Source organism: Lysinibacillus sp. ACHW1.5, from assembly GCF_022014815.1.
In the GTDB taxonomy this organism is placed as follows: domain Bacteria; phylum Bacillota; class Bacilli; order Bacillales_A; family Planococcaceae; genus Lysinibacillus; species Lysinibacillus capsici.
Map to the genome: position 1 here is coordinate 1,613,791 of NZ_CP091777.1, position 115,343 is coordinate 1,729,133.

Below are 115,343 nucleotides of genomic sequence, written 5' to 3' on the forward strand. Positions count from 1 at the left end.
TTCTTTTAAGAAGGAGCCAACCTTCTTCTCTGAAGCCTCAAAGCGCTTCTTAAATTCTTCAAAGACCTTCGCATGATCCTCTGGGAAGAAAATCAGTGTAGACACAGCTAAATAATGAGCCGATTTCTTTGTGCCATCTGGTAAAATGAAGGCAAATACATGCATACCTTCAGGAATCGGTTTGTTATTTTCACGTCGAATATAAAGCTCATCATTTGTAAGTATATGATTAGCCTTGAAATATTTTTCCTCAACAACAGACACCGTACCAATAAATAAAGTAGGCTGAGACCAATCTTCAAGTACTTTGACTGTAGAAGGTCTTACCGCTTTTTTCTTCGTTTTCTTCAAATAATTTTTCCAAATAGATGGCTCTTGATGGAAGAAAAAGTCGTCTAAAGCGATGGCTTCAATAAGCTCTCGCTGTAAAACGCTCTCTAATTTAGGCTGCCATGTGCCCACATGCTCAATATAGGCACGAACATCTTTACGTTCTGGATATTCTAAGTAAAATGTTTGTAGCACACGCTCTAATTCTTCGATTTGTACTGCTTCCACTGTTACTTGTTGTTTGCCTTCACAACATTTTTTATATTTTTTGCCGCTACCGCATGGGCATGGATCATTACGTTTTACCATAATTAGAACACTTCCTTTAATCATTGTTAATCGTATATTGCTAAATAATTTGCGTACTCTTAATAATAACGGTACTTTTGTATGAAGAAAAATAATTGTCTATTTTGAAATATCTAAAAAATATAGAGGGACGCCCTGATTCTAGTATATGTACGTATTTTTCTACTTAGAACTAAAAAAAGAAAACGATCTATACCTTGAATAGGCAGGACCGTCTTCTAGTTAAATTATTGCTGAACCGCTTCGATTTCCACTGTTAGACGTTCAAGCTCATCAATTAAATGGCCAATGTAGGCAATTGTATCACGAAGTGGTTGGTCAGTCGTAATATCAACACCAGCCATTTGCGCTAACTCCACTGGTGATTTTGTACCGCCAGCCCGAAGAACTGCTAGCCAATCTTCAACAGCTGGAGCGCCCTCTTTTAAAATACGTTGAGACACTTGTGTGGAGATGGTTAACCCTGCACTATATGTGTATGGATAAAGGCCCATATAATAGTGCGGCTGGCGCATCCATGTGAGTTCAGCACCTTCAGAAATAGCGACTGTATCGCCCCAGAAATCTTCCAACACGGAACGTTTTAATTGATTGAGGATGGTTGCATTAACTGCTTCTCCAGCATCAATTAATTCATATACTTTGCGTTGATAGGCAGCTTCTAGTAAATGTGTAACAAAGTTATGATAATATGTTTTCGCTACAATATTGGAAATTACCCAACGTTTAAAGCGTAGATCTTCATTATGTGTTAGTAAATAATTTGCTAACAGCATTTCATTCATTGTCGATGGCGCTTCAATAAAGTATAGAGATGGACGACTATTAAGATACGATTGATGTTCATACGTATTTGCAAAATGCCCAGCATGACCAAGCTCATGAATAAGTGTAAAGACTTCATTCATTTGTTCATTCCAGGACATTAAAATATAAGGATGGCTACCATACGGGCTTGAACAAAATGCCCCTGTAGATTTTCCTTTGTTTGGCGCATAGTCTATCCAACGTTCATTAAAGGCTCTCTCCATTAATTGATTATAGTCATTCCCCATAACGGCTAAAGCCTTTTCAACATATTCTTTTGCCTCAGCCATCGATAATCTTGGATCATAATCAGGGTCAAGTGCAATTTTTAAATCTGCAAATGTCATTTGGTCGATTCCGTTGGCTTTTTGAATTAACGTTGCATAGCGACGCATATGTGGGGCAAGCTCTTTAGTGATTAAATCAATTTGACGATTATAGAGTGAACGATCGACATCCTGATCAAATAGTAAATAGTCAATGACAGAATGAAAGCCTCTTAGGTCAGCCATTGTTTTTTCTTGTTGAATATGTGTGTTATATACTTGTGCCGTTGTATGCTGGTAATCGCGTAGCTTGCTTGAAAAGGCTTGAAAGGCAGCACGGCGTACATCTGTATTTGCTTCAAACTCCCAGTCATTTTCGTACAGCACAAAGCTAAGAGGATGCTTTTCGCCATTGGCTTCAAATTCGCCAAAATCCATGTCCACTAATTTTGTCGTATTGTACGTTTTATATGGCGCATCAAATGTGGCACTGAAGGCTGCCAGCGCTTTTTCCACTTCAGGATGGAGCTGGTGTGGTTTTCGTTTTAATAATTCCTCTAGATATCGTTTGTAAAGAGGGCTTAATGTCGCTGCTTCTTGTAAAACAGCTTCATCCAATGCCAGTAACTCGCTGCGCACGAAGGATAGTGCACTGCTGACTTTTCCGATAGCTGTACCAAACTTTGCCGCACGCATTTGTGCTACATCATTTGTGCGATCTGTCTCAAGATTTAAGCTTGCATATGTGCCAATCGGAACAAACTTTTTTTGTAGCTCTTCAAAGGCTGTTAACACGTCGATTACTTTTTGTGCATTTGTAATCGTACCTTTGTATTGTTGCTCGAAGCTAAGTGCATCTTCCACTAATTGTGCTAAGGTAGGTTCAAAATCAGCCTCATTGCTCAATAAATCTGTTAAATCCCAAGTTTCCTCTACTGCAACATCTTTTCGTAATGGTAAAACTTTCATTTATGGACACCCCTTTACATATAAGTGATTTCATTATAACGAAACTATTTCGGAAAGTGAAATAATTTCATAGAATAGTTGAAATATTCTTACTCTAAATCGTTTCTCATGAAGGATGTTTGAAATATTGTCGGTCGGGAACAATGAGTGTATAGCCAACATCTTTTATGACTCATACTAATGGCTAGAACAAGACATATTGGAGGAGAAATTGATTATGACACAAAACTTAAACAAACAATTAAATAAGCTAGTGGCGACGTGGTCTGTGCTTTATACAAAGCTACACAATTATCATTGGTATGTCACAGGTCCAGCCTTCTTTACATTGCATGCAAAATTTGAAGAACTATATAATGAAACAACATTGAATTTAGATGAAATAGCAGAGCGTATTTTATCAAAGGATGGCAAGCCAGTGGCAACATTAAAAGAGCATCTAGAGCTATCCTATGTAGATGAAGCAACAGGTGAAGAAACGACAGAGGACATGGTTGCAACGACAATCTCAGATTTCCAAAAGCTGATGAAAGCTTTAAATTCTACAATGGAGCTAGCCGCAGAAGAAGGAGACGACCGTACAGAGGATTTACTCAATGCCATGTATCAGTCTCTTGAAAAGCATACATGGATGTTAAAGGCCTTTCTTGACAAGTAAAAATTGACAATTTGCATGCTGAAGAAGAAATTCTCTCCAGCATGCTTTTTTTCTGCCCTGAACTTATTATGTCAAATCAGCAACGTAGTTTAAGGCAATTTAACAATTATTACAGTTTAGTAAATTGGGTTTGTTTGTGTGTAGTGCGGGTAATTACCTAGTAAGCCATACAACATAGGAGGAATTGAACATGATGAATGAACAAAATCCAAAAATTGAGGTGGCCCATACAAGGGATGAAATGCTTCACATTTTAGAGAATATGCGAATGGAAGGTTATCACCAAGACGATATTCATATTATTGCGAGAGATCCCCAACAGTTTGAGGATGTAAAATGGGATGCCGATGTGCAAACGCATGAGGCTGGAAATTGGGTAGATCAATTTAAATCTTGGTTTACAGGCGACTCAGCCGTTACAGAGGGTTTAAAACGATTTAATCTGTCAGAGGGACAAATCGCTTACTATGCGCATCTTGTAGAACAAGGAAGTATTGTCTTATATGCAGAACATGAGGATGATGTTGATACACTCCAAACATATCCAGAGACAGCTGAAGAGCAAGAGGAGCGTTTAAGAAATCAACAGCGTATGGCAGAGGCAGAGCAATATAGAAGATTTTTATAATGAATCAAACTAACGAGATATGACTATTCCTCGCTAGTTTGAATATAGACAAAGTCGATTGTTTCGACTTTGTCTATTATTTTATCTAGCATTTCTTGAAAAGAAGGGCTATTTTTTAAATGCCATCTTTATATTTAGAAATGTTATTTTTCGCATTTAGTATTGAGAGAATAGGATCACTTGTTTTCTTTTTAAAAGGTTGCGAAAGCAGGTCTTGTAAATTAGTAGATTCTCTAATATCAAGGCTTTGTTTGGTTTCCATGAGGAGAACCCTTTGTCCTGTTGGTTTGACAAGGTATTGACGTACATAGCCATTTTCGTATCTGACCTCAGTTTTCGATTTGTTCTTTTTTTCGTCTTCCTCTTCACGGCCACCGACATGTCTCATTAAATCCAGTAGGTTTTGTGTTTGAATTGGTTGATTATCCTTGTTTGGTAAATAATATGACGTATGTAAGGTTTGAAATTGCATGTATGAATCTCCTTTATTTTCGTACCTGTAAAAATTAGTCTATTTTACATGCAATCGTGCTATAAAATCAATACATAGTAAAAGGAAGCTTGAGAAATAACGCTCAGCTTCCTTTTTTATTCATATGCACTATATTATTGTATGACTTTTTCCTGTGCATCCTTTTTCATAAAACGTAATACATGGAAATGCTCTAATTGTGCTACTAAATTCCCTATAAGAATGAAGCTGCCACCAATCATTAATTTCATTGTTATGCCTTCTCCGATAAACATCATGGCAAACATAGCGGCAAAAATTGGTTCTAAGGAGAATATAAGACCTGTATGTGTAGCAGAAGTATACTGTTGTGCAACAGTTTGACCCACAAAGCAAAACGCACTACAGATGATGCCAAGCCCTAAAATTGCAATCCAGGATATTGCTGAATTTGGCATTGTCGGTGTTTCGAATAGAAAGGTTAACACAAGTGCATAAATACCAGCAAAGCCAAGCTGATAAATTCCGTATGAAATGGACTCTACATTTCGTGTGAATGAGCTATTTAAAAGTAAATAAATTGAATAACATAACGCAGCAATTGCTACTAATAAATCACCTTTATGGAATGTGAATGAGCCGTGTGCTGTTAAAACGGTAATACCAATCATGGTACAAATGATCGCAAAGCTAACTGCTCGAGAAGGTAATTTTTTTTCAATAAAGCTGCTAAAAATCGGCACTAACACGACCGTTAGGCTCAAGATGAAGCCAGCATTTGAAACAGAAGTAGATTGTAAACCAAATAAACTTAACGCGAACACAATGAATAATAAAAATCCTTGAATAGCCGCATATTTTAATGTTTTACCATTTACTTTGATCATCCGTTTGTAAAAAATAAGTCCTGCTACGAAAAATGCGATGATACAACGTAATGCCACCACATTATAAACTGCCAACGTTTCTAGCCCCATGACCATAAAGGTATAAGAGAGCCCCCAAAACATTGTGACAATAACCATCAATACATTTGCTTTTCCTTGGATACTCATTATGTTCACCTACCATCTGTGTACTAAAACAGTTTTATACTAAAAATTACTATATATCTTGTGTTGTGATTAGTAAAACGAATGTTTATAATGAATAGGATTAAAAAAATTCATGTATATAGAGGGATTGCGGATGAGCTTAGTGAAATATGAGATTTTAACAAAGGTGGCAGAGGTGGCAAGCTTTACAAAAGCAGCTGATGCGCTAGGGTTAACACAATCTGCTGTGAGTCATGCCGTGTCGAGTTTAGAAAAAGAGTTTGGCTTTGCGCTCATTCATCGAAGTCGTGTGGGTGTGACATTAACGAGTGAGGGACAAACAATGCTAAGGGCAATGCGTCAGGTTTTAGATGCTCAAGAATTATTGCAACAGGAAGCAGCTCACATTCATGGCGTGACACGAGGTAAGGTTCGAATTGGTGTGATATCGAGTATTTCTTCCAATTGGATGCCAGAGATTGTTCGAATTATGGATAATCAATTTCCAGGGATACAGGTGGAGTTACGAGAGGGAGATTACTATGAAATTGAACAATGGCTTTTAAGTGGTGAAGTAGAAGCAGGATTTTTGAATGGTCAAAAGTCAGAGCAATATCAGTTCACTGAGCTCCAACAAGACCCATTATTATGTATTGTTTCGGATAAAAGTCCATTGTTTGATAAGACAGAAATTGATATCGTAGATTTAGAGGATATGCCATTTATTATGACTTCCTATAAAGGGACAAATGATGTCAAGGTGCTATTAGAGCAATATCATGTTAAGCCGAATATCCGCTTTGAGCTTTCCGAGGAGGTAGGGATTCTTTCCATGATTTCCCATCATTTAGGGATCAGTATTTTACCTCAGTTGGTTATTCAAAATTTACCGCCAACATTGAGAGCGATTCCATTAAAGCAAGGTGGCTACCGAACAATTGGTATTGCCATGAAACACCATGCTTCGCCCGTCACAAAGAAATTTGCAGAGATATTAAGTGCTTGGCTAAAAGAACAAAACAGCTCCCTAAAATAGTGGCTATTGAAGCCTATCCTTACATTACGTTAAAATAGTATTTGTATATATTTCAGAAAATAGGTGAGTGTATGGGGACATTACAGGGCAAAACCGTACTCATTACAAGTGGGGGAACACTTGAAAAATGGGATCGTGTACGAGGTCATACGAATTTATCAAAAGGCACAATGGGGTGTTATTTAGCAGAGGCGGCGCTGGCTGCTGGCGCTAACGTAGTATACATGCATGGTTACTTTGCACAGCTCCCAGAAAACCAAAATGATATGACATTGATTCAATTTGAAGGCATAGAGGATTTAGGACAAAAGGTGCGTCATGCAGTTCAACAACAACATGTCGATATCGTCATTATGGCGGCTGCGGGCTCTGATTGGGTCATTGACAAAGTATATGATCAATCAGGTAATTTAATGGAGGAAACGGGGAAAATGCCTTCTGACGAACCACCTATTATTCATTTTAAAAAAGCACCAAAAGTATTAGGTCAAATTAAGGGATGGCAACCGAATGTAACGTTAGTAGGCTTTAAGCTCGAAGCAACGAATGATGAGGAATTCTTGTTAGCTCGTGCCAGACTGCGTATGGAAACAGCCAATGCACAATTTATGGTAGCAAATAGCTCTCAGTCTTTATATGGGGGGGATGAACCTCATTGGATTGTACCTGCTGATGGACAGCCTCTTAAAGTAATGGGCAAGCAAAAAACAGCAGAAGCTTTAATGATGTATTTACAAAATCAATAAATATGAACTGTGTAGAGAAATATTTCTACGCAGTTTTTTCTTGTCTAAAAGGTTAGCATCCTATAATATTTACTTAACGGTCGGTAAAAAAGGAGGGTAATAATGGGAAATAAAGAACAAACTTTTCAAAAGATTATAGAAATTGCTTATGGGATGTTTGCGGAAAATGGATTTGAAAAAACAAGCTTAGCAATGATTGCTACAGAGGTCGGTATTTCAAAACCAGCCATTTACTATTATTTTCAATCAAAAGATCAATTAATCGCTTTCATATTTGATGAATTGTATAAAGAAATTCAACATGATGTCGCTGTGGAGTATAAAGAGCTTTCTTCTGCTAATTTTAAGGAGGAATTACTTAAGCTAGGCTATAAATCTATTGAGGCACAGGACAAGGACCCTTATTTTAATAAAATATTTAATCAATATGTACTATTAGCGGCCCGCGATGAAAACTATAAAAGACAATTAGTAGAGCTAGAAACAAGCTTTTTAACGAGCTTTGTTGCTATCCTACGATATGGCGTACAGCTAGGCGTGCTAGAGGATACTCCCCATATAGAAGCGAAGGCACAGATGCTAGCCCTCGTCTATGATAATATCGGTAATTTCATGTTAACAGGCAACCAATTGAACTATAGGGCTATTTGGAAGGAGGCAGTGAATAGCGTTATCCAAGGGGGCAAAGATGACAAAAAGAAATGATGATCGGCGCATTGAAGGTCTTGATTTTGCAAGAGCTCTCGCCATGCTTGGCATGTTCATTGTCAATTTTGGCGTCATAACAGGTTCTACAACGAATGGTTCAACATGGTTAATGGCCTTCCAACATCTTTTCGAGGGACGTGCTTCGGCCGTATTTGTCATGCTAGCAGGAATAGGGACAGCCTTAATGACTCGTCAGGCTAGAGAGAGTAAGGACCCAATCCTTCTTCGTCAAAATCGACTTACTTTGTGGAAGAGGGCGCTTTTGTTATTTACGATAGGGATTATATTATATGCAATCGGCTGGACAGGAGATATCTTACATTATTATGGCGTGTATATGTTTGTTGCTGCTTGTTTGATTGCCCAATCCAAGAAAATGATGATCTTCATAATTGGTGCCATCCTTATCCTTTCACAATGGCTTCAAATTCAATTTAGTTACCTTGCTGGTTGGCATCCAACATATGTGCTACTAGAGTATCTTGATTTTTGGACACCAGCTGGATTTATAAGAAATTTGATGTTTAATGGCTATCATCCACTATTCCCCTGGATTTGCTTCTTTCTGATAGGGATGGTAATGGGCACATTAGATTTAACAAATCATACATTAAGAAAAAACTTACTGGTGATAGGCTTATTGCTAGTCATCGTGACTGAGACTTGTTCAACGTTATTCATTAAGATGACAACCATTCATTTATTAGATGTAGAGAGTGCATTGTATTTATTTGATACAGGACCGATTCCACCGAATATGATGTATGTCCTCTCTAATTCGGCTTCGGCTATTGTTATCATTGTTGGCTCCATCTATCTTGTAGAGACATGTAAAAATAAAGTTATTCAATCTTTCATATTAACTGGACAAATGTCTTTAACGCATTATGTTGGCCATGTTGTTATAGGCATTGGAATACTAATTATTTGCCAAAAGCTGGAGAACCAAACACTTGCTTTTTCCATGCTGTATGCCTGCTGTTATTTTTTAGGATGTGTCGTGGTTTCTGTATGGTGGAGGACTAAACATCATCGAGGCCCACTTGAATTCATGATGAGGAAATGGAGCTTGTAATAAATTAATGGATTGCCATCTATTTCTCACTGACTAGGCATAAAATACTTTAGGTATAGGGAGTCTTTTAATCTAAACGACATATTGCATAGTATTCAACTAGGTTTTCTAATATTTTGTATTGACATTCCTATAGCAGAATTATAGAATTATTTTCAAGAAACGCAGTACTCTTATCAAGAGAGGTGGAGGGACTTGGCCCAATGAAGCCTCGGCAACCGAACAACAGGTGCCAAATCCAACAGATGGTGTCTGAGAGATAGGAGGGGCTATCAATCAGTTTGATGCGTTGGCCTCTTTATGAACAATAAGGATAAAAAAGAAGGGGTGTATCGTATGGCTCAGTCAGTAAAAGTAGATGATAAGAAACTAGAGGCAATTGCGAAGGCGATTCAAAATCTTGAATTTGGTGAAGTGCATATTACGATTCAAGATGGTGTGATTGTGCAAATTAATAGGCTTGAAAAGCAGAGATTTCCGCAGAAAAAATAACAATGATTTCAGTAGAACTTATGTCAAACGGCCACCTATAAGCATGAAGGATTTCCTGTGCTTACAAGTGGCCCTTTTTTTGTGTAAAGGCTAGCTATAAAAGCTTTTTGGTATGGGACCGATATGACGGCGATGATAAAGCAAAGGCTCTTTTTGAGCATTTGTAATGTCTACGACCTGCCCAATAAAAATGGTATGGTCGCCAGCATCGATTTGCTGAAATGTTTTACATTGTAAATTAGCTGCTGTATCATGTAAAATCGGTAGTCCTAAAGAGGAAGTTGACCATTTTGCTTGTGCAAAGCGATCAGGGATTTTACTGGCAAATAGTGTACATAAATGCTCTTGATCACTCGCTAAAATATTGACCGCAAAATTTGGCGAAGTCGTGAAATAAGGATGGAGCTGAGATTTTTTATCGAGTGACCACAAAATAAGGAGCGGGTCGATTGAAACAGATGCAAAGGAATTGACGGTTAAGCCAATCGGTTTTGTGTCATGACATGTCGTGACAACTGTTACGCCTGTAGGATAATTACCTAATGCCAATTTAAAAGCAGCTACTAAATCTGTCATTCAAATCACCTCTTTATGAAATTAGTGAACGGAGTTTGTAGGTAAACGAAACTTTTTTTCATATCCTACTAGTAACTCCTTTTCTTGAGTAAATTTTAAACTAATCAAACATACAGGTAAAGGTAATGGGGAAAGAAAGGGGAATGGCCATGACTTTATATTTTGATCATTTGGTTCATCAAGTGGAATCACCAGAAAATATAAAGGTTTTCTTCAATAAACGAAATGTCCATACAGTGAATGGTGGGCAGCACACGATGTGGGGGACTTATAATACGTTAAGCTACTTTGGCTTAAGCTATATTGAACAAATTGCTATCTATGATCGTGATTTATTTGAGCAAGCGGCACAATACCCATATTCCCTACATTATACGTTTAAACGTGATCAAGAGCGCCAGGGATTTTCTCGAATTGCTCTGCGCACAAAAAATATTGAGGAAGAGGGTCGACGCTTGCGAGCATTGGGCTATGAAGTATATGGACCAGATGCATGTAGCAGAACAAGACCAGATGGCACTGTGGTAGAATGGAAGCTATTGCATTTTGGTAAGCCAGATCTGCCAATTGATTTTCCATTTTTGATTGAATGGGCGGAGGCAGATGAAGAGCGTTTGGTTCAATTAAAGGCAAGTGGTGCCATTGATGTCAAACAGGCTATAACCATGGAATCCGTCCAATTCTACGTCAAGGACATGCAGGCAACAGTACAACTGTGGCAAGAGGTGTTACAGCTACCAGTGCCTACGCAATATGAGCAGTATATGTCACTACAGCTACCGAATATGCGTTTAGATTTCTATGAGGAAGAGAGCGCGATGACAATGACACTTGGTCATGTCAAAGAGGGACCATTTGGTGTGACATTAAAGGATTCTAAACGAACAAAGGAAACTTTAGTTTGCCCTGGTGCTTTTTATTGGATAAATCGATAAGGAGAAAAGGCTGGAACATCACTAACAGGGACCTTCATTAAGCCGAATAATCTTTACATTAACAAACATGATAACTAGAAAAACCGAACTATTCCGAAACACTTCGTAAGCGTTTTAGTGGATAGCTCGGTATTTTTATGGGCTGAAACACTTTTGCTCTCGCCTTTTTACATAAGTATTGAAAAACAAAACCATCAATAGAATTTATTATGCTGGCTACTTGCTTTCCTGTGGATTTAGCGTTATAGAGGAGACCCTGGAGCGAAATCACCCCCTCACCTTGCTAAAAAGTTTTAGCAGTGACATGATCTTTAATTCAACAATATGGAAAAATCCACTTCATCAGAGAAGTGGATTTTCGTTGCCAATTATTATTCAATTGTCATTTTTTTCGGTGTTTCTGTACCTGTATACCAATCAAATTCAATTTCAAATGAATGCTTGTCGCCCTTTTTTGTATAGGAGTATTCGATTTTGAGCTGTTCACTTGGGCTGACAACTGTTGGCTCTGTGTCTTGAACAAAAGTGAATTCACCATTTTCTTTAAGCTTTTTTGCAATCGTTTCCAGTGTTGCTGCAAATTCTGCTACACTTTGTCGTTCTTTATGCTTCAAAATAACTTCAGTCATGGGTTTATTTTGTTTTTGCATCGAGATCCCTCCTTACGTATTGTTACTTCTATTATAACATGGAGGGGGCATTCAGCTTATAAAACAATACAAAAAGCGGATGAAGGAAACGATGCATTTCCTAATCCGCTGCTAATCTGGAACTACATGGATAGCCCCATTATGCTTATAGTTTTACAACATTTGATGCTTGGGGTCCACGATTGCCTTCCACAACATCAAATGAAACCTTTTGACCTTCTTCAAGTGTACGGAAGCCTTCCTCCTGGATGCCCGTAAAATGAACAAATACATCTTCGCCATCATCACATTCAATAAAGCCATAACCTTTTTCATTATTGAACCACTTTACGATCCCCTGTTGCATAAGCATTCGCCTCCAATGCGCTTGAATGTAAAATAAAGTTAATAAATGGTGCACTCATTGAGAAAATGTGAAAAAATTGCATTTTCTCTTAGAACATACAGGAATTGAACAAAGATGTCAATTGATTGACGAAATGCTTGCATATCTGGCTTTCTTTTTTTTCACAATTAAGACTATAATGGAAATGAACAACATAGAAAGTAGGATGCCAAATGACAACGAAAAATCAACCATTATCAGATTTAGAAATCGCTAGTCAAGCAGTGATCAAACCTATTACGGAAATTGCCAATGCTGCGGGTATTCCAGAGGATGCTCTTGAACAGTATGGCCGCTACAAAGCAAAGATCGACCCATTAAAAATTACTGCTCAGGGCGAGGATGCAAAGGTAGTATTAGTATCAGCTATTAGTCCAACCCCAGCTGGTGAAGGAAAGTCGACTGTGACTGTTGGACTAGCAGATGCCCTTCATCAATTAGATAAGAAGGTGATGGTCGCATTACGTGAACCATCATTAGGTCCAGTTATGGGCGTAAAAGGTGGCGCAACTGGCGGAGGTTACGCACAAGTTATACCAATGGAGGATATTAATTTACATTTTACTGGCGACCTTCATGCGATTACAACAGCTAACAATGCTTTATCCGCATTTATTGATAATCATATCCACCAAGGTAATACACTTAACATTGATCCACGACGCATTATTTGGAAGCGTGTCATGGACTTAAATGATCGTGCCCTTCGTAAGGTAGTGGTGGGATTAGGTGGTCCTGTTCAAGGCATGCCGCGTGAGGATGGCTTTGATATTACGGTTGCCTCTGAAATTATGGCAGTATTCTGTTTAGCAACAAGCATTGAGGATTTACGTGAGCGAATCGCTAGTATCGTGATTGGCTATACTTTCGAGCGTGAGCCTGTCTTTGTGCGTGATTTACAGGTAGAGGGTGCCTTAACACTATTATTAAAAGATGCCTTTAAGCCAAACCTAGTTCAAACATTAGAGGGAACACCTGCTATTATCCATGGTGGTCCATTTGCGAATATTGCTCACGGCTGTAATTCCATTATGGCGACACAAACCGCTCGTAAGCTAGCTGATATTGTGGTGACAGAAGCGGGCTTCGGCTCTGATTTAGGTGCTGAAAAATTCATGAACATTAAAGCTCGTAAGGGAGGCTTTAAACCAAGCGCAGTTGTCATTGTAGCGACAATTCGTGCCTTAAAAATGCATGGAGGTGTACCGAAAACAGCGCTTGTAGGCGAAAATGTGGAAGCACTTCTACAAGGGATTGAGAATTTAGCTAAACATGTAGATACAGTTCGTACATTTGGCGTTGAACCAATTATTGCGTTAAATCGTTTTATTACGGACACAGAGGCTGAGCTAGAAGCCGTTCTAAACTGGTGTCAAGAAAATCATGTTCGCATTGCCCGTACAAATGTCTGGGAAGAGGGCGGTAAAGGTGGTCTAGCCTTAGCTGAGCAAGTACTAGCTGTGCTAGAGGAAGAAAACAACTTCTCTCCTTTATATGATATAACGGAGTCGATTGAAGAAAAGGTACGTACGATTGTGCAAAAGGTATATGGCGGGAAAGATGTACAATTTACAGACCAAGCCAAAAAACAAATTGCCCAAATCGAAAAATTTGGTTGGGACTCCCTTCCAATTTGTATGGCGAAAACCCAGTATTCTTTATCAGACCAACCAAGTTTACTTGGTCGTCCAGAAGGCTTTACCATCACAATTCGTGAAGTTATTCCAAAGCTTGGTGCAGGCTTCTTAGTTTGTCTAACTGGCGATATTATGACAATGCCAGGACTTCCAAAAGCACCAGCTGCTCTACGCATGAATGTCGACAACGAAGGACATGCGGTAGGATTGTTCTAAATGATATTAAAAGCTGCCTACTTAAATCGGCAGCTTTTTTTTATTGATAATTTTGGTAAATTTGGTTCGTTGGAAGTGGCCTAACTCATCGACTATCTACAATGCAAACATGGTATAAAAGTGAAATTTCGGATGCTTCCTGCCTCTACCCCTTGAGTAAAAATTCGCAAAAATTAATTTTTTTAAATGATTTAAGATTCTAGTGAAAACTAGGATCTTTTTTATGTTGCACAAAAATCACGAGAACTTTCCTTATATAAATGTATTTGGTATTTTTTATCAATAGTTCTCTGATATTGGAAAGATAGAGCGGGTTTTTACAACGAAGGACAATTGTCAAATGAATTTTTATTTAAAAAATACATTGAATTTTCTTTTTCTTTTAAATATAATTTATTTAATTCTAATTCGGAACACTGTACCGATTATAGGAACACGGAGGGATGAAGTCTTGAAAATCGCAACAGATATTGGCGGTACTTTTACTGACCTAGTTTTCACAGATGAAAATGGAAATCTTCATTTTGATAAGGGACATACGACACCTGGTCACTTTGAGGATGGCATATTAAATGTATTAGGACGACATGTAACGGAAGATTCTTTCATTGAATCATTTATTCATGGATCGACGGTTATCATCAATACATTAACGGAAAGAAAAGGGGGCGTAGTTGGGTTAATTACAACAAAAGGTTTCCGTGATGTTATCGAAATTGCTCGTGGAAATCGACCAGACTTATATAACTTTAAATATAAAAAGCCAGAACCATTTGTAGAGCGTTATTTACGTCAAGAAATTGATGAGCGAATTGATTTTAAAGGAAATATTATGAAAGCGCTTAATACCGAGGAAGTTGACGAGATCGTATATAAATTTAAGGAATTAGGTGTTGAGGCGATTGCCATTTCCTTGATACACGGCTATAAAAATCCAATTCATGAACAACAGTTAAAAGAAGCCATTTTAAAAATTTGGCCCGACGTATATATCACACTTTCAAGTGAAACGATTAAAGAATACCGTGAGTATGAAAGAACAAACACAACAGTCCTTAATTCTTATGTAAAGCCAATTGCACATGCCTACTTAAAAAGCCTAAAAGAGAAATTAAGCACAATTGGCATTACAGACCATTTAAAAATTATGCAATCGAATGGCGGGACTACAAGCTTTGATAAAGCAATGGAGCTACCAATCAACCTCGTTGAATCTGGACCTGTAGCAGGGATGTTTGGGGCAGCTAAATTAGGTCAACTTTTAAATGAATCGAATATCATAGCTTTTGATGTTGGTGGGACGACAGCAAAATGTTCGCTTATTACAGATGGCAAAGTCAATGTTACAACAGATTACTATATTGAAAGAAATGAAAAATTTGCGGGCTATCCAATTAAAACACCTGTAGTGGATATTGTGGAAATAGGAAATGGCGGTGGCTCTATCGCACGTGTAGATCAGTTTGGCTCATTAAAGGTTGGACCAGATTCTGCTGGGGCAAAGCCAGGGCCTGTAGCATACGGCTTAGGGAATACACAGCCAACAATTACAGATGCCAATGTTTATTTAGGAAGATTATCCTTAGCAAACTTTGATAACCCAGTATCCATTGACAAAGTGGAGGAGGCTCTTGTTGAAGCAATTGCGAAACCATTTAATGTGTCAGCAGAAGAAGCAGCACAAGGTATTTTAGATATTGCAAACTCCAATATGTTAAATGCACTGAAGCTGATCTCTATTCGTAAAGGCTACGATCCTGAAGACTTTACAATGGTGGCATTTGGTGGTGGTGGTCCACTACATGCGATTAATTTAGCAGAAGAGCTTGGTATGAAAAAAGTCATTATTCCTTATGGCTCGTCCGTCTTCTCAGCATTAGGAATGATGATGACCGAATATCGACAAGATTACATTCAAACAAGTTTAATGAACTTTGACAAAGACCATCTTGCGGCTATTCAAGAAAATATTGATCAAGTCATTGCCAATGCCTATGCAGATGCACCATTATCAAAGGATCATTATTATTTTGAAATTAATTATGATTTACGCTACAAAGGTCAAGAGCATGCTGTTAAATTAAACGCATCAGCTATTACGCTTGATGAAGAGGGGCTACTTGCATTAGCTGAAGCCTTCCACATCAAACATAAACAAGAGTTTTCTTTTGAATTACCAGCCACACCAATTGAGTTAGTCAACTTACATCTTACAATCTACGGGAAAGATGAGGCGGTTCAATTTAAAGAGCTAGACTTCTCTCATATCGACAATTCTACATGTATCAAGGCACAACGCAATTTATATGTGAAGGGAACAGGTTGGATAGAGGTCAATGTCTATGACCAACAAAAATTAGTACCTGGCTATGTCATTACAGGACCTGCAATTGTAGAAAATCCAACATCTACGGTCGTAATCAATAATAATCAATCAATTGAAATTGATAAATACGGCAATTTGATAGTAGAGATGGAGGGGAAATAAAACATGAAAAAAGATGTTTTTGCAATAGAAATTATTCAAGATTCATTGCTAGCGATAGGCGATGAGATGTTTATAGCTCTAGCACGCTCTTCTATGAGTCCAGTTATCTATGAAGTATTAGACTATGCTTGTGGTTTAACAGATGCCAAGGGTAACTTAATTAGTCAAGGAAACGGTGTAACGAGCTTTATTGGGATGTTAAGTCCAATGGTACAGCGTGTAATTGAAAAGTTTGATAATGGGAAAAAACTACACGAAGGTGATGTCATTATTATCAATGACCCTTATGTTGGAGGTGGCTCGCATTTATCGGATGTGGGCTTAGTTCTCCCTATTTTCTACAACGGTGAAATTATTGCGTACTCTGCGAATAAAGCACACTGGACAGAGGTAGGTGGCATGGACCCTGGTTCGTTTACAAGTAATTCTAATGAAATCTATCAGGAAGGTTTACAGCTACCAGGTGTCAAACTTTATCATCAAGGTGAGTTGAACGATGCAGTCTATGAAATCATTTCTACGAATGTTCGTTTACCAGAGCTTTCAATTGGTGATATGTTTGCACAAGTAGCCGCCTTAAAAACAGGTGAAAAACGAATCGCAGAGCTTTGTCAGAAGTTTGGAGCGGAATCGGTGAAATTGTCCATACAAAAATTATTGGACAAGGGTGAGAAAATAGTAGAGTATGAGCTTCAACACCTACCTAAAGGTGAATTTTATGCGGAGGACTATATTGAAGGGGACCCATTAAAGGGTGGACCTTATCCAATAAAAGTGAAAGTCACAATTAGTGATGAGGCGTTTATTTGTGACTTCAGAGGCTCACATCCTGCAGTCAATGTGCCAATGAACTGTTCTCAGTTTGGTTTAATGGCAAGTGTGCGCGTTATGTTCCTAGCATTACTTGGTGATATTGACGTAATTAACGAAGGTGTCTTTAAACGCTTAACGATTATCACAGATGATAATTCGATTGTTTCAGCTAAACGTCCACATCCTGTGTCGATGAATTTTGAGGCACGTATTGGGGCAGCTGATCTAATTTGGAAAGCTCTTGCGCCGCATTTACCAGAACGCTTATCTGCAGGGCATTTACAATCTGTTTGTACGTTTATTCTCACAGGAAAAAATCCTGAAAATGATGAGTCATTCCTAATTGTTGAGCCATCTGTTGGTGGCTGGGGAGCAGCGAATGACGAGGATGGGCAAAGCGGGCAATATTGTATGGGAGATGGTGAAACATATAATCTTCCAGTTGAAATTGCAGAAACAAAATACGGTATTCAAATTGATGAATATAGCTTAAATTGTGACGGTGCTGGTGCTGGTCAATTTAGAGGTGGCTTAGGTGTTCGCCGCGTTTATACAGTCAATCATGATGGTCAAAGGGTTTCTGTGAACTTAGGTAGACATCAATTCGCGCCATTCGGCTTAAATGGTGGTGGAGAAGGCTCTCACAACTATTTAATCATTCATAAAAAGGATGGAACAAAAATTGGACCAGTGGGCGTACTTGCCAATTATGAATTGCAAAAAGGCGATCGTATTGAGCTTGTGACAGCTACTGGTGGTGGTTATGGTCCTCCACATGAACGAAGCTCAGAGGCCATTGAACGTGATCTATTAAATGAATATATTTCTGTAGATGTAGCGAAAGAGCAATACGGTTATCAAAACGCTTAAAGGGAGAAATAGATGACTGTCAAGACATTAAAAAACTCATTGGATATACTAGAATGCTTTGCAACGACAGAAAATGCATTAGGTGTTCGTGAAATTTCACGCATGATGAAACTGCCGACAAGTGTCGTGCAAAGAACCATTAATACATTTACAGAAGCGGGTTATTTAATACAGGATGAACACACGAAAAAATATAAATTAGGTTATAAAATGTACCTTTTTTATGATGTGTTATCGAATTCAAAAGACCCTCACTCGACCATTTATGAATTGATGCAAAATCTTGCCAGTGAAATCAATGAATCAGTATTTCTTACTTATATGGACAATGAATACGGTGTCACAACGAAAATAGCCGAAAGCAATAAAAATGTAAAGTATGCGGTGTCTTTAGGAACAAAGACACCCCTTTACATCGGTGCTTCCTGTAAGGTCATGTTTGCTTATTTAGACGAGGACAGGCAACTGGAATTAATGGCCTTCTTTCATGAGGAACAATCGAAGGAAGAGCAGGTTTCTTTCCTAGCGTCATTAAAGGAAGAGCTGCAACAAATTCGCCAAAACAACTGGTGTGTTACCATCGGGGAGTATAATGAACATGCATTTGGCATTAGTGTACCGTTATTTAACTATAAAAAGGAAATCACTGCATCTCTTACAATTTCTGGGTTAGTATATGATTTAGATGATCAAAGGGAGAAAAATATGCTTGAACAGTTAGTGAAAGTAGCTCAGCAAATACAATCACACATTTCAAAATTATAACAACAATAGGGGAGCTGACACTATGAATAATAAAGTATTACATCCAAGGGCTTTAGAGCCTGTAACTCTACTAATGATCGTCTTAACATCTGTTGTGGGGGCAATTATTGGGATACAGCTGATTACGACTTTAGGGATTTCTGCCAATACATCAATCGTTGGGGCAATATTTGCGATGATTCTTGGAAGAATACCGATTGGCAAGCTAATTGCCTTTAAATCTGTACACAGACAAAATATTATTCAAACTGCCATTTCGGCAGCAACGTTCAGTGCAGCAAGTAGTTTAATGTTGCCAATTGGTATTCCATATGTATTAGGCTATGAAAATTTAGTATTACCATTGTTTATCGGTGTTATTTTAGCGATGTTTGTTGATGCTTTATTATTATATAAATTTTTCGATACAAAGATTTTCCCAGCAGCAGGTACTTGGCCACCAGGGATTGCAACAGCTGAAGCCATTAAGGCGGGCGATAAAGGCGGTAAGAATGCAAAGGTATTAATTGGTGGCGTGTTAATTGGTATCGTGGGATCTGTTTTGAAAATTCCAATGTCAGCTTTTGGGGTAGCGTTCATCGGTAATATTTGGGCACTGACGATGTTTGGGATTGGGCTTTTATTAAGAGGCTATTCTGTTCAATTATTTAATGTTGACTTAAATGCTTACTATATTCCACATGGCGTTATGATTGGTGCTGGGATTGTAGCACTTTTCCAAGTAGCTTTTGCTTTATTGAATAAAAAGTCGGCTAAAAAGTCAGAAGAGTTAAGCTATTCAAAAGATGCAAAAGAAATTCGACAAGCATTTGGTGTTGGGTTTATAGCATATTTAGCCATTGCTCTATTAATCGCTATTTTAGGCGGTATTATTTCACACATGTCTTTCGGTATGTTAATAGGATTCATCATCTTTGCAACGATTGCTGCATTTGTCCATGAGCTAATTGTAGGTATCGCAGCGATGCATGCGGGTTGGTTCCCTGCATTTGCAGTGGCATTTATTACACTGATTGTTGGTATTTTAATTGGTTTCCCCGCTCCAGCACTTGCATTACTAGCAGGGTATAGTGCTGCTACAGGGGTAGCATTTGCGGATATGGGCTATGACTTAAAAACAGGTTTCATTTTACGTGGTAATGGTAGTGATGTTGCATTAGAAAAAGAAGGTCGCAAGCAACAATTGATTGCTGGTATGCTAGCTTTTGCAATTTCCGCAGTTGTAGTATTGCTATCCTATAAATCTTATTTTGCACAGGATTTAGTAGCACCTGTTAACCATGTGTATGCAGCAACAATTCAATCAGGCGTTACAGGCGATGTAGCGAAACAATTAATGATTTGGGCGATTCCAGGTGCATTAATTCAGCTAATTGGTGGTTCAAAACGTCAAATGGGTATCTTATTTGCAACAGGTCTATTACTTGTCAATCCAATTGCTGGTTGGGCTGTCCTAGTGGGTATCTTACTACGTGTTATTTTCACATATGTGACGAAAGGTAAGAGAGAATCTGAAATGACAGTATTTGCAGCAGGTGTTATTGCTGGAGATGCTTTATATAGCTTCTTCACTTCTATTATCAAAATAGGGAAATAGAAAGGAGTCATGCTGAATGGCGAAAGGATTATCGTATGAGGATGGGATTGCAGCCGTTTATGGAGGAGCAATCCTTGGCGGAGGCGGCGGTGGTCTCCTAGAGGAAGGACTCAAGCTAGTGGAGGAAATCTTTGCAGCAGGCGAACCTCAAATCGTGGATATTACTGAATTAGACCAAGAAGATTTAGTTGCCTGTGTGGCAATGGTAGGTGCGCCATCAGCGGCCGATCAATATATTTCAAATGAACAGCTTTGTTGGAGCTATCGCAGTATGAACAACCATGTCAATCAACGTCTAAAGGGCATCATTACAAATGAAAATGGTGCCATCACGACGATCAATGGCTGGTTGCAGTCAGTCTTATTACATGTACCTGTTGTGGATGCTCCCTGTAATGGACGAGCACATCCAACGGGCATCATGGGTTCTTTAAATCTCCATGAACAACAGGAATATCAATCCGTACAATTTTATGCAGGAGGAAAAGGTGACTTCGCCGTCCAAGGCTTTGTGGAAGGGAATTTACACAGCACCGCAAAGACAGCACGCCAAGCTTCTATTTTAGCAGGCGGGCTAGTCGGGGTCACTCGAAATCCTGTGAAGATTGACTATTTACAAAAACATGGCGCACCAAATGCGATTACCATGGCCATAGAGCTTGGCTATTGCTTCTTAAATGGGCAAACCTTTGAAGAAAAGCTAGCCCATGTGTTGCAGTATTTGAATGGCGTGCACATCGTATCAGGCGCTGTCACAAATTATTCGTTAACAAAGGAAAATGGCTTCGATGTAGGGGAATTATCAGTGGGTGATTACCATCTGACGTTCTGGAATGAGTACATGACATTAGCGAAGGAAGGGCAGGTACAATCCAAATTCCCAGACCTCATCATGACGTTCGATATAGAAAAAATGACGCCAGTGCCAAGTGCAAGTATTAAAGAGGGGATGCATGTCGCAGTGATTCATGTAGACCAGTCTAACTTAAAATTAAGTACAACTATGCAAAACGAAGCACTATTGCGGGAAATTGATGAAGTGATCAAAGGCGTTCTATAAAGTAAGAAAATAAAACAGTAAAAGCTGCCATCATCTACTTGAATGTAAGATGGGCAGCTTTTATTTGTCCTTCAGCGGGATGGTAATACATTTTATCACAATCGTTCCTACTTCCTTTTTCACTTCATACATTGATGGCTTAAATGAATTTCTTACTGGATTTGCACAACTCATCGAACGTGGTATTCACAAGCTGTAAGCAATTATCGTGTACGATTTTCATTAAAGGGAGGAGCTACGTTCATACATAATCAAGGTATTGACTAGAAGAAGGTAACAACCAGTAATGAAAAAACAATGCACTTCTGCTACAACTGGCGAAATCCTTTTGGTCATGCAACAAACTAACTTGTTGTTCACATTTTCGGCATGTACATTTGGCTATGCGGGTTAAACAAAGAATTTCTAAGGGAAAGTGTTCACTTTTATTTGTTTAGATGATAGGTTTTCAATACGCACGTCATCTTTCAAACAGGTTATTCAATTGTAAGCCCGCTGAAGTTAATTTTAAATCTGTTAAACACACAGCTGTTGTACATTGCTGAAAAATATGAGGTACAGAACAAATAGCTGTTCTGTACGTTTATCATACAATATTCTGAAAAATTAGTCAATTGAAATGGATTTGATTTTTAATTTTTCTAGATTACCTCTTATGTAATAAAATACAGTATAATTTTGTAGGAAAGGAATGAGTAGACTATGAATCATTTAATGAATAAAGTACGTGAAATATATGAGCAATTTGATGCTAGTCATGATTTTCAACATATTGAACGTGTCTATCAAAATGCATTAGCTATCCTACATAGCGAGCCAACAGCAGATGAAGAAGTTGTGAAAATAGCGGTACTTTTACATGATGTCAGTGACAAAAAGTATACCGATAGCAAGGAAAAGGAAGAACAGCTTATTGCGGAATTATCTGTTAGTGAGGGTAAAAAGCAGCATATTCGAGATTGCATTGCTCAGGTGTCATTTAATGGTGGGAATGAGCTAGAAGCAACATCATTGGAAGCAAAAATCGTCCGAGATGCAGATCGTTTAGATGCGATTGGTGCTATTGGCATTGCCAGAACATTTGCTTATGGTGGCGCAAAAGGTCGCAAGCTTTATGATAAGGAAGAAGAAGCACGCACAAATATGTCAGAGTCAGAATATCGTCAAAACAATACCGCGTCTGTTACTCATTTTTATGAGAAATTATTACTGCTAAAAGATTTAATGGTGACGGAAAAGGGCAAGCAAATGGCACTTGAACGTCATCAATTTATGGAAAGTTTTTTAAAGCAACTCCAGCACGAAATCGGTCAATAGCACATAGCACAAAAACCGCCTTTTCAATTTGAAGGGCGGTTTTTGTGCTTCATTCGGCTATGGTCTTCGTAGTACAAAAATAATGAAGCGTGCATTTCCTATGGCAAGTAGCATTTTAGTTTTGTAGTGAATTATTGGAGGCGCAACAAATGAGGAATCCTTCATCATGCTACTCCATTACCATTTAATAGCTTAGATGGATTCATTAAAATAGGAGGATATCGCTGTTGTTAATGCTTCCCAAATGATTGTCAGGTCTGCTTGGGAAGTACGCCAATTACTGAAAGCCGCACGAATAGCTGGCATACCTTTGTAGACAGTTGGCGTCATGTATACTTTGCCTTGTTGATTTAAAGTTGTTAAAAATTGTTGGTTCATTTCAGCTGTCAGTGCCTCATGATTGACGGCGAAGCACACGATATTCAGTCGAACAGGTGCTAGCAATGTAAAGTAGGGACTGTCATCTATTTTTTGACCAAGCTGTTGTGCGAGTAATATATTTTCTTCTATTAATTGTTGGTAGCCCAATTTACCATAGGCCTGTAAAGAAAACCAAGCAGGTAGCGCACGAAAACGACGTGAATTTTCAGGTGTAAGATCACAGAAATCTGGATTTTCAAGGGAACTACCAAGATAGGCAGCATTATTTTGAAAAACGGTTGCTTGCAACGATTGATGACGGGTAAATTGCATAGCGGCATCATAAGGGACGTTCAGCCATTTATGTGCGTCAATTGTAATAGAATCTGCATAATTCATGCCCTCGACAAAGTGACGATACTTTGGTGAACAGGCTGCAAAGCCACCAAAAGCCGCATCGATATGAAGCCAGAAAGGGTACCGCCTTTTTAGCTCGCCGATTGCTTGTAAATCATCAAAGTCAACCGTATTGACGGTTCCAGCATTTGCTACAACAATACAAGGTTCATGTGGATTTGCTTCAAGAAACTGCTGTAATTTTGTGATGTCAATGGCTTCTCGCTGTTCTAGGCATAGGATAGTATGAATGGAATTTCTCCCCATGCCAAGCATAGAAGTTGCTTTGACAATACTTGAGTGGGGCGTTCCGCTCACAATCTTTATTGGAGGGATACCATAAAGACCATCCAGCGCAGTGTTTTTTCCATAGTGTTGTGCAATCCATTCCCTTGCTTGAGCAAGTCCTACAAAATTAGCCATCGTAGCTCCACTGACAAATGTTCCTCGATAATCATCGCTTAATAGCAATAACTCCTTAAGCATGTCAATTGTTGCAAGCTCCATTGAACCTGCAATAGAGCCCTTAGAATGGGATAAATTTTGGTCGTAAACACTTACTAACCAATCTCCGACAATCGAAGCAGGGGTAGATCCACCTGTGACAAAACCTAAGTACCTTGAGCCTACACTACTATTTAAGCCTTCAGCAAATTGCTTTGTAAAATATTGAAGTGTTGCCTGAGCACCCTCACCCACTTCTGGAAGTGTCGGAGTAGGAAGGCTAGAGGAATGGTTCGTTACAGCTCTATGCTCCAGATTAGTAAAAAAATTGGCTGCATGGTCAACTACCTCCATTAAAAGCGTTTTTATTTTTTCCTGATCTTGCTTCATGTTCATCATGTATCATCATTTCCCTTCTTTTTAACTTAGCTATTTCTGCCTCTACACTATATAGTGATATATATAACAGTCAAATGAAGACTATAACAGTTGGAGGTCCAATGGAAATAAAGCTGAATCGTCAGTCCGATCAATCTTTAATTGATCAAATTTCAACTATCCTTGCAGAAAAAATAAGATCAGAATTTTTACAGGAAGGGAGTCAATTACCTTCTATTCGGAGCTTTTCAAAAGAAAATCAAGTGAGCCCTGTCACGGTCAGTAAGGCATATGCCTTATTAGAAAGAAATGGTTATATTGAAGTGATACATGGCAAGGGGGCGTTTGTTCGAAACAAAGAACAAAGAAGCACAAATGAGAGCCGTAGTGATTATAATTGGCAACTAACCATTCCTGATTACATTCAACGTTCACAATCTATGTTAAATAAAAGAATGGAGTATGCGATCAAATTCTCAAGTGCTACCATCCACCCTGGGTTATTACCCTCTGTTTATTTGGTAAATGAAATTGTAGAAATATTACAGACAGATCCTCAGATTGTCGCTCGTTATGGAACGGTACAGGGGGATGAAGATGCACGAAAGGCAATTCGAGACTATGTACAAGCATATAGTAATATTGCCACAACACCAGAGGAAATTATTGTGACAAACGGTGTGCAACAAGGTATAGATATAGTGGCTAAAACATTTATTGGACCTGGAGATATTGTCATTACCGAAGCCCCTACATATACAGCAGCAATCGATGTCTTTAGAAATCGGGGGGCCCACATTATTCCCATACCAGTAGACGAGGAAGGAATGCAGACAGCTCTTCTAGCGACACTCTGCCTAAGCAAACAGCCAAAGCTTATCTATACAAATCCAACCTTTCACAATCCGACAGGCACAGTTTTAAGTGAAGTGAGAAGGAGCGAGTTACTGGATCTTGCCCAACAATATGGCTTTCTTATCGTAGAGGACGATTCATGGAATGAAATCTATTTTGACGATAACCCACCACCACCACCTCTGAAAGCTTTAGATACAAGGGGTCATGTTATTTATTTAAAAGGCTTTAGTAAGACGTTGGCCCCGAGCTGTAGAATCGGCGCTATCCTTTCAAAAGGTACCGTTCATCAACGACTTTTATCTGCCAAATCCAGTGCCGATTCGGGTAACCCCTTATTAACACAAAAGGCACTGATTCCATTTTTACGTTCAGACCGAATGCATGCCCATTTAGAAAAACTGCGCATTGCACTAGAGATAAGAAGGGATCAGACCATTGCATTGTTGAATAAGCATGCACCAAAGGGCGTTACGTGGATCGAGCCAAAAGGTGGACTTAATATTTGGGTGTCTTTACCTAGTAATGGCAATACGGATGAGCTGTTATGGAAGGCTCAACAAGCCCAAATTACCTTTTTACCAAGCTCAGCTTGTTATCCAGGAGAGCCACAATATCACCATCTAAGAATTAGTTACTCTTATCCTGAACCCCACGACTTAACACAAGGAATCATCAAGCTTTGTCAGCTTATGGAATCCTATTTACAGGACATGCCACCAGTTCGTTGATAGTTTGTTGTTCTTTGTTTACCTGCGGTTTGGTGTTATGATGAATAGTGGATATCAATAATCGTCTACATAAAAATCGTGTGGGCATGAACAATACCTAACATGAAAGAGATGGAATAGTGGAATGAGTCATTTAATTGTACAAAATTTAACCAAAACAGTGGGCGATAAAACGCTTTTTCAAAATATTGAATTTACCATTTATGAGGGAGAGCGGGCAGGCTTAATCGGTATAAATGGAACGGGAAAATCAACCCTGTTATCCATTTTAGCTGGGGACATGGAAGCGGATTCGATGATAGTAGATCGTCCGAATAAATACCGTGTCGCTTATTTACCACAGGAGCCTACATTTCAGGCAGGTGAAACAGTTTTACAAGCTGTCTTTTCAGGCGATTCGCCCATTTTACAGCTGAATCGTCAATATGAGGAAACGGTTGCTGCTCTAGCAAGTAACCCAACATCCGAAAGTTTACAAAAGACGTTATTTAGTCTGCAACAGCGCATGGATGAAGAGCAGGCATGGGATGTCAATGCCCTTGCAAAGACGGCCTTAACAAAGCTTGGGATTGAAACTTTTGAAAAAGAGGTACTAACGCTATCAGGCGGTCAGCAAAAACGTGTTGCATTAGCGAAGGTGTTAATTGAACCAGCGGATCTTTACTTATTAGATGAGCCCACCAACCATTTAGATGTACAGTCTACAGAATGGCTTCAAGAGATGGTCTTACGATTAAAGGGTGCAGTGATTTTCATCACCCACGATCGTTATTTCTTAGATGAATTATCAACACATATTTACGAGTTAGCAAATCAAACCTTGTATCGTCATACAGGGAATTACGGTGATTATTTAGAGGCTAGAGCTATTCGTGAGGAGATGCAAGCTGCTTCTGCACAGAAGGATCGCAATCGTTATCGTTCAGAATTAAAATGGATACGTCGTGGTGCGAAGGCGCGTTCAACTAAGCAAAAGGCTCGTATTCAACGCTTTGAAAAGCTAGAAGAAAACCTAGAACGCAAAACAGAAGATGTTTCCTTGGATATGGGGCTTGCGACAACACGTCTTGGACGTAAAGTGCTGGAGGCTGAGAAAATTTCGAAAGCCTTTGGCCAGCAAAAAATCCTTGAAAACTTCTCATTTCTACTACAGCAAGGTGATCGAATTGGCATTATCGGCGCGAACGGTGTAGGAAAATCAACTTTGTTGAACATGCTAGCAGGAGAGCTGACACCCGATCAAGGTGAAATTCTTGTTGGGTCAACGGTCAAGCTGGCACATTTCAAGCAAACATTGCCGAAAATGAATGAAAATGAGCGCATGATTGAATATATACGTGAGGCTTCAAATGATATTACCGATGCAGAGGGTGTCCGTTACTCAGCTGCTCAAATGCTGGAGCGCTTTTTATTCCCGTTGCATGCTCATGGTACTCCAATTGGAAAATTATCGGGCGGTGAGCGCAAGCGTCTTCATTTATTACGTTTATTGATGGAGCAACCAAACGTCTTATTATTGGACGAGCCAACGAATGATTTAGATATTGAAACATTAGGTGTGCTAGAGGATTTCATCGAGCATTTCCCAGGCGTGGTTATCACGATTTCCCATGATCGTTTCTTCCTCGACCGTATTGCGAAAAAGCTATGGATACTAGATGGTCAGGGAAAAGTAGAGGAAACACTGGATTTATACAGTGAGTATCTGGAGAAACGTGAGCAGACAGCTGCTGTCAAAGTAGAAACGCCAAAAGTAGAAAAGCCAAAAACAGAAAAGCCAAAATCAGACAAAAAAAAGCTATCGTTTAAAGAGCAAAAAGAATGGGAAACGATTGCAGACGAGATAGAGAAAACAGAAACTGCTATTATGGAGACCGAAGAAGGAATCGCCAATGCAGGCTCAGATTTTACCAAGCTACAGGAATTAACAGCTAAGTTGGATGAGCTAAATGCACAGTATGAGCATCTAATTGAAAGATGGTCGTATTTAGATGAAATAGTTAACGGATAAGGAGCGATAGACATGAAGATTATTACCATTGAACCGACGCCAAGTCCCAATTCTATGAAGATTGTTGTTGATACAGAGCTACCATTCGGGAAGAGCTATAATTTTACAAAGGATAATAAAGACGAAGCAACAGGTGAGGCAGCTGCTATTTTAGCGATTGAAGGAGTAAAGGGCGTTTACCATGTAGCCGATTTCTTTGCTGTTGAGCGCAATGCCAAATATGCATGGGAAGGCATTCTAGCAAGTATTCGTCAAGTGTTAGGGGAAGATGTCCAAACACAAGAAGAAACGGTTATGGCCAATGAATTTTATGGAGAGGTTTATGTCCATGTACAGTTTTACAAGCAGGTACCTTTACAAGTAAAAGTTTTTGATAACCAACGCGAATATCGTATGAGCTGTGGAGACCGTTTTGTGGATGCTTTTAATCAAATTATTGAGTCAGCAGTAGATGAAAACTATATTTTCCAACGTAAGTGGATTGATTATGGGGTTCGCTACGGTGAGCTGGAGGAAATTGCTGAAACAGTCAAACAGGAGATTGATGTTACTTATTCTGCAGACCGTTTAGCGGAAATTGTTACAGCGATCAATAATGATGGTGAAAAAGCCGCTGTGAAAACGGACAAACTCAAAGTGACAGTAGAGCAATTCAAGCAACCTGAATGGGAGAAACGCTTCCAATTGCTCGATCAAATGGCTGATCCTGAGCTAGACGATCTACCGCTATTAGATTTAGCCTTACAGGATGAACAAATGTCTATCCGTCGACTAGCGACGGTGTACTTAGGCATGATTGAGGATGTGGCAGTTGTCCCTTATTTAGAAAAAGCCCTACAAGATAAAAGTGCAGCAGTACGCCGAACAGCAGGTGACTGCATGAGTGACCTTGGCTTTGTAGAATTTGAAGAAGCCATGCTGCAAGCCTTACAGGACAAAAACAAATTGGTTCGCTGGCGTGCAGCCATGTATTTATATGAGGTCGGCACAGAACAGTCCTTACCAGCATTAAAGGCTGCCGAGGATGACAAAGAATTCGAAGTGAAGCTACAAGTGAAAATGGCCATTGCCCGTATCGAACAAGGCGAAGAAGCAAAAGGCTCGGTTTGGAAGCAAATGACCGAATCCCGTCAACAATAATCAGGAAAAACCAGCAAATGCTGGTTTTTTCTATTTTGTAATGGTTGGCGTTTGCTCTAATAAGTGAATGAGGTTGCTCCTGAATAGTGATAGGTCCTCTCCAAGAAGTGAGCGAACCACTCCAAAGAAGTGGGAACCCGCTCCAAATAAAAGTAATTCCGCTCAAAAAAAGAATTGCCCTCTTCCAAACTAAAAATCTCTAACTACCTCAAAATTCAAAAATAATACTCTCATTCATTCGATAGATTGATCGAAAAACTGTGTAAAACAGAAAAAAATGTATTTTTCTAGTGATTTATTGCTAAACAAAAAGTTAAAGGCGTTCTTTGAATCATTAACATATTGTCTAGTTTCATAGAGAAAGGACAATGTTAAAATAACATAAATTCAGAATATTCTTTAAAAATAGGAGGGTCCTTTGCATGACAGTAACTAGTTTAAAGACAACAAAATCGTATGTGCGAGATCGTGAGACGGTCATCGCCTTAACACAGAAGCTCGTGCGCATTGAAAGCGTTTACCGTGAGAACGATCCGAAGGGCAATGAGCAAGAGGTGGCAACTTTTGTAGCGGCGTATTTACGAGATATTGGCATCGAGACGCATATCGAGGAGGTTGTGCCAGGGCGACCAAATGTCATTGGTATTATTGATTCGGGCAAGCCTGGGAAAACATTACTTTTCGAAGGACATACGGATGTGGTGACAGAGGGCAATCGAGAGGCTTGGGCCTATGATCCATTTGGAGCAGAAATTGTAGATGGGCGTATGTATGGCAGGGGAACGAATGATACAAAAGGGAATCTTGCTTGTATGATTACAGCTTGTCAGTCATTGCTACTAGATCAAGAGGCGTTTACGGGCAAAATTATTTTATGTATTCCATGTGATGAAGAAGGGCTTATGCTAGGCATTAAGCATTTTATTAAAAATGGCTGGGCCGATGGTGTGGATGGTGCGATTATTTGTGAGCCACAGGAAAATAATGTGTGTATTGCACAACGCGGGGCTATTCGTTTACAGGTAGATATTTTCGGTAAAATGGCGCATGGTGCGATTTCGTGGAGTGGCATCAATCCTAACTGGCGTATGGCACGTTTCATCGTAGAGCTTGAAAAGCTGGAAAAAGAGGAGCAAGCACGATTAGGGCGTGATCCAATGCTGAATTGGCCATCTATTACACCAACCATTTTACGAGCGCCTGTGAAGGGAGATGCGCAAATCAATGTCATTCCTGATCACTGTATGACAACACTCGATATTCGTACGGTGCCTGCGCAGGACCATGATGAACTGCTGGGTAAGATTGAAGCGATTATTAAACGATTACAAGCGGATGATCCTGATTTCAAAGTAGAACTGACGGTTCTTGATAACCGACCTGCAACAGCAACAGCAAAGGAAGACCCTGTTGTACAGGCTATTTATGAAGCTGTGGGAGAGGTAACAGAAAAGGAACCAAAATATAACGGTGTTCCAGGCGCGACAGATGGTACGTTTCTTCATGTGCATGGAATTCCGATTGTAACGGTTGGTGCAGGAGATCGAGAAATCCCTCATCAAATCAATGAGTATGTGGATATTGAAGAATTGGCAGAAACAACAGCCATTTACCGTTTAGCAGCATTAAAATTTTTGGCGGGTGATGCACAATGACGGCTATCAAAATAGCAGTAATACCAGGAGATGGCATAGGAAAAGAGGTTATGCAGGAAGCGTTAAAAGTTTTAAATTGTTTGCAAGAACAACATAGCTCCTTACAAATTGAAACAACCATCTTTCCTTGGAGCTCCGATTACTACGTGCAGCATGGCTGTATGATGCCTAATGATGCACTAGCAACACTTCAAACATATGATGCGATTTTATTTGGGGCTATTGGCGATGCTCGTGTGCCCGATGATGTTACTGTTTGGGAATTAATTATGCCCATTCGAAAGCATTTTCAGCAATATGTGAATTTCCGTCCTATTAAATCGCTGCCTGGAATAGCGTCGCCCTTAGCTAACGGCAAAGAAATTGACTTTGTGATCTTCCGTGAAAATGCAGAGGGTGAATATTCGGACAGTGGTGGTCGACTGTACCAACAGCAGCCGCAGGAAATGACGATTCAAAATACAATCATGACGCGAATTGGGATCGAAAAAATTGTCCATGCTGCCTGTGATTATGCGAAGCAACATGGTAAAACCAAAATAACAAGTGCGACAAAATCGAATGCCATTATTCATTCGATGAAATTCTGGGACGAGCATACAGGTAAAACGGTGAAGCAAAGTTCACCAGCACTACAGCTCGAATCCATTTATATCGATGCACTCGTCGCCTATTTCGTAGAACGACCACAGAATTTTGAAGTGGTGGTAGCGTCCAATTTGTTTGGCGATATTTTATCCGATTTAGGCTCTGCTATTGTCGGAGGACTTGGTCTATCTCCATCAGCCAACCTGAACCCCGAAAAGGATTTTCCATCGATGTTTGAGCCTGTTCATGGCTCAGCACCAGATATTGCAGGCAAGGGCATTGCCAATCCAATCGCTCAAATTTGGTCGCTTGCCTTACTGCTTGGCCATCAAGGCAGACCAGATTTAGAACAGCTCATTGTTAAAGCCATTACAGCTGTGCTGCAAGAAGGCGTTGTGAAAACAGCAGATATTGGTGGACAAGCGACAACAGCACAAATGGGCGATGCGATTTGTCAGGAAATTATTAATAGAACTTTAACAGCAGGAGGTGTTTAGCATGGCCGTTGAGCAAAAGGTGGTTGTGGTTACTGGTGCAGGAGGCGGTATGGGAAAGGCCATTATTCACGAGCAATTAAAGCTGGGCAATCGAGTTATTGGACTTGATCTATCCATAGATGCCTTATCAGATATTACACAGGATGCCCTTCAATGCTTTGAAGTCAATGTGTTACAGGAGGAACGTGTACAAGACATCTGTCAGCAGGTTTTTGATAAGTATGGCAGAATAGATGGCCTTGTTAATGCACTGGGAATTGCCCAGTCAGCTACACCGATTGAAGAGGTCACTATGGATGAATGGAATCGTTTAATGGATGTTAATGTGAAAAGTTTATTTATCACAACAAAGGCCGTTGTCCCTTTTATGAAAAAACAGCAAAGGGGTTCTATTATTACAATTGCCTCAATTTCAGCAGTGCGACCAAGACCAGGCTTACAGGCTTATATTGCCTCAAAGGGTGCAGCAGAGAGCTTTACGAGAGGATTGGCAATTGAATTAGCATCTAGTCAAATTCGGGTTAATACGATTCATCCAGGACCAGCCGACACACAAATGCTTGGTCAATTTGCCGCACAGGGTGCTGATGTAGAGCAGACGAAGCAGAGTGTCTTTGTGCAATCTGTCCCATTAGGGCGATTGGTGAAGCCAGCAGATATTGCAGGAGCTGTTAGTTATTTACTCTCAGATGCAGCAAGCATGGTCACAGGGACGACATTACATGTAGATGGTGGCCGTGGATTATAGGAGGGGTACAATGAAAAAAATTCCTATGTTGATAGATGGTGAGTGGGTTCACGGTGATGCTAAGACATACCTCGATGTTAAGAATCCCTCAACGGGTGAAGTGATTGCACAAATTAGCAACGCGAGTAAAGAACATGTAGAAGAGGCAGTACGTGCAGCCCGTGTAGCCTTTGAACGAGAGGACTGGCGTCAATGGAAAGCCTATGAACGTGGGCAGTTATTGATCGAATTTGCTCATTATATTCGTAAGCATGCAGAGGAATGGAGTTTGCTAGAATGTCGGGATGTAGGAAAGCCCTTATCACAGGCAAGAGCAGATATTGAAGCAGCGGCACGCTATTTTGAATTTTATGGTGGTGCAGCGGATAAGGTGATGGGAGATACAATTCCGATTGAGGATGGACTTTTAAATGCAGTAGTGCTAGAGCCAGTGGGCATTACGGTACATATTGTGCCATGGAATTATCCGATTCAAATTACGGCAAGAAGTGTAGCAGCCGCTATAGCAACTGGTAATGCAGTCATTGTGAAAAGTGCGGAGGATACACCGCTAACAACACATGCCATTGCAGAATGGTTCGCCGATAAGTTGCCGAAAGGGATTTTCCAGCATATTACGGGCTTGGGACGAGAAGTTGGTCCTTATTTAACTTCACATCCCGATATTAATCATATTACGTTTACAGGTTCTGTTCCCACAGGAATTGCGGTGATGAAGGCGGCTGCTGAAAATGTTGTGCCTGTGACATTAGAGCTTGGTGGTAAATCTCCTAATATTGTTTTTGCGGATGCTAATATGGAGCAGGCATTAGAGGGAGTCGTACGTGCAATTATTCAAAATGCTGGTCAAACTTGTTCAGCAGGGGCACGTTTACTCATTGAGGAACGTATAAAAGAGTCCTTCATTTCCCGATTAGCCCAAAGGTTCCAAGTGATCCAAGTAGGACCAGGTGAAGCAGATATGGAGATGGGACCGTTACTGAATGAACAACAATATACAAAAATCACTGCATTATTACAGCAAGCAAAGGTAGATGGCTATGTTGTGACGGGTGGGGAACCATTGACATTGGCAGGCTATGAGAACGGCTTTTATGTTCAGCCAACTATACTTGATGGTGTTGATCCAAATGATCCATTAGCTCAGGAGGAAATTTTCGGTCCAGTGTTAACCGTCTTGACATTTTCCACTGTAGAGGAGGCCATCGCATTAGCCAATAGTACGGACTATGGTCTAGTGGCGGGCATTTGGTCACAAAATATCGATACGGCTCACTATGTGGCAAGTCGTGTGCAGGCGGGACAAGTATTTGTCAATAATTATGGGGCTGCTGGAGGCATTCAAATGCCATTTGGAGGCTATAAAAAAAGCGGAATTGGTCGAGAGAAGGGCTTTGTTGCACTGCGAAACTATACGCAAATGAAAAATATCGCTATACGCTATGCACCACCTAATCAACACTGAGATGGAGGGACGCATATGGAACAGCCAAAAGAAAAAGATGTGCTTTTAGAGGTCAATCACTTATCAATTAAATTCCATTTAAAAAATGGCAAAGAGGCAAAAGTTGTGGAAGATGTGAATTTTACGATTCATAAAGGAGAAACCGTTGCACTGGTTGGTGAATCGGGAAGTGGCAAAAGTATTACATCCTTAGCCATTATGCGGCTGCTGCCTATACCTCCAGGAGAAATTACGTCAGGTTCTATCACTTTAAACGGTAAAAATCTACTTACCTATAAAAATAAAGAAATGAGCCGTATACGAGGCAATGAAATTAGTATGATTTTTCAAGAGCCCATGACCTCTTTAGATCCCGTTTTTACGATTGGCAATCAAATGATTGAAGGCATACGAAGACACCAAAAGGTATCGAAAAAAGAGGCATGGAATAAAGCGCTACAGCTTTTAAAAGAAGTCGGGATTGCGAATGCAGAAAAGGTCATCGCTGAATATCCTCACCAACTCTCAGGCGGGATGCGACAACGAGTTATGATTGCCATCGCAATGTCGAATAATCCGCAGCTATTGATTGCGGATGAGCCAACTACTGCACTTGATGTCACGGTTCAGGCACAGATTTTAAAGCTGATGCTAAAAATGAAGGAAGAGCATCGATCAGCCATTTTATTCATTACCCATGATATGAGCGTTGTTGCAGAGACAGCTGACCGCGTTATGGTGATGTATGCGGGACAGATTGTCGAGGAGGCCCCAGTAAGAGAGCTCTTTTTAAATCCACAGCATCCTTATACAACAGCGCTTTTAAAGACGATGCCAAGCCTTGAAACAGATGTCAAAAGGCTACCATCGATTCCTGGTACTGTGCCACCTGCGTATGCATTACCTGACGGCTGTCGCTTTGCGCCACGCTGTCCCCATGCGCTGGCACATTGTCATCAGGAGCAACCTGCTGTTCATCACATTCAGGAGGCCCATAAGGTACGCTGTCATTTATTCACGGAGAAAGGAGAGCTGGCTCATGACAGAGAAAGAAGTTTTGTTGGAAATTAATCATTTAAAAGCCTACTTTCCTGTGAAGCGTAAGTCGATGAAGGAAGAGAAAAAGGTCATAAAAGCGGTTGATGATATTTCGATTGAGATTTATAGAGGGGAAACACTTGGTATTGTTGGCGAATCAGGCTCAGGAAAATCCACCTTTGGGCGAACAATTTTAAAGCTTGTTGAACCAACAGCAGGAGAAGTGTTGTATAAAGGACAACCCATCCAGCATTTAAAGGGGAATAAGTTACAAAGTTACCGCAATCAAATGCAAATGATTTTTCAAGATCCCTTTGCCTCTCTCAATCCTCGAATGCGAATCGGTTCTATAATCGAAGAGCCGATGAAGCTACAATTAACCTTGACGAAGGAGCAACGCAAAGAGCGTGTGAAGGAGCTATTACAAAAGGTAGGGCTACCTGAGGATGCCATGCATAAATTTCCACATGAATTTTCTGGTGGGCAGCGGCAGCGTATTGGAATTGCACGGGCATTAGCGATTCATCCAGAATTCATTATAGCCGATGAGCCCGTTTCAGCATTGGATGTGTCGGTGCAATCACAAGTGCTCAATCTCATGATGGATTTACAGGATGAATTTCAATTAACCTATTTATTTATCTCACATGATTTAAGCGTTGTGAAGCATATTAGTGACCGTGTGGCAGTGCTGTATTTAGGTAGAGTAGTGGAGATTGGGACAAAGAAGGAGCTATATGCCAATCCGTTGCATCCCTATACACAAGCATTACTATCTGCAATACCAGTTGTTAATTTTGATGAGCCTAAGCAAGAAATACTTTTACAGGGCGAGTTACCAAGTCCGATGAATCCACCTGTTGGCTGTGTCTTTCATACACGTTGCCCGCATGTGATGGAAAGATGCCATCAGGAGAGACCGAAGCTTCACAATGAAAATGATCATCAACGAGTAGCCTGTTTTTTATATGATAAAAAATCAGAAAATTATAATTATTTAAAAAGTGAGGTGTGAAGAATGTTTGGCAATATAACGGATGTGCCAGGTGTTAAGGTAGGACATCGCGAGAACAAGGAGGGCATCACAGGCTGTACGGTGCTAGTAGTGGAAAACGGAGCAGTTTGTGGAGTGGATGTTCGAGGCTCTGCACCAGGTACTCGTGAAACAGATGCGTTAGATCCCATCAATGAAATTGACCGAGTTCATGCTATTTGTTTAGCTGGGGGTAGTGCGTTTGGGTTAGATGCTGCTACAGGCGTCATGCAATTTTTAGAGGAGCAAGGGATTGGGGTAGATGCAGGAGTAGCAAAAATACCGATTGTACCAAGTGCTGTACTCTTTGACTTGTTTATCGGTGATCCACATGCACGACCTACAGCACTAATGGGCTATGAAGCGGCACAAGCGGCACAAGTTGGCTCATTTCCAAATGGCAATGTAGGCGCAGGCTACGGAGCAACTGTAGGCAAATTAGCTGGTCCAGAATTTGCTATGAAGGGTGGACTTGGTAGTGCTTCCTATGCGGGAAAAGATGGTCTTGTAGCAGGTGCTATCGTGGCTGTCAATGCAGTTGGAGATGTCAAGGACCCGACAACGAGGAAAATTTTAGCTGGAGCAAGAGATACGCATTCTGGTCAATGGGTGGATTGCTGTGCCTATTTAGAGCAACATGCACAATCAGAGGCTTTAGCGGGTACAAATACAACCATTGGTGTTGTGGCAATGAATGCCAAGCTAACGAAGGCTGAGGCTAAAAAGATTGCGCAGCTTACGCAAAATGCCTTAGCACGCACGATTTATCCTGTTCATACGATGCTGGATGGCGATACGATTTTTGTGCTTGGTACAGGGAATCAATCCTATGCACTTGATTATTTAGGCCAGCTAGCGACAAAGGTGATGGAGGAAGCAATTCTGGCTGGCATTAAAGCCGCTGAACGATTGGCGGATGTTGAGAGTTATACAAGCATTCAAAAGACAAGCACTTAGAAAAAGGGGGAACAGCCATGCAATGGAAAAAAAGCGGATTAATACTACTAACAGTGTTAATGGCAATCGTTATGGCAGCGTGTTCAAGTGATGGAGAGAAAACGACGACTACTTCAGGTACTACAGATGGTCAAGCGGCAACAGATGCTCCACAGGAAATTGTTGTACGTGTGAATGATGATCCAGATTTTTTAGATCCACATAAAGCGACAGCGTCCATTTCTTATCAAATGATTCTAAATATCTTTGAGGGGCTAATGGCTCCTGAAACGGATGGCTCCTTAAAGGAGGGACTTGCTGAAAGCTATGAAATTTCTGAGGACGGCTTAACCTATACGTTTAAAATTCGCCAAGGTGTGAAGTTTCATAATGGTGATGATTTAACGATGGAGGATATTCAATATTCCTTTGACCGTTTAATGGGGAAAAATGGTGGGGAAAAAATGTCCAATAGCTTTGATAATGTAGCATCTACAGAGGCGCCTGATGCAAGTACATTTGTGATTAAGCTAAAAGAGCCAAATTCAAATTTCTTGTATTCATTAACAGGCAGACAATCAGCTATTATTCCAAAGAGCAATGATGGGAAGCATAATGAAAATCCAATTGGTACAGGTCCATTTGCCTTTGTGAAATATGCACCAGGTACAAATTTAGAGCTTAAGAAAAATGAACAGTATTGGCAAGAAGGATTACCTTATTTGAATAAAGTAACCTTTGCCTTCCAATCAGATGATCAGGCAGCCATTATGAGCTTAATGGCAAACGAAGTTGATTTAACGAGTGTTCCTTGGCACCGTGTGAGCGAGGTAGAGGGAAGCTATAATTTATCACACCAAAATAATAACTCTTCTCTTATTGTTACATTTAACGAAACAAAGGCACCATTTGACAATGTGAAGGTTCGTCAAGCAATCAATTACGCCATTAGTAAAGCCGATATTATTGACTCTGTGTTTGCAGGCTATGCTGTGCCACTTGGCTCTAATATGAGTCCAGCGATGGGCGATTTCCAAAAGAAGGGCTTAGAAAGCATGTATGAGCGAGATGTGGAAAAAGCGAAGGCGTTATTAGCAGAAGCAGGATATCCGGATGGCTTTAAAACAAAAATTACAGTGTCTTCACACAATGATATTTACTCAAATATTGCCCAAATTGTCGTAGCTAATCTACAAGAGATCGGAATTGATGTAGAAATTGAAGTAGTGGAATGGGGAATTTGGCTAGATCGCGTTTACTTTGGTCGTGACTATGCAATGACAACGATTGACTTAACAGGTCGTGCATCTGCTTTTGAAGTGTTGAATGATTACATTTCTACAAACGATAGTGAAAACTTCTTCTTATTTAAAAATGAAGAATACGACAAAATTATGGCTGATGTTTTAAAGGAAACCGACCAAGCCAAGCAAATAGAGTACTATCATCGTGCACAGGAAATATTAGCTGAGCAGGCAACAGCAGTGTATATTGCGGATTATCAAATCGTTTGGGGATCTGACAAACAGGTGACGGGGCTCAAGAGCTATCCATTCTGGTTCCACGATATGTCAGAGGTCAAGTTTTCAAACTAGAAAGGGATGAGTGCTTATGATGTATATCCTACGTCGAATCATCCTGTTAATAACAACCATCCTTCTAGTATCCATTATTACATTTGGTGTTTTTCAAATTTTACCTGGTGATCCAGTTCGCACAATGCTAGGAACAGAGGCGGATCCCACTCAAATTGAAAATTTACGATCTGAGCTTGGCTTGGATCGTCCTCTTTATGAACAATATGTGGATTGGATGAAGGGCTTATTGACAGGGCAATTAGGGAATTCCATTCGATTTTCCATGCCAGTAAAAGAATTACTATTTGATCGACTTCCTGTCACCATGTCATTAGCAGGACTCACCCTTATCATTGTCTTAATCATCTCATTACCTTTAGGGATGTTTGCAGCAAGAAGACAAAATAAATTAAGTGATGTGTCATTATCGACTGTAACCCAGATCGGTATGGCAGTGCCTTCCTTTTGGTTAGGGATGATGCTTATTCTTTACATTGGCCTACAGTTCAGCTTCTTTAAAATAAGTGGCTATATACCTTGGACACAAAGTGTAGCAGGGGCGCTCAGTACCCTAATACTTCCTGCCTTAACGATTGCGATTCCCCAAATTGCGGTGAATTTTCGTTATGTTCGTACAGCCATTTTGGAGCAGGTCCAGCTCGATTATGTCCGTACGATACGCAGTAAAGGGATGTCTGAACAAAATGTAATGTATAAGCATGTTTTGAAAAATTCCATGATTCCGATATTGACGGTTTTTGGGTTGATTATGGCGGAGGTTGTGGCAGGAACGATTATTGTGGAGCAGGTGTTTTCATTGCCAGGGATTGGTCAGTTATTGATTACGGCTATCAGTAATCGTGATTTTCCACTCGTACAAGGGATCGTTATGTATATTACAGTAGCTGTCGTCATGATTAATTTTATCGTGGATGTTTTATATTCTGTGTTGGACCCTAGAATTCGATTACGTTAAGAGGTGACTACCATGAAACAATTACAGCGCTATACTAAAAAAATCAATTTAGTCATTGGTCTCCTCGTCATTGTTGGCTTTCTGCTCGTCATGATTGTTAGCTTTTTTTATACACCCCATGATGTCAACGCGATGAATATACCTGAAAAATTGCGTGGTCCAGGTGGTGCCTATATGTTTGGAACAGATGAATTTGGGCGAGATATTTTTAGTCGCATTATGAAGGGGACACAAACAGCCTTTGCGGTGGGTCTATTAACTGTTGCGATTGGAACGATATTTGGTATTCTCATAGGCGGAATTGCAGGCTATGTTGGTGGCTGGGTCGATGAAATATTTATGCGTACGATGGACGCTTTAATGGCCTTTCCAGGAATCATCTTAGCATTAATGCTTGTAGCAGTATTCGGCCCAGGAATAACGAATACAGCGATAGCGCTGGGGATTATCGCGATACCTGCTATTGCGAGGATTGCCCGCAGTGGCTTTGTGCAACAACGTGACTCGGAATATGTGCTGGCAGCGAAATTAATTGGTGTTAAGCCTTATAGCATCATGTTTCGTCATATTTTGCCAAACATTTCGTCGCAAATTATTGTGGCAGCAACTGTGACTTTTGCGACAGCCATGTTAGCCGAGGCAGCACTGAGCTATTTAGGGCTTGGGGTACAGCCACCAAACCCTAGCTGGGGTAGAATGTTAAAAGATTCACAAGCCTATTTAATCGGTGCCCCTTGGTATACGTATGCCCCTGGAGGAGCCATTACCATTCTTGTTTTAGGCTTATATATGCTCAGTAATGCTTTACGAGATTTTATGGACCCGCGTTCAAAATCGTAATAGATCAGGTGCTGTCTTTTGCAACAGTTCATATGCCTTAACTGCCATCTCAATATTGAGGCGATGGGGAGCTTGTAAAAAATCAGCACCTAGTATACTTTCTAAGCGTTCTATTCGTTTGTAAAGTGTTTGACGGACAATAAACAGCTGTTCTGCAGTATCATTTTTAGCTCCATTACAGGACAGATAAACAGCTAATGTTTGAAATAAATCATGGCTACTTTTTTGGTCTAATACTAAAATTTCCTGTAAATAATCTTTTACAAATTGTAAGAGAGCTGTTTGATCCTGCTGTAATAACAATCGATAAACACCTAAATCCTTATAATAGATGGAGCTCGTCAATTGATGATGCTGCATTTGGATGGCTGATTTGGCTTCCTTATAGCCCAGATGAACACTTTCGATCGTTTGATAGACATTGCTAATACCATAGCTAAGGGTAAGTTGCTCAAAAAATTGTGCTGCTTTTCTTGCAATGATTTGTGAAATGGCTTGATCAAAAGCGTCGCGATTGTCTTTCATATAATCTGCGGCAATGAAAAAGGCTAAAATAATTATCTCGTGCTGTCTTACTGAAACAGTAGGGAAAAAGCCAAGCTTTTTCAGAATCGAACGAACATACATGGCATTTTGTAGCTGGATTTCCTGCCATTCTTCTTCAGGTACAGTATTGGCTTCATCATGTAGATTGAACACGATAACTCGGTAAAATAAATTACGACTTTCGATTGGTAAATAGCTTTGGTAGTATTGAATATCTACTGGCTGACCTTGAATTAAGGCTAGTATGAATTCATCTTCCCGGCTTTGCTGTCGCTCTTGAAGCATGCGGTTACGCATTAAAATATGGGCAATCGACATAGTTGCTCGTTCAAGATTTAACAAGGTGTAATCACTCTGCTTTGGCAGTTCAGAATGCATACATAAATAGCCCCACACTTGTCCAAGTCCATTAACAGGAATAATGACAAAATGGTCTTTACCCAAGGATAGAAGGTACAAGGGATCTTGTAGTTCTAACTGCTGACAATGCTCCTCCATGACACGTAAATATTTTTTAGCCTCCATAGGATAATAAAAGCTTTTTGTATCTTCTGAAACAAATAGAAAGGGAGCATTTGTATCTTGATGGAGCACTTGTAATATTTTTAAAATACCATTTGGCATTAATGATAATTCCATAAACGTTTTGGATAGTGTATCTAGCTGTGTAAGTGCCTGCTGGTGTTGATTAATTATGTACGTGTGCAAATCTTGCGTAATATCAATAAATCGTACAATTTCCTCAAAGATGATGATAGGGAAATGATGGGCATTTGCCATGGCAATCAATTCTACGGGAACATGGTCAAAATAGTCGCCAATTTCTATACAAAGACCAGCTGCCTCATTACGAATAAGGTTTTGTAAGTAGGCTATTTGTGTTTCTCGTTCTAGCTGTAAACCGACACCCGTCGTTAAAATTAATTCACCACCATTGATTAAGGTTTCAAAATCTTTAATTTCTAATATATGTGTCCACAATACTTGGCGATCTAGGCCGTGCTGCCCTGCAATAAGCTTCGCCGATTCAAAATGCTTGCGCTTGAGGACATCACGTACGAGTAGAGGATGTTTCGACATCAATTAGCACCTGCCCTTCGAATGTACAATGTCTATTTCATTATGTTAGAGAAATCAGAAAATTTCAATATTAACTAGCTTAATAGGGAAAATGGTGATAGACAAAAAGACACCGATGATACACGATTGGAGGTCATGATATGGAGCGAAACGATCAGTTTACACATACTTTACAGCAAAAAGATCATGAAAACATTTGGCATCACATGTCTATCTATAACGACAAAGCACCTCCCATTATTGAGCAGGGAGAAGGGGCATGGATTACAGATAGTTTAGGCAATCGCTTTTTAGATGGCATGTCAGGCTTATGGGCAGTGAATGTAGGGTATGGGCGTGAGCGTCTTGCTAGGGTTGCGTATGAGCAGCTAAAAAAGCTTTGCTATGCTCCTTTAACACAAAGCCATGAACCTGCCATCAGGCTCGCTGAAAAAATAAACAGCTTACTTGATGATGACTATATGATGTTTTATTCCACTAGTGGCTCAGATGCGAATGAAGTAGCGTTTAAGTTAATACGTCAATACCATCAACAAAATGGGGAAGGGAACCGCTACAAAATCATTGCTCGTTATCGGGGCTATCATGGCAGTTCACTTGGGGCATTAGCAGCTACAGGTCAGGCATTACGGAAATTTAAGTACGAGCCGCTGACACCAGGCTTCTTACATGTTGCTCCACCTGATCACTATCGTCGTCCAAAAGGGCAGTCAATTGAGGCATACAGCCTAGCACTTGCCCGAGAATTGGAAGAAAAAATTATTTGGGAGCAAAAAGAAACTATTGCGGCTGTCATTATGGAGCCACTCATCACGGGTGGTGGAGTGCTTATTCCACATCCAACTTATGTCAAAGAAGTCGAGCGCATTTGTAGAAAGCATGGAGTATTACTCATCATGGATGAAGTCATTTGTGGCTTCGGACGGACAGGTAAGCTATTTGGCCATCAGCATTTTGATATTCGACCAGATGTCATTACCATGGCGAAAGGATTAACGAGTGCCTACCTACCACTATCCATTACAGCTATACGGAAAGACATTTATGAAAAATTTAAAGAGACGGACGGCTATAGTCATTTTCGCCATATCAATACGTTTGGGGGCAATCCAGCAGCTTGTGCAGTGGCCTTAGAAAATATAAAAATCATGGAGGAGGAAGGACTTGTGCAGCGAGCAAGAGATTTGGGTATTCAATTCCTACATGATTTGCAAGACCTATTAGAGCTGCCTTTCGTTGGCGATATTCGTGGGCTTGGGTTACTCATTGGCATCGAGCTGGTTGAAGATAAACAATCTCAAACACCTGCTAAGCCTGAGCTAATCGCGAAAATCATGGCTGATTGTCAAGCAAATGGCTTAATTATTGGAAGAAATGGTGATACAGTTGAAGGCTTCAATAATATCATTACGTTAAGTCCACCGCTGTGCTGTACAGACGAGGACTTTGATTTTATGGTTGCTGTATTAAAACGAGTATTTGCAGCCAATGTCTAGCCTAAGGCGATTCCAAATGTGCGAAAAACACGAGGAATCGCCTTTAATACTGTCGTTTATGCCCTTTCTTCACCTCTTCCCAGTCAATTTCGATGTTATGCAACACACGTGTTAGTAGACTGTGAATGCTGTTAATCTCCTCATTGGAAAACCCCTCAAGCGCACGGGCATTGGAATATTCGCCCTCCCGTTTTAAAAAAGGATAGATGTCCATGCTTTTAGCTGTAGGAAAAAGTAATTTATTTTTCTTATTACCTTGTTCAATTCGTTTTTCAATAAAGCCTTTGGTCTCCAATTTTTGAATAGCTCGTGAAGCCGTTGTACGGTCTACCTTTAATAGCTCTGCGACTTTCTCTTGAATAATACCTGGATGTTCACAAATACGGATGACATATAAATATTGCCCCTTTGTCAAATCCAATTCCTTGAATTCAATATTGCTTATCGAGTCTAATGCCCGTGCTATGGCACCTATTTCACGTAAGATTTCTTTCATGTTCGATCCTCCTGAGATTTTTGTTGTAATTGCAATAAAAATCATTCTATACTAATACTATCATCTTCAAAGTGAAATTGCACCTAGAGAAGATGATAAGGCAGGAGAAACTAGGAGGAATAGTAATGACTATAAAAAAAGTGACAACTGAAGCAGAATTACAAACAGCGTTTGATTTTAGACGAAGCGTTTTTATTGAAGAGCAGCAAGTCCCTGAGGAAGAAGAATATGATGAATTTGATGCACTGGATGCTCCATGCGATCATATTTTGGTGTATTACAATGAGCAACCTGTTGGAACAGGGAGACTTCGAGTTGTAGAGGACTATGGCAAATTGGAGCGTATTTGTATATTAGAAGAATACCGCAAATATGGCCTTGGTAAGGAAGTTATTGTGGGCCTAGAGCAAATTGCTCGAGATAAAGGGCTAACAAAAGCAAAATTAAATGCTCAGTCCTATGCAGAAGGCTTTTATGAAAAATTAGGCTATCAGCGTGAAGGTGAAGAATTTATGGATTGTGGCATACCCCATATTTTAATGAAGAAATACTGGTAGCAGACGAAATTCACACGATTATAGAACATGCCAGACTTAGCGTCATACTTTGTAACTTTTTAATCGTTGCTTGGGTCTACTGCTGAAAGGGGGGATGTTGTTGAAGAAATGGATATGTCTTTGTATCATGTGTTTGTTGTTACTGACTGCTTGCGGTAGTCAAGTCATCATCGAATGGGTTGATTTAATCAAATGGGATGGTAAGCAATATGAAGCTGTATATGAAGTAGCGTTAGCCGATCGTTCATTCATTGATAAGGAAATAGGGGAAGTTGATTTTAAAGTGGCAGATCATATCAAAAGAACTTCCTATCGCTTTAAGGATGGCGATGCAGCCTTCCATGAGAAGGGAACAAAGCTTTATGCGATAAAGGGTCTGGACGATGCCATTGCGGTAGAGGATCAGTCGGTTATTAATGGCTATCGAATTTATATGATAAGAGCTGAAGCTCCGCCGCGACGGAATTTTGATCAGGTTCCATTAGAAGAAGTGAAGAAAATAGAATTTTACTCATCTACGGAAGAAGGCAATCGGAAAACGGCTAGCTATACAAACCAGTCTGACATGGCAGATATAAAGGCAATTTTAGTCAATAGTAAACCAGCCCCATCCTTTGAGCCAAATGGGGATACGAACCGTTATGATGTACTCCTTTATACAGACGATGCCATTGCTTTTCAATATGGCATACAATTTGATGGTACTACTTATTTTTGGTTTCCGTCAGAAAACGCGATTTTATCGAAGGATATACAGCAGTTTATTTCCAAAGATTAGCGTACTTCTCTAAAGAGAATTCCATGCTACTTTCTGTAATGGTTCAGGCGATCAGGAAGATTACCACTTTAGCAAAATGCTCCAATTAAAGAAAGCTGCCCAAACGATAAGGCAGCTTTCCTTTATTTTTTCTTTACAACCGTACCTGCAAAGCTATCATGAGGAAGACGTTGACCATGCTGCTGCTCAAAGGCTTGGCGATCTTTAAGATAATCGAACGTACTGATAGTGTCTCGATAAGCCATGCGTTTAATAATTTGACATTCTGATAATGGACGACCATCTTCATTTTCGAGTGTCAATCCCATTGCTTTGTAGCCAATCGTTTGTCCGTTTTTACGGTGTTGTGCATATTCTAGCGCCCACAATACCACAGTTGGCGTAACGAGTGCATGAACAGCCTCATTTTTTACTTTTTTTCGTAGGAAGTATTCAACTCCAAACGTGACAGCTGTTGAAACAGCTGTATCGATTAAAAATGCAGCTGTGCGTTTTTTTGTCATCGATTCCATATAAGCCCTCCTTTAATGACCTGTCACTAGTACATACGAACAATAAGGACAAAAAGTTTCGATTTATCCTAGTTTCATATCTAATGAAAGTACAGGATAGGATGGAATCGCCCCATGCTTTGTTGTTGAAATGCCCGCATATCCGTTTGCAAAAGATAGCAGAGACATTGCATACTGTTCACAATGAGCTACCACTTGATCTACTGTTAGTTGATTATGAAGAAATTGACTTAAAATCGCGCCAATAAAAGCATCACCAGCCCCAGTTGTATCAACGGTTTGTACCTTGTTAGCAGGAGCCTTCACATGATGCTTTTTCGTATATAAGGTAGCCCCAGCAGCACCATGTGTAATGATGATAACTTCTACATATCCCTTGAATAACGTTTGAACAGCTTCCTGTTCATCTTCTAGAGTTGTTAAAAACAACAGTTCTTCCTCTGAAAGCTTGACAATATGGGCTTTTGGTAAAAAGGCTAAAATGGTTTCACAACACGCCGTCTTATCCTGCCATAAAGGAAGGCGCACATTCGGATCGAAGGATATAAGGCTTCCTGCTTGATGTGCCTGTTCAATAAGGGCAAGATGTGCTTGTTTCATAGGACTCTCTACAAGATTAACAGAGCAAAAGTGAACGATATCGTGCGCTGTTAATAGCTGCGAGGGGAGGTATTCCTGTTTGTATAAGAGATCTGCAGCATGTCGGCGATAAAATTGAAAATCTCGTTCGCCATGTTCATTTAATGAAACAAAGGCAAGACTTGTTTCACCATCTGTTGATTGACGAATAAACTGTGTATCTACACCTGCTTGCTGCAACGTTTTGATTAGGAAGTCACCAAAGGCATCCTGACCGACTTGTGTGAGAAGGCCCGCCTGCTGTCCTAGCTTTGCACAGACAGCGGCTACATTGGCAGGTGCCCCTCCTGCATGTTTAGTAAAATGTTCAATGTTGGCTAGGGAGCCGTGCTGCTGTGTCGGTGTAAAGTCAATTAATAATTCTCCAATTGTGAAGAGCTTGCCCATTATGAGACCTCCTGTGGTAGTCGCTTTTTCTTAGGAACATAAATGGTATAAAAAATACCAGCGAAAATGAGAAGGATCCCCATCGTTTGCGTAAAGCTTGGCATAAAATCAAGCAATAGCATATCTAGTAAAATGGCGACAACAGGGTCGACAAAAACCAATACGGAGACAAGAATCGTAGACAGGCTACGAATACTATCAAAAAATAAATAGTAAACAAATCCTGTATGAATAAAGCCTGTGCCGAGTATATAAAACCAATTGGTTGACGTTAATCCATCAAACAGCGAGAGGTCGATAAAAGGCAGTAGTATCACGATTCCAACTGTTGTTTGAATATAGGTTAACGCATACGAGCTAAGCTTCGTGATGGTTTTGCTTGTTAGCATTGTAAGGGCATAAAATACCGCTGACAGTAAGGCCCAGATAAAGCCAGAATGCATAAATTCTGAGAACGACACAAAATTATTGAGACCGATGATAAAAATACTACCGATAAAGCAAGTGATTGTTGCAACAAGTGCCTGAATGGTCATTTTTTCCTTCAAAAAGATAGCGCCTAAAATTAACACAAATATGGGGGCTAAATTATAGATGGAAATGGCAATTGAAATGGACATTTCCTCAAAGGCTTTAAATAAAAATACCCAGTTTAACACAATAAAGACACCGCAAATAAGCGTTTGAAAAATTTCTTTCTTATCCCATACCTCTGTTTTATGTCCACCAGTGATGAGCCACATACCACCTAGAAAGAGGGTTGCGCAAATGCATCTAACAAAGACAAGCTCTGTAGCGGGAACACCAGTGTGAACGGTAAAAAAGCCGATGGAACCAAACAGTGCCATGGAGACGGTTAGTTTAATGATTGCTGAGATGTTCATCCGAAACCTTCCTTCTATTATTTTAGTAAACTATAAGTAGTAAATACAGCTATTCACGAATTTGGCCGTTGCCATGAATAACATATTTTGTTGATGTTAATGCAGGCAAGCCCATTGGTCCACGGGCATGTAGCTTTTGTGTACTAATACCGATTTCTGCACCATAGCCAAATTCAAAGCCGTCTGTGAAGCGGGTTGAGGCATTATGATACACTGCTGCTGCATCAACATTGTTTAAGAACGTCTCGGCGGTTAATTGATCTTCTGTAATGATGGCCTCAGAATGATTTGTGCCAAAGTATTGAATATGCTCAATCGCTTCATAGACATTTTCCACCAATTTAACGCTTATTTTTAAATCAAGGAACTCTGTCGCATAATCTTCCGCCGTAGCTGGAAGAGCAGCTGCAAATTGCTGACATATTTGCTCATCACCGATGATGGCTACACCTGCATGATGAAGGGACGTTAAAAGCTGGACGCCATGTTCTTGAAACCAAGTAGGATGAATGAGTAAGCTTTCTGCTGCATTACAAACAGAAGGACGCTGTGTTTTAGCATTTAGACAGATTTTCTCTGCTTTTATGTAATCCGCCATTTCATCCACGTAAATGTGGCAGTTGCCTGCACCTGTTTCCAGTACAGGAACAGTCGCTTCATTGACAACTAAATCGATCAGCGCTTTGCCACCACGAGGAATGAGCACATCCAAGTACTCTTTTAAATGGAAGAGTTCTTTGGCTGTTTCGCGGCTTGTATCCTCAATTAATTGAACAGCATCGGTAGGGATGGATGTTTTAGCAAGCGCGCGATGAATACTTGCAACAAGAGCCATATTAGAAAACTTAGCAGAGGAGCTTCCGCGCAAAATAACTGCATTACCTGTTTTTAGAGAGAGTGTTGCTGCATCGATCGTGACATTTGGTCGAGCTTCATAGATCATACCAATAACACCAAGTGGCACAATTCGTTTTTCAATGCGGAGCCCATTGTCTTTTTCAATACGTTCAACAATTGTACCTACTGGATCGTTTAAGGAGACGAGTAAATGAATGGCATCGGCCATTGCTGCAATCCGTTCTTCATTGAGCATGATGCGATCCAATGTAGACGCAGGGATACCTTGCTGCTCCCCTTGTGCCAAATCCTTTGCATTTTCAGCCATAATGTCAGATTGATCGATTAATAGCTGTTCTGCAATTTTTTTCAGTGCCTCATTTTTCTCGCAGGTTGTTTTAATATTTAACATGTAGCTTGCGGCTTTTGCGCGTTGTCCTTTTTCTTGAATTTCACTTGTCATTTGTCATTCCTCCTTAATTCGTTTGAATTTTCAGCCATTTGTCTCGATGAATTACCTCAATAGGGCTTTTCAGCAATGTATCAGTCCGTTTTCCCATGGCAGAGAGAAGCTCTTGGGAAGAGTACAGTACTTCGCCACGTCCTAGTAAGTCCTTCTCACTATAGACTTCTACAACATCACCATTGACAAACTCACCTTCTACACGATAGACGCCAGCAGGCAATAGACTCTTACCATTATTCATTAAGGCCTGTTCTGCACCACTGTCTATAAAAATTTTACCAGAAATTTCCGTGAGTGCAATCCACTGTTTATGATTTGTTAACACTGCGAGCTCATCATGCTCCACATAAGTGCCATCACCATGTCCTGCTAAAATATCGACGAGCTTCTGTGCACCATGACCTGTACCGATAAATACCTTCACACCTGCACGTAGCGCTGTTCGTGCTGCCAGCAGCTTAGAGGTCATGCCACCTGTGCCAACCTTTGATCCTGTTCCATCCGCAAAGCGTAGCAAATCGTCTGTAATAGCAGCTAGTCGATCAATGCGCTCTGCCTGAGGGTTTTTATTGGGATTGGCATTATAAAGGCCATTGATATCTGTTAAAATGATGAGCTGATCTGCATGGACAAGTCCACTGACGAGTGCTGAAAGCATGTCGTTATCTCCAAAGGTTAATTCACTAATTGACACTGTATCGTTTTCATTAATAATCGGTAGCATGGATCGCTCTAACAATTCCTCGAAAGTCGCATAGGCATTTTTATAGCATTCTTTTTTAGAAAAATCTGTTCGTGTCAATAATATCTGTGCAGGCATGATATCGTAAATACTAAATAAGGCACTGTACGTTTGAATAAGTAGGCTCTGTCCTACAGCAGCAGCTGCCTGCTTTCCTTTCACTGTCACAGGGCGAGCAGGGTAGCCAAGTTGTTTAAAACCCGCCGCTACAGCACCTGAAGAGACAAGTAACACTTCATGTCCCAATTTCTTCAACTCGGCGATTGCCTGTACATGGTCCATTAAGCGAACTTTATCGATTTCACCCTTCGCATTCGTTAAAGAGCTACTACCAATCTTAACAACAATTCTTTTTCTCTCCATCTCACGACCTCCATCATTGCTGAATCAAGATAAAAAAAGCCTTTTCATCCTAAAAATTAGGACGAAAAGACTTGCCTTCCGTGGTACCACCTACATTGAATATCATGCGACATTCCACTTTTCTCATAACGCTCGAGACTGCGCCTAGTTTGGCTAGGACGTTTCACGAAGTAGGTTTCATTAGTCTTTCTTGTACAATGCCTTCCAGCCGATGGGCATCGCTCTCTTTTCAAGCAGTGGCTAACTACTGGTCTTCGTTCGTTTTCTCATCTATTGACTAAAGGATGCACTACTTCTATAAGTCTGTCAAGCTGAATGGATAAATTACTTGAAAGTTTTGATAAATTAAGAAAGGGATGCGCTAAAACGCTAAAGAGGTCGCTTATTCAATTATTTAAACCACCAAATCGCAATGAAAAGGGGAAGCATAGCCAGCACAATGACAAAGAAACTCCAAATGACTTGTTTCCCTGAAGACATATTTTTGGGTTTAATGCTCATTTGTTCATACAGCTGGTTAATGGCCCGTTGCTCTTTCGCATAAAGCATTGCTTGAAATTCTTCGTAATCTTGTATATAGCTAGATGGGGCACGTGGACTGAAGCGTAAATTTCGAATGGAATCTGTAATCTCTTTGTCAGCCATCCAATACGTGATGACAGGTGCTAAGCCTGCGTTTTGTGTGGCCTTTACCTCAATGTCATGGGATTTCATTTTATAGTAAACCTGTCCATGCTCATCCTCATATTGCGTGACAATATCACTTACTGCCATTATCAATCACCTCTTATGGAAGTTATCTGGTTTATCATGAGTTTCTACTATTATAATGGATTAGGGAAGAAAAGTATCGCTTGAGCGAGCATAAATTGTGAAACCGAAATTTGAAAAAAATTTTTGGATAAAGTCATAAACTTACATCTAGTGAGAACAACGTCATGTAGTATAATGTATATAGTTTTTTAAAAGAAGTTGAAGGAAGGGAAAGTTTTGGACATCTCAACGTTATTTGCGTTTTTAGGGGCTGCGATGATTTTAACCATTATGCCAGGGCCCGATAATTTATTTGTGCTTGCCCAAAGTATTACACAAGATAAAAAAGCGGGTATTGCCACATCTCTTGGATTGTGTACAGGGCTACTTGTTCATATTAGTGCAGCAGTACTTGGTATTTCTGCGATAATTTATCAATCGACCATTATTTTTACCATCGTCAAATTTGCAGGAGCAGCGTATTTATTATATCTAGCTTGGCAATCATTTCGTGCTAAAGGAGACCCTTTTACGTTGCAACAGCAAAATACGCAAGCCTATATTAAATTATATAAAAAAGGAATATTAATGAATATTTTAAATCCTAAAGTATCGTTATTTTTCCTAGCGCTGTTACCACAGTTTGTTAATCCATCGCAAGGACATGTGGCGTTTCAAATGCTTATTTTGGGTATTGTATTTTTAATACAAGCGCTTGTATTATTTTCATTGTTTAGTATATTTGCAGGGAAAGTTAGACAAGTCATTATTGGTAAACCTGCGATTGCTAAACGACTAAATACAGTTCAAGGTATTCTATTCACATTTATCGGGATACAGATTGCCATCAGCAAACAGTAGGGAGGAATGGACATGGCTATTTTACATATTACCTTTAGCTTAGCAACGCAGGGTTCTATGAAACTTGCAATTCGTCAACATCGTTTGCAGCGAAATGAATCAGTTCTAAGTGTCCATGATGATCTCTCGATTGGACCTCTTCAAAACTTTGAAGAACGTAAAACTTGGTTAGCCACGCATATTTTAGATGATGATGACCAGCAATTGTATGATGAGATGTATGAAAACTGGAGGAAAAAAATCGCTAATTTACCTTGTGATGTGGATGTGTGGATTTGGTATAGTCACAACACACATGAACAGATAGGACTGCGCTATGTGATGAGTGAGTTAATTCATAAATGCAGTATGGTGTATGGTATTGATGCAACGGAGAATCTGAAGAGTATTCACCCCAATTTAGACATTCGCCATACAGGCGAGCTTTCCTCGGAAATGCTAATGAAGCTTCGCCCTAGTGCAAAACGATTCTCTGTGCAAGAATGTCAGCAACTCGCTAAGGAATGGGAAAACATCAAAGAACAGCCAAGTACATTACGGTTATGGAAAAGTGAACTATTGCATGTAGAGGAAGATGCAATGGATGCATACATTATCGCCAGTGCAAAAAATTTGCATTTACAGCAAAATGAAGAGTGGCTAATGCCTACGCATATTTTGGCACAGACATTTGAAACATTTGTCCATTATGTAGGAAATGATTTTGTAGAGTATCGCTTACTGACGCTCGTCGAACAGGGAGTATTTGCAATGAAAGGCGATACAACGGATATTTTTTCCTATCAGGTTAAATTACTGTAGCATAAAAAAGATCAGGGCTGCCAAAGCCTTGATCTTTTTTATATTATTTATTGTCATAAAAATCAAAGACAAATTGTTTAAACTGACGTGCAGATGGCGGTAAATAACGATTTTCTATCCAAGCCATGCCGATAATTCGTTCACATACCATATCCTCAACATGGATTTTAACAATTTTTTTCGGGTTTAAATCCTCATCATCGGGTAGTAAGGAAACGCCAAGCCCCGCACCAACAAACCCAGCGATTGTCGATACTTCATCACCTTCATAAGAAATTTTAGGCTTAATGCCCGCAGCATTTAATAAGCGATCAGCTGAGCGGCGTAATGCATAGCCTTTTTTCATTAAGACAAAACTTTCATGCTCCAATTCTTTCATTTTGATGCTTTTACGATGGGCTAATGGATGGTCAATTGGGACCATTATAAAGAGCTCATCTCGCCATAACTCCTTCCAACAAACTGGTGGCTCTGTATCGATCGCAGCTAGTAGGCACAGGTCTAACTCACCTGCCAGTAATTGTTTTAACTGTGAATGGGAGTAGTTTTGTGTGAAATGAAAACGGATATGGGGATGTTTTTGACGGAAGGCACGAATCAAGTCGGGTACAATACTCGTTCCAAGTGTATGTAAAAAACCGAGTGATACATCTCCGAGTTCGGGATTATTAAGCTCCTGTAACTCTAAAACAGCCTTTTCATATTCTTTACGCATGCGCTGGACACGATATAAAAATAGCTCTCCATATCGGTTTAGCATAATCGAGCGCCCTTGTCTGTCGAAAAGCGGTACACCTAATTCTTCCTCCAGCTTTGAAATTGAACGACTAAGTGCTGGCTGTGAAATCGCTAATGCTTCGGCAGCCCGTGTCATATGCTCTAACTTTGCAACGGTTACAAAATATTCTAATTGTTGCCACTCCATTTTTTTCACCTCTTTTCTTGTGATTTTTAAGTTATCTGCATTATAACGGGAAACAGACGGGAAGTATAGGTAGCAAAAATTTTTTAAAAGGACGTTGCAATTATTTAGCAGAATGGAAAAGTTAAGTAGCAGAAAGTGTGATAGTACAGCCGTTAAGTTGACATCATTCATGCACAATACACATTGATTTGATAAAAACTATAAATTGTACATTATGAATAAAGGGTGTTAAGATAGACACATAAAATACACAATTATTAATTTCCGTGAAGGGGATATCATAAAATGAAGTTAACAAAGCCACAACCTCTAACAATCGAGGGAGGCAATAAAGCCGTACTATTACTGCATGGATTCACAGGTAGCACAAAAGATGTGAAAAAGCTAGGAGAATTTTTATCTCAACGAGGTTACACTGTGCATGCACCAATTTATAGTGGGCATGGCGTAGAACCAGAAGCATTATTAGAAACAAAACCAGAAGATTGGTGGAACGATGTAGTAGAAGGTTATAACTTCCTACAAAAGAAAGGCTATGAAGAAATCGCTGTTGTTGGGATTTCACTTGGAGGTGTCTTTTCATTAAAGGTAGCAGAGACATTCCCAGTGAAAGCATGTGTAGCGATGTGTGCACCGATTACACGTGATAATTCAAAAGGCTTATTTACACGTTTGTACCACTATGCTCGTTTATATAAACACTTTGAAAATAAATCAAAAGATCAAATTATTTCAGAATTACATGAATTACGTATTTCACCGAAGGATTCATTGGACGGCGTAACACGTTTAACAACAGAAACGCGTGAAGAATTATCAACGATCAAAGCACCAACTCTTGTGTTACAAGGCTCACTAGATGATGACCTCTATCAAGAAAGCGCACCTTTTATTTTAAATACTGTGGAAACAGACGACAAAGAAATCATTTGGTATGAAAACTCTGGCCACATTATTACATTGGATAAAGAACGCGATAAAGTGTATGAAGATGTTTATAAATTTTTAGATCATATTGAATGGTCAGTTGCAAACTAAGAAGGGGCTGTCAGTAGACAGCTCTTTTTTTGTTGAATCTCACTGGATAAACGAAAAAACTATTGTAATTATAATAAATGCTTGATAACATGATGAAATTGTAGTGAAAAATCATTCGATTAAAATAATTTGCTATAGTCTAAAACTTCTAAGGAGCACATCAATTATGCAACAAAAAATACCTTTTTCAACTTACGCAGTCATTGGTACCATGTTATTTGGACTGTATTTTGGAGCAGGGAACCTAATTTTTCCTATTCAAATGGGTCAATTTGCAGGGACTAATTTTTGGTTTGGATTAATCGGATTTTTAGTGACTGCTATCGGCTTACCATTCCTCGGAATTTTGGCAATTGGCTTATCAGGTAGTAATGGTTTACGTGATCTAGCCAATCGTGTTCATCCTATATTTGGTATTATTTTTTCATTGGCACTGTACTTAACAATCGGACCATTCTTTGCCATCCCACGTACAGCAACTGTACCATTTGTAGTAGGGTTTGAGCCATATATTCAAGCACAGCATGCAACACTGCTACTAGCTGTATTTAGCTTTATATTTTTTGCTATTGTCTACTATTTTTCTTTAAATCCAGCGAAAATAATGGATTATATCGGTAAATATTTAACGCCTGCATTTTTAGTTGTTTTATTTATTTTAATTATTACAAGCATTACGAAGCCAATGGGCCATTTCCAGCAGCCAATCGGTGCATATATGGATGCTGCCTTTATGACAGGCTTTAAAGAAGGCTATAATACGATGGACGCCCTTGCCTCACTAGCCTTCGGGATTGTTGTCATTAATGCAATTAAAAGTGCAGGGATTACAGATCGTAAGGAAATTGCCAAGGCTACATGGACATCAGGTATTTTTGCGATGGCTTTAATGACGCTGATTTATGGTCTCATAACATATATGGGCGCTTCCAGTATTAATGCTGTCGGGACTTTTGATAATGGTGGTTTAATCTTTGCGGCAGTGGCCGATCATTATTTCGGCTCATTTGGAGCTATTTTATTGGCGGTCATCATCGTGCTCGCTTGCTTAAAAACAAGTATCGGCTTAATTACATCTTGTAGTGAGTTTTTCCATGAGGTATTTCCAAAAATTAGTTACAAATGGTTTGTGTTTCTGTTGTGTGCTGTATCCTTTACGATTGCGAATTTTGGTTTAAACAATATTATCAAATATGCTATTCCAGTTTTAATGTTCTTATATCCATTAGCAATCGTCCTAATCTTGCTCGCTCTAAGCTCATCCTTCTTTAAGAATAAGCAAACAGTGTATGCCATAGCGATGATTTTTACATTTTTCATTAGCCTGATTGACGGCTATAAAGCGCTGGTAGAAAGTGTGCCAGATGCGAAGTTAGGTATATTGGATGCAGTAGAGAAATACTATTCTGCGATGCTACCTTTTTATGATATTGGCTTAGGATGGATACTGCCAGCGTTAATAGGGGCAGTAATTGGAAGCATGATTCCGTCTCGAAAAGTTATATAATGAAAGAAACACGCACAGAAAATGTCTCTGTGCGTGTTTCCTTATGGATTAGTAAGCTGTCCAGCCACCATCAACCGCAATAACTTGTCCATTCACAAAGCTAGCCTCATCTGAGCCTAGGAAGATCGCTAATTGAGCGATTTCTTCTGGCTGACCAGCCCGCGGATTGATGGATAGTCCTAGTGCTTGTCGTGTAGCACCCGTTTGGCTCATGTTTGTCATGGAAGAGGCGATATTGGTCATCACTGCTCCTGGCGCAATACCATTACAGCGAATATTTTTATCAGCATACATAAAGGCTGTATTTTTTGTTAAACCAACTACCGCATGTTTTGAAGCTGTATAAGCAGCCCCAGCCCGTGCCCCATATAAGCCACCAGCAGAAATATTATTGACAAAGACACCATGTCCTTGCGCAAGGAAAATTTCTGTAGCCATACGCATAGAGCGCATAACAGCTGTTGTGTTCACAGCAAATACTTTTTCCCATCGTTCATCAGAAATTTCTCCAACTGGCTCCATACCATCCATAATACCTGCATTGTTGACTAATATATCTAATTGACCATAGTTCGTTTTTGTTTCATCAAATAAACGTTGTAAGTCTTCTGTTGATGCGACATTGGTCTGAATGGCAAATGCTGTTCCTCCAGCCGCTTGAATACCTTCCACAACCGCTTGGGCACCCTCTAAATTTAAGTCTGAAACGGCAACCTTAGCGCCTTCTTTTGCATATCCTTCTGCAATGGCTTTCCCCATACCTGAAGCTGCACCTGTCACAATGGCTACTTTACCTTCTAATCTCATCTCAAAGACCTCCTCATCGTAATTTCTTTATTTATTGAACATCTGTTCATTAAAATCATATAATAAAGATGAAAGCGATTTCAATATGCAAAAAAACGGGATGTGTTGAGTAATCAACACATTTGGACAATCTGTTTATTAAGGAGCTGAAAAAATTGCGTACTACGGATTTACGGATTATTAAAACGAAGCAAGCTCTCCACGATGCTTTATTGACCTTGCTTAGCCAAAAACCATTGGAGCAAATCTCCATTGCTGAAATTTGTAGAGAAGCAAAGGTCAATAGAGGAACCTTCTATTTACACTACGAGCAAAAAGAGGGGCTCTTTGAAGAATACTTTCAGGAGATAATGGAGGATTTATATCAATCCTATGAAGAACCCTATCGTGCCGTCACGACATTGGACACAAATCAATTAGATCCCAATACCATCCGTATTTTTCATCATATTGAACGCTTTAAAATGTTTTACCGTATCGTCTTTTCTAAAAATGTCCCGCTGACCTACTATTACATGCTTTTTGATGGCATTTATTCCCTACTAAAACGTGATATTACCACACAGCACATACATCAAATGGGGGATCATATCTCGATCGACTATTATAGTGCCTATCAAGCAAACGCCATCATCGGGCTCATCATCCAATGGTATCGTGGCGATTTCAGCGATAGCGTGACCATGTTAAATCAACAGCTAGCAGCTATTTTAAAGAATGTGAGGAGTGGGGGATAGAACGCTTGAATTGAAGGATAGAAGAGAAAAAGTGGCGGATAGAACGCTCAATTTGAAGGAGAGAGTAAGAAGCAGTGGATAGGACGCCAAAATTGAAGGATAGAAGAGGAAAAGTAGCGGATAGAACGCTCAATTTGAAGGATAGAAGAGAAAAAGTAGCGGATAACCACTCAAAGAGAAGGTCTACATCAACTTGTAGACCTTCTCTTTTCTATTAAATCATCGGACTGGAGCTGGCTTAAATGTGACGATCAACGTAGCAATGGCTAGTGTCACGAAGATGATGATGGCCAATGAGCTACTGTTTTGCAGGAGATTATCAGAACTACCACCAAAGATGATTGTGTAGTAGCCATCTGCTCCATACGAGGCAGGTAGCATGGCAGCGACCTGTTTGTATCCTTCAGATAGCATGGTTTTTGGAACAAGTACACCTGATGTTACTAATTGGAGTGAGAGAGCACAAATATTAAATATCATCCCCATATTTCCAAAGGCAATCACAAATACTTGGGCCAAGCTGAGGAAAGCAAGATACATTACAGATTGGAAGAGATAAATCGACAGCAGGCTTTCTTGACTATCGATATTAAAAAGGTGCATCAAGCCAATTGTTATGAATGGCAATGTAAAGGCTACGCCCACATTGAGTAGCTGTCTTGCGAGAAACAATTGCCATTTTGATAGGCTGTCTTGAACGAGCTGTGCTGCTTGTTGGTGTTGCATAATCATAACCATCGCTCCCACAAACGAGGAGATGATGACCATAAGTGGGACAAAGTTTGCAGCAAATCCCTTTACATCATTGGTTTTTACAATCGTACCATCGACGGGATGGTCTTTGACATTCATTACTGTCGTTTTGACAGAAGTGGTAATTTGTTGGGCAGTGTGTTGCTCGAAGGGAAGCTGAGCAAATTGTTGAGCAAAGACTGCAACCGCTTGATTTTGTTGCATTGGATACAGGGCTTGATTGATTTCTTCTGTTAATTGCTTTGCTACACCCTCCATCATATTTTTCGCTACACTTGCATTGGCTTGATTAATCGCATAAATAATTTCAGCCTCTTTCCCTGCCTGAATTTGATTGGTAAAATCGGATGGAATTTGCATAATCATATTAATTTGTCGTTCGTTTAATGCGCGCTCAGCTTCCTTCATCGAAGAATAGTCCTCCATTCCAAAGGGGATGGAGCCTTTGATGTTCTGTGCTACCTGTTGACCCATTACAGAATCTTCCACAACAATACCAATGCTTAACTGTTCTGCTCTTTCATTGACACCATCATAGGCAGTCATCCAAATTGTAAAGAAGATTAATTGAAAGGCAATGGTTGCAACAATGCCGATATAGGTTTCACGAACTCGCAATAGTGCTTGTAAACCTGTCATTTTTTATTCCCCCTAAAATTAAGTAAGTACTTACTTGCATTGATTAGAAAAATTTTTTCTAGGAAACGAGTCCCCTAGAAAAAATAGCAACACTAGTTTGTAAAAGTTCTTCCGTTGGTAAGTCAGATACGATAGTTCCAAGTCGAGCACGTGACATAAAATGACCAAAATTCAAAGCGATAAGCGATAGCGCTGCTGCTTCAAAATCAACTTCCCTTATTTTCCCCTGTTGATGCATCTCTTGAAAATAGTGAATGAGCTCCTTTTTGATGAGGAGAGGGATATTGGCGATTTCCTCACTAATTTCAGGAAATTGAATGGATTCCTTAAAGCCGATCATGACAAAATCTTTAATCGACATTAAAAAATGAAAATGCTTCAGTGAGAAATTTAACAAATCCTTTTCTAATTCCCACGTTACATTTTGATTGATCTCCTGCTGTAGAAGCGGATAATAAGAAAATTGCTCAATAATGGCCTTTAATAAACCACGTTTGTTACCAAAGTGACGGAAAAGAGTGACCTCATTGACACCTGCTAATTCTGCAATGGTTTTGGTCGTTGCAGCTGTATAGCCTTTTTCACTAATCAATTGTAGAGCAGCTTCGATAATTCGTTGCGCAGTTCCTTTCGTTGTCAAGAACATACTTCCTTCCATGCAAGTAATTACTTACATCCTAGCATAGTGTACGAGGATCTGCAACACTCTGAATGAGCGTTGACAATTATATCGACTGCTGATATATTTTAAATGTATCGACTGACGATATATTGATGGACGATATAAAGGAGGATTTGTATGACACAGGAGCATCCGCCATTAACAGAGGGCGTTTATTATATTTTATTAGCATTATTTGAGGCGAGGCATGGCTATGGCATTATGCAATTGGTGGAAGAAATGAGCAATGGAAGAGTGCGCTTAGGGGCAGGAACCATATATGGTGCGATTAAAACGTTGTTGGAACGAGGATGGATAGAGGCACTTGATGGAGATGGCAGAAAGAAAGAATATATGATTACCGAAACTGGAAAAACAGTGGTGGAATATGAAATTTTAAGATTAAGGGAACTTTTTGACAATGGTATCCGTATAACGAGAGGAGTTGAATAATATGCATAAATATCGATTGATGATTAATCCCTATGCAATAGAGAAGTGGGTCAATGACATGGCTAGTCAGGGCTGGCACTTAAAAAAATTTACATGGATTCGTTTTACGTTTGAGCGTGGAGAACCAAATAGCTATATTTATCGCCATGATGAATTAGAGCGATTCGGTACGCACTATGAAGAGGACTATCTCGAATTTCTCAAATCCTCTGGCATTGAGCAAGTTGACCGCTCTGGTAATTTTGTATTTTTTAGAAAAGCAGCACAGGAAGGTCCATTTGAGCTGTATACAGATAAAAAAACGAAAATTGGTAACCTGTCAAAAAAGGTGATGCTCTTACTTTCTCTTATTCTACTTAATTTGTTCATTGGACTGATCGGTTTAATTGGCGATTTTTCGGAGCAAACAACAGACTGGGTTGGTTTCGCGTTAAATACGCTGAATCTTGTGGTTGTTGTATTATTTGCCCTCCCATTTTATAAGCTTATGCGTATACGTAATCGATTAAAGAGAGAATTAAATGTATTTTCGGATTAACGAAGCGTCTATTATTTTCCGGGAAATCAGAAAATAATGAAAAAGGAAGCATGATTTTATAGTAGGGGTGATGCAAAATGAAAAAAAGAGTGTATCGTTTTTTTATTGATTATGAAAAGGAAGAACGTTGGGTCAATGACATGGCAGATCGGGGGTGGAATCTTAAAAAGACAGTGGTAGGCTACTTTGTTTTTGAAAAAGGGACACCTGGTCAATATATTTATCGAAATGAATTTGTCAATAGAAAGTCAAAGGATTATTTTGAGTTTCTAGACGAAATGAATATCGAGTGTGTGTCTAAGTTTGGTGGGTGGGCCTATTATCGAAAACCAAAATCGGAGGGCCCTTTTGAGATATTTTCAGATGCTTCCTCGAAAATAAACTATATTAAATCCATGAATCACATTTTTATATTCGTGCTACTGTTAAATTTAATCATTGGTATTTATAATCTATCCCTTGGTTTACGGGAATTCGTTGTAGGATCTATGAATACAAGTGTGGGGTGCATGAATTTGATTGTCGCCTTACTGCTATTCATTCCTATAGTTAAAAATGAAAATCGTAAAAAGGGCTTGAAACAAGACTTACATATATTTGAAGGATAAGGAGGAAGACAACATGACATTACAGTTACAGCATGTCACAAAGAAGTACAAGGATTTTACAGCTGTAGATGATTTAAATTTTACCATTGAAAAAGGGGAAATTTTCGGTCTAATTGGTCAAAATGGTGCAGGAAAAACAACGACATTCCGAATGATTTTAGATTTACAGGAGACGACAGCGGGGACGATTACTTGGGATGGGCAGCCAGTTAATGCCATTAACCGAGATGTCCTTGGTTATTTACCAGAGGAGCGTGGTATTTTCCCAACAATGAAGGTAGAGGAGCAGCTTTACTTTTTTGGTGAGCTACGTGGCATGAAACGAGCAGAGCTGAAAAAGGAAATAGATTTTTGGATTCAACGTTTTGAACTGGAGGAAAAACGCAAGGATAAGGCAGAAACACTGTCAAAGGGAAATCAGCAAAAGGTACAGCTCATTGCAAGCTTTATCCATAAACCTGCGTTTTTAATTTTAGATGAGCCGTTCAGTGGGCTAGATCCTGTCAATAAAGATTTACTAAAGGATGCTATTTTACTATTGAAAGAGCAAGGCACGACGATTTTGTTCTCCAGTCACCAAATGGACAATGTCGAGGAGCTTTGTGATCATTTGTGTTTATTAAAACGAGGTGTTTCTTTATTTTCTGGAAGCTTACTAGATTTAAAGAAACAATATGGTAAAACAAAGCTTGCTGTCCGTACGGATTGGTCAACAACACAATTATTGGCACTTGAGGGTGTCAAGGATGTGCGTGTAGAGAAGGAGCAAACCGTGCTTACATTAGTGGACGAAAGCTTTGCTCAAGGTATCTTTGAGCAGCTATCCAATGGGAAGTATATTGAAAAATTCAGCTTAGATTATTTATCGTTAGATGAAATCTTTAAAGATAAGGTAGGTGGCCATGTTGTCGAAGTTTAGTTTATTAATGAAGCAATTATATAAAGCTAAAATTAAATCAAAATCCTTTATCTTAATGACTTGTTTATATGTAATTGTCATGTCAGTGGCTGTCTTCTGGTCAGAAATTAAGGAATTATTCACAGGTGATGATGAAGCACAGCAAATCGCGATTATTAATAAAACCTCTGCTGATCTAAGTGGTATTTTTGTCTCGAATGGAGATATGAATTTTATTCAGGATGAGCAAGATGTATCGACCCTTGAAAAAAGAGTAAAGGACGGCAAGCTGGATGCGATTGTGACGATTAACGACCAAAATGGTCAATTACATGCGGAAATTGCTACGTTCACACCACTGAAATTAAACGATCAATCTACATTATCATCCTTATTACAATATGCAGGACAACACTATGCCGTACAACAATTATCGCTTTCACCTGAGCAAGCAGCACAAATTATGGCAGCTCAAACAACAATTTCAACGAAAAACTTAAATGAGGCATCAACAGGTGGGAAAAGTGAAGAAGAAAAGCAATCAGGGCTAGTAGTTTCCTATGCGGTTGGAATTTTAATCTATTTCTTCATTTCTACATTCCTCTCGATGATTACGACTGAAATAGCCTCTGAAAAAGGCTCACGCGCAATGGAAATGCTTTTAGTTAGTGTCAAACCAGCGACACATTTTAAAGCAAAAATCGCTGGCGTTTTATTGCTCGCTTTAACACAGATGGGCATTATTGCGATCGTGTTCCTTATCTATGCGAAGTTTATCAAAGGTGGGATGGTTTGGGATGCAGCTGCTAGTATTGTCAAGGAATTGTCCGTTGGCTATGTCATCTATGCGATCGTATTCCTACTGTTAACAGTTATCCTTTATCTTATTATCGGTGCATTATTTGGCTCTTTAGTATCGAAAGTAGAAGAGGCGGGTCAAGTATTAATGCCTGCGATGATTATTACGATTATTGGCTTTTATGTTATGCTGACAGGCATGGGGAATCCAGATACAATTATCATTAAAATATTCTCTTATATCCCACTAACTTCTGGCATGATCATGCCAATGCGTATTGGCGCTACAGATATCGGTGGCATTGTACCATTACTTTCTTTAGGAATTTTAGTCGTAACGATTGTTGTCGTATACCTATTCAGTTTATCGTTCTATAAACGTAGTGTATTGACATATAGCTCTGGCGGCGTCATTCAAAAAATTAAAACGGTATTAAAGGTAACAACATAACATAATGGCAGCTACATGGATAATGTAGCTGCTTTTTTGGTGTCATGGTGCCATTGTTAGCAAACAATGTAAAGGAATTTACGGAATCAGTCGAATTTTGGCTAGAAAGAAGCTATAATTTATAAAAGGGGATGGGATGATGTTAGCTAAATCAGAGGTGGAGGCAATTCTTGACCGATCATCAAATCAGCGTTTAGCAACAATCGAAGAAAAAGCGCAGCTCTTTCAAAAGCTTCAACAGCTGTGTCCTACTAGTAAAGAAATAGCAGAAATTCTTCACTATTGCACTGAAGTGGAAATTTTTGTTAATAATGCTCACCCTAATCAATATAGTTTGCAATATAAGGTACATCAGAATGGCTATTGTATAGCAGATTCGTATTTTTTCATCCTATAGAAAATGAAACTTTTTTACATGGTAATCGTAAGTAATTAGTAGAGATAAATTGCAGGGGGTAAAACATATGTCTGAATTCAACAATGATCTTTTAAAATCCAAGGACCCATTCGCTTCAGAAAATCCTTTATTACAGCCAAATCCACTTTTACAGCAAACGGCTGAGCAAAAGCCAGTACTTGTATCTGAGCAGGAACTATCACAAATCGCTCAAAACCAGCTAATGTTAAAGCAGGATCCAGAGGTTCATACACTTGCACAAAAAATTGATGTCAAAGATCAAATTGCCATGCTAGAGCTCGGTAAAGAAACGGCAAGTGGCATTTCAACCTTTTCTGATAAAATGCTCGCAACGATGAAAGCTAGTAAGCTGGAAGAATCGAGTGTGCTTTTAAATAACCTGAATAAAATTATGGATAAATTTGATCCACAGGATTTTGCGGAAGAGAAAAAGGGCGGTTTCATCTCCAAGCTCTTTAACAAAGGAAAAGAGCAATTGGAAAGGTTCTTATCTAAGTATGACAGCATGAATAAAGAAGTGGATGTCATTTACCGTGAAATCCAAAAATATGAAGGGGAAATGAAGCGTAATACCATTGACCTTGAAAATTTGTATGATCAAAACTTAAACTACTTCCAATCATTAAGTAAATTTGTTGCAGCTATTGAAGTGAAAACAGAAGAGGTTCGTGCGTCTTTACCAGCACTTGAACAAAAGGCTCAAAGTGGTGATCAATTGGCAGCTATGGAATATGAAACAATGCTTCGCGCTGTGGAATTATTAGAGCAACGTCGCTATGATTTAGAAATGGCACAACAAGTATCATTCCAATCAGCACCACAAATTCGCTTAATGCAGCAAGGGAACAATCATCTAATTGCCAAGATTAATTCTGCCTTTGTCACAACGATTCCGATCTTTAAGCAGGGGCTTATTCACGCAGTGACATTGAAGCGTCAAAAGTTAATTTCTGATTCTATGGTGGAACTAGATCGCCGTACGAATGAAATGCTTGTGCGTAATGCAGAAAATATTAGTAAGAACAGTGTGAATATCGCTCGTCAAGCTGGTAGCCCAAGCATTAAAATCGAAACCATTGAAACAACATGGCAAACAATTATGGCTGGTATTCAAGAAACAAAGCAAATTCAAGCAGAAACAGCAAGAAACCGTGAAGAAGGTCGTAAACGTATTGAGCGTTTGCAATTGGAGTATGAGAAACTGAAAAAAATGTAAGGCTAAAGCTTCTTGCAGCTATTGTTGCAAGAGGCTTTTTTTATGGAAAGGGTAGGCAGATAGAGGCTCCTTCCACACAAGGGAAATGATCTTTGACAAAAAGCAAAATAGTGATTATGATAATGTTAAATGAGAATGGTTATCAAATAGAAAAGGAAGCGGAAAGATGCTACACAAAGGTATTCGATTACATGTAATTATTGGTGGAGGAGTGAAAAAATAAATGGCAAATAAAATCAATCCCTCTACATTGTCGTATGAGCCTTTTAAAGATGGAACACTTGCTCTATACACGACAGATAGCTTAATGATTGTACCGCAAAGTCGCTATCTAGAGCTTTTGCATATGGAGGAGTTATATAATGCTATGTATAAAGATTTAGATAACAAGCAAAATGGTTTAGAACGGGAACGAAAAATGCTAAAAAAACAAAATGCACAGCTAACAGAAGATTTACAAAAATTAAAGCAGCAAAACACCGTCTTGCAGAAAAAGGTAACTGAATACAATTGCGTGGTGGAGGAGATGAAGGTGCTCCGTCAACAAAATACAGATCTTCTCATTGAACTAAGTAAATATACAGCGATGTCACGAGAGTCATTGACGGGGCCCTTGAAGTCGATGATTCGAGATATGCGTGAGCAAGGGGTTGGAATTAAAGAAATCCATATTCGCATCAAGCGCCAAATCAATCCAGAGATTAGCTATAGTACTGTACGCAAGTATATTTCTGAGCTAGAGTCGGAACAAAAAGGTTAACAGCTTTTAAAAGGAACTAGAAATTTGGCATTTACAGCAGCTACTCAAAGTCCTATAATGAGTCTATTCTTTAACTAGTTTAAGATTATAGGAAATCGTTAACCGATTTCAGTAAGAGTAGGAGCGTTAATAGCATGTCAAATGAGAAAAAAGGAGTTTTGGCAGCCTTTTTTGCCTATGCCTTTTGGGGAGCATTCCCTCTATATTGGAAATTACTTGAGCATGTACCAAGTATGGAGATTTTATTATCCCGTGTCATTTGGTCCTTTGTCTTTACGGTGCTGGCAGTGCTCGTATTTCGAATGCGTCAGGATCTCGTAGCAGATTTAAAATATTTATGGTCACATCAAAAGCATTTCTGGCAGCTTGCGGGTGCATCCTTTGTCATTTCAATGAACTGGTATTTATATATTTGGGCAGTGACGCATAATCATCTCATTGAAACGAGCTTAGGTTATTATATTAATCCGCTATTGTCTGTAATTTTCGGGGTGATTTTCTTTAAAGAATCGCTGAGTCGTGCACAATGGGTAGCAACAGGAATTGCTTTTATTGCGGTGATTATTTTAACGATCAATTACGGCTCAGTACCTTGGGTAGCTTTATTGATTGCGCTATCTTTCGCTATTTATGGTGTGCTGAAAAAGAAAATTACACTGGATGCTACAAGAGGCCTAGTCATTGAAACGTTATTGATTTTACCCTTTGCATTAGGCTATTATGTCTATCTTTTTACTACACATCAAGCCTCGTTTTTACATGTTGATGTTAAAACAGATATTTTGATGATCTTTAGTGGTTTAGTAACAGCCGTCCCGCTTATTTTATTTGCGAAGGGGGCACAAAATATTCCTTTATATTTACTAGGATTTATCCAATACGTATCGCCAACGATTGTCTTAATTTTAGGCATCGTGCTATACAAAGAGCCATTTAGTCAGGTTGAGCTCCTTGCATTCAGCATTATTTGGGCAGCTTTACTTTTATTTTCGGGTTCGAAAATTATAGAAACAAGAAAAGCCCATCATAAATCAGTTTCGTAAAAGACTTGTAGATGTTTCTACAGGTCTTTTTTATGTAACTTTAATCACTTCGCTTTGTAATGGACAAAACTTTTTTATTTCCTTATCGGATTGAGCTACTAGATTTTCTGCTATTTGTTTAATCGTATCTTAAAGAATAGTAGACTGAGTAGGGTGAGGCTAACAATAGAGTCTTTTTGATAGATTCGACAAGGTAGGTACCTTTACTTTCCTGTTAGCATATAGTAAAATGACAATAATTAGATAACAATGATCAATTAATGAGAGGTGCTTTTTGTGAGTGCGGTAGGTTCTAACTAGGTAAAAATTGAATGAAATAGTGGCGATGACGACAGCAGGGGATACATGTTATAAACACCCCTTATTTTGTCATGGATCTATTTCAACAACCTATGTAGATACCTACAATACTTTATTAAGCGTGGCAGATAGGATAGAAACTTCAATTAGCTGAAGTTTTATTTGTGATGCCAGGAAAACGCGCCTTTTAAAGATAGAGCTGTGGGGATTCCTCACAGCTTTTTTATTTTGTTTAAACCATCATTGCTATCTATTATTGGGTAGGTATCTTCATGTATGATAAAACATTACAATGAGGAGCAAAAAGAAATGAATAATACTACACTTGAAAAATTACAATATCATGAATTAAAGGACATCGTTAAATCCTATTGTGTCAGCGGGTTAGGAAAACAGCTTTTAGATAAATTAATGCCAAGCTCAAACTTAACAGTGGTAAAAAATCGGTTGAATGAAACAACAGAAGCTCGTGCAATATTGGATGCAGAGGGGCATGTTCCGTTTTTAGGGGTATCGAATATTGAGCATATTATGACAAAGCTTGAAAAGGGAATGCTTCTAGATCCCAGTGAGCTAGTGAGTATCTCTGATTTTTTACGAGGCTGCCGCAACATCAAAAAATTTATGTTAGATAAGGCATTTTTTGCGCCTGTTCTTTCCTCTTACGCTCATTCTATGGCTGAATTTAAAAGCGTGGAGGAGGAAATTAATTTTGCGATCAAAGCCAATCGTGTAGATTCGGCCGCTAGTCGTGAATTAAAACGCATCCGACATCATATGGAAACGACAGAGGAAAAAATTAAAGAACGTTTAACGAAATTTATAAATAACAGTGCCAATAAACCGTATATTCAGGAATTTTTTATTAGTCAAAAGGATGATCGCTATACGATTCCAATTAAGGCGACCTATAAAAATCATGTACAGGGTACGGTCGTTGAAATTTCCTCAAAAGGGGCAACCGTTTTTATGGAGCCAAGTGTTGTCGCTAAATTAAATGTAGAATTAGCTACCTTAAAGGCTGAGGAAGCCGTGGAGGAATACCAGATTTTAGCGTCTTTATCAGGGCTATTGATGGAACATCTTCATGCCATCACCATTAACATGGAGTTGATTAGTCAATACGATATGGTTTTTGCCAAAGCGAAGTTCAGTAGACAAATTGGTGGTAGGGAGCCACGTATAAATGATTACGGTTATATTCAACTAATCAATGGTAAGCATCCATTACTACCAGGAAATGCGGTACCCCTTCAATTTTCCATCGCGAAAGACTACCGTAGCTTAATGATTACAGGTCCAAACGCTGGTGGGAAAACAGTTGTGTTGAAAACCATTGGCCTTTTAACATTAGCTACGATGTCGGGCTTCCATATTGTAGCGGACGAAGGAACGGAAATGGCTGTATTTGATCATATCTTTGTTGATATTGGCGATAATCAAAGTATAGAGAATGCACTTAGTACGTTTTCTTCTCATATGAAAAATCTTTCCGATATTATGAGAGCTGCTAATAATCATACACTCTTACTGTTTGATGAAATTGGCAGTGGAACAGAGCCAAATGAAGGAGCTGCACTAGCCATTGCGCTATTAGAAGAATTTTATCAAATGGGCTGTATAACTGTGGCAACTACACATTATGGTGAAATTAAACGATTTTCTGACATGCATCCTGATTTTATGAATGCGGCAATGCGCTTCCATGCTGAAACATTAGAGCCTTTGTACCAATTACTCATCGGCACCTCTGGAGAAAGCAATGCCTTATGGATTTCTAAAAAAATGAATGTCCGCGAAGCGGTTTTACAAAGAGCAAAGGATTATATCAATAATAAAGAATATCAGCTGACGCTCGTTCAGGATAGTAAAATTCGAAAGCCTAAAGAAGAGAAAAAAAGCTTGGCAGCAGCTTATACATTTGCCAAAGGGGATCGTGTGAAATTATTGGACTATGATGATGTGGGATTGGTATATGAAGAAATGAATCCGTACAATAATGTCAGCGTATTCTATCAGGGGCAAATACTAGAGGTGAATGTTAAGCGGCTTGCCCTTGAATTACCTGCAACAGAGTTATACCCTGAAGGATATGATTTAGAGACATTATTTGTAGACTATCAGGATCGGAAGCTTCAGCACGATATCGAACGTGGGTCGAAAAAAGCGTTACGCAAGATCCATAAACAAATAAAGAGTGATCGTCAGCAATAAAAACAAGGGATTGCACAGCCTCGTGCAATCCCTTTACTAATTAAGTTATGGAATCAATCTGTGCCTTAATCGTTCGATAGACTTCCTCAATTTTTCGTTTATAGGGCAAATCCACTAAATCCAGTGAATCTGTATAGGCCATTTTTGCAATTTCATAGGCTGTTGTTAGCTCACCAAAATGTGCAAAGCAAAGGGCTTTATAGGAAAAGCATTCATTTAAGCTTAAAATATCATATGGATGATTAATATAGATCGGTCTGTGTTTATACTGTTCGAATGCAGCCTTCGCCTCCTCATATTGTCCAAGTAAATATAAGGATTTTCCTTTTTCAGCATAGTAAAAGTTTGGATCTAGCTTGTCTAAATAATCATCGTGTCTAAGCTGATAAAAACGTTCTATTTCGATCAGAGCCTGGTCATAATTATTGCTGTAATTATTATAATAATGTGCCTTCAATACAAAAATAAAAGCATCAACCTCAACACGTTCAGCAAATGCCTGATATTGCTCCAGTTTCATAAACATATGATTGGTTTGTTCAAAATCACGATCAATCATGGCACAATAGGCACCAATTCTGTACATATTATCAATCTGATAGAACAGTTGGTTTTTATGAGCATTGGCAATCGTCTCTTGAATTAATTTTTTCCCTTCCTCATGCTCACCAATTGCAAGTTGGAAAATACTTGTATAATAAGTCATTAATAAGGCATCACGAGAATCGAGCTGATAGTCTTCTTGTTCGATAATTTCCTTTGCCTGTAAGATACAATCGTACGCCACTGTATATTGACGTTTTGCTGCTAAAATAGCCATCTCTAGGATAAAGGTTTTGAACCAATGGCTAAGTAAATTAATTTCCTTAAAAATAGTGCGGGCTTGCTGAAGCGGGACTTCCCATGTTGTTAATCCAGCTTCATACTGGGCATCTGCGTAAATATACAATAAACGGCCAGCTTCATAACTTTGAGGCAAGCCCTCCACAGACGGCTTAATTAAATCGACAATTTCTTGATGATGATGAGCATCACCACGTTTTACTTCTGCAAATAAACTTTCCACCTGCTCCAATAACTGGCGTATGGAGGATGGGGTTACTTCTTCCAGTAATGCACTAGCTTTTACACCTAAACGTTCAGCAATATAGTCAAGGCTTTCCATAGAAGGTTTAGCCTTATCATTTTCTATTTGGCTTAACATTCCTTTAGTTAGACGATCACCGGCAAGTGCCTCTAATGTTAATTTTTGTTCTTTCCTTAATTTGCGAATTCGTGTGCCTAAAGAGTCCACTGCCTCGCCTCCTTTTGTTTAATTATATTAAACTTTTGCTTGCGTGAAAAGAGGGAGCTATGGTATATTTTGTTTAACCTAATTAAACTTTTTAATTTAGTTAAATAATGGAGGGGTATAGATGAAAGAAGCGGAAAAATTAAAAAAGGCGACCTATCACTTATGGACGTTCACGGCGAGTAAAATGATTGCCATGTTGGGTGCAAACGTCATGGCATTCGGTATTAGCTTGTATATTTTATCGATGACTGGGTCGGCAATGAGCTTCGCTACCAATATGATTTGTTCAGTATTACCACGCGCACTTGTAGCACCCTTAGCAGGCTATGTCGCAGATAATTTTTCAAAAAAACGCACAATATTAATAGCACAGGCAGGAACCATTTTGACAGTAGGGGGATTACTGCTTTATACAGAAACAGTAGGAATGTCTGTTTATGCTATATACATAGCTACTGTTTTTAATACTATTTGCTCAGCCTTTTCTGGTGTAACGTTTTCATCTGCTATTGCCACACTTGTCAATCCAGAGCGATTACAACGTGCGATGTCATTTAACCAAATGTCAATGTCCGTAGCTGCAATTGGAGGACCAGTCATTGGTGGTATGATGTATGGATTTTTTAATATGGATGTATTTTTAATGGTGAATATGGTGGCCTATGCGATTGCCTTTTGTTTAGAGGCAACAATGGATTTTAACCTTTATAGTACAAGAGGGGAAGATACGAAAAAAGAAAAGATGTGGGAAGGGCTGAAAAGTGGTTTTCATTATATCAAGCAACGTAACGTCATTAAGACCATTATGTGGGTAGCATTGTGGATCAACCTATTCTTTTCTGCCATCGCTGTTGGAGGAACGTACATCATTATTGAATTGCTAAAAGTAGAATCCACACACTTTGGCTTTATTGAAGCATCTGGTGCATTAGGCATGCTCTTAGCATCCCTTTATTTCGCAACAAGATCTGAAGTAAAGGTCCCTTTACGCTTTTCGAAAATCAGCTTATTACTATTGGCGGGAAGTGTTGGCTTAGCAGTCATCCCTTTAGTTACTGATTTTTCCTATATAGCTATTGTGATCTTCTATCTCATCATTTACTTTATTTTCGCAATTTTCGAAATGGGGATTAATATGCCCATCGGGGTGTATATGCAAAAAATCATTGCGGAAGAGTATCGTGGGCGTGTTTTTGGGCTAATGGAAACGATGGCGATGTCTATGATGCCGATTGGTATGGTAGTCTATGGCATGTTATATGATACATTACCAGCAACTATTATTTTACCAGTAACGAGTGTCATTATTATTATCATTTCACTTGTGATGCTGCGCTCATCTATTTTAAAAGAGGCACATCCAGAGTATTACGAAAAAGCAGCTCTACCAGAAGGGGTCGCGAACACAACAACTTAAAATAACGAGGCTGGGACAGAACTCGATTATATTGAAAAACAATAAAAATGGATATTAGCTTTTTCACTTTAAGAAGTTAAATATGCCTTCCTAAATCAAAAAAATGTTAGACTAATTATATCTTGGTCTAACATTTTTTCTTTTTGTCCCAGCCTCGTTCTTAGTGTTGAAAAACAAAACAGTCAATTGAAAGGTAGAAATGGATTTCCGTTGCAGGCTACTTGCTTTCCTGTGGGCGAGCGCCGAATCGCTTCCTCCGCTACCGCTCCGTTTAGAGTTTCGCCTGTCTCGCTATCCCACGGGAGTCAAGTAGCCTTCCACTTCAACCCACTAACTTTTTAGCAAAGGTTTTCAAATAAAGTGAAGGTCTTCACTACCCATTATGGAGGGCTTTTGACACTCATTACTTCTTCGCAATGAAATTAAGAGTCTATCCTTTCTCTAATCATACAAATAATAGGCTAATTTGATTACTACGGCTAGCTAGTATGAAAGATAAGGAAAAGCCCCTTTTGCAGAATGGTTGATTGGAGTGGAGCCAGCGTCACTCCTAGGGGATTGAGCGTCACAGAGGAGACCCTGGAGCGAACGGAAGTGAGTGAAGCGGCTCATCGGACGCCCCCTGGAAAGGACGCTGGCGGAACGGAAATCAACCCCTCACCTTGCAAAGTTGCTTTTTCTGCTGTTGACATCATCTTTTTCAACAACATGAACAGGCATGCAGTGAAATGCATGCCTGTTCTTTTACTGATCCTCAATGACAATATAGGTTGCTTGAATAGGGCCATGGACACCAACGATAAGAATCATTTCGATATCGGCTGAGTTACTTGGTCCCGTAACAAAGTTGATACAGGAAGCAATTTTTTCACCCTGACGGATTTTTTCACTAATCCAACGAGCTGCCTGTGTCATACGAGGCACAATTGTACTTTTAGGAATGATAATGATTGATTTTTCGGGTAAAAAGCTAATGCTCCTCCCTCTATCTTTGCTACTAAAAAGCACGGCAGTTCCCGATTCTGCTAACGTCATTTCACTAATTGTCACACCGATATTTGCTTTTTCAGCTTGACGGATATTTTCCTCAGGTTGCTGTGAATCCCATTCATAAAGCTGAATATTGGCTCGTGGCCATTGTTCGTTCATAAGTGCGGATAATCCGTAGTCCTGGAACCGTTTATCCTTCCATGTAATAACAGACTGACCTCCATACTTGTCAACAACGTCCTGTAAATCCTCTGGAAGTGTGGCAGTATTAGAAATGACAATATTGGTATGGATGTTGGCACACTGCTTGATTAATATTTCCACCAATTCATCCTTTGTCGCATCTTTGAGCACACGATCTTGTGGCTGATACTGCCAAGTTGGTCGTGGTAGTTCTGTCTTAGGCGAACGTCCGAGCTGCTTCGCAATATTTGCTAAAAAGGTTTCTCGACGCTGAATCATACCAGTCATTATTGCCCGCCTCCTTTTGTACGATGTCTCATCCAGTCTCTAAAGCTGTCTTTACTTGGTGCAGGGAAATCCCTTGCCTCAGTCCATGCTTTTAATGGGCCTGGCCCTTTAGAAATAGTCTTGTTTTTAGTAAATGGAGACATGGCAGGTGCAGCCATTTTTGTCGCCATTTTATATAGGGTAGGGGAGGAAGCCCCTAGACCAAATGCCTTCATTAAAAGCTTTTCAGAGATAGGTGCCTTGCCCTCATTTTCAACAATGACCTGACGATGGCGATGAATGAGCTGATGTAATGGAATTTTAACAGGGCATGCATCTGTACAAGCACCGCACAATGTAGAAGCGTAGGGCAGTTCTTTAAAATCATCGTAGCCTCCTAAAAGTGGAGAAAGCACAACACCTACAGGTCCAGAGTAGATAGAGCCATACGTATGCCCACCAACATGACGATAGACAGGGCAAGCATTGACACAGGCAGCACAGCGAATGCATTGTAAAATAGGCTGGAATTCACTACCTAAAATAGCCGAGCGTCCATTATCAACAATAACTAAATGAAATTCCTCTGGTCCATCCGTATCCTCTTCGTCCTTTACGCCTGTTAACGTTGTAATATAGCTCGTTAGCTTTTGACCGACAGCACTTCTTGTTAATAAACTAACAAGGACCTCCATTTCTTCAAATGTAGGAACTATTCTTTCCATTCCCATAACTGTGATTTGTGTTTTTGGTAGCGCTGTTACTAAATCAGCATTGCCCTCATTCGTAACGAGTGTAATCGATCCACTTTCAGCAATAGCAAAATTACAGCCTGTAATACCAATATCGGCTGTTAAATATTCCTGTCTTAATTTTTCACGTACATAAAGGGCAAGTTCCTCTGGTTTTTCTGTTTGACTGTAGCCTTGTTTTTCCTTAAAAACATCTCGAATTTGCTCCTTATTTTTATGCAAGGCTGGCGCAACAATATGCGAAGGGGGCTCGTGATCTGCCACCTGCAAAATATATTCACCTAGGTCTGTCTCAATCACTTCACAACCAAGCGCTTCTAAAGCTGTATTTAAGTTAATTTCTTCTGTTACCATTGATTTGGATTTCACAATTTTTGCCGCATTTTTCTTTTTAGCAATGCTTTGAATATAGTCGGTTGCTTCCTGTGAAGTTTGCGCAAAGAACACATGCCCACCTCGTTTGGCAACATTTTCACTTAATTGATAAAGGTAATAATCAAGATTTGCTAAAACATGCTTACGAATTTCCTCTCCATGAGAACGCCATTCTTCCCAATGTCCTAATTCTTCTGCTTGTTGAAGGCGACGTGTTTGAAAACGTTCTTGGGCACTCGAAACCGCACGACGCATAAACTGATTATCTAGCTCTTTCGTGACACGTTGTTGAAACCGATCATCACTTGTTTTCATGGCCATGTTTATTTCCCCCTTTTATCGGCAATTTAACACTTCTGCAATATGCATCACTTTAATTGGCTTACCCTGACGTTGAATGCGGCCACCGATATTCAATAAGCAGCCTGCGTCAGCTCCTATCAAAATGTCAGCGCCTGTTTCTTCCACATTCAGTACTTTTTCATGGACCATTTCTCCAGAAATATTGCCCATTTTAACAGAAAATGTACCACCAAATCCGCAGCATCGATCCTTACCAGGGAGATCCACATAATGCAAGCCCTTGACGTTCTTTAATAATCGGAAGGGTGCCTCTGTTACACCAAGTAATCTTGTCATATGGCATGACGTATGATAAGTAGCTTTACCTTTTAGATACGCTCCAACATCTTCTATCTTTAATACGTTGACAATAAATTCTGTGAATTCATAGGTTTTAGCTGCTAATGCTTGCGCTTTTGGCTCCCATATGGGGTCTCCTTTAAAAACTTCTGGATATTCCTTCAACATATAAGCGCAGGAACCAGAGGGAGAGACTACATATTCAGCTTGCTCAAAGGCTGTGATCATTTTTTTTATCGCATTTTTCGATTCTTCGACATAGCCGCTATTGTAAGCAGGCTGTCCACAGCAAATTTGATCCTCTGGAAAGTCGATGTCACAGCCAAGTCTTTCTAATACTTCAACAACTGCTTTTCCCACATCCCCTTGAAACATATCCACTAAGCAAGTGGCGAATAGTGTGACTTTCATATTTCATCGCTCCTTTTGTAAACAACTGGTCATCAGATGACTTGTCAATAATTTAATCTTACAACAAATTTGAAAAAGTGAAAACGTTTTTTAATGAATTTTCAGAAAAGAAAAACTACCTAGCTTGTACTAGGTAGTTTTTAGTGTGAATTGGATTCTGTTGTTTCGAAATATTGTAATAGCACTTTTTCAACGTTGCTTAAATGAGATGCCATTGCATGTTTGGCTAGCTCTTCGTTTTGCTGTTTAATCGCGAGGAAAATCTGCATATGTTCATCATATAATTGTTCGCTCGTTGTTTTTTGTGAATACAACCAAATTCGCCGTGTCTCTTTCATCGTTTCGATCATTAAACCAGAAATTTGATCTAAAATTATAGTGAGTAGGGGGTTTTGAGAGGCATTGGCAATAGCTGCATGAAATTGATAATCTGCTTTTTCACCAAGCTCGCCATCACCATGTGCCTGCTTCATATCCTCTAAAATTTGTACCATTGCCTGAATATCCTGATCTGTACGTTGGAGGGCTGCACGTCCTGCTGCTCCCACTTCAATAATTTTGCGCACTTCTAGTAAATGAGCAATATCCTGTCTATTCGTTAACATAGCGGTGGATAAAGGAAAGTCAAGCTGATGGGCTGGCACACTTTTGACAAACGTTCCAGAGCCTTGTTTGATTTCAATCAATCCCATTGCTTTTAATGCAGATAATGCCTCCCGTACAGCGGAACGACTCACTTGTAATTGCTCGGCAAGCTGCTCAACTGAGTCAAGCCGATCACCTGGCTTTAGGACACCAGCTCGAATTTTTTCATGCAAGATTTCGGATACTTCTTCATAGATCTTTTTTGGTCTAATCTTTCTTAATTCCAAGGGCTACACCTCTTTTTTTCGCTCATTTGCTATCATCATTATACATGAAAATAAGTCATTTACTCATGGTTTACCATGAACACTTTGTGTAGAGTAGGGTACTGTCGAAATTTGAGGAAATAATACTGAATCATATAAACCTATAATAAGGTCATCTGATGACTTTATATCCAGATGATTTAAACAATGAGTATAAAATAAATAGTTTCTTACGATAACATGAGCGTGATAGTGTCTATGAAAAACAGAAGCTTCTTTCAACATTAATGACAAGTAATCGACACTGTCAAGAAAAAGGTAGAAAAATTAGCTATACTCTTTTTGAAAAAGGGGGAAGATTGGCGGATTTTGTTGACAGAAAATCAACAGGAGCGCATAATGCAGAAGTAGCTTGGTGGGACTTCTCAAAAATCTCATCATTTTGCCATGAAACGTTCACAAACTAGAAGGGCGCTTTTTATTTTGTTTTTTGGTACGATGGATGCAGTAACTGTAAGGAGCGAATAAAAAATATGGGATCTGATATTAACGTATTTTTAGCTTTTGGTGCAGGGTTCTTAAGTTTTATTTCACCATGTACTCTTCCATTATATCCAGCATTTTTATCGTACATAACGGGTATGACATTAGATGAGCTAAAATCAGAAAAAGGTATGCTACAAAAACGTGCCATTTTCCACACACTATTCTTTTTACTAGGCTTTTCCATTATCTTTATCATTATTGGACTAAGTGCTTCATATGCAGCAGAATTCTTCCTGAATTATCAAACATTATTACGACAGGTTGGGGCTATTTTAATCGTCGTATTCGGTCTAATGATTGTCGGATTATTGCAGATAGACTTCTTAATGAAGGATCGAAAGTTCCAATTTAAAAATAGACCATCTGGCTATTTTGGGTCTGTCTTAATTGGTATTGCCTTTGCGGCAGGCTGGACACCATGTACAGGACCAATCCTTGCATCGATTATCATGTTAGCAAGTACAAACCCAGGTGCGGGCTTTAGCTATATGTTTGCGTATTATTTAGGATTCGCCATTCCATTCTTCGTGCTATCTTTCTTCATTTCACGAATGACTTGGATTCGTACACACAGCCAGAAAATTGTAAAAATCGGCGGTTACATCATGATTGCCGTTGGGATTTTATTATTCTTTGATGGCTTAACGTATATTACACGCGTTTTACAGCCTATTTTCGGTGGATTTACAGGGTTTTAATTTGTTAAACTAAAGAGGCATACCGAACTTTAACGTGGAGGGAGATGAACATGTGCCTACAGTTTTAGTAGTAGATGATACGCTATTTATGCGTGTTGCAATCAGTAATATGTTTACAGAATGGGGCTATGAGGTAGTCGGTAAGGCAGTAAATGGTAAGGAAGCTGTGGCGATGTATCGTGAGTTACAACCAGATTTAGTCACAATGGATGTAACGATGCCCGTTATGACAGGTATTGCAGCCGTAAAAAAAATCATCCCAGAATTTCCAGATGCAAAGATCATTATGGTAACAGCATTAGGGCAGCAAAAATTAATCGTAGAAGCGATTGAGAGTGGGGCAAAGGATTTTATTACAAAGCCTTTCGAGCCAGAACGATTAAAGGCTGTTGCTGATCAATTACTTGGACAAAATTGTTAATTAGACATTAGAGGAGGATTTTTTTATGTTAAGCAGCATCCCTTCTCACTATTATGTTATAGGGTCGACCATTATGGCCATTCTTATGGGGAGCTTTGTGATGGTCATACGAATGAGAGCTTCCAAAATGCCGACAAATGAGAAGAAAATTATTATTCCACCAATAGCGATGTCCTCTGGTGCACTGATGTTTTTATTCGAGCAATTCCGTGTACCACCAATGCAAATCTTAGAGGCGGCAGCTGTAGGAATGGTATTCTCGACAATATTAATTGCTACTTCTAAATTTGAAGTAAAGGGTCGAGATATTTATTTAAAACGTTCAAAAGCATTCGCTTTTATATTAATCGGATTGTTAATCTTCCGAGTAGTGGCGAAAATGATTTTAAGTAGCTCCATCGATGTCGGTGAATTAGCAGGTATGTTCTGGATATTAGCCTTTGCCATGTTAGTACCTTGGCGTATCGCAATGCTAATCCAGTTTAAACGCGTCAAAAAAACAATTCCAAAACTACACTAGTGCTGAAGCTAGTGTAGTTTTTTTATGCATGTAAGCGCTGGAGGAACTGGATAGCCTCATAAAAGTAGCGGATAGAGCAGCAAAGCGCGGATGGGAGTCCAAAAAAAGAGGATAAAGCTAGCAAAGTGCAGGATAGCTTCATAAAAGTGACGGATAGAACCTCAAAAGTAGAGGATAGAGTTGCAAAGCGCGGTTAGAGGTCTAAATAAAAAGTAAAAAACTGGAAAAGATCAGGATAGCCTCATAAAAGTAGCGGATAAAATCTCAAAAGTAGCGGATAGAGTTGCAAAGCGCGGATAGGAGTCTAAATAAAGAGATAAAGCTAGCAAAGTGCGGTTAGAAGTCCAAAAAAAGAGGATAAAGCTAGCAAAGTGCAGGATAGCCTCATAAAAGTAGCGGATAGAGCAGCAAAGCGCGGATAGAGGTCTAAATGAAGAGGATAAAGCTAGCAAAGAGCAGGATAGCCTCATAAAAGTAGCGGATAGAATCTCAAAAGTAGCGGATAGAGCAGCAAAGCGCGGATAGAGGTCTAAATGAAGAGGATAAAGCTAGCAAAGAGCAGGATAGCCTCATAAAAGTAGCGGATAGAATCTCAAAAGTAGCGGATAGAGCAGCAAAGCGCGGTTAGAAGTCCAAAAAAAGAGGATAAAGCTAGCAAAGTGCGGTTAGAAGTCCAAAAAAAGAGGATAAAGCTAGCAAAGTGCAGGATAGCCTCATAAAAGTAGCGGATAGAGCAGCAAAGCGCGGATGGGAGTCCAAAAAAAGAGGATAAAGCTAGCAAAGTGCAGGATAGCTTCATAAAAGTGACGGATAGAACCTCAAAAGTAGCGGATAGAGTTGCAAAGCGCGGTTAGAGGCCTAAATAAAGAGGAAAAAACTAGAAAAGAGCAGGATAGCCTCATAAAAGTAGCGGATAGAGCAGCAAAGCGCGGATAGGAGTCTAAATAAAGAGATAAAGCTAGCAAAGTGGAGGATAGCTTCTTAAAAACACAGGTTAGGACAATAATCCCATAGCTAAGTAAAAACGCTGCACAAAGATTTGTGCAGCGTTTACTCATTCGAATAGATGTTCATAGGGGGAGATGTCAATTTGCATTTGCTCTAATTTTTTGCGTAAAAATTTGTGATCGCGTTTTGGTGTTGCTTGGATATAGCCGCGAATAATGAGGTCATTGTTAATGGCAGCTGCTTTTTCTTCTAATGCGAGCTCGCCAATTTTTCCTGCAATTTTTTCCTTCGCCACTTGTCTAAAAAGCTCAGGGACGGGGCTTACGAGTTCATAGAGTAATTCTTTTTCAGCTTGTCCCCACAAGTGAACGGTTTTATCTAAATAATATTCTTGCCAATCTAAATCTGATTTTCCATCCTGCTTTGGGAGTGCCTTTAAAAATTTGCGGAACATGAAGAATCCGCCAATAGCCATCAATGAAATGAGGACGACAACCCAAAATAAAATAAACCATAAAAACCAACCTTGTAACAAATCGTTCACCTCTTTGCCTTCTCTCACTCTATTATAAAAGCTTCCGAAAAAAAATTCATCCTTAATGTCCCTTTTTTAGCAATTCGCCTTTATATAGTGTGCAGAAGGGAGGTGATGCTACATGGCTAATGTTAACTTTGTAAATGCTACACTGCGTCTCAAGTATGTGGATGGCTATGATGAGAACAATGAGCCTACGTTCACCACGAAATCGTATCGAAATATTAACAACACACATAGCGCGGACGATTTGTTAGCTGTTGCTTATGCTATTGCTAGTCTTTCATCACTGTCACTGGCTGGCATTGCGAAACAGGAAACACACGATTTATCTTAAGGAGGGATCACAGAATGACACAAGTTCTAGAATTGCAATTTGCCACAACTGATGGGAAAACGACAACCCTTTCGATTGATGCACCGAAGCCGAATATCACGGTGACTGACATTCAGCAGGCAATGACAACGATTATGGCTAAAAATGTTTTTACTGGGCAAAGTGGTGCACTGTCAGCCATCAAGGGAGCTCGTATTGTAGATCGTCAAGTCACAGAATTTGAAGTAGTAACAGAATAATTCAACAATGGTCTTTGCTACGAGAAGTGCAAAGACCATTTTTAACATGAGAGAGGAGGAGAAGGATGGAACAGTGGTTAAACATGATATCCGATATCGGTTTTCCGATTTTAGTGTCATTTTATTTATTACACCGCGTCGAAGTAAAGCTTGATGCGATTCATGCTGCACTCGTTTCATTAAAATGAAATGGATTTCACAAAGATGTACGAAAGCTGTCACTTAGAAGTTCTTGTCAACGCTTACAACCTACGTTAGGATGGGGATAGTGTAGGTTAGGGAGAGTGTTGACATGAAACGTAAATTAATAGGGCTAGTGCTGCTGTTAGCCTGTGCATCTGTGCTAGGCGCATGTGGAAACTCAAAATTTAAAGCAGATTATAGTCTAGAAATACCCGATTTTGAACATGTTAATCAACGTGGTGAAACGGTTTCGCTTGAAAGCTTAAAAGGTAAGCCTTGGATTGGTATGTATATTTTCACAAACTGTGTGTCCATCTGCCCGCCCATGTCATTAAACATGGCACAAGTCCAAGAAAAGCTTCAGAAAAAAGGAGTAGAGGACTATAACATCGTTGCCTTTTCAGTAGATCCAGATGTTGATCAACCAGATGTGTTAGCGGATTATCTTAGTAAATACAATGTTCCAGATGAATCTAAATGGAACCTTCTTACAGGGTATTCACAGAAATATATCGAACAATTTGCGGTGAAAAATACAAAGATTTTAGTGAAAAACGACCCTAACAGTGACCAAGTCATTCATGGCAATCAATTTTTCTTAGTCGATAAAGATGGTGTCCTCGTCAAAATGTATAATGGTTATGCTGAAAACATTGAAGATGTACCGATTGATACGATAGCTTCTGATATCGAAACATATATTGATGAAAATTTATAAAGTAACAGTAAACCGTCTCAAATGGTTGAGGCGGTTTTTTTATGTATTTTTCTATCTGGAAAAATAATCTTTTTCTGGTTGTGAGTCGTTTATAGTGTAGAAGGAGGATGATGGCGTGTCAGATCATGAAAATTTCGAGCAGTTAATGGCTATACATACGGAGCAATTGTTTCGAATTGCTTATTACTATACAAAGGATTTACAAATAGCCGAGGATATTGTACAGGATGTGTTTATTAAGTTCTATCATCAAAAACAATATGAGGAACGAGGAGAGATGAAGGCATACTTAGCCCGCATGACAATCAATAAATGCAAAGATTATTTAAAAAGCTGGGCATACAGAAAAATAACATTTCAGCATAAATTTTTTACCAAACAAAAATCAACATTGCCGGACACTCTGATTCGTCAAGATGAACAAGCGCTGTTAGATGATGCCATTTTAAGCTTACCTCTCAAACCACGAGAAGCAATTGTCTATTTTTACTTGGAGGAGATGACGATTAAAGAGATTGCGGAGCTACTTGCGATTCCTGAAGGTACTGTGAAATCACGTTTAAAGAAAGGAAAGGAGCTATTAAAAATAGAGTTACAACATATTGAATGGGAGGTGCTTTTCCATGGATAAGCATACAATGCAGGTACTACAAGATGTTTCAGCATATAAGGAAGCCATTATTCATAAGGTTCGACAACAAATTCAGCAAGAGCCTGTTATGCCCAAGCCAAGATGGACATATCGTGCCGTTACGATAATGATTACCTGCTCTATTTTATTATTCATTGCATGGCAAGCAGCAAAACCGATGGGCGAGTTAGCTACACAGGATGAAGGAGAAACACCTACATTCACGGATTTATTTCAAACAGAAGTGGAGGGAAAAGGTACAGCATACAGTAATTTTCTTCCACTTGCTAATTATTTAAGTCAGGCAAAACATATCCAATATTATGCACCACTTCAAGGTTTAGAGGCGATGCAATCAGTAGCAACATCACTGGAGGATGTCGTTCATCTCACTGATCCTGAAAATTTACCATTTCAACCAAATATACATGAGGTCTATGCGGTATCAGCAAAAATGGAGGATGGTAGTAAACAAAAGCAATTTCAATTTAGCTATAAAGAAAAATCCTCCACTGGGGTGGATTTACAATTTATTAATTTTACCGTGACAAATGTAAAGTATAATCCCTTAGCGAGCTATGTGAAGTCTAAAAATATGGAAGAAACTTTAGGGATGAAAGTTTCGAATATAGGCTTAAATTTTATGAATCCCCTGTTTTATCGGGAGATGTCACCAGAACGAGGGTATGTATATACTTATTACAATTACGATGAGACGGATAAGCGAATCTTTCAAATGACAACTAGAGCCAATGAGTTTTATTCTTACTATAACGGCTATGTCTATCATATCGGGTATCAACTCGATGGAAACCCACAGGAGGTTCAAGAAAAAATGGCGATCCTTGCAAGAGAATTTATTCTTGGTGAATAAGTCATGAGACATTTCAATTGAGCTATAATAGAATGATAGAAAAGAGGGGATGGAGGTTCGACTATGACAATTGCACAAACCTATTTACAAGTTGTCCAGAAAAGATTTCAAAGTGTGAAAGAGCTAGGGGATAAAACGCTTGCCCAAATGGAAGAGGCACAATTGCACTGGGCATACAATGAAGAATCCAATAGTATTGCAGTGATTGTAAAGCATGTAAGTGGTAATATGATTTCCCGCTGGACAGATTTTTTATCGACAGATGGAGAAAAGCCAACGAGAAATCGGGATGATGAGTTTGAGGATAGTCTTCACACCAAAGAGGCAATCATCTCCGCTTGGGACAAGGGGTGGCAAGTGTTTTTAGAGGCCTTGGCAAATTTAACAGAATCCGATTTACAGGGGCATGTCACGATTAGAGGGGAGCGGCTAGCGGTCATTGATGCCATTGAAAGACAAATGGCACACTATGCACAGCACGTCGGTCAAATCATTTATATCGCCAAACAGGTAAAAGGCTCTGATTGGCAAACACTCAGTATTCCTAAAGGACAGTCACAAGCTTTTACTGAAGCCATGCTAGACAAACATCAACGCTAAAGAAGAAAGATCGTAGCCAAGTAGTAGGTGCTACGATTTTTTTTCCGCTAAATAGAGCTTGTATAAGGCTGTTTCTAGGTCGGTTGCTTGAGCGAGTTCAAATGCCTCCTGCTGACTTCTATGATTTGTGATTATCTCATAGAAAAAGTGAATTAGAAACATGAGATTAGCATTACCCTCAATATAATCATCAGGTGCTAGGTAGGAATGACAGCCACTCTCTAAAAAGGCTGTCGCTAGCTGCTGCCAGCCTAATGTACAGCCTGCCGCAATGACCTTGACACCCTGTAGCTGACAATAGGTTAAGACATCTTGAGGTTCAAAATAGATACTCCTTGGTTCATTTTCTTCATATACCTCTTCTCCTAGCTCAGGCAGACAAAATCGCCCCTCATCGCCGTGAAAGTTTAATAGCAAATAATCCATTTTGTGAGGAAGATCATTTCCAGATAAAATATCAATGAAATCATTTGGTCTGCCAATTAAATCGAGTGTAACGCCTGCACCAAAGGATTCCAGTGCCGCTCGAATGGCCATGGATTCAAAATCACAATCAGGACCGACTACTAAATGTACGTATAATTCTGGTCTACTCATACATCATCACCTCTATTTAAGTATAGCTGAAACTTATTAGAGTAGTAAATCGTATATGACAATAATTACTATAAATGTAAAGTGGTAAAGGAGGTGATAAAGTGCACAAGGGTGGTTATAGTTATACACTTATTCTAGGCATTGTTTTGAGTTTAAGCACACTACTACTCTTCGTTTACAATGAAAGGCAGCGTGAGGAGCTAGTGTCGCTGCATACCCCTATTCAATCGATTAAAGAGGCATGGTATTTGTCTGGAAGTAATGGCAAAGAGCAATATTTATATCCATTAAAGCAAGTATTCTACGTCGACCGCTATGAGGTGAAAGATACAGATCGCCTTCAGCAAGTTTTACAAACTAAAAAGGACCTTAGCAGTCGACCAGCCAACCATGAAGCAGTAAGTGATTTATACATACGCTTCCATAACGGCAAGGACACGGCCATGAAAGTAATAGTCGAGGATGAACGATTCTTCCTAATGGATCAAAAAACAGGACAGTATTATGCACTGCAAGCACAAGAAGCTGAGGATTATTTTCATTTGTTAAATGAGGAAAGCAAAATGTCGTGGCTATTATTTATTGTTTATACCATTTTATTTTTTGGTCTTGTCTTTATGCTTGCAAAGAAATTAACAGCCACTAAATCTACAGAGAAAGAAAGCATGCCCTCCAATACGGAGGAAAAAAGATCACTAGCTGATTCTATTTATCCAGCCATCCTGCCCTTGGTCATTACATTCTCTTTGCAGATTTATGGGGCTCAACATAGCTTACTATTATTGAGTGCGATGATGCTGACATCAGGCATGCGAGAGTTTTTAGAAAAAAGAGGTCATTTTCTGAAAATGCTCCTGCTACTTCCGCTCTTTTGGTGTTATCTCTATGGTTTCCAAATGATTAATTCCTATTTCAACTAGTAAAATAGTGGATATTATTGTCAATAGATTAGATGCGAAATTCTCATTATTGTTAAATTTTAGCGATAGTTTAGGAGCAGAAGCATAGATTTTATAGGCTAATAGGTTTAGGTAGGCTATACTCAAGTGGATTATAGAAGAATAGAGGGAATCATATGAGACTAACTGTGGAACGGAAATTGCAATTTGCTTTTGGTATTGTCCTCATCTTTTTACTGCTTATTTCAGGAATTGCTATGTACTACCTGAATAATAATAATCACACATTAGCAGAAATCGAAGACAATACGGAATTAATCCATTTATATCAAGATATCTCGTTCCAAACCGTACGAGCGAATGCGGCTATTCGTGGGTATATGTTATATGGCAAGGAAGAAATGCTCAACAATCATCATGAAATCCGCAATACCTTACATACGTCGATTAATCGACTTCAGGAAATAGGCGATAGCAATGAGGATTTTGAAAAATTTCTATCCCAGCTTAATGACTGGGAGAAGGCTATAGATGGGCAGATTGTGCCACTTTATCAACGCGGGGATCATCAGCAAGCACAACAAATGGCTTTACCGATTTTAGGTGAGGGCTCTCAGAAATTAGTTGTTTTTGGAAAAACGATGGCAACAGCGCAGCAAGAAGATATGCTAGCACATATTGAGACGACAAAGCAAAAAGGAGAGAGAAGTGGCCTTGAAATTATGATTCTAGTGGCTATATCTCTACTTATAAGCATTATCATTGCGACACTATTCGGTAGACGGATCGCAAAAAATATTCAACAAACCGTGGTAGAAATGGATAAATTTTCGGAAGGGAATTTGCATACGCATTTACAATTTAAAACCAAGGATGAGTTTGCGCACTTAGCCGATTCCTTCAATAGTATGTCCGAAAAGCTTCGACTGATGATGAAACAGGTAGGAAACTCCTCTGAGCAAGTTGCCGCAACATCAGAACAGCTAACAGCAAGTAGCATGGAGGTTACACAGGCGACAGAGGTGGTAACAGAATCTATTCATGATATTGCACAAGGTATTGATCAGCAGGATACGTTAACAGGTGATGTGCGAAACTTATCTGCCCATATTTTGAAGAAAATGAATGATATTTCTACAAGCATACAAAGCGTGAATCAAGCAACAGTCAACACGAAAAATATGGCACAAACAGGTCGTTCTTCTGTACATGATGTAACAGTGCAAATGAATGAAATCTCTACTAACACAAGTGAGCTAAATACACGTGTGCAAGATTTAGATGACAATACAGCGGCGATTGTATCAGCAGTAAATGTCATTAAGAGTATAGCGACACAGACCAATTTACTAGCAATCAATGCCTCCATTGAAGCCGCAAGGAGCGGGGAGCATGGGAAAGGCTTTGCGGTAGTGGCAGAGGAAGTCCGCAAGCTAGCAGATGAGTCAAATCTTGCTGCAGTCGATATTGAAAAAGTAGTGGCACAAATTACAGATAGCACGAGGATTATCGAGGAAGATATGGTAAATAGTAATGATTCTGTCCATGTAGGTCGTGAAAAGGTTAATGTGGCAAGGGATAATTTTATACAAATTGATGATGCCATTAATGATGTACAAGCACAGACCGAGCTTGTTACGGCAGCCATTCAAACAATCCATCAAGATATTGAAAAGTTAGTGCAAGAAATCGACTATATTAGTGAAGTGTCGAGTAAATCAAGCCATCATGTGCAAAGTGTTGCAGCCTCTTCCGAGGAACAAAATGCAGCGATGGAGGAGGTAGCAGCAGCCTCAACCCATCTAGCAAAGATGGCTATAGACCTACAAGAATCTATTCAGTCGTTTAAATACTAAATCCAACTTACCCCTGTCCAGGTACAGGGGTTTTTATTTGTCGGTAAAGCCTGAATAGTATGAAAATCGTAAAAATGTTAGAAATAGTTTTTTTCGTCCGATAAAAGCTTTGGGAGAAATGGTAAGGAGATAAAGAGAGGGAGAGGTTTTAAAAAAATCAAAAGGAGATTGATATATGAAGAAACTATTTAGCAGTTTTAAGGGCAAGCTTTATACGCTATTTGCGCTAGTATTACTTATCCCTGTCATATCTGTGGGGAGTTTGTCTTATTTATCTGCAAAAGACTCGATTGAAGAAGAAATTTTATTTAGTGCCAATGAAAGTGTAGGCATTTTAAATAAGCTCATTGACAAAACGATTAGTGAGAAAATGAGTGACATCAATGTATTTAGTAGTGAAATAGATGAGGGCCAATATGAAGAAGCACAAGCATCGATTGTGGCTAAATTTCAGCAATATACAAAGCTTAATGCAGATGTATTGAGTGTTTATATTGGCATGAATGACGGTCGATTTACACAGGAGCCAAAATTGAATGGTGCAGACTATAATCCATTAGATCGAGATTGGTATAAAGAGGCGACAGCTTTAAAAGGAGAAACCTTGATCACCAACCCTTACAAGGATGCGGGGACGGGTGATATGGTGGTAACAGTTGCTAAGCAGACGAAGGATCATGCTGGAGTTGTGGCAATTGATATAAAATTAACCGATCTTCAAAAAATTGCTGATTCAATTCGAATCGGAAAAAATGGGTATCCTTCTATTTTTGGAAAAGACAAGATGGTCATTTCACATCCTACACTTGAAGCAGGAGGGGAGCTGAAAGAAAGCTTCCTTGATAAAATGTACGAAAGTCCATCAGGTACGTATGAATATGTCTTTAATGGTGATGATCGTCTTTTATTCTATACGACAAATGAACTGACAAATTGGAAAATAACAGGAACGATTTTTGCTGAAGAAATTGATGAGTCTGCTTCCTCGATTTTATACCATACGATTCTAGTCCTCATAGCAGCAATTATCATCAGTTCTATCATTTTTTATTTTGTAATGAGGGCTGTCATTAAACCAATTAAAGCCTTAAAGGATAGTGCGGTTACGATCAGCAAAGGGGATCTCACGGAAATGGTAACCATTACGTCAAAAGATGAGATTGGCCAATTAGGACAAGCCTTTAATGATATGCAAGAAAGCTTACGGACACTAATTCAAAAAATTGAACAAAATGCAGAGGAGGTTGCTTCTTCAGCAGAAGAGCTAACTGCCAATGCCAATCAGACAAGCATTGCAACAGAAAAAGTGGCGATTTCCATTCAGGATGTTGCAACAAGTGCTGATTCTCAAACGATTAGTGCCAATAAAAATGCAGCTTCTTTACATGAGCTTTCTACTGCCATTCTGCATATTGCTGAAATCTCCTCCGCTGTGACGGACCTTTCACAGCATGCGACATTACAGGCGGATGAAGGCGGACAAGCTGTTCAAAATACAAAGAATCAAATGCAATCCATTCATTTATCCGTAGCAGACTCCAATGCGAAAATCCAGACATTGCATGAACGCTCTCAGCAAATTACATCCATTTTAGATGTGATTACAAGCATTGCAGATCAAACAAATTTACTAGCTTTAAATGCAGCTATCGAAGCAGCGAGAGCAGGAGAGCATGGGAAAGGCTTTGCAGTCGTGGCAGACGAAGTGCGTAAGCTTGCAGAGCAATCACAGGAATCAGCGAAACAAATATTTGAGCTTATCCGAGGGATTCAGCAAGAAACGGAGCAATCTGTCAGTATTATGGCGAAGGTTACAGAGGATGTGCAAAGTGGATTGCATATTTCCGATGAAGCCATTGCAAAATTCCAAGTCATTATGACAAGTATGAATGAAATTACCCCTAAAATGGAGGAGGTCTCTTCAGCCTCTGAACAGATGTCTGCAGGTGTTCAAGAGGTAGCAGCAGTAACCGAAGATTTGGCATTCTCTGCAAAAGGCAATGCAGCGGCGTCTGAGGATGTCGCAGCATCAACAGAGGAGCAATTAGCCTCAATGGAGGAAATCAATGCCTCTGCGCAAGCACTCGCACATATGGCGGATGAATTAAAGCTACTGATTAGTCAGTTTAAATATTAAAGCACAACGCCACTCCATAATTTGGGGTGGCGTTAAGTTTTGATAAATGCTGTACTAGTAGAGCAGAACAACCGTTTTTTTCAAAAAACGCCACTCCAATTTTAGAAGTGGCGTTCAGTATTTTATCGATCTTCTTCTTCCCAACAGTCTGTATTTTTTAAGGTTGGGATTGATTTTGCATAGAAGACAGGATTTTTTCCTGCTCTACGTTGCTCAGTAAAGTCGTCTAGCACGAGGAAGGCAATTTTACCGAGCATCATAATGATGGCGATATTGATAAGCGCCATCAGCCCCATAAAGAGGTCAGCGAGATTCCATACAAGCTGTACCTGTGCGATGGAGCCGAACATGACCATAACTAATACGAAAATTCGATAGCAAAACATCCAAGCTTTATGGGCATCCATAAATTCAATATTGGATTCACCATAATAATAATTACCAATAATCGAACTAAAAGCGAAGAAAATGATGGAGATGGCAATAAAATAAGGAGCCCAATCACCAACATGAACAGCTAAAGAATTTTGCGTCAAAATAATACCATCACTCTCACCTTTATCATATAAGCCCGCTAAAATAATGATAAAGGCAGTGGCTGTACAAATCATAATCGTATCAAAAAAGACACCTAAGCTTTGTACAAGTCCTTGCTTAGCAGGATGTGAAGTATTAGCAGTCGCAGCAGCATTCGGTACACTCCCCATCCCTGCTTCATTGGAAAATAAACCGCGACGTACGCCCTGCATGATTGCTGCCCCAATTGCGCCACCAGCAGCTTCCTGTAGGCCAAATGCATGAGTGAAAATTAATGAAAAAACATGTGGGATTTCCGCTAAATTGGTCACTACGACAAAAAGAGCTACAAGTAAATAGAAGATGGCCATAACGGGAACAAGAACTTGTGTCACCTTTACAATTCGATGGACACCACCAAAAATAATTAATCCAGTTAAAATGACAAGTATAGCTCCGATTATCTTTGGATTTACATCGAAGGCTTCGCCGACTGAAGTGGCAATTGTGTTGGATTGCACAGCATTAAAAATAAAGCCAAAGCTTAATGTTAATAGAATACTAAAAATAATGCCAAGCTTTCGTTGACCTAATGCTTTCTCCATATAGTAGGCGGGCCCACCACGGAATGTATCGCCATCCTTCACTTTATAGACCTGTGCTAAGGTACTTTCAATGAAGGCAGTGGCCATCCCTAAAATCGCGATTATCCACATCCAAAATACTGCACCAGGACCGCCTACACCAATGGCTAAGGCTACCCCTGTAATATTTCCTGTGCCGACACGTGAAGCAGCACTAATGGTAAAGGCTTGGAACGGAGAAACCCCCGAATCGCCCTCTCTTTTTTCTACAATTAAACGAAACATTTCAGGAAAAAGACGAATTTGTACAAACTTCGTACCGAATGAAAAATATAGTCCTGCTGCTAAAAGTAAGATAATGAGGATATATGTCCATAAAATATTATTTCCACTATCAACTATTGTTGAGATCCATTCCATAAGTTGTCCTCCTTTCACAATACGCTTTAGTCTACACTGTTTTTTTATATAAAATCAACTTTTTTTAATATAATGAAATATGATAAAATTTTGAGATTTTAATTTTATTAATGGGGGAAACTCTTTTTATGTATTATTTTCCAAACACCATCTATTGCTTTTGGAAAATTCTCTTATTTTTGTGTGAGGGAGGCGTATAATAATAGAAAAAGGAGTGATGTAGACATGAAAACAATCGGCTTAATCGGTGGGATGAGCTGGGAGTCATCTGCTGAATATTACAGACTTATCAATGAACAGGTTAAACATAGGCTAGGGGGCCTACACTCTGCGAAATGTATTTTGTTTAGTGTAGATTTCCAGCAAATTGAGCATTTTCAAGCTAACGGGGAGTGGGACAAAGCAGGTGAGGTTCTAGCTCAAGCTGCACAAGCACTGGAGCGGGCAGGCGCAGACCTAGTCATCATTTGTACCAATACAATGCATAAGGTCATTGATGTTATCGAGCCTGCTATAACCATTCCTATTTTACATATTGCGGATGCCACAGCTAAGCAAATCAAAGAAGCGGGGCTACAGAAAATAGCGCTTCTTGGTACAAAGTACACAATGGAGCAAGCGTTTTATAAGGCAAGGGTAGAAAGCTTTGCCATAGAGGTGATCGTGCCTGACAGCAACGACCGAATGGAAGTCAACCGAATTATTTACAATGAATTGTGTCTTGGTACCATTGTACCAGCATCTAAAAGGTACTATAGCCAAGTGATAGAGGAGCTTGTACATGCGGGGGCACAAGGGGTAATTTTGGGCTGCACGGAAATCGGCTTACTGATTCAGCAGGAGGATGTCAGCATTCCAGTGTTTGATACAACTGCTATCCATGCACAGGCTGCTGTGTTAATGGCGATTGAGGAGGATGCATAATATGCAGGGAAAAGTAAGACAATTGGGCATTGAAATTGGTGTGTTACCAGTTGGTCAGAAAAACTGCATCACCGATGTAGAAGGAGTTCAAGTGGGGCATGTGACATTGGATGAGCCATTAGATCAGAATGGGGCCTATGCGTGTACAGGCGTTACAGCCATTTTACCGCATGGAGGCAATGTATTTCAGCAAAAGGTGACAGCGGCAAGCTATGTACTAAATGGCTTTGGAAAAACAACGGGACTTGTGCAAGTGAATGAACTAGGTGTACTGGAATCGCCCATTATGTTAACCAATACTTTTGGCGTACCAGCTGTGACACAAGGTACATTAAGCTATATGCTTGATAGGAATGAAGACATTGGACTGACAACAGGAACCATTAATCTCGTTGTGGGCGAGTGTAATGATAGTTATCTTAATTCGATTCGAGCTTGTCCAGTGACACCTGCGCATGCCATAGAAGCCATTCGTCAAGCCTCTACAAAGACGGCACAGGAAGGCGCTGTTGGTGCAGGAAAGGGGATGATGTGTTTCGGCTACAAAGGAGGAATTGGTTCTTCCTCTCGCATCGTCAAAGTAGAATCAAATGAAGTGAACTATACAGTAGGCTGCCTAGTTCTTAGTAACTTTGGACAAGACAGGGAGTTTTTAGCCGAGCATTACAAAGTCTCAACTATGCAAAACCAATCTACTCTATCACCAACAGATGGCTCCATTATCATTGTCCTTGCGACAGATGCCCCGCTAAGTAGTCGACAATTAACACGTGTCATTAAGCGCTGTGGTATTGGTTTAGGACGGACAGGCAGTCATTTTTCACATGGTAGTGGTGACATTGTGATTGGCTTCACGACGGCACATTGTATTCCTCATACCACTGATCAGCTTATTGAGACTAGAAGTCAGCTTCGTGAGGATCATCCCATCATGAATCAATTGTTTACAGCCGCAGCGGAAGCGACTGAGGAAGCGATACTAAATTCATTATCCCAAGCTAAGACAACAACTGGCCGCAATGGTCATACAGTGCAAGCTTATTCCTTTCAACAGGCATAAAAGAAAAGGCTATTGAAACAGCAATTGTGTTTCAATGGCTTTTTTTGAGCACCAAAACAGGTTTCGTTAATTTTTTAGCATGAGCGAGCTATAAGATGAATAAAATCCTTAATTAGAGGATATAAGTGGTTTTTCGATCCGTCAATTGCTGGAATATGTATCATTATAAGAGTTTATCCATTATTTTGTAATTATTCTTTTTTTATCTAGTCAATGATAGAGAGATGTGATAACATTCAACTTAAAAAACTGAATTATCTAACTATTTAAAGGGGGGTTCTGTTATTATGAACCTTTTTCAACCGATAGCACCCTCTCTAAATGGAAGCCCCTCGCCATCACCAGTTGTCTGTGAAAACAATGAGCCGCTTATCCAGCTTACAGGTGCTCATCCTAGGATATTTATGGAGCCCATCTACTATCAGCAACAGATTTCTAATAGTTTACGAGTTATTTATGTAAGAGAAGGTGTCTATGAGCGTTTGCAACAGGCGTTAACATTATTACCTCAAGAGTATTGCTTATTACTTTATGATGGCTATCGCCCATTTCAAGTACAGCAGCATTTGTTTAGCCATTTTTCTCAGCAATTAGCAAAAAGGATGCCGCAGCTAACATCACAAGAGATTGTGCAGGCGACCAAAAAATATGTAGCATTTCCAAGTAAAGATGTAGCCCATTTAGCCCCCCATTTAACAGGGGGTGCCATCGATGTAACACTTGCAGATGTTCATGGTAAAGCCCTCGATCTTGGGACTGCATTTGATGAAATGAATGAAAAATCGGCGACCCGTTATTTTGAACAGCAAACGCATGAAAATCCACTTGCCTGTCAGCACCGACGTTTGCTGTATAACTGTATGACACTTGCTGGATTTACGAACTATGAGGAGGAATGGTGGCATTACGATTATGGCAATGTGGCATGGGCTAGACGTGTTCAAGCACAGGTAGCTCATTACGGAGCAGTACACGCAACAATTCAAAATCATAATGTAGAGGAGTTTCGATTTCTATGAAAATTTATATTAGTGCAGATATTGAAGGAATTACAGGTACAACTTCGTGGAGTGAAACCGAGTTAAATGCACCTGACTATCAGTTTTTCCAAAGACAAATGACACGAGAAGTAGAAGCTGCCATTGAAGGAGCGATAGCGGGGGGCGCAACCGAAATTTTAGTAAAGGACGCACATGATTCAGCCCGCAATCTAGACATTTCCAATTTACCAATCAACTGTAAAGTTATCCGTGGCTGGACATACGACCCTATGTGTATGGTAGCGGGTCTCGATAAAAGCTTCGATCGTGCTATTTTTATCGGCTATCACAGCAAGGGTGGCAGTGAACGTAACCCACTAGCCCACACACTTTGCACATACGCAGATGTCAAAATCAATGGCGAATATGCGAGCGAATTTCTCATCAACACGTATGCAGCAGCCTTACACGATGTGCCCGTTTCCTTTGTAAGTGGGGATGTGGGGTTGACAGAAGAGATTCAGGCCGTAAATGAACACATTGTCACGTTTGCTACAAAGGAAGGCATTGGCAATGCGACGATTAGTGTCAGTCCACAACTAACTATCATGGAAACTAAGCGACTGGTGGAGTCTTCTATGAAGGTTCCACGTGCCGCATTACAGGTAACGTTGCCAGAACACTTTAGGGTAGAAATTATTTATCGTGACCATACACGAGCCTATCGTAATTCATTTTATCCAAATGCCAAATTCAAACCGCATAATACCGTGGAGTTCATGACCCATGATTTTTATGAGGTGCTGCGTGTCCTGCAATTTTTAACATGATGGTAAGGTTTAGTGGGAGCTTTTATATCAAGTGAGGATGCTAATTCATGAAAGGTGAGAAGTCATCAAAAAGTGGTGGACCCGCTCAAAAGTTTGCTAGACCTGCTCAAAATGCAGTGGGACACGCTGTCTGAGTGGTTTGGTAGAACTGACAATTTAATCTCATAACCGTGACAACGAGTATGTACCGTTGTTTATTTCATCGATAGATGGTCGATTTAGACAGACCTAGCTTATGTTTGAATGATCCTATTGAAGATGCAATCCTACCAATAGGATTTTCATTATAAAAAGATGACTAGGGGGATGCTTGTGAGAAAATATTGGTTGCTGTTCGTATGTCTGATCGTATTATTTTGTGTAGCCTGTAATGACAAGTCAGCGAGTGAAAAAGCATCGGAATATCGAGTGGTGTATTCAGGGGAAATTAAAACGTTAAATTATTTAAAGACGTCAGAAACAAATGAATTTGCGGTAGCTGCGAATATGGTGGATGGGCTCATTGAATATGACAACTATGGGGTGGTCCAGCCAGGATTAGCGAAAGAGTGGTCTGCGAATGAGGATGCTACAGTGTGGACATTCAAATTGCGTGATGATGCAAAATGGGTGACACATGAGGGCAAGGAATATGCAGATGTTGTGGCACAAGACTTTGTGGATGGCTTACACTATGTGCTTGATGCTAAAAATGAATCGTCGACAGCTTGGATTGCGACGGTGGTGAAAAATGGGGAAGCCTTCTATAATGGCGAGATGAACGATTTCAAGGAGGTAGGCATAAAGGCGCTAGATGAACATACAGTAGAATATACTTTAGAGGCGCCGACACCCTATTTTCTTTCTATGTTGAATTATGTTTGTTTCTTCCCTGTGAATGGCAAGTTCATTGCGGAAAAGGGAGAGGATTTTGGCACAACACGTGAAAACTTCCTCTATAACGGTGCCTATATTTTAGATAAATTTGAGCCACAAAATGAACGCGTTCTTGTGAAAAATGAAACGTACTGGGATAAAGACAAGGTGCTGATTGACCGTATTCGCTATAAATACAATAAAGAAGCGGCAACTGTGGCGCCTGAGCTCTTTTTACGTGGCGAAATCGATTCGGCTAGTATCCCGACCTCCATCATTGATGAATGGTTTAAAGATGAAAAGAAAAAATCTCAGGTTCGTCAAACACAAAATAACTTCTATACCTACTTTTATGCACTCAACTTCAACCCACAATTTGACGCACAATACGAACCTGATAACTGGAAAATCGCCGTCAATAATAAAGATTTCCGCAAATCCTTATTCCATGCGCTTGACCGTGTCTCCGCGATGCTAACGGTTGAGCCATATAATCCAGCAGATTTGCTGAGCAATACCATTACACCGAAAAACTTTGTTGATGTGGAAGGAGTGGATTATACACAACTAGCACCCCTTACATCCATTTCCAATGAGGATTCCTTCAATAAAGAGCTGGCCCTAGAGTATAAAGAAAAGGCAAAAACAGCGTTAGCAGGTAAGGCCACATTCCCTGTAAAGGTTTTAATGCCTTATAACGCTGGTATGCCAGATTGGGCTAATCGCTCTCAAGTAGTCGAGCAGCAAATGGAAAAACTACTAGGGACAGATTATGTCGACATTATTGTAGAGGCTGGTCCATCGACAGGCTTCTTATCAGAGGTACGTCGTCCAGGTAAATTTGCACTCTTAGAGGCGAACTGGGGTCCTGATTTTGCAGATCCATCTACGTATACAGATCCTTTCACAGTAGATGGTACTTACAATAAACCAGAATTAGCAGAGGGCTATAAAGAGGCGAATGGTAAAACAACTTATCAAAATCTTGTGGATCAAGCGAAAGAAACAATTGACACAGCCAAACGCTATGAGCTATTTGCGAAGGCAGAAGCGTTTTTAATTGAGGAAGCCTTTGTTATTCCATATTCAGTTGGTGGTAGTGGCTATATGGCATCTAAATTAAATCCATTCGAGGCGCAATATTCGCCATTTGGTGTAACGGCAGAGAAATTTAAAGGCCAGCAAGTGCTAGAAAAGCCAATGAGTAATGAAGAATTTAAAAAAGCGCTTGCTGAGTGGGAGCAAGAACGTGCGGAAGCACTAGCCAATGCTGAAAAGTAGTAGAATTTCGTAGATGAAAAGGAGATACCGAAAAGAATAGTCGGCATCTCCTTTCGTCTTTTTGACAAAGGAGGATGGCGCGATGTTGCAGTATATAGGAAAACGACTCTTACAATCCGTTTTAACCCTTTTTATTATCATCACCATTGTCTTTTCATTATTACGGCTAATGCCAGAGGAAGGCTATTTAGGAGCGGCAGCTGATAAAATGTCACCTGCTCAGCAGGAAATTTACTTAACAAGTCTAGGCTTGCGGGACCCAATCCTTGTCCAACTAGGGAATTTTTACAAGAATTTACTGCAGGGGGATTTGGGTAAATCAGTGACTTATCGTACCGATGTCCCAGTAGTGACGATTATTGCAGATAAAATCACGTATTCTCTGCTCTTTGGTTTAGGAGCAGTCGCTATATCACTCCTGATTGGTGTGCCGCTAGGAATAATGATGGCCTATCGTAAGGGACGTTGGTTGGATCGACTTGGGACAGGCTATATCGTATTTGTTGTTGCAGTCCCTGCGGCTGTTTATTACTTAGTTATTCAAATGTATATTACAGAACTCTTTCACTTACCGATGCTGTTTGATGAATACAGACCGATTACTTGGATTCTTCCACTTACGTCAATGGCATTGGCTCCAACTGCCTCCTACGCGATGTGGATGCGACGCTATATGGTCGATGAACTGAACAAGGACTATATTAAGCTGGCTAGGGCAAAGGGCGTAAAGGAGCGGACACTGATGTTCAAACATGTATTACGTAATGCCTTTATTCCCATGGCACAATATTTACCTGCAACGATTCTGTTTACGATTACAGGCTCGATTTATATAGAGTCGTTGTATTCCATTCCAGGGATGGGGGGCTTACTTGTGGATGCTATTCAGCGACAGGATAATACGATTGTGCAAGGCCTAGTGTTAGTGTTCTCTTCCCTTGGTATCATTGGCCTTATTTTAGGGGATATTGCTATGGCACTTGTCGACCCTCGTATTAAATTAGGCAAGGGAGGGGGTGTGCGTTAATGGGGATGTATACAGATGAAATCAATAATATTTCAAATAAATCACGTGAAACCCTATTTGAATTTGCCGAAGTGGACGCAAAACAGGCGGAGGAAACGGGCTATTCAAATTATTCTTATTGGCGGTCTACATGGCAATCCTTTTTGAAAAATCGACTGGCCGTTTTTTTATTAGTTGGGGTGATCATCATTGTTGGCTTTACGATTCTACAGCCCTATTTACCTGCGCAAAAATCACCAACTGAAATTTACTTGGATGAACAAACAGGGATGCAGGCACGTAATATTGCACCTAGTGCAGAATTTTGGTTTGGCACGAATTCAATCGGTCAGGATTTATGGTCTCGTATTTGGGCGGGGACGAGAACCTCACTCTTTATTGGCTGTGTTGTCGCCTTAGTGGAGGCAGTGGTGGGCATTACAATTGGCACGCTATGGGGCTTTTCACGGAAATTAGAAGCGCCTATAACACAGCTTTATAATGTTGTCGATAATATCCCCACAACCATTGTGCTCATTTTAATGTCCTATATCTTACGGCCAAGTATTTCAACAATTATTATTGCCATGTGTATTACGGGATGGGTGGAAATGGCGAGGTTTATCCGCAATCAAATTGTTATTTTGCGTGACCGCGAATACAATCTAGCCTCAAAGTGCTTAGGCACACCTGATTATCGTATTATCCTAAAAAATCTATTACCTTATTTAATTTCTGTCATTATGCTCCGCATGAGCTTAGCGATACCCTTTGCAATTGGGGCCGAAGTCTTTTTGACGTATATTGGCTTAGGGCTTCCGATAAGTGAGCCATCCTTAGGAAATTTAATTAATGAAGGACGTGTCCTTATGATGTCACCAGATCTAAGGTATCAGCTTATTTTCCCAAGTATTGTGCTAAGCGTTATTACGATCGCATTTTATATTATTGGTAATTCCTTTGCAGATGCAGCAGATCCGAAAAACCATGTATAAGGAGAGGAAGCGAGTGACATTGAAAAAATCAAGCATATTAGGCATCAAAAATTTAGTGATTCAGTTTACGCTACGTGGTCGAATTTTAACAGCGATTCGCGGTATTTCACTCGACCTTTACAAGGGAGAGAGCTTAGCCATTGTGGGTGAATCAGGTTCGGGTAAATCCGTGCTGATGAAATCCATTATGGGCTTGCTCGATAAAAATGGTCGTATTAAGCAGGGGCAAATTATTTACAATGCACAGGATTTAGGCAAATTCACAACAGAGCAAGAATGGCTAGGGATTCGTGGTAAGGAAATAGCGATGGTGACACAGGATCCGATGACATCGTTAAACCCGCTCAAAACCATTGGAAAGCAAATTGAAGAATGTGTGGTTATGCATCAAGGCTTAAGAGGTAAGGAAGCCTATGCAGAAACACTAAAACTGTTAACAGATGTCGGCATTACCGATGTGCAAAAGCGCTATAAGCAATACCCGCATGAATTTTCAGGAGGGATGCGCCAACGTATCGTTATTGCGATTGCCATTGCGTGTAAGCCGAATATTTTAATATGTGATGAGCCCACAACAGCTTTGGATGTAACCATTCAGGCACAAATTTTACAGCTCTTAAAAAATCTTCAGCAAAAATACGGCTTAACAATCGTCTATATTACGCACGATTTAGGCGTAGTCGCAAAAGTGGCTGACCGTATTGCCGTGATGTACGCGGGCGATGTCATCGAGGTTGGGGAAACACATGAAATTTTCTTTCATAGTAAGCATCCTTATACGTGGGCGCTTATTTCCTCTTTACCACAGCTTGGCTCAAAAGGTGAACAATTGTATTCCATCAAGGGCACACCTCCGAATCTTTTTCAGGAAATAAAGGGAGATGCCTTTGCCCCACGCAATCCATATGCATTGAAAATTGACTTTATCGAGCGGCCACCTTTTTTTCAGGTCAGTGATACCCACTATGCTCGTACATGGTTATTAGACCCACTTGCACCAAAGGTAGAGCCTCCAGCAGCCTTACAAGCATTTTTTGCAGAGGGGAGGCAGTATGCGAATGACTGATAAAGAGGTGCTTGTAGAAGTAATAAATTTATCTGTTGTTTTTGGTAAAGGAAAAAATAAGTTTACAGCCATTGATGATGTCAGCTTTCAAATTTTTAAAGGCGAAACATTTGGCATTGTAGGTGAGTCAGGGTCAGGGAAGACAACGATTGGTCGAGCGATTATGCGCATCAATGAGGTCACAGAGGGACAAATTTTGTACCATGGTAAAAGTATTCAGGGGAAAATCCCTAAAGATTGGGATAGAGAAATTACGCAAAAAATCCAAATGATATTCCAGGACCCTATGGCATCTCTAAATGAACGAGCAAAAGTAGATTATATTGTCTCAGAGGGCTTATACCCTTCGAAAAAATATAAAGATGAGGCAGATCGACAACAAAAGGTGCGCGATGCGTTATTGAACGTTGGGCTACTTCCAGAGTTCTCAAGCCGCTTTCCGCATGAGTTTTCAGGAGGTCAACGCCAACGTATTGGCATTGCTCGTGCGTTAGTGATGGAGCCTGAATTTATCATTGCAGATGAGCCTATATCTGCCTTGGACGTATCCATTCGGGCGCAAGTATTAAATTTATTAGCAAGCCTTCAACAGCGAAATCATTTAACGTATTTATTTATTGCCCATGATTTATCGATTGTCCGTTTTATTACGGATCGTACGGCGGTCATTTATAAGGGGAAGATTGTGGAGCTAGCGGAAACAGAAAAGCTTTTTGCTCATCCGCTGCATCCATATACAAGGGCTTTGTTATCAGCAGTACCAGAGCCGAATCCCTATAAAGAGCGGGAGAAAGTTGTAGAAGTGTATGATCCGTCACAGCATCGCTATGAGGAAAATCCCCCCTCATTTGTTGAAATAGAGGAAGGTCATTTTATTTTAGCCAATGAAGAGGAACTGACCCATTATCGTACTTCACTGAAAGGGGAGGAAAAGATATGATTTGTCCAAAGGCATTGAAAAAGGGTGACACAATTGGTCTTATTAGTGCTTCTGGCGCAACGCCACCCGAAAAGCTGCAACCTGCTATTGCTAGTATCGAAAAGCTAGGTCTCAATGTGGTCGTTGGGGAGACCTGTCACGCAAGACATGGCTATTTAGCAGGCACAGATGAATTACGGGTAGCAGATGTTCATCGTATGTTTGATGATCCAATGATTGATGGTATTTTTTGTATACGTGGGGGCTATGGTGCGACGAAAATTTTAGCCCAATTAGACTTTGACTTGATAAGTGCCAATCCCAAAGTATTTGCTGGCTATAGTGATGTGACCGCTCTACATATAGCTTTTAATCAGCTATGTGGCTTTGTAACCTATCATACACCGATGCCATCCACAGAATTTATTAGGCAGGAGATGGATGACTATACTTGGCAGTCGTTTATTCAGCTGATTATGGAGAATGAAAGAAAGGCGTACTACTTAAAAAATCCTTCTCACCAGCCCATGTCCACATTGGTGGCTGGGAGTGCTTCAGGTCAACTTATCGGTGGCAATTTAACATTAGTGACAGCTTCACTTGGCACACCCTATGAAATTGATACACGAGGTAAAATTCTGTTTTTAGAAGATATCGATGAAACAGAGCAACGGGTGGATCGTATGCTGACACAATTAAAACTGGCAGGAAAGCTAGATGACGTGGCAGGCATTTTATTGGGCGCTTGGACAAATTGCGAACCTGAAAATCCCGAAAAGCCAGCTCATAGCTTATCATTACAAACTATTTTTCAAGAAATTCTAGTGCCTTTAGGGAAGCCTATGATTGCAGATTTGGCATGTGGTCATTGTTTACCAACGATGTCGCTTCCTTTAGGAAGAAGCGTCAGGATGGATGCGGACAATCAGCGTATCCATGTAGTTGAATAGGTGGTCTATGGAGCAGAGAATTACTACACTTATTCAAGAATCGCCCTACAACGTACATTTGTTTATTAAAAATCTAACAACGAATCAGTTGCTCATCAGTCATCAGCTAGAGACTTCATTTTCAAGTGCAAGTTTAATCAAAGTGCCGATTCTGTTAGCCTTGCTCTCATATATAGAGAAAAACAAATTATCACTTAATTCTACGCTTACGATTTCACCAACTGATTGGGTGGATTTTAGTGTGATTAGTGAACAAAGACTTACACAAAGCACTTTCTATGATCTGCTATTGTGGATGATTATTACTAGCGATAATACAGCTACGAACGTCTTAATCGATGTAGTTGGCATGGAATATTTGAATGACTATTTTCAGCATATCGGTTTACAGGACACACTGCTACAGCGAAAAATGATGGATGTGGAGCGGCTAGCAAAGGGCATAGATAATCGCACATCAGCAAGGGATATGGCGCATCTTTATACGCGTATCTATCAGCAAGAGCTTTTAACGCCTACCTACAATAAACTAGTCATTAATATTTTAAGCCGTCAGCGTATACATGACTCCCTAAAGCGCTATCTAGTAGAGGATGTGAGGCTGGCACATAAAACAGGCGGACTGAATACAGTCGATCATGATGTGGGGATATTTTACACGAATGCAGTCGATTATAGTATGGGTGTTTTTATAACAAATGTAACGGACAATGATCAGGCGCGCCAACTCATTGGTCGTCTATCAAAAGTTGTCTATGACCAGTTGGTGAAGCGGAAGGGGGAGAAGGATGAAGGCTATCGTTACAGCCATGATTGCTAGCTTGCATGCCATGCCAGATAAAGATTCTGAACTAGTCGATGAAGTGCTTTATGGGATGACCGTAGAGATCATCAGGGATGTCAATGACGCTTGGGTTTCTATTCAAACGGCCTATCGTTACGAGGGTTATTGTCAGAAGGCAGACTTACTGCAAGAGGAAGCACTTGCATCTACATGGCAACAAGATGCACAGTATGTAGTTTGTCAAAGCTTTGCAGATGTTTTGCAACAGCCACGTATTCAAAGTACAAAGCTGCTAACGCTTGTAAGAGGCTCTTCCATTCGTGTGATGTCAGACGAAGCAGTACCTGAAGAATGGTCGGCTGTACAGCTAGTGTCAGGACAAATAGGGTATGTTCGAACAAAATGGCTACAACCAAAAATAACAGCACATTCATTATCGGAGCAGCAGTTCCGAGAAAATGTGGTGGACACAGCGCTCAGCTACTTAACGGCCCCTTATCGCTGGGGTGGCAAATCGCCACTAGGTATTGATTGCTCTGGTTTATGTTCAATGGCTTATATGTTAAACGGTGTCTATATTTATCGTGATGCCCGAATAGTAGAGGGCTTCCCTATCGTTAACATAGAGCAAGCCCGAATGCAGAAGGGTGATTTAATCTATTTTCCAGGTCATATTGCTCTATACATGGGTGATGATTTGTATGTCCATTCATCGTTAGGTGGTAATGAAGTAACCATTAATAGTCTAGATGCCAAACATCCTCTCTATCGACAGGATTTAGCTACGACCATACTAGCAGTAGGTACTTTATATAACTCACAGAAGACTAGTTAAGCTTTTTTAAAGGTCAGTCCCATCTTGAGGATGATAAACGTACTGAGATGGATCAGTGCTAACACGATAAACTGCCAGAGCCCAATTAAAAATGTACTCATGCATAAATCAAACACTGCTTCACCTGGGGGCATATCTGGATAGGGCTCTAGTTGCCCATAATGCCACACAAAATAACAGGCGATAGAGGTGCCTTGTCCCACATAGACAAAGGTCCAATGGATAGTAGCTGCTACTCTTTGCCAACTACAACATAGTAAAAGGTTCGATAAAATAATAAGAGTGGGGAAAATAATGATATAAAAAGAAGCCTCTGCTATTTTTGTTGTGAAATATAGGTTGTAGCTAAGCTGAATCAATGGCAATAGCATAAGGTTAACGGCGAGAAGACTGAGCAATTGTGTACGCTTCACTGTGTTCCTATCCTTTCCGCATTTTTACACTAAGACGTTTAGACAAACGAATTAGTTTCATGAGAAAAAACGTCCATACTCCTTGATGAGTCATGGACGTTTTATGTTAATAATGATAAATATTTAGTTGCTGGCCTGCTTCAAGACGTTCTGTTCGAAGCTGATTCCACTGCTTAAGTGATGTCACTTTCACATTATAGGCTTCGGCAATCTTCATAAGTGAATCTCCATCAGCCACCGTGATGGTTTTCTTATCTTTTACAGGGCTATCATATTGCTGAAGGTCATATTTTGCGATCAATGTATTTAATTTTTCATTGTAAGCCGAATCAGTTGCATAGGAGCCTGTTAAAAACTTGGTCGCATCTGTATAGGTAGTTGTGTTGCTTTTGAAAACGCCTGCGTAAAAATCTTTATTCCATGATACGCCATTACGCATTAATTTTACATAATCCTGCATGGATGCTTCATAGGAAGGGTATTTGCGGAAGTCAGCCATGATGGTAGAAAGGTTGCCTGACCCATCATCCTCTGTGGTTTCGAGTGTGACGGAATTATTTTGGTAGCTGCCTTTCATTCCAAAAAGATTATAATTAGGGGCAGAGCCAAGTCCACTTTGCCCATGCTCACTTTCTAGAATCGCCTGAGCAATCATCACGGATGCATATAAGTCATTGTCAGCACCAAGATCTCGTGCGGTCTCTGCAATCTCACCGATAAACTCTTCCACACTTGGACGATCATCAATAACCACAGACTCTTCTCTTTCAGTCGTATTAAATAACTGTGTCACCATATAAAACGAAATACAAATAACAACAACGGCAATCATAAGTCCTTTAAAAAAGTTTAGCACGTATTTCATTGTAGCTGGATGTTGGTCGTGACCACATCTCCCTCCCTTCTATTAAAAGTTTAGTTATCTCTCATTATTACAGAGAGTGAAAGAGATGTATAGTTGAATAGACTTCATCATTAATAGAACGTTTCTTGCCTTAATTAGTTCCTAAATCTATCTTAAAATTCTGAGACATAAATTGTTTGAATCTCTCAAAATATCGCTCGGACGCTTCCCATTGAATCGTGTTTAAATAAGATAGCTCTTGTCGACCAAAAACGTTAGGAGGCTGATAGTGGCGAGCAACATAGGATTGATTTTCGAGCGTATAAAAATAATACGCTTCATCAGGCGTCATAATTTCAATGCGAGCATGTATCCTATCGCCTTCATCATCCAAATAGGTTTGACGGAAGCTATAGCATTTGGAACCATCCCACAATCCATCATGTTCATCGTCTAAATCCAGAATCGCAGGATGCTGAAGAATTTGTTGTACATCTCGCACCTCGATACTGTGCAAGTAAAGTTCTGCTACATTGATGCAGGTTAACAACATCAGCCAGTGCTGTTGTAAATCCACTAAATCCTCCTGGGGGGATGCTGTAATATCCCACCATTCAGCTTCTTCATCTAGTGTTTTTGTCAAGAGAGAGACGGATTGATCCTCATTAAGCCAAATAAAATAATGACACTGCGAGGTCAATATATAAATACTATCATTGCGTACATCTCCATCAGCATTGGTATGTGCGCGTTGGATCATAAAATAAACATCCTGTTCCGTCAAATCGAAAGAAGGTTTGTCAGGTGTCATCAGAATACATGAAGTCAGTTTCAGTATGTTTTCCGCATTGATCGAATGGTGCGTGAAATAAATAGGAGCTGCTATTGTCCTTTGAGGAACGCTTGTAAATTGAGTGAGTGCAGAACGCCCTTGTTTTAGAATTTCCACGAGTGAAGTGAAGGAAAAGCCGATGTCATCCTCATCCTCATCCTCAGGTAAAAATATCTCGTCTACTAATACATCTTCAATACGGATAGGGAGCTCCTGAAAAACGCCATCTCCGTGCCATATATTTACGATACAAGGAATCGACTTCTGACCCTTTACGTTGATGCGATACTCATCATCTTGAACCAAAATTGCTGCCTGAAGATTGCCATTAACGATCGTTTCGCCATGATTGTAGGAGCCACATAATATATTCTCGACTGTCAGATGCCCGTGCACATAGATTTCCTGACCACCTACAGCTATATTTTTAGAAAGTACATTGCCCATCACTATCAGCCCAATTGCCCCATCTGTCTCTAAATTATAGAGGGTGTCTACGGTTAGATGACCATTGATGAAAATGAGAATGGTCTTGTCCTGTTGTGGGAATGGCATATCCCAGTCCAAATCAAGAGAGGGAAGTGTTAAATCCCCCTCATAGTACGCTACTAGATCATCCTCACTAAAATCCTTGTAAAACTTTGCCCACCAAGAGTCTGCTGGAAACCTTTTTGCTAGTTGTGAAATCGCCAAAAACTGAAAGCCATTATGCATAGGTCACGACCTCTCTACTACAATTTTTATTATTTTCTCACAGCTAGTAATTGGCAGTCAATTTCATAGAATGGTAGAGACAAGAATAATTTCATAGAAAATGGTATTATTAACCTTTAAAACAATTAGTTGAAAGGGCGTTTTGATTGAATACAATTTTTAATGTGACACAAAAACAGCTATATGATTTTCTACTGAATGTAGCGACAATAAGACCAGTCTTTATATGGGGAGCACCTGGCATTGGGAAATCAGCGATTGTTGAAAATTTTGCTAGTGAATTAGGGCTACATTGTGTATCGTTATTGGGCAGTCAGCTAGCACCTGAGGATATTATTGGTGTTCCGCAGATTAAGGATGGCTACAGTGTTTTTTGTCCACCTAAAATGATTGCACGCGATGAACCATATTGCCTTTTTTTAGATGAATTAAATGCTTGCTCACAAGAAGTACAAAAAGCGTTTTATAGTCTTATTCATGAACGCAGAATTGGAGAGTTTACATTGCCAGAGGGTACGATTGTTATTGGTGCAGGCAATCGGGCTCAGGATAACGCGATTGTTAAGCCGATGTCCTCCGCATTAATCAATCGGATGGTTCATGTTCAGCTGAGGGCATCGCATAAAGATTGGCTTGAATGGGCCTATGCACATGAAATACATCCATATGTGATTGAGTATATTCAAATGCGTCCCGATCATTTATGGAACGAACCACCGAAAACAGAAGAACCCTTCTCCACGCCTCGTTCATGGCATATGTTAAGTGATTGTTTGTATGCATATGGCAATAGCTTACAAGAACAAACAATTGATCTATTAGCAAGTAGCTGCCTATCCGCGCATACTGCCAGTCAATTTAAAGCCTTTATCAAGCAAGTGCAAAGTAAATATGATCTCGCTAAAATTATTCAAGGAGAATTACGTTGGCCCGATCAACCTGATGAAAGAGATTTGCTTTATTTCATGGCACAATCCTTCCGGGCTCAGTTACTGAAGGAGCTTCCGAACGAGCATACGACATTGAAGGGCAATCAACGGCAATTAGCCTTTCGTGCCAAAGACTTGATCAAGGACCTATCATCCATCAGCTTAGAAATTGCACAGATGGTTGTGTCAGAGCAAAAGGGTGAAGCATTACCTGCCTGGTTTATGCTGGAGGTTATCCGAGATTTACCGCGTTTAGTAGCCAAAAAGGAAGGGTAGCTTATGGCCAAAAAGAAGAAAGCATCACAGCAGGAGCATAAAAATGAGAAAGCCATCGCACGTGGGCATGACATTGTCTGTACACATCCCCTGTTCGAGGCGTTGTGTCATGCTGTTTACATGCAATACGAAAGTATGCCCCAAAAGGATTGGGCTTACGTTACAAGCGCAGGTGTTATTTATGTGAATCAGGATAAAAAAGGTCAGCCAAATGAATGGGCTTATGTGATAGCGCATTGCTTGCTACACCTAGGCTTACATCATCATCAACCAAAAGAGCAGCAGGAGCTGTGGAATATTGCCTGTGACTGCTATATAACAAAATTTTTAGCAGAGCTAAAATTTGGTCAAGCACCAAAGGAAATGAGTAATCCTCTTTTTGAGGCCATTAGCTCTGAGGAAAAATTATATGAAAGATTTTTACGCGAAGGTGTGCCAGATGATTTGAAAGGCTATAGTACAATGCCAGGTCAAGGGGACTTTGTTATATCACAAAATCAAACAGGCTATCTTTATCGAGGGAATAGTAATTTCGCTGCATTATTTGCACAAGGTTTATCGAAAGCCGTGCAAAGTGCCATACGAGTAGCGGGAGGGGTAGAAAATACATTGGGAGGCACAACGAGGGTAACACAAGCACAGCGCGCAAAGGCTTGGTTTATGAGCTCCTATCCCTTATTTGGTGCTTTGGCAGCAGATTTTACGATCATTGAAGACCCACTTATTTGCACAAGAATGGATATTTCGGTCGCAGCCATTGCAGTCGAAACAAAGGAAATTTATTTGAATACGGCGGTGGGAATGACCGATGAGGAAATGCGGTTTCTCATGGCACACGAATTGCTGCATGCAGGTTTAAGCCATGCGACCCGCAGACAAGGACGTGATCCTTACTTATGGAATGTTGCTTGTGATTATGTTATCAATGGCTGGCTCATCGATATGCAAATCGGCGAGATGCCAGCATTTGGCGGGCTATATGATCCAGCATTAAAGGGACTTTCAGCCGAATCTATTTATGATCGTATAGTTACAGATATTAGGATGTATCGCAAATTAAGAACCTTTCGAGGGCAGGGCATCGGAGATATGATCGAAACAAATCCACCAGATTTTTGGGAAGGCAAGGTTGGGGTGGATTTAGATGCTTTTTATAGAAGGGCATTGAGTCAAGGGTTAAGCTATCATATGACCCAAGAGAGAGGATATTTGCCACAAGGGCTCATTGAGGAAATTCGTAGCCTAGCACAGCCTCCTATTGCCTGGGATGTGGCATTAGCCAAATGGTTTGATCGGATGTTTCAACCGATAGAGAAAGTTAGAACGTATACCCGCCCCAGTAGAAGGCAAGCATCGACACCTGATATAGCTAGACCAAGATGGATTCATCAAAGCGGTGAGGAAGATGGACGTACTTTCGCAGTCCTTATTGATACATCAGGCTCCATGGACCGTCTCTTACTAGGAAAAGCACTCGGCACAATAGCGAGCTATAGCATCGCTAGAGATGTCCCCTTTGTTCGGGTTATATTTTGTGATGCTGTTGCCTATGACGCGGGCTATCTAGCCCCTGAAGAACTATTAACGAAAGTGAAGGTAAGAGGTAGAGGAGGCACAGTGTTACAGCCTGGTATACAGCTACTTGAAGCAGCACAGGATTTTCCAAAGGATGGTCCTATTCTGATTATTACAGATGGACAATGTGATCGTTTAGCCATTAAAAGACAGCATGCCTTCGTACTACCACAGGGGGCCAAGCTACCGTTTGTACCCAAAGGCGAGGTATTTAGAATGAAATAGTTGCAGCTATCTACAAATGTTTGAAATGATTTTTGTTGGTGAAATATAAAAAGTGAAACGCATTTCATGAGCACATTTTAAAGGAGATGACAGATGATTACATTTGACAATGTCTCAAAACAATATGATAACAACCAAATAGCTGTCAAAGCGCTAAATGTAGAAATTAAAAAGGGTGAATTCTTTGTTATTATTGGCCCTAGTGGATGCGGCAAAACTACTTTGTTGAAGATGATTAATCGATTAATACCCTTAACAGCAGGCACCATCTGGATCAATGATAAAAGAATTAGCGATTATAATATCCATGAGCTGCGTTGGAGTATTGGCTATGTACTACAGCAAATCGCCCTATTTCCGCATATGACAATAGAGGAAAATATTGCGGTTGTACCAGAACTGAAGAAATGGAGTAAAACGAAAATCCATCAGCGTGTAGACGAACTATTAGCGTTGGTGGGTCTGGAGCCAGCGAAATATCGTCAGCGTAAGACAAAGGAGCTGTCAGGAGGCGAACAGCAAAGGGTTGGCGTTGTTCGTGCCTTGGCAGCTGACCCAGAAATTATTTTAATGGATGAGCCCTTTAGTGCGCTAGACCCTATTAGTCGCACCAAACTACAGGATGATCTACTAGAGATGCAGCGTACCATCCAGAAAACCATAGTATTTGTATCACATGATATGCAGGAAGCACTGAAATTAGGAGATCGTCTCTGTATTATGAAAGATGGCGAAATTGTTCAGATAGGCACTCCACAGCAATTGCTACAAAATCCTGTAAATGATTTTGTCCAACAGTTTATTGGAGGTAAGCAGTCGGATCAATTGTTTACGATCCATGATGTGTTACAGCCAATCACAGTGACAAACGACTTTGGGCATACCATTCCTGTAGATGCCCCATTTCCGACGATTCTTGAAAAATTAGCCGAGCATGACTTGTTAGGTGTCGAAGAGAATGGCAAGCTCATTGGCATGGTGACAAGAGCTTCCACGCTTTGTTATTTAGCAGCGGATTCTAAGAAAAGAGGGCATGTGCATGGTGGCTAATGTGGTAGATGTATTTCAGGAACGGAAGGCACAGCTGCTGGCTGCATTACTAGAGCATATCCAAATCTCTTTTATTGCGCTATTTTTTGCTGTCCTCATCGCTATTCCCCTAGGTATCTATTTAACCAATAAAAAGAAAATAGCCGAGAGTATTATTGGAATCAGTGCTGTGCTGCAAACGATTCCTTCCTTAGCGTTGCTCGGCTTATTAATCCCTTTATTCGGTATTGGGAAAGTTCCCGCAATTATTGCGTTAGTCGTCTATGCGCTGTTGCCTATTCTACGAAACACCTACACGGGCATCAATGAGGTTGACCCATCACTGAAAGAAGCGGCATTAGCTATGGGAATGAATCGATCAAAGCGTTTAGTAAAGGTTGAGCTACCACTTGCTATGCCTGTTATGATGGCTGGTATTCGGACAGCGATGGTGCTGATTGTGGGAACAGCAACATTAGCTGCTTTAATTGGTGCAGGAGGCTTAGGAGATATTATATTACTTGGGATTGACCGAAATAACACGGCACTCATTCTTATAGGAGCCATTCCCGCTGCTATTTTAGCCCTGATTTTTGATGTGGCGCTTAAAAAGTTAGAATCTCTGTCCTTTAAAAAAACAGTAACGACGTTGAGTCTCATTAGTTTAGCGGCACTGGTAATGATTTTCTTCCCGCTCCTAAGCAGTAAACAGCAAGATGAAATTGTCATTGCAGGAAAGCTTGGTGCGGAGCCTGAGATTCTCATCAATATGTATAAATTATTAATTGAGCAGGAGACCGATTTAACGGTGACATTAAAGCCAGGGCTTGGTAAAACTTCATTTGTATTCAATGCATTGAAATCGGGCAGTATTGATATTTATCCTGAATTTACAGGCACCGCTATTTCGGAGTTTTTAAAGGAAGAAGCCATTAATAATAACCAAGAAGACGTCTATCTTCAGGCGAAAGAGGGGATGCAGGAGCAATTCGATATGGTCATGCTAAGTCCCATGAGCTATAACAATACGTATGCACTCGCTGTATCAGAGGAGCTGGCTGAGAGCTATCAACTGCAAAAAATCTCTGATCTTAAACCGATAGAGCAGAAGGTGAAAGCAGGCTTTACATTAGAATTTAATGACCGTGAGGATGGCTATGTTGGCATACAAAAACGGTATGGGATAGCCTTTACGACACTTGCAACGATGGAGCCAAAGCTTCGCTATCAGGCAATACAATCAGGTGATATTAATTTGCTAGATGCTTATTCAACGGATAGTGAAATTCGTCAATACAAGCTACGTGTATTGGAGGACGATCAAGCATTATTCCCACCATACCAGGGAGCGCCTTTACTAAGGAAAGAAACGCTGATTGACTATCCAGAGATTGGAGAAGCGTTAAATCAACTAGCTGATCACATTACAGATGATGAAATGCGAGAAATGAATTATCAGGTGAATGTAGAAGGAAAGCTTGCAGCAGAAGTAGCAAAAGAATATTTAGTAAAGATAGGATTATTAAAATAAACCCTCTACCTTTAGAGGGTTTCAGACTGTAGACAAACTCAATGAATTTTGAGTTTGCCTACAGTCTTTTTTCTTTTACAATAAAATAAAGTAAAGCCGTTGATTTCCACTACGGGCGGACGCTTTCCGCGGGCGGGGTCGAGCTGCTTCCCTCGCTTCGCTCAGTCCAGGATCTCGACTTTCCCGCTTTTCCCGCAGGAGTCGCCACCCTTCGTTCCAATCAACTCCTACATAAAGAATTCCTTATTCATCTATTGATAAAAAGTACACTTTCGAGGTGATTAACCATGATGACGAAAAATCAAATCAATGAACGTGAACAATTAGAAATGTTAACGATTGATCAATTAGTTCCCCAAGATCATTTAGTACGAAAACTAGAGGCGGCTATTGATTTTTCATTTATCTATCCTTTAGTAGAACATCTCTATTCACCTAATGGGCGTCCTAGTATTGATCCTGTTGTTCTCTTTAAAATGACGTTTATTCAGTACGTTTTTGGTATACGGTCCATGCGTCAAACCATCAAAGAAATTGAAACGAATATGGCGTATCGTTGGTTTTTAGGATTTGGCTTCCATACAGAAGTTCCGCATTTCTCTACCTTTGGTAAAAATTATGTCCGTCGCTTTCAAGACACTGATATATTTGAGCAGATATTCTATCGTATATTAAAAGAGATTATGCATCAAGGACTCCTCCATGCAGACCATTTATTTATCGATTCTACGCATGTGAAAGCGAGTGCGAATAAACGAAAGTATGATAAAAAAGTTGTGCGAAAAGAAACACGGGCTTATGAAGAGAAACTTCAATTAGAGTTAAATATTGATCGTGAGGAACATGGAAAAAAGCCCTTTTCCCCGGAGAAATTTGAAAAAGAAGAATGGAAAGAAATAAAGGAAAGCACGACAGATCCTGAAAGTGGGTATTACGTGAAGGATGAACGTACGAAACAGTTTGCGTATTCTTTTCATGCAGCGACAGATGAAAAGGGCTTTGTCTTAGGTGCCATTGTGACTCCGGGAAATGTGCACGATAGCCATGTATTGCAGCCACTTGTTGAAAGAGTCATTCAAAACGTTCAAAAACCAATCGCTGTTGCGGCAGATGCAGCCTATAAAACACCAGCGATTACGAACTTTTTATTAGAGAATCAAATGTTGCCTGTTCTTCCGTATACACGTCCTAAAACGAAAGATGGATTCTTCCGAAAGCACGAGTATATATATGACGAGCACTATAATTGTTATCTTTGCCCACAAGGGCAGATATTGAAGTATGCAACAACGACGAAAGAAGGATATCGGCAATATAAATCGAATCCTTTGATTTGTGCGAAGTGTCCAAGCCTTTCCCAGTGTACAGAAAGTAAGCATCATCAAAAACTCATTCAACGCCATATCTGGGAGTCGTATGTGGAGGAAGCTGAACATTTACGCCATTCCTATGACATCAAACAAATCTATGCAAAGCGCAAAGAAACGATTGAGCGTGTCTTTGCCGATGCAAAAGAAAAGCATGGTATGCGATGGACAACCTTAAGAGGTCTGAAAAAATTGTCCATGCAGGCGATGCTTACTTTTGCTGCCATGAATTTAAAGAAACTGGCTACTTGGACGTGGCAAGTAGCTTAAGAGAGCAACTATGCTCGAAGCGTATGTTGGATTTGGTAATGTATGACCAAATATCAAGACGACATAGGAAGAAAAATGATAAAAGCCCTTGAGAGTGAACTTCTCGAGGGCTTTTGTCTACAGTCTGAAACCCTCTACCTTTAGAGGGTTTATCTTTATCAATAATTTATTAATGATAAACATTAAAAAAATATTGATAGAGATAAAATGGGATGTATAATAGAGAGAAGGGAGGGAGAGGTTGATAATGGGGCAAACAATTCAAAGTAAAGAATTTCGATGGATGACAAAGGGGCTTCGTACCGCTTTTACCATCATCATGGTGATGATGATTTTTGTCTTGACGATGCTCGCGATTTTTATGGTGGGGGCAATAGTAGTATCAGAGCAACAAGTGAATCATTTATTAGCAAAGGGCAGTGTGACCGCTGCCGTTCAGTTAGAAGGATTGGAAATGAAGCTGGCAGACCATGTGACAAGGGACATTCACTATTCAAAAAAAGATGTCATGACCTTTCTATTTACTGCTACAATATACATAGCTATTTTATTAATGATTATTGTACAAGTGAGGAATATATTAAGTAACTTATCAAAAGGTATTGTATTTTCACTCGCTAATAGTAAAAAAATGGAGAGAATTGCCTACTGTGTGATTGTATTGAGCTTGACAGTAAATGCATTTCGTACATATACCGTCTATCTGATTATGCAACAATTCCAATTGGAGTCCCGATTTGTAGAGACGGGTTTGATCAAGGGGATTAGCTATCATTTTACAGGCATTCACTGGACTCTTTTACTATGTGGTGTGGTGATTTGGACCTTTGCACGTATTTTCCGATACGGTGCATTCCTTCAGGATGAATATGATGCAACAGCTTAGGAAGTGAAAACATGACCATAATTATTCGATTAGATCGTATGCTAGCGGATCGTAAAATGCAGCTGAGTGAACTTGCAGAGAGGGTAGATGTTTCGATTGTCAATCTCTCTAATTTAAAAACAGGCAAAGTAAGAGCCGTACGTTTTTCTACATTAAATGCCATTTGTAAAGCTTTGGGCTGCCAGCCAGGAGATATATTGGAGTATGTAGAGGAAGAAGATGACATCTAGAAGCAAAGCAGAAAGGATTTTTTGAATGACGGCTTTTAGTTTTTTAATGCTCGCTATCATAGCAGAGGTTTTTGCCAGTTCCTTGCTCAAGCGTACGGAGGGCTTCACACGAATTGGGCCATCAATTGGCGTAGTAGTAGGCTATGGAACGGCATTTTATTGTTTAGCCTTAACATTAAAAGTGATTCCTATTGGCACAGCCTATGCAATTTGGGCAGGTTTAGGGACAGCGTTAACCGCTATTGTGGGAGTTGTCCTCTATAAGGAACGATTTAATCGCAAGAAGGTATTAGGGATTCTATGCATTATCTTGGGTGTTGTGGTACTCAATCTTGCTGGTGGTCATTAGGAGGCTGAACAGGATGAAAGGCTATTTATTTTTAACACTATCGATTATAAGCGAGATCTTTGCAACAACCATGCTGAAGTTCTCAGACGGCTTTACTGTCCTCGTCCCATCCTTGGCGGTAGCAATTGGCTATGGTATTTCGTTTTATAGCCTATCCCTCTGCTTAAAAACCATGCCATTAAGCTTGGCCTACGCTATCTGGTCAGGTGTCGGCACAGCTTTAACCGTTCTGGTAGGCATTGTCATTTGGCACGATATTTTTACTGTTTATTCTGCGATCGGTATTGTCCTCATTATAGGGGGCGTTATCTTGTTGAATCAGGGGGATAAAGGTGAAGAAGTGGTGGATAGCCTAGCAAAAGCGTCAGATCTGTGAGGATAGGCGGATAGAAATGCGAAAGTAGCGGATAGCGGTTCTAAATCAAGGGATAGGATTAGCACATCGACGGATAGCCCTGCCAAAACCTAGGTTTGATTCAGCGCAAACCAATAGAATGGGGGAATTTGATGATAAAAGCTC

At 39.8% G+C, this 115,343-nt stretch carries 113 protein-coding genes and 1 riboswitch (2 of these 114 only partly in view); of the genes, 82 read left to right on the forward strand and 31 right to left on the reverse strand.

Annotated features, from left to right (window positions below; all coding sequences use genetic code 11):
- Nucleotides 1-639, reverse strand: the 5' portion of a protein-coding gene (locus L6W14_RS07635) for an SEC-C domain-containing protein (protein WP_004269384.1). It extends 345 nt beyond the left edge of the window; only the first 639 of its 984 coding nucleotides appear in the window; the start codon lies at nt 637-639; its stop codon lies beyond the left edge, outside the window.
- A gap of 227 nt (nt 640-866) precedes the next feature.
- Complete coding sequence (pepF, locus tag L6W14_RS07640; protein WP_237900199.1) at nt 867-2,681, reverse strand: oligoendopeptidase F; 1,815 nt, start codon at nt 2,679-2,681, stop codon at nt 867-869.
- Between the two features lie 217 nt (nt 2,682-2,898).
- Here pepF and L6W14_RS07645 point away from each other — a divergent pair, with 217 nt between their 5' ends.
- Nucleotides 2,899-3,339 (forward strand): Dps family protein, encoded by a 441-nt coding sequence (locus tag L6W14_RS07645; protein WP_054550810.1) that lies wholly within the window; start codon nt 2,899-2,901, stop codon nt 3,337-3,339.
- Nucleotides 3,340-3,529: 190 nt separating this feature from the next.
- The gene (locus tag L6W14_RS07650) at nt 3,530-3,967 is read left to right on the forward strand and encodes a general stress protein (RefSeq protein ID WP_048390084.1); all 438 of its coding nucleotides are present in this window, start codon (nt 3,530-3,532) and stop codon (nt 3,965-3,967) included.
- Nucleotides 3,968-4,082: 115 nt separating this feature from the next.
- Here L6W14_RS07650 and L6W14_RS07655 read toward each other — a convergent pair whose 3' ends face one another.
- Nucleotides 4,083-4,439, reverse strand: coding sequence for a hypothetical protein (locus L6W14_RS07655; RefSeq protein ID WP_131519768.1), 357 nt, complete (start codon nt 4,437-4,439; stop codon nt 4,083-4,085).
- Nucleotides 4,440-4,573: 134 nt separating this feature from the next.
- Nucleotides 4,574-5,473 (reverse strand): DMT family transporter, encoded by a 900-nt coding sequence (locus L6W14_RS07660; RefSeq protein ID WP_004269389.1) that lies wholly within the window; start codon nt 5,471-5,473, stop codon nt 4,574-4,576.
- Nucleotides 5,474-5,606: 133 nt separating this feature from the next.
- Here L6W14_RS07660 and L6W14_RS07665 point away from each other — a divergent pair, with 133 nt between their 5' ends.
- From L6W14_RS07665 to L6W14_RS07685, 5 genes are all read left to right on the forward strand, one after another.
- The gene (locus L6W14_RS07665) at nt 5,607-6,488 is read left to right on the forward strand and encodes a LysR family transcriptional regulator (protein WP_048390089.1); all 882 of its coding nucleotides are present in this window, start codon (nt 5,607-5,609) and stop codon (nt 6,486-6,488) included.
- Between the two features lie 71 nt (nt 6,489-6,559).
- Nucleotides 6,560-7,234 carry a phosphopantothenoylcysteine decarboxylase domain-containing protein gene (locus L6W14_RS07670; RefSeq protein WP_048390090.1) on the forward strand — a complete coding sequence of 225 codons (675 nt, stop codon included), beginning with the start codon at nt 6,560-6,562 and terminating at the stop codon, nt 7,232-7,234.
- 102 nt (nt 7,235-7,336) lie between these two features.
- Complete coding sequence (locus L6W14_RS07675; RefSeq protein ID WP_131519769.1) at nt 7,337-7,939, forward strand: TetR/AcrR family transcriptional regulator; 603 nt, start codon at nt 7,337-7,339, stop codon at nt 7,937-7,939.
- Complete coding sequence (locus L6W14_RS07680) at nt 7,923-9,017, forward strand: DUF418 domain-containing protein (RefSeq protein WP_131519770.1); 1,095 nt, start codon at nt 7,923-7,925, stop codon at nt 9,015-9,017. The genes L6W14_RS07675 and L6W14_RS07680 overlap by 17 nt, the downstream gene beginning before the upstream one ends.
- A 170-nt stretch (nt 9,018-9,187) precedes the next feature.
- Nucleotides 9,188-9,283, forward strand: a riboswitch (SAM riboswitch).
- A gap of 70 nt (nt 9,284-9,353) precedes the next feature.
- Nucleotides 9,354-9,509 carry a YezD family protein gene (locus L6W14_RS07685; protein ID WP_004269393.1) on the forward strand — a complete coding sequence of 52 codons (156 nt, stop codon included), beginning with the start codon at nt 9,354-9,356 and terminating at the stop codon, nt 9,507-9,509.
- A 90-nt stretch (nt 9,510-9,599) separates the two neighbouring features.
- Here the strand turns inward: L6W14_RS07685 and L6W14_RS07690 are convergent, their stop codons facing one another.
- Nucleotides 9,600-10,085 (reverse strand): flavin reductase family protein, encoded by a 486-nt coding sequence (locus L6W14_RS07690; RefSeq protein ID WP_131519771.1) that lies wholly within the window; start codon nt 10,083-10,085, stop codon nt 9,600-9,602.
- A gap of 149 nt (nt 10,086-10,234) precedes the next feature.
- Between L6W14_RS07690 and L6W14_RS07695 the strand changes: the two genes are divergently transcribed.
- On the forward strand, nt 10,235-11,020 hold the full coding sequence (locus L6W14_RS07695; protein ID WP_131519772.1) for a VOC family protein: 786 nt from the start codon (nt 10,235-10,237) through the stop codon (nt 11,018-11,020).
- A gap of 371 nt (nt 11,021-11,391) precedes the next feature.
- On the opposite strand, the gene L6W14_RS07700 is transcribed toward L6W14_RS07695, so the two are convergent.
- Nucleotides 11,392-11,670: an amphi-Trp domain-containing protein gene (locus L6W14_RS07700; RefSeq protein WP_048390101.1), complete on the reverse strand. Its 279-nt coding sequence runs from the start codon at nt 11,668-11,670 to the stop codon at nt 11,392-11,394.
- A gap of 145 nt (nt 11,671-11,815) precedes the next feature.
- Complete coding sequence (locus L6W14_RS07705; RefSeq protein ID WP_004269397.1) at nt 11,816-12,016, reverse strand: cold-shock protein; 201 nt, start codon at nt 12,014-12,016, stop codon at nt 11,816-11,818.
- A 212-nt stretch (nt 12,017-12,228) separates the two neighbouring features.
- On the opposite strand from L6W14_RS07705, the gene L6W14_RS07710 reads away from it, so the two are divergent.
- The 7 genes from L6W14_RS07710 to L6W14_RS07740 all read left to right on the forward strand — a co-directional run bounded on the left by L6W14_RS07710 (nt 12,229) and on the right by L6W14_RS07740 (nt 22,818).
- Nucleotides 12,229-13,908, forward strand: a complete 1,680-nt coding sequence (locus tag L6W14_RS07710; RefSeq protein ID WP_131519773.1) for a formate--tetrahydrofolate ligase — start codon at nt 12,229-12,231, stop codon at nt 13,906-13,908.
- Nucleotides 13,909-14,359: 451 nt separating this feature from the next.
- Nucleotides 14,360-16,396, forward strand: a complete 2,037-nt coding sequence (locus L6W14_RS07715; RefSeq protein WP_237900201.1) for a hydantoinase/oxoprolinase family protein — start codon at nt 14,360-14,362, stop codon at nt 16,394-16,396.
- Between the two features lie 3 nt (nt 16,397-16,399).
- The gene (locus L6W14_RS07720; RefSeq protein WP_237900203.1) at nt 16,400-18,079 is read left to right on the forward strand and encodes a hydantoinase B/oxoprolinase family protein; all 1,680 of its coding nucleotides are present in this window, start codon (nt 16,400-16,402) and stop codon (nt 18,077-18,079) included.
- A 12-nt stretch (nt 18,080-18,091) separates the two neighbouring features.
- The gene (locus tag L6W14_RS07725) at nt 18,092-18,844 is read left to right on the forward strand and encodes an IclR family transcriptional regulator (protein ID WP_054550817.1); all 753 of its coding nucleotides are present in this window, start codon (nt 18,092-18,094) and stop codon (nt 18,842-18,844) included.
- Between the two features lie 22 nt (nt 18,845-18,866).
- On the forward strand, nt 18,867-20,441 hold the full coding sequence (locus L6W14_RS07730; protein WP_004269402.1) for an OPT/YSL family transporter: 1,575 nt from the start codon (nt 18,867-18,869) through the stop codon (nt 20,439-20,441).
- Between the two features lie 16 nt (nt 20,442-20,457).
- Nucleotides 20,458-21,501 (forward strand): S-methyl thiohydantoin desulfurase domain-containing protein, encoded by a 1,044-nt coding sequence (locus tag L6W14_RS07735; protein WP_237900205.1) that lies wholly within the window; start codon nt 20,458-20,460, stop codon nt 21,499-21,501.
- Nucleotides 21,502-22,203: 702 nt separating this feature from the next.
- Nucleotides 22,204-22,818: an HD domain-containing protein gene (locus L6W14_RS07740; protein WP_237900207.1), complete on the forward strand. Its 615-nt coding sequence runs from the start codon at nt 22,204-22,206 to the stop codon at nt 22,816-22,818.
- A 192-nt stretch (nt 22,819-23,010) separates the two neighbouring features.
- Here the strand turns inward: L6W14_RS07740 and L6W14_RS07745 are convergent, their stop codons facing one another.
- Nucleotides 23,011-24,417: a pyridoxal phosphate-dependent decarboxylase family protein gene (locus L6W14_RS07745; protein ID WP_131519777.1), complete on the reverse strand. Its 1,407-nt coding sequence runs from the start codon at nt 24,415-24,417 to the stop codon at nt 23,011-23,013.
- Nucleotides 24,418-24,518: 101 nt separating this feature from the next.
- Between L6W14_RS07745 and L6W14_RS07750 the strand changes: the two genes are divergently transcribed.
- The 13 genes from L6W14_RS07750 (at nt 24,519) to L6W14_RS07810 (ending at nt 40,465) form a co-directional block, all read left to right on the forward strand.
- On the forward strand, nt 24,519-25,982 hold the full coding sequence (locus L6W14_RS07750; protein WP_237900209.1) for a MocR-like pyridoxine biosynthesis transcription factor PdxR: 1,464 nt from the start codon (nt 24,519-24,521) through the stop codon (nt 25,980-25,982).
- A 124-nt stretch (nt 25,983-26,106) separates the two neighbouring features.
- A complete protein-coding gene (locus L6W14_RS07755; RefSeq protein WP_237900211.1) occupies nt 26,107-27,993 on the forward strand; it encodes an ABC-F family ATP-binding cassette domain-containing protein in 1,887 nt (628 codons plus the stop codon).
- Between the two features lie 12 nt (nt 27,994-28,005).
- A complete protein-coding gene (locus tag L6W14_RS07760) occupies nt 28,006-29,133 on the forward strand; it encodes a conserved virulence factor C family protein (protein WP_131519780.1) in 1,128 nt (375 codons plus the stop codon).
- A gap of 422 nt (nt 29,134-29,555) precedes the next feature.
- Nucleotides 29,556-30,788: a M20 family metallopeptidase gene (locus L6W14_RS07765; RefSeq protein ID WP_131519781.1), complete on the forward strand. Its 1,233-nt coding sequence runs from the start codon at nt 29,556-29,558 to the stop codon at nt 30,786-30,788.
- Nucleotides 30,785-31,873 (forward strand): tartrate dehydrogenase, encoded by a 1,089-nt coding sequence (locus L6W14_RS07770; RefSeq protein WP_131519782.1) that lies wholly within the window; start codon nt 30,785-30,787, stop codon nt 31,871-31,873. Before L6W14_RS07765 ends, L6W14_RS07770 begins: the two co-directional genes overlap by 4 nt.
- A gap of 1 nt (nt 31,874) precedes the next feature.
- The gene (locus L6W14_RS07775; protein WP_131519783.1) at nt 31,875-32,621 is read left to right on the forward strand and encodes an SDR family NAD(P)-dependent oxidoreductase; all 747 of its coding nucleotides are present in this window, start codon (nt 31,875-31,877) and stop codon (nt 32,619-32,621) included.
- A 10-nt stretch (nt 32,622-32,631) separates the two neighbouring features.
- Nucleotides 32,632-34,086, forward strand: a complete 1,455-nt coding sequence (locus L6W14_RS07780; protein ID WP_237900213.1) for an aldehyde dehydrogenase family protein — start codon at nt 32,632-32,634, stop codon at nt 34,084-34,086.
- A 15-nt stretch (nt 34,087-34,101) separates the two neighbouring features.
- A complete protein-coding gene (locus L6W14_RS07785) occupies nt 34,102-35,136 on the forward strand; it encodes an ABC transporter ATP-binding protein (protein WP_237900215.1) in 1,035 nt (344 codons plus the stop codon).
- Nucleotides 35,105-36,118, forward strand: coding sequence for an ABC transporter ATP-binding protein (locus tag L6W14_RS07790; RefSeq protein ID WP_066037719.1), 1,014 nt, complete (start codon nt 35,105-35,107; stop codon nt 36,116-36,118). Before L6W14_RS07785 ends, L6W14_RS07790 begins: the two co-directional genes overlap by 32 nt.
- A gap of 3 nt (nt 36,119-36,121) precedes the next feature.
- Nucleotides 36,122-37,093: a P1 family peptidase gene (locus L6W14_RS07795; RefSeq protein ID WP_131519784.1), complete on the forward strand. Its 972-nt coding sequence runs from the start codon at nt 36,122-36,124 to the stop codon at nt 37,091-37,093.
- Between the two features lie 17 nt (nt 37,094-37,110).
- A complete protein-coding gene (locus L6W14_RS07800; RefSeq protein WP_009374229.1) occupies nt 37,111-38,667 on the forward strand; it encodes an ABC transporter substrate-binding protein in 1,557 nt (518 codons plus the stop codon).
- 16 nt (nt 38,668-38,683) lie between these two features.
- Nucleotides 38,684-39,625, forward strand: coding sequence for an ABC transporter permease (locus L6W14_RS07805; protein WP_009374228.1), 942 nt, complete (start codon nt 38,684-38,686; stop codon nt 39,623-39,625).
- A gap of 12 nt (nt 39,626-39,637) precedes the next feature.
- Nucleotides 39,638-40,465, forward strand: coding sequence for an ABC transporter permease (locus L6W14_RS07810; RefSeq protein ID WP_004229583.1), 828 nt, complete (start codon nt 39,638-39,640; stop codon nt 40,463-40,465).
- Here the strand turns inward: L6W14_RS07810 and L6W14_RS07815 are convergent.
- Nucleotides 40,454-42,091 carry a PucR family transcriptional regulator gene (locus L6W14_RS07815; protein ID WP_237900217.1) on the reverse strand — a complete coding sequence of 546 codons (1,638 nt, stop codon included), beginning with the start codon at nt 42,089-42,091 and terminating at the stop codon, nt 40,454-40,456. The genes L6W14_RS07810 and L6W14_RS07815 overlap by 12 nt on opposite strands.
- Before the next feature lie 140 nt (nt 42,092-42,231).
- On the opposite strand from L6W14_RS07815, the gene L6W14_RS07820 reads away from it, so the two are divergent.
- The gene (locus tag L6W14_RS07820) at nt 42,232-43,587 is read left to right on the forward strand and encodes an aspartate aminotransferase family protein (protein ID WP_131519788.1); all 1,356 of its coding nucleotides are present in this window, start codon (nt 42,232-42,234) and stop codon (nt 43,585-43,587) included.
- 43 nt (nt 43,588-43,630) lie between these two features.
- Here L6W14_RS07820 and L6W14_RS07825 read toward each other — a convergent pair whose 3' ends face one another.
- A complete protein-coding gene (locus L6W14_RS07825; RefSeq protein ID WP_237900219.1) occupies nt 43,631-44,083 on the reverse strand; it encodes a MarR family winged helix-turn-helix transcriptional regulator in 453 nt (150 codons plus the stop codon).
- Between the two features lie 125 nt (nt 44,084-44,208).
- Between L6W14_RS07825 and L6W14_RS07830 the strand changes: the two genes are divergently transcribed.
- Nucleotides 44,209-44,640, forward strand: a complete 432-nt coding sequence (locus L6W14_RS07830) for a GNAT family N-acetyltransferase (RefSeq protein WP_066037722.1) — start codon at nt 44,209-44,211, stop codon at nt 44,638-44,640.
- Nucleotides 44,641-44,734: 94 nt separating this feature from the next.
- Nucleotides 44,735-45,418 carry a hypothetical protein gene (locus tag L6W14_RS07835; protein ID WP_237900222.1) on the forward strand — a complete coding sequence of 228 codons (684 nt, stop codon included), beginning with the start codon at nt 44,735-44,737 and terminating at the stop codon, nt 45,416-45,418.
- A gap of 122 nt (nt 45,419-45,540) precedes the next feature.
- On the opposite strand, the gene L6W14_RS07840 is transcribed toward L6W14_RS07835, so the two are convergent.
- The 6 genes from L6W14_RS07840 to L6W14_RS07865 all read right to left on the reverse strand — a co-directional run bounded on the left by L6W14_RS07840 (nt 45,541) and on the right by L6W14_RS07865 (nt 51,022).
- Nucleotides 45,541-45,930: an RDD family protein gene (locus L6W14_RS07840; RefSeq protein WP_237900224.1), complete on the reverse strand. Its 390-nt coding sequence runs from the start codon at nt 45,928-45,930 to the stop codon at nt 45,541-45,543.
- Between the two features lie 63 nt (nt 45,931-45,993).
- Nucleotides 45,994-46,956: a carbohydrate kinase family protein gene (locus L6W14_RS07845; RefSeq protein ID WP_237900226.1), complete on the reverse strand. Its 963-nt coding sequence runs from the start codon at nt 46,954-46,956 to the stop codon at nt 45,994-45,996.
- Nucleotides 46,956-47,840, reverse strand: coding sequence for a DMT family transporter (locus tag L6W14_RS07850; RefSeq protein WP_131519793.1), 885 nt, complete (start codon nt 47,838-47,840; stop codon nt 46,956-46,958). The genes L6W14_RS07845 and L6W14_RS07850 overlap by 1 nt, the downstream gene beginning before the upstream one ends.
- Before the next feature lie 49 nt (nt 47,841-47,889).
- Nucleotides 47,890-49,140 (reverse strand): glutamate-5-semialdehyde dehydrogenase, encoded by a 1,251-nt coding sequence (locus tag L6W14_RS07855; RefSeq protein WP_131519794.1) that lies wholly within the window; start codon nt 49,138-49,140, stop codon nt 47,890-47,892.
- Nucleotides 49,141-49,153: 13 nt separating this feature from the next.
- Nucleotides 49,154-50,248 carry a glutamate 5-kinase gene (gene proB / locus L6W14_RS07860; protein ID WP_131519795.1) on the reverse strand — a complete coding sequence of 365 codons (1,095 nt, stop codon included), beginning with the start codon at nt 50,246-50,248 and terminating at the stop codon, nt 49,154-49,156.
- Nucleotides 50,249-50,638: 390 nt separating this feature from the next.
- Nucleotides 50,639-51,022, reverse strand: a complete 384-nt coding sequence (locus tag L6W14_RS07865) for a hypothetical protein (RefSeq protein WP_004229554.1) — start codon at nt 51,020-51,022, stop codon at nt 50,639-50,641.
- A gap of 216 nt (nt 51,023-51,238) precedes the next feature.
- Here L6W14_RS07865 and L6W14_RS07870 point away from each other — a divergent pair, with 216 nt between their 5' ends.
- Together L6W14_RS07870 and L6W14_RS07875 are read left to right on the forward strand one after the other, a co-directional pair.
- Nucleotides 51,239-51,862: a LysE family translocator gene (locus L6W14_RS07870; RefSeq protein WP_048390149.1), complete on the forward strand. Its 624-nt coding sequence runs from the start codon at nt 51,239-51,241 to the stop codon at nt 51,860-51,862.
- A 12-nt stretch (nt 51,863-51,874) separates the two neighbouring features.
- On the forward strand, nt 51,875-52,663 hold the full coding sequence (locus tag L6W14_RS07875) for a DUF1835 domain-containing protein (protein ID WP_048390151.1): 789 nt from the start codon (nt 51,875-51,877) through the stop codon (nt 52,661-52,663).
- Between the two features lie 43 nt (nt 52,664-52,706).
- Here L6W14_RS07875 and L6W14_RS07880 read toward each other — a convergent pair whose 3' ends face one another.
- On the reverse strand, nt 52,707-53,588 hold the full coding sequence (locus tag L6W14_RS07880) for a LysR family transcriptional regulator (RefSeq protein WP_016994379.1): 882 nt from the start codon (nt 53,586-53,588) through the stop codon (nt 52,707-52,709).
- A 285-nt stretch (nt 53,589-53,873) separates the two neighbouring features.
- On the opposite strand from L6W14_RS07880, the gene L6W14_RS07885 reads away from it, so the two are divergent.
- Together L6W14_RS07885 and brnQ are read left to right on the forward strand one after the other, a co-directional pair.
- Complete coding sequence (locus tag L6W14_RS07885) at nt 53,874-54,626, forward strand: alpha/beta hydrolase (protein ID WP_131519796.1); 753 nt, start codon at nt 53,874-53,876, stop codon at nt 54,624-54,626.
- A gap of 166 nt (nt 54,627-54,792) precedes the next feature.
- The gene (gene brnQ, locus L6W14_RS07890) at nt 54,793-56,133 is read left to right on the forward strand and encodes a branched-chain amino acid transport system II carrier protein (protein WP_131519797.1); all 1,341 of its coding nucleotides are present in this window, start codon (nt 54,793-54,795) and stop codon (nt 56,131-56,133) included.
- A 48-nt stretch (nt 56,134-56,181) separates the two neighbouring features.
- On the opposite strand, the gene L6W14_RS07895 is transcribed toward brnQ, so the two are convergent.
- Nucleotides 56,182-56,940, reverse strand: a complete 759-nt coding sequence (locus L6W14_RS07895) for an SDR family oxidoreductase (RefSeq protein ID WP_131519798.1) — start codon at nt 56,938-56,940, stop codon at nt 56,182-56,184.
- A gap of 155 nt (nt 56,941-57,095) precedes the next feature.
- Here L6W14_RS07895 and L6W14_RS07900 point away from each other — a divergent pair, with 155 nt between their 5' ends.
- Nucleotides 57,096-57,677: a TetR/AcrR family transcriptional regulator gene (locus tag L6W14_RS07900; protein WP_131519799.1), complete on the forward strand. Its 582-nt coding sequence runs from the start codon at nt 57,096-57,098 to the stop codon at nt 57,675-57,677.
- A 219-nt stretch (nt 57,678-57,896) separates the two neighbouring features.
- Here L6W14_RS07900 and L6W14_RS07905 read toward each other — a convergent pair whose 3' ends face one another.
- The gene (locus tag L6W14_RS07905; RefSeq protein ID WP_237900228.1) at nt 57,897-59,069 is read right to left on the reverse strand and encodes a YhgE/Pip domain-containing protein; all 1,173 of its coding nucleotides are present in this window, start codon (nt 59,067-59,069) and stop codon (nt 57,897-57,899) included.
- Between the two features lie 58 nt (nt 59,070-59,127).
- Entirely contained in the window at nt 59,128-59,715 is a 588-nt protein-coding gene (locus L6W14_RS07910) for a TetR/AcrR family transcriptional regulator (RefSeq protein ID WP_036076372.1), read from the reverse strand.
- 153 nt (nt 59,716-59,868) lie between these two features.
- Here L6W14_RS07910 and L6W14_RS07915 point away from each other — a divergent pair, with 153 nt between their 5' ends.
- The 10 genes from L6W14_RS07915 to L6W14_RS07960 all read left to right on the forward strand — a co-directional run bounded on the left by L6W14_RS07915 (nt 59,869) and on the right by L6W14_RS07960 (nt 69,427).
- Nucleotides 59,869-60,183: a PadR family transcriptional regulator gene (locus tag L6W14_RS07915; protein WP_237900230.1), complete on the forward strand. Its 315-nt coding sequence runs from the start codon at nt 59,869-59,871 to the stop codon at nt 60,181-60,183.
- Nucleotide 60,184: 1 nt separating this feature from the next.
- Entirely contained in the window at nt 60,185-60,721 is a 537-nt protein-coding gene (locus L6W14_RS07920; RefSeq protein ID WP_237900232.1) for a DUF2812 domain-containing protein, read from the forward strand.
- Between the two features lie 77 nt (nt 60,722-60,798).
- Nucleotides 60,799-61,329: a DUF2812 domain-containing protein gene (locus tag L6W14_RS07925; protein WP_237900234.1), complete on the forward strand. Its 531-nt coding sequence runs from the start codon at nt 60,799-60,801 to the stop codon at nt 61,327-61,329.
- Nucleotides 61,330-61,342: 13 nt separating this feature from the next.
- Nucleotides 61,343-62,248 carry an ABC transporter ATP-binding protein gene (locus L6W14_RS07930; RefSeq protein ID WP_048390175.1) on the forward strand — a complete coding sequence of 302 codons (906 nt, stop codon included), beginning with the start codon at nt 61,343-61,345 and terminating at the stop codon, nt 62,246-62,248.
- Nucleotides 62,232-63,476 carry an ABC transporter permease gene (locus L6W14_RS07935; RefSeq protein ID WP_237900235.1) on the forward strand — a complete coding sequence of 415 codons (1,245 nt, stop codon included), beginning with the start codon at nt 62,232-62,234 and terminating at the stop codon, nt 63,474-63,476. Before L6W14_RS07930 ends, L6W14_RS07935 begins: the two co-directional genes overlap by 17 nt.
- A 139-nt stretch (nt 63,477-63,615) precedes the next feature.
- Entirely contained in the window at nt 63,616-63,873 is a 258-nt protein-coding gene (locus L6W14_RS07940; RefSeq protein WP_237900238.1) for a hypothetical protein, read from the forward strand.
- A gap of 67 nt (nt 63,874-63,940) precedes the next feature.
- A complete protein-coding gene (locus L6W14_RS07945) occupies nt 63,941-65,110 on the forward strand; it encodes a toxic anion resistance protein (RefSeq protein WP_048390185.1) in 1,170 nt (389 codons plus the stop codon).
- Nucleotides 65,111-65,333: 223 nt separating this feature from the next.
- Nucleotides 65,334-65,870, forward strand: a complete 537-nt coding sequence (locus L6W14_RS07950; RefSeq protein ID WP_048390186.1) for a hypothetical protein — start codon at nt 65,334-65,336, stop codon at nt 65,868-65,870.
- Between the two features lie 134 nt (nt 65,871-66,004).
- Entirely contained in the window at nt 66,005-66,913 is a 909-nt protein-coding gene (rarD, locus tag L6W14_RS07955; RefSeq protein WP_237900240.1) for an EamA family transporter RarD, read from the forward strand.
- A 609-nt stretch (nt 66,914-67,522) separates the two neighbouring features.
- Nucleotides 67,523-69,427: an endonuclease MutS2 gene (locus L6W14_RS07960; RefSeq protein ID WP_237900242.1), complete on the forward strand. Its 1,905-nt coding sequence runs from the start codon at nt 67,523-67,525 to the stop codon at nt 69,425-69,427.
- 40 nt (nt 69,428-69,467) lie between these two features.
- Here L6W14_RS07960 and L6W14_RS07965 read toward each other — a convergent pair whose 3' ends face one another.
- A complete protein-coding gene (locus L6W14_RS07965) occupies nt 69,468-70,721 on the reverse strand; it encodes a helix-turn-helix domain-containing protein (protein ID WP_237900244.1) in 1,254 nt (417 codons plus the stop codon).
- A 121-nt stretch (nt 70,722-70,842) separates the two neighbouring features.
- Between L6W14_RS07965 and L6W14_RS07970 the strand changes: the two genes are divergently transcribed.
- Nucleotides 70,843-72,138, forward strand: coding sequence for an MFS transporter (locus L6W14_RS07970; RefSeq protein WP_237900246.1), 1,296 nt, complete (start codon nt 70,843-70,845; stop codon nt 72,136-72,138).
- 744 nt (nt 72,139-72,882) lie between these two features.
- On the opposite strand, the gene L6W14_RS07975 is transcribed toward L6W14_RS07970, so the two are convergent.
- The 4 genes from L6W14_RS07975 to L6W14_RS07990 form a co-directional block, all read right to left on the reverse strand.
- Nucleotides 72,883-73,599, reverse strand: a complete 717-nt coding sequence (locus L6W14_RS07975; RefSeq protein WP_237900247.1) for a LutC/YkgG family protein — start codon at nt 73,597-73,599, stop codon at nt 72,883-72,885.
- Entirely contained in the window at nt 73,599-75,026 is a 1,428-nt protein-coding gene (locus L6W14_RS07980) for a LutB/LldF family L-lactate oxidation iron-sulfur protein (protein WP_237900249.1), read from the reverse strand. The genes L6W14_RS07975 and L6W14_RS07980 overlap by 1 nt, the downstream gene beginning before the upstream one ends.
- Nucleotides 75,027-75,041: 15 nt before the next feature.
- A complete protein-coding gene (locus L6W14_RS07985) occupies nt 75,042-75,758 on the reverse strand; it encodes a (Fe-S)-binding protein (RefSeq protein WP_237900252.1) in 717 nt (238 codons plus the stop codon).
- A 140-nt stretch (nt 75,759-75,898) separates the two neighbouring features.
- Nucleotides 75,899-76,630, reverse strand: coding sequence for a FadR/GntR family transcriptional regulator (locus L6W14_RS07990; RefSeq protein ID WP_281114715.1), 732 nt, complete (start codon nt 76,628-76,630; stop codon nt 75,899-75,901).
- Nucleotides 76,631-77,142: 512 nt separating this feature from the next.
- Between L6W14_RS07990 and L6W14_RS07995 the strand changes: the two genes are divergently transcribed.
- Genes L6W14_RS07995 through L6W14_RS08005 form a run of 3 tightly spaced genes read left to right on the forward strand, consistent with a single transcriptional unit; the run spans nt 77,143 to nt 78,794 of the window.
- Nucleotides 77,143-77,853, forward strand: a complete 711-nt coding sequence (locus L6W14_RS07995; RefSeq protein WP_016995208.1) for a cytochrome c biogenesis CcdA family protein — start codon at nt 77,143-77,145, stop codon at nt 77,851-77,853.
- A 34-nt stretch (nt 77,854-77,887) separates the two neighbouring features.
- On the forward strand, nt 77,888-78,274 hold the full coding sequence (locus L6W14_RS08000; protein WP_004229473.1) for a response regulator: 387 nt from the start codon (nt 77,888-77,890) through the stop codon (nt 78,272-78,274).
- A 25-nt stretch (nt 78,275-78,299) separates the two neighbouring features.
- Nucleotides 78,300-78,794, forward strand: coding sequence for a CcdC family protein (locus tag L6W14_RS08005; RefSeq protein ID WP_004229470.1), 495 nt, complete (start codon nt 78,300-78,302; stop codon nt 78,792-78,794).
- Between the two features lie 1,054 nt (nt 78,795-79,848).
- Here the strand turns inward: L6W14_RS08005 and L6W14_RS08010 are convergent.
- Complete coding sequence (locus L6W14_RS08010) at nt 79,849-80,277, reverse strand: DUF2621 domain-containing protein (RefSeq protein ID WP_004229468.1); 429 nt, start codon at nt 80,275-80,277, stop codon at nt 79,849-79,851.
- Between the two features lie 121 nt (nt 80,278-80,398).
- Here L6W14_RS08010 and L6W14_RS08015 point away from each other — a divergent pair, with 121 nt between their 5' ends.
- The 7 genes from L6W14_RS08015 (at nt 80,399) to L6W14_RS08045 (ending at nt 83,859) form a co-directional block, all read left to right on the forward strand.
- Entirely contained in the window at nt 80,399-80,614 is a 216-nt protein-coding gene (locus L6W14_RS08015; RefSeq protein ID WP_237900254.1) for a DUF1659 domain-containing protein, read from the forward strand.
- Nucleotides 80,615-80,628: 14 nt separating this feature from the next.
- Nucleotides 80,629-80,853 (forward strand): DUF2922 domain-containing protein, encoded by a 225-nt coding sequence (locus L6W14_RS08020; protein WP_237900256.1) that lies wholly within the window; start codon nt 80,629-80,631, stop codon nt 80,851-80,853.
- Between the two features lie 65 nt (nt 80,854-80,918).
- Nucleotides 80,919-81,041, forward strand: coding sequence for a YvrJ family protein (locus L6W14_RS08025; RefSeq protein ID WP_004229459.1), 123 nt, complete (start codon nt 80,919-80,921; stop codon nt 81,039-81,041).
- Nucleotides 81,042-81,145: 104 nt separating this feature from the next.
- Nucleotides 81,146-81,754, forward strand: a complete 609-nt coding sequence (locus L6W14_RS08030; RefSeq protein WP_054550847.1) for an SCO family protein — start codon at nt 81,146-81,148, stop codon at nt 81,752-81,754.
- A 115-nt stretch (nt 81,755-81,869) separates the two neighbouring features.
- Nucleotides 81,870-82,385 carry an RNA polymerase sigma factor gene (locus L6W14_RS08035; RefSeq protein ID WP_081011064.1) on the forward strand — a complete coding sequence of 172 codons (516 nt, stop codon included), beginning with the start codon at nt 81,870-81,872 and terminating at the stop codon, nt 82,383-82,385.
- The gene (locus tag L6W14_RS08040) at nt 82,378-83,259 is read left to right on the forward strand and encodes a hypothetical protein (protein ID WP_237900257.1); all 882 of its coding nucleotides are present in this window, start codon (nt 82,378-82,380) and stop codon (nt 83,257-83,259) included. The genes L6W14_RS08035 and L6W14_RS08040 overlap by 8 nt, the downstream gene beginning before the upstream one ends.
- 63 nt (nt 83,260-83,322) lie before the next feature.
- Nucleotides 83,323-83,859, forward strand: coding sequence for a DUF1572 family protein (locus tag L6W14_RS08045; RefSeq protein WP_237900259.1), 537 nt, complete (start codon nt 83,323-83,325; stop codon nt 83,857-83,859).
- Between the two features lie 30 nt (nt 83,860-83,889).
- Here the strand turns inward: L6W14_RS08045 and L6W14_RS08050 are convergent, their stop codons facing one another.
- On the reverse strand, nt 83,890-84,456 hold the full coding sequence (locus L6W14_RS08050) for a delta-aminolevulinic acid dehydratase (protein WP_237900261.1): 567 nt from the start codon (nt 84,454-84,456) through the stop codon (nt 83,890-83,892).
- Nucleotides 84,457-84,557: 101 nt separating this feature from the next.
- Here L6W14_RS08050 and L6W14_RS08055 point away from each other — a divergent pair, with 101 nt between their 5' ends.
- From L6W14_RS08055 to L6W14_RS08065, 3 genes are all read left to right on the forward strand, one after another.
- A complete protein-coding gene (locus tag L6W14_RS08055) occupies nt 84,558-85,376 on the forward strand; it encodes a hypothetical protein (protein WP_237900263.1) in 819 nt (272 codons plus the stop codon).
- A gap of 155 nt (nt 85,377-85,531) precedes the next feature.
- Nucleotides 85,532-87,211 (forward strand): methyl-accepting chemotaxis protein, encoded by a 1,680-nt coding sequence (locus L6W14_RS08060; RefSeq protein ID WP_237900265.1) that lies wholly within the window; start codon nt 85,532-85,534, stop codon nt 87,209-87,211.
- 175 nt (nt 87,212-87,386) lie between these two features.
- On the forward strand, nt 87,387-89,348 hold the full coding sequence (locus tag L6W14_RS08065) for a methyl-accepting chemotaxis protein (protein ID WP_237900266.1): 1,962 nt from the start codon (nt 87,387-87,389) through the stop codon (nt 89,346-89,348).
- A gap of 122 nt (nt 89,349-89,470) precedes the next feature.
- Here L6W14_RS08065 and L6W14_RS08070 read toward each other — a convergent pair whose 3' ends face one another.
- Nucleotides 89,471-90,868: an alanine/glycine:cation symporter family protein gene (locus L6W14_RS08070; protein WP_237900268.1), complete on the reverse strand. Its 1,398-nt coding sequence runs from the start codon at nt 90,866-90,868 to the stop codon at nt 89,471-89,473.
- Between the two features lie 225 nt (nt 90,869-91,093).
- Between L6W14_RS08070 and L6W14_RS08075 the strand changes: the two genes are divergently transcribed.
- The 12 genes from L6W14_RS08075 to L6W14_RS08130 all read left to right on the forward strand — a co-directional run bounded on the left by L6W14_RS08075 (nt 91,094) and on the right by L6W14_RS08130 (nt 103,353).
- Nucleotides 91,094-91,792 (forward strand): aspartate/glutamate racemase family protein, encoded by a 699-nt coding sequence (locus tag L6W14_RS08075; RefSeq protein ID WP_131519816.1) that lies wholly within the window; start codon nt 91,094-91,096, stop codon nt 91,790-91,792.
- 1 nt (nt 91,793) lies between these two features.
- The gene (locus L6W14_RS08080; protein WP_131519817.1) at nt 91,794-92,852 is read left to right on the forward strand and encodes a DmpA family aminopeptidase; all 1,059 of its coding nucleotides are present in this window, start codon (nt 91,794-91,796) and stop codon (nt 92,850-92,852) included.
- A gap of 287 nt (nt 92,853-93,139) precedes the next feature.
- Nucleotides 93,140-93,871, forward strand: a complete 732-nt coding sequence (locus tag L6W14_RS08085; protein ID WP_227744834.1) for a M15 family metallopeptidase — start codon at nt 93,140-93,142, stop codon at nt 93,869-93,871.
- A complete protein-coding gene (locus L6W14_RS08090; protein ID WP_131519818.1) occupies nt 93,868-94,662 on the forward strand; it encodes a M55 family metallopeptidase in 795 nt (264 codons plus the stop codon). The genes L6W14_RS08085 and L6W14_RS08090 overlap by 4 nt, the downstream gene beginning before the upstream one ends.
- A 306-nt stretch (nt 94,663-94,968) precedes the next feature.
- Complete coding sequence (locus L6W14_RS08095) at nt 94,969-96,798, forward strand: peptide ABC transporter substrate-binding protein (RefSeq protein ID WP_227744835.1); 1,830 nt, start codon at nt 94,969-94,971, stop codon at nt 96,796-96,798.
- Between the two features lie 82 nt (nt 96,799-96,880).
- The gene (locus tag L6W14_RS08100; RefSeq protein ID WP_131519820.1) at nt 96,881-97,825 is read left to right on the forward strand and encodes an ABC transporter permease; all 945 of its coding nucleotides are present in this window, start codon (nt 96,881-96,883) and stop codon (nt 97,823-97,825) included.
- Nucleotides 97,825-98,799 carry an ABC transporter permease gene (locus tag L6W14_RS08105; RefSeq protein WP_066037407.1) on the forward strand — a complete coding sequence of 325 codons (975 nt, stop codon included), beginning with the start codon at nt 97,825-97,827 and terminating at the stop codon, nt 98,797-98,799. Before L6W14_RS08100 ends, L6W14_RS08105 begins: the two co-directional genes overlap by 1 nt.
- Nucleotides 98,792-99,865 (forward strand): ABC transporter ATP-binding protein, encoded by a 1,074-nt coding sequence (locus L6W14_RS08110; protein WP_305799922.1) that lies wholly within the window; start codon nt 98,792-98,794, stop codon nt 99,863-99,865. The genes L6W14_RS08105 and L6W14_RS08110 overlap by 8 nt, the downstream gene beginning before the upstream one ends.
- Nucleotides 99,858-100,805, forward strand: coding sequence for an ATP-binding cassette domain-containing protein (locus tag L6W14_RS08115; RefSeq protein ID WP_237900271.1), 948 nt, complete (start codon nt 99,858-99,860; stop codon nt 100,803-100,805). The genes L6W14_RS08110 and L6W14_RS08115 overlap by 8 nt, the downstream gene beginning before the upstream one ends.
- Nucleotides 100,802-101,734, forward strand: coding sequence for a S66 peptidase family protein (locus L6W14_RS08120; protein WP_237900273.1), 933 nt, complete (start codon nt 100,802-100,804; stop codon nt 101,732-101,734). The genes L6W14_RS08115 and L6W14_RS08120 overlap by 4 nt, the downstream gene beginning before the upstream one ends.
- A gap of 7 nt (nt 101,735-101,741) precedes the next feature.
- Nucleotides 101,742-102,554, forward strand: coding sequence for a serine hydrolase (locus tag L6W14_RS08125; RefSeq protein WP_237900276.1), 813 nt, complete (start codon nt 101,742-101,744; stop codon nt 102,552-102,554).
- Nucleotides 102,523-103,353: a C40 family peptidase gene (locus tag L6W14_RS08130; RefSeq protein ID WP_131519826.1), complete on the forward strand. Its 831-nt coding sequence runs from the start codon at nt 102,523-102,525 to the stop codon at nt 103,351-103,353. The genes L6W14_RS08125 and L6W14_RS08130 overlap by 32 nt, the downstream gene beginning before the upstream one ends.
- On the opposite strand, the gene L6W14_RS08135 is transcribed toward L6W14_RS08130, so the two are convergent.
- From L6W14_RS08135 to L6W14_RS08145, 3 genes are all read right to left on the reverse strand, one after another.
- A complete protein-coding gene (locus L6W14_RS08135) occupies nt 103,350-103,766 on the reverse strand; it encodes a hypothetical protein (protein ID WP_237900277.1) in 417 nt (138 codons plus the stop codon). The two genes, L6W14_RS08130 and L6W14_RS08135, sit on opposite strands and share 4 nt — an antisense overlap.
- A gap of 106 nt (nt 103,767-103,872) precedes the next feature.
- Nucleotides 103,873-104,598, reverse strand: coding sequence for a glucosaminidase domain-containing protein (locus L6W14_RS08140; RefSeq protein WP_237900279.1), 726 nt, complete (start codon nt 104,596-104,598; stop codon nt 103,873-103,875).
- Between the two features lie 163 nt (nt 104,599-104,761).
- Entirely contained in the window at nt 104,762-106,156 is a 1,395-nt protein-coding gene (locus L6W14_RS08145; protein ID WP_237900281.1) for a hypothetical protein, read from the reverse strand.
- 146 nt (nt 106,157-106,302) lie between these two features.
- Between L6W14_RS08145 and L6W14_RS08150 the strand changes: the two genes are divergently transcribed.
- From L6W14_RS08150 to L6W14_RS08195, 10 genes are all read left to right on the forward strand, one after another.
- Entirely contained in the window at nt 106,303-107,361 is a 1,059-nt protein-coding gene (locus tag L6W14_RS08150) for an AAA family ATPase (protein ID WP_048390252.1), read from the forward strand.
- 3 nt (nt 107,362-107,364) lie between these two features.
- Nucleotides 107,365-109,161, forward strand: coding sequence for a vWA domain-containing protein (locus L6W14_RS08155; RefSeq protein WP_237900283.1), 1,797 nt, complete (start codon nt 107,365-107,367; stop codon nt 109,159-109,161).
- Between the two features lie 93 nt (nt 109,162-109,254).
- Nucleotides 109,255-110,211, forward strand: coding sequence for an ABC transporter ATP-binding protein (locus L6W14_RS08160; RefSeq protein ID WP_237900285.1), 957 nt, complete (start codon nt 109,255-109,257; stop codon nt 110,209-110,211).
- Entirely contained in the window at nt 110,201-111,721 is a 1,521-nt protein-coding gene (gene opuFB, locus L6W14_RS08165; protein ID WP_269898708.1) for an osmoprotectant update ABC transporter permease/substrate-binding subunit OpuFB, read from the forward strand. The genes L6W14_RS08160 and opuFB overlap by 11 nt, the downstream gene beginning before the upstream one ends.
- A gap of 287 nt (nt 111,722-112,008) precedes the next feature.
- Nucleotides 112,009-113,358 (forward strand): IS1182-like element ISBsp5 family transposase, encoded by a 1,350-nt coding sequence (locus L6W14_RS08170; RefSeq protein ID WP_237898043.1) that lies wholly within the window; start codon nt 112,009-112,011, stop codon nt 113,356-113,358.
- A 247-nt stretch (nt 113,359-113,605) separates the two neighbouring features.
- A complete protein-coding gene (locus tag L6W14_RS08175) occupies nt 113,606-114,244 on the forward strand; it encodes a DUF2975 domain-containing protein (protein ID WP_237900287.1) in 639 nt (212 codons plus the stop codon).
- A gap of 11 nt (nt 114,245-114,255) precedes the next feature.
- Nucleotides 114,256-114,474, forward strand: coding sequence for a helix-turn-helix domain-containing protein (locus L6W14_RS08180; protein WP_004229412.1), 219 nt, complete (start codon nt 114,256-114,258; stop codon nt 114,472-114,474).
- Nucleotides 114,475-114,499: 25 nt separating this feature from the next.
- Nucleotides 114,500-114,823: a DMT family transporter gene (locus L6W14_RS08185; RefSeq protein ID WP_048390263.1), complete on the forward strand. Its 324-nt coding sequence runs from the start codon at nt 114,500-114,502 to the stop codon at nt 114,821-114,823.
- A 13-nt stretch (nt 114,824-114,836) separates the two neighbouring features.
- Complete coding sequence (locus L6W14_RS08190; protein WP_237900289.1) at nt 114,837-115,199, forward strand: DMT family transporter; 363 nt, start codon at nt 114,837-114,839, stop codon at nt 115,197-115,199.
- Nucleotides 115,200-115,330: 131 nt separating this feature from the next.
- Nucleotides 115,331-115,343, forward strand: partial view of an HAD family hydrolase gene (locus tag L6W14_RS08195; protein WP_237900292.1) — the start only. Its footprint extends 638 nt past the window's final position; 13 of the gene's 651 nt are visible here — the first part of the coding sequence; it begins with the start codon at nt 115,331-115,333; its stop codon lies off the right edge, out of view.

Bases quoted from the DNA above. Each gene is read 5' to 3' on its own strand.
- pepF (WP_237900199.1), bottom strand. From the start codon at position 2,681: ATGAAAGTTTTACCATTACGAAAAGATGTTGCAGTAGAGGAAACTTGG.
- L6W14_RS07645 (WP_054550810.1), top strand. From the start codon at position 2,899: ATGACACAAAACTTAAACAAACAATTAAATAAGCTAGTGGCGACGTGG.
- L6W14_RS07650 (WP_048390084.1), top strand. From the start codon at position 3,530: ATGATGAATGAACAAAATCCAAAAATTGAGGTGGCCCATACAAGGGAT.
- L6W14_RS07655 (WP_131519768.1), bottom strand. From the start codon at position 4,439: ATGCAATTTCAAACCTTACATACGTCATATTATTTACCAAACAAGGAT.
- L6W14_RS07660 (WP_004269389.1), bottom strand. From the start codon at position 5,473: ATGAGTATCCAAGGAAAAGCAAATGTATTGATGGTTATTGTCACAATG.
- L6W14_RS07665 (WP_048390089.1), top strand. From the start codon at position 5,607: ATGAGCTTAGTGAAATATGAGATTTTAACAAAGGTGGCAGAGGTGGCA.
- L6W14_RS07670 (WP_048390090.1), top strand. From the start codon at position 6,560: ATGGGGACATTACAGGGCAAAACCGTACTCATTACAAGTGGGGGAACA.
- L6W14_RS07675 (WP_131519769.1), top strand. From the start codon at position 7,337: ATGGGAAATAAAGAACAAACTTTTCAAAAGATTATAGAAATTGCTTAT.
- L6W14_RS07680 (WP_131519770.1), top strand. From the start codon at position 7,923: ATGACAAAAAGAAATGATGATCGGCGCATTGAAGGTCTTGATTTTGCA.
- L6W14_RS07685 (WP_004269393.1), top strand. From the start codon at position 9,354: ATGGCTCAGTCAGTAAAAGTAGATGATAAGAAACTAGAGGCAATTGCG.
- L6W14_RS07690 (WP_131519771.1), bottom strand. From the start codon at position 10,085: ATGACAGATTTAGTAGCTGCTTTTAAATTGGCATTAGGTAATTATCCT.
- L6W14_RS07695 (WP_131519772.1), top strand. From the start codon at position 10,235: ATGACTTTATATTTTGATCATTTGGTTCATCAAGTGGAATCACCAGAA.
- L6W14_RS07700 (WP_048390101.1), bottom strand. From the start codon at position 11,670: ATGCAAAAACAAAATAAACCCATGACTGAAGTTATTTTGAAGCATAAA.
- L6W14_RS07705 (WP_004269397.1), bottom strand. From the start codon at position 12,016: ATGCAACAGGGGATCGTAAAGTGGTTCAATAATGAAAAAGGTTATGGC.
- L6W14_RS07710 (WP_131519773.1), top strand. From the start codon at position 12,229: ATGACAACGAAAAATCAACCATTATCAGATTTAGAAATCGCTAGTCAA.
- L6W14_RS07720 (WP_237900203.1), top strand. From the start codon at position 16,400: ATGAAAAAAGATGTTTTTGCAATAGAAATTATTCAAGATTCATTGCTA.
- L6W14_RS07725 (WP_054550817.1), top strand. From the start codon at position 18,092: ATGACTGTCAAGACATTAAAAAACTCATTGGATATACTAGAATGCTTT.
- L6W14_RS07730 (WP_004269402.1), top strand. From the start codon at position 18,867: ATGAATAATAAAGTATTACATCCAAGGGCTTTAGAGCCTGTAACTCTA.
- L6W14_RS07735 (WP_237900205.1), top strand. From the start codon at position 20,458: ATGGCGAAAGGATTATCGTATGAGGATGGGATTGCAGCCGTTTATGGA.
- L6W14_RS07740 (WP_237900207.1), top strand. From the start codon at position 22,204: ATGAATCATTTAATGAATAAAGTACGTGAAATATATGAGCAATTTGAT.
- L6W14_RS07745 (WP_131519777.1), bottom strand. From the start codon at position 24,417: ATGATGAACATGAAGCAAGATCAGGAAAAAATAAAAACGCTTTTAATG.
- L6W14_RS07750 (WP_237900209.1), top strand. From the start codon at position 24,519: ATGGAAATAAAGCTGAATCGTCAGTCCGATCAATCTTTAATTGATCAA.
- L6W14_RS07755 (WP_237900211.1), top strand. From the start codon at position 26,107: ATGAGTCATTTAATTGTACAAAATTTAACCAAAACAGTGGGCGATAAA.
- L6W14_RS07760 (WP_131519780.1), top strand. From the start codon at position 28,006: ATGAAGATTATTACCATTGAACCGACGCCAAGTCCCAATTCTATGAAG.
- L6W14_RS07765 (WP_131519781.1), top strand. From the start codon at position 29,556: ATGACAGTAACTAGTTTAAAGACAACAAAATCGTATGTGCGAGATCGT.
- L6W14_RS07770 (WP_131519782.1), top strand. From the start codon at position 30,785: ATGACGGCTATCAAAATAGCAGTAATACCAGGAGATGGCATAGGAAAA.
- L6W14_RS07775 (WP_131519783.1), top strand. From the start codon at position 31,875: ATGGCCGTTGAGCAAAAGGTGGTTGTGGTTACTGGTGCAGGAGGCGGT.
- L6W14_RS07780 (WP_237900213.1), top strand. From the start codon at position 32,632: ATGAAAAAAATTCCTATGTTGATAGATGGTGAGTGGGTTCACGGTGAT.
- L6W14_RS07785 (WP_237900215.1), top strand. From the start codon at position 34,102: ATGGAACAGCCAAAAGAAAAAGATGTGCTTTTAGAGGTCAATCACTTA.
- L6W14_RS07790 (WP_066037719.1), top strand. From the start codon at position 35,105: ATGACAGAGAAAGAAGTTTTGTTGGAAATTAATCATTTAAAAGCCTAC.
- L6W14_RS07795 (WP_131519784.1), top strand. From the start codon at position 36,122: ATGTTTGGCAATATAACGGATGTGCCAGGTGTTAAGGTAGGACATCGC.
- L6W14_RS07800 (WP_009374229.1), top strand. From the start codon at position 37,111: ATGCAATGGAAAAAAAGCGGATTAATACTACTAACAGTGTTAATGGCA.
- L6W14_RS07805 (WP_009374228.1), top strand. From the start codon at position 38,684: ATGATGTATATCCTACGTCGAATCATCCTGTTAATAACAACCATCCTT.
- L6W14_RS07810 (WP_004229583.1), top strand. From the start codon at position 39,638: ATGAAACAATTACAGCGCTATACTAAAAAAATCAATTTAGTCATTGGT.
- L6W14_RS07815 (WP_237900217.1), bottom strand. From the start codon at position 42,091: ATGTCGAAACATCCTCTACTCGTACGTGATGTCCTCAAGCGCAAGCAT.
- L6W14_RS07820 (WP_131519788.1), top strand. From the start codon at position 42,232: ATGGAGCGAAACGATCAGTTTACACATACTTTACAGCAAAAAGATCAT.
- L6W14_RS07825 (WP_237900219.1), bottom strand. From the start codon at position 44,083: ATGAAAGAAATCTTACGTGAAATAGGTGCCATAGCACGGGCATTAGAC.
- L6W14_RS07830 (WP_066037722.1), top strand. From the start codon at position 44,209: ATGACTATAAAAAAAGTGACAACTGAAGCAGAATTACAAACAGCGTTT.
- L6W14_RS07835 (WP_237900222.1), top strand. From the start codon at position 44,735: ATGTTGTTGAAGAAATGGATATGTCTTTGTATCATGTGTTTGTTGTTA.
- L6W14_RS07840 (WP_237900224.1), bottom strand. From the start codon at position 45,930: ATGGAATCGATGACAAAAAAACGCACAGCTGCATTTTTAATCGATACA.
- L6W14_RS07845 (WP_237900226.1), bottom strand. From the start codon at position 46,956: ATGGGCAAGCTCTTCACAATTGGAGAATTATTAATTGACTTTACACCG.
- L6W14_RS07850 (WP_131519793.1), bottom strand. From the start codon at position 47,840: ATGAACATCTCAGCAATCATTAAACTAACCGTCTCCATGGCACTGTTT.
- L6W14_RS07855 (WP_131519794.1), bottom strand. From the start codon at position 49,140: ATGACAAGTGAAATTCAAGAAAAAGGACAACGCGCAAAAGCCGCAAGC.
- proB (WP_131519795.1), bottom strand. From the start codon at position 50,248: ATGGAGAGAAAAAGAATTGTTGTTAAGATTGGTAGTAGCTCTTTAACG.
- L6W14_RS07865 (WP_004229554.1), bottom strand. From the start codon at position 51,022: ATGGCAGTAAGTGATATTGTCACGCAATATGAGGATGAGCATGGACAG.
- L6W14_RS07875 (WP_048390151.1), top strand. From the start codon at position 51,875: ATGGCTATTTTACATATTACCTTTAGCTTAGCAACGCAGGGTTCTATG.
- L6W14_RS07880 (WP_016994379.1), bottom strand. From the start codon at position 53,588: ATGGAGTGGCAACAATTAGAATATTTTGTAACCGTTGCAAAGTTAGAG.
- L6W14_RS07885 (WP_131519796.1), top strand. From the start codon at position 53,874: ATGAAGTTAACAAAGCCACAACCTCTAACAATCGAGGGAGGCAATAAA.
- brnQ (WP_131519797.1), top strand. From the start codon at position 54,793: ATGCAACAAAAAATACCTTTTTCAACTTACGCAGTCATTGGTACCATG.
- L6W14_RS07895 (WP_131519798.1), bottom strand. From the start codon at position 56,940: ATGAGATTAGAAGGTAAAGTAGCCATTGTGACAGGTGCAGCTTCAGGT.
- L6W14_RS07905 (WP_237900228.1), bottom strand. From the start codon at position 59,069: ATGACAGGTTTACAAGCACTATTGCGAGTTCGTGAAACCTATATCGGC.
- L6W14_RS07910 (WP_036076372.1), bottom strand. From the start codon at position 59,715: ATGTTCTTGACAACGAAAGGAACTGCGCAACGAATTATCGAAGCTGCT.
- L6W14_RS07915 (WP_237900230.1), top strand. From the start codon at position 59,869: ATGACACAGGAGCATCCGCCATTAACAGAGGGCGTTTATTATATTTTA.
- L6W14_RS07920 (WP_237900232.1), top strand. From the start codon at position 60,185: ATGCATAAATATCGATTGATGATTAATCCCTATGCAATAGAGAAGTGG.
- L6W14_RS07925 (WP_237900234.1), top strand. From the start codon at position 60,799: ATGAAAAAAAGAGTGTATCGTTTTTTTATTGATTATGAAAAGGAAGAA.
- L6W14_RS07930 (WP_048390175.1), top strand. From the start codon at position 61,343: ATGACATTACAGTTACAGCATGTCACAAAGAAGTACAAGGATTTTACA.
- L6W14_RS07935 (WP_237900235.1), top strand. From the start codon at position 62,232: ATGTTGTCGAAGTTTAGTTTATTAATGAAGCAATTATATAAAGCTAAA.
- L6W14_RS07940 (WP_237900238.1), top strand. From the start codon at position 63,616: ATGTTAGCTAAATCAGAGGTGGAGGCAATTCTTGACCGATCATCAAAT.
- L6W14_RS07945 (WP_048390185.1), top strand. From the start codon at position 63,941: ATGTCTGAATTCAACAATGATCTTTTAAAATCCAAGGACCCATTCGCT.
- L6W14_RS07950 (WP_048390186.1), top strand. From the start codon at position 65,334: ATGGCAAATAAAATCAATCCCTCTACATTGTCGTATGAGCCTTTTAAA.
- rarD (WP_237900240.1), top strand. From the start codon at position 66,005: ATGTCAAATGAGAAAAAAGGAGTTTTGGCAGCCTTTTTTGCCTATGCC.
- L6W14_RS07960 (WP_237900242.1), top strand. From the start codon at position 67,523: ATGAATAATACTACACTTGAAAAATTACAATATCATGAATTAAAGGAC.
- L6W14_RS07970 (WP_237900246.1), top strand. From the start codon at position 70,843: ATGAAAGAAGCGGAAAAATTAAAAAAGGCGACCTATCACTTATGGACG.
- L6W14_RS07975 (WP_237900247.1), bottom strand. From the start codon at position 73,599: ATGACTGGTATGATTCAGCGTCGAGAAACCTTTTTAGCAAATATTGCG.
- L6W14_RS07980 (WP_237900249.1), bottom strand. From the start codon at position 75,026: ATGGCCATGAAAACAAGTGATGATCGGTTTCAACAACGTGTCACGAAA.
- L6W14_RS07985 (WP_237900252.1), bottom strand. From the start codon at position 75,758: ATGAAAGTCACACTATTCGCCACTTGCTTAGTGGATATGTTTCAAGGG.
- L6W14_RS07995 (WP_016995208.1), top strand. From the start codon at position 77,143: ATGGGATCTGATATTAACGTATTTTTAGCTTTTGGTGCAGGGTTCTTA.
- L6W14_RS08005 (WP_004229470.1), top strand. From the start codon at position 78,300: ATGTTAAGCAGCATCCCTTCTCACTATTATGTTATAGGGTCGACCATT.
- L6W14_RS08015 (WP_237900254.1), top strand. From the start codon at position 80,399: ATGGCTAATGTTAACTTTGTAAATGCTACACTGCGTCTCAAGTATGTG.
- L6W14_RS08020 (WP_237900256.1), top strand. From the start codon at position 80,629: ATGACACAAGTTCTAGAATTGCAATTTGCCACAACTGATGGGAAAACG.
- L6W14_RS08025 (WP_004229459.1), top strand. From the start codon at position 80,919: ATGGAACAGTGGTTAAACATGATATCCGATATCGGTTTTCCGATTTTA.
- L6W14_RS08030 (WP_054550847.1), top strand. From the start codon at position 81,146: ATGAAACGTAAATTAATAGGGCTAGTGCTGCTGTTAGCCTGTGCATCT.
- L6W14_RS08040 (WP_237900257.1), top strand. From the start codon at position 82,378: ATGGATAAGCATACAATGCAGGTACTACAAGATGTTTCAGCATATAAG.
- L6W14_RS08045 (WP_237900259.1), top strand. From the start codon at position 83,323: ATGACAATTGCACAAACCTATTTACAAGTTGTCCAGAAAAGATTTCAA.
- L6W14_RS08050 (WP_237900261.1), bottom strand. From the start codon at position 84,456: ATGAGTAGACCAGAATTATACGTACATTTAGTAGTCGGTCCTGATTGT.
- L6W14_RS08060 (WP_237900265.1), top strand. From the start codon at position 85,532: ATGAGACTAACTGTGGAACGGAAATTGCAATTTGCTTTTGGTATTGTC.
- L6W14_RS08065 (WP_237900266.1), top strand. From the start codon at position 87,387: ATGAAGAAACTATTTAGCAGTTTTAAGGGCAAGCTTTATACGCTATTT.
- L6W14_RS08070 (WP_237900268.1), bottom strand. From the start codon at position 90,868: ATGGAATGGATCTCAACAATAGTTGATAGTGGAAATAATATTTTATGG.
- L6W14_RS08075 (WP_131519816.1), top strand. From the start codon at position 91,094: ATGAAAACAATCGGCTTAATCGGTGGGATGAGCTGGGAGTCATCTGCT.
- L6W14_RS08080 (WP_131519817.1), top strand. From the start codon at position 91,794: ATGCAGGGAAAAGTAAGACAATTGGGCATTGAAATTGGTGTGTTACCA.
- L6W14_RS08085 (WP_227744834.1), top strand. From the start codon at position 93,140: ATGAACCTTTTTCAACCGATAGCACCCTCTCTAAATGGAAGCCCCTCG.
- L6W14_RS08090 (WP_131519818.1), top strand. From the start codon at position 93,868: ATGAAAATTTATATTAGTGCAGATATTGAAGGAATTACAGGTACAACT.
- L6W14_RS08095 (WP_227744835.1), top strand. From the start codon at position 94,969: ATGCTTGTGAGAAAATATTGGTTGCTGTTCGTATGTCTGATCGTATTA.
- L6W14_RS08100 (WP_131519820.1), top strand. From the start codon at position 96,881: ATGTTGCAGTATATAGGAAAACGACTCTTACAATCCGTTTTAACCCTT.
- L6W14_RS08105 (WP_066037407.1), top strand. From the start codon at position 97,825: ATGGGGATGTATACAGATGAAATCAATAATATTTCAAATAAATCACGT.
- L6W14_RS08110 (WP_305799922.1), top strand. From the start codon at position 98,792: ATGTATAAGGAGAGGAAGCGAGTGACATTGAAAAAATCAAGCATATTA.
- L6W14_RS08115 (WP_237900271.1), top strand. From the start codon at position 99,858: ATGACTGATAAAGAGGTGCTTGTAGAAGTAATAAATTTATCTGTTGTT.
- L6W14_RS08120 (WP_237900273.1), top strand. From the start codon at position 100,802: ATGATTTGTCCAAAGGCATTGAAAAAGGGTGACACAATTGGTCTTATT.
- L6W14_RS08125 (WP_237900276.1), top strand. From the start codon at position 101,742: ATGGAGCAGAGAATTACTACACTTATTCAAGAATCGCCCTACAACGTA.
- L6W14_RS08130 (WP_131519826.1), top strand. From the start codon at position 102,523: ATGAAGGCTATCGTTACAGCCATGATTGCTAGCTTGCATGCCATGCCA.
- L6W14_RS08140 (WP_237900279.1), bottom strand. From the start codon at position 104,598: ATGATTGCCGTTGTTGTTATTTGTATTTCGTTTTATATGGTGACACAG.
- L6W14_RS08145 (WP_237900281.1), bottom strand. From the start codon at position 106,156: ATGCATAATGGCTTTCAGTTTTTGGCGATTTCACAACTAGCAAAAAGG.
- L6W14_RS08155 (WP_237900283.1), top strand. From the start codon at position 107,365: ATGGCCAAAAAGAAGAAAGCATCACAGCAGGAGCATAAAAATGAGAAA.
- L6W14_RS08160 (WP_237900285.1), top strand. From the start codon at position 109,255: ATGATTACATTTGACAATGTCTCAAAACAATATGATAACAACCAAATA.
- opuFB (WP_269898708.1), top strand. From the start codon at position 110,201: ATGGTGGCTAATGTGGTAGATGTATTTCAGGAACGGAAGGCACAGCTG.
- L6W14_RS08170 (WP_237898043.1), top strand. From the start codon at position 112,009: ATGATGACGAAAAATCAAATCAATGAACGTGAACAATTAGAAATGTTA.
- L6W14_RS08175 (WP_237900287.1), top strand. From the start codon at position 113,606: ATGGGGCAAACAATTCAAAGTAAAGAATTTCGATGGATGACAAAGGGG.
- L6W14_RS08180 (WP_004229412.1), top strand. From the start codon at position 114,256: ATGACCATAATTATTCGATTAGATCGTATGCTAGCGGATCGTAAAATG.
- L6W14_RS08185 (WP_048390263.1), top strand. From the start codon at position 114,500: ATGACGGCTTTTAGTTTTTTAATGCTCGCTATCATAGCAGAGGTTTTT.
- L6W14_RS08190 (WP_237900289.1), top strand. From the start codon at position 114,837: ATGAAAGGCTATTTATTTTTAACACTATCGATTATAAGCGAGATCTTT.